The sequence below is a fragment of the Blastomonas sp. AAP53 genome (assembly GCF_000331245.1).
GTDB lineage: Bacteria > Pseudomonadota > Alphaproteobacteria > Sphingomonadales > Sphingomonadaceae > Blastomonas.
Map to the genome: position 1 here is coordinate 1 of NZ_ANFZ01000005.1, position 85,986 is coordinate 85,986.

An 85,986-nucleotide genomic window follows, 5' to 3' on the forward strand; every position below is an offset into this window, starting at 1 on the left:
CGGCGGGCGGCATATCCCCCGCCGTTACGCTATTTCCCTGTGGCAGCCCGTTCCCCATCTCTGCCCCATACCCCTTTTTGCCACTTTTCGACAAATATTCGTGCGTTTGTAAAGCTGTAACTGGCGACATGCGGGGTAACTTCACACTGCCGCAATTTATCGCTACGCTGCTTCATCATGCGAAAGGCAGAAGACATGCAGTGGTCCAGCACCCAGCAACAAGGTTGTGTTGTTGCGAGCCCGGATGGCCGCGTCGATGAAGCGACCGCCGAAGCGTTTACCGAACATCTCACCGCCAGCGTGGCGCTCGCCGCCGAGTCGGCGGGACGCAAGCTGATCGTCGACTTTGCGGGGCTGGATTACATGTCCTCGCGCGGCCTGCGCGCATTGACGCTCGCCAAGCGTCAGGCCGATGCGGCGGGCGTCGCAATGGCGCTTGCGCGACCCAATGACGTGATGAAGGAAATTCTGGCGATCAGCCGCTACGACAAGCTGTTCGCCGTCACAGATAGCATAGAGGCCGCCATCTAGAACGCCGTCTTGGGGGGCGGCACGGCACAGTCTTGGGGGGAAAGCATGCTGGTCCGGTTCTGGGGAACGCGCGGATCGCTGCCGGTGGCAGCAACCGCGTCCATTGTGCAGGAAAAGGTGGCGCAGGCCCTGCTGGCGGCATCCGGCCGCAGCTTCGCCGACATCGACGAGGCCCGCAGCTTTGCCCGCAGCGATCTGGACTTCGCCACCAGCGGCACCTTTGGCGGTGCCACCACCTGCGTCGAGATCGAAGCAGGCGACCCGGACACAGGCGACGCCTATATCATCTGCGACATGGGCAGCGGGCTGCGCGGGTTCGGGCTCGATGCGATGCGCCGCTGCGCTGGCGGCCATGCCCGGGTCTATCACTTCTTCATGTCGCACCTGCACTGGGACCATATCATGGGCTTCCCGTTCTTCGTGCCCGCGTTCGACCCCAATGCGCATATCATCATCCATTCCGGCCATGACGATGCCGAAACCGCGCTGCGCCGCCAGCAGGAGGAAATCTCGTTCCCGGTCGCGTTCGACTGGCTGCGCGCGAAAATCGAATTCCGGACGCTCCGGCCCGGCGAGGTCTATCAGATCGGCGCGGTGCTGGTGGAGGTGATGGAACAGCACCATTCGCACAGCAGCTTCGGCTACCGGTTCACCGATGCGGCCGGCAAGGTCGCGGTGTTCAGCACCGACAGCGAGCACAAGCTGGAGAAGATGGACGGCGAGGCCGATGTCGAGCATTTCTTCCGCGAAGCCGATCTGGTCATCTGCGACACGATGTATTCGCTGGCAGACAGCGTCTCGATGAAGGAAGACTGGGGCCATTCGAGCAACATCGTCGCCATCGACCTGTGTCATGGTGGGCGCGCGAAGCGGCTGGCGCTGTTTCACCATGAACCGGTCTATTCCGACGCCGATATCGCGCGGATGCACGCCGAGAGCATCCGCTACGAGGAACTGACCCGCGAGCATGCTCCACTGGAGGTGCTGTGCGCCTATGACGGCCTTGAAGTCGCGCTCTAGCGCCTTTGCCATCGCGCGACCTTCGCGGAGCCTTTGGCTGGCCGCGCTGGCTGGCTTGGCGCTGGCCGCGCTTTTGAGCGTAGTGCTTGAAACCCGCGCGCAAAATGCGGTGTTCGATGGCTGGCAGCGGCTGGCCCCGCGCGATCTGGCAGCCAGCAACGTGCGCGTCGTCGCGATCGGCCAAGAAAGCCTCGACGTGATCGGCAGCTGGCCCTGGCCACGCAGCGTGCTTGCGACGATGACCCGCAGGCTGGCACAGGGCGGCGTCGCGGCGATCGGGTTCGATATCCTGTTCGTCGAGCCGGACGCCGTGAGCCCGTCGCGTTTTTCACGCCTGTACGCGCCCGACGATCCGGCGATCCAGGCGTGGATCGAGGGGCTCGAAAGCCAGGACGGCGATTTTGCCGATGCCATCAGCACTGCGCCCGTCGTGCTGGGCCGCGCAGGCGTGACGCTGGGCGGCCACGATCCGGCAGACCTTACCCAATGGGCAACGATCACCGGAACACCGCCGCCTGCCCTGCCCCGCTATCCGGTTGTGCAGAGCAATCTGGACGCGCTGGAAGCACGCGCACCCGGCTTTGGCCTGCTCAACGGTGCGCCCGATGGCGATGGCGTGGTGCGCGGCATTCCGCTGGTGCTGAAGACCGGCGAGGCCGTCGTGCCAGGCCTGGCGCTCGAACTGGTCCGCGTCGCGCTGGAACACCGCACCGGGACCGCGCCGGACATCACGATTGCGCCGGACACTGTCACCATCGGCGCGCAAGCGATACCGGTCGATCATAACGGCAGGATGCGGCTGCACTTCGGCGAGGTGCCCGATGCGCATGTCTATTCCGCGATCGAGATCATGTCGGAAGAGTTCGACCTTGCCCAGCTCAAGGATACAACCATCGTCATTTCGCTGACCGCCGAAGGCTCGCCCGATATCGTCGCAACGCCGCTCGGCGCGGAGATGTTCGGCGTGCTGGTACAGGCCCAGGCCGCCGATGCGATCAGCCGGGGCGGCTGGCTGGTGCGTCCTGCATGGAGCCAGGCAGCCGAATGGATCACAGGCGGCATGCTGGCGATCGTGCTGCTGCTCCTGTCCGCCGGCCAGTCGCGCGGCCGCACCAGCTGGATGGTGCTGACCGGCGCCGCAATCGTGCTGCCGCTGGCAAGCTGGCTGATGTTTCGCTTCAGCGACGTGCTGTTCGATCCCGTCCGCCCGCTGCTGCTCGGCACCGGCAGCGCGCTTGCCGTGTTCGCAGCGCTGTTCAGCGAGGCGCGGCGCGAGCGCGCAGCCCTGCGCGATGCGCAGAACCGCAGCGAGGGCGAATTGGGCGCGGCACGTGCGATCCAGCTGGGCATGCTGCCCGACCGGACCGCGCTGGCGACACTGGACCCGCGCATCGACATCGCCGCGCAGCTCGAGGCTGCCAAATCGGTGGGCGGCGATTTCTACGACATCATCCGGCTGGATGCCGACCGCATCGTCATCTTGATCGCCGATGTCACCGGCAAGGGCGTGCCTGCCGCGCTGTTCATGGCGTTGTCCAAGGCCCTGTCGCGCAGCGTGATGCTGCGCAGCCCCGGCGGCCTTGCCGACACAGCCGCGCAGCTCAACGAAGAGCTGATGCGCGACAGCGGCGATGCCTTGGGGCTCACCATGCTGCTGTGCATCATCGATCTGGCCACCGGGCGGGTGGAGATGGTCAACGCCGGGCACGACAACCCCTTGCGCATCACCACCGACGGCGCGATCATCGAGGAACCGCTTGAGGGTGGTCCGCCGTTCTGCATCATGGACTATCCCTGGCCCGCCGAGGAACTGGTCCTGCAGCCGGGCGAGGCTCTGGTGCTGATCACCGATGGCGTGACCGAGGCGCAGAACCGCGCAGAGCAGCTGTTCGGTAACCCGGGCACCCGCGATGCGCTGACCGGTGACCAATCGAGCGCAGCGGCGATGGTCGCCGGTCTGCGCGATGCGGTGCGCGTGTTCGAGGACGGTGCCGATGCGAGCGACGACCTCACCGTGGTTGCCTTCCGCTATCTGGGTGCTAATCCGGCGGCTTAACCTGCAGGAGGCCCCATGTCCGACAGTGCACGACCCCGGCGCAGCGCGCTCTACATGCCCGCCTCCAACCCGCGCGCGCTGGCGAAGGCGCGCAGCCTGCCCGCCGATGTCATCATCCTCGATCTGGAAGATGCGGTCGCGCCCGAGGCCAAGGAGGACGCGCGCAACGCCGCGATCGCGGCAGTCGCCGAGGGTGGCTTTGGCAACCGCGAGCTGGCGATCCGCATCAACGCGCTCGACACGCCCTGGGGCAGGGATGACCTCGCCGCCGTCGTTCATGCCAATATCGACGCGGTGCTGGTGCCCAAGGTCTATCGACCCAGCGACATCACCGCCTGCAACGCGGCGCTCGCCGATGCCCCTTCGCGGCTGCAGTTGTGGGCGATGATCGAGACCTGCGCGGTGGTGCCGCACCTCGATGCGCTGGCGGCGCTCGCAGCGGGGACGCGGCTGTCGCTGTTCGTGATGGGGGTCAACGATCTCGCCAAGGAAATGCGCGCGAAGCTGACGCCCGAGCGCACGCCGTTCCTGCCGATTCTGACGCTGGCGGTGGCAGCAGCGCGCGCGCATGGTGTCGCGGTGCTCGACGGCGTGTGCAACGAGTTCCGCGATCTGGATGTTTTCGAGGCCGAAGCGCGGCAAGGGCTGATGTTCGGCTTTGATGGTAAGACGCTGATCCACCCCGATCAGATCGCCCCATGCAACACGATGTTTTCGCCGAGCGAAGAAGACCTCGCCTGGGCGCATGCGGTGATCGCCGCTTTCGCGCTGCCGGAGAATGCAGGCAAGGGCGCGATCCGGGTCGATGGCAAGATGGCCGAACTGCTGCATCTCGAGCAGGCACGGCAGATGGTCGCTATCGCGGACTCAATCGCCGCGCAGGAATAGGCGCTCAGCCCGCCCGGTTCTTGCGCCTGAGGTCACCCTTGCAGCGTTCCGAGCAGGTCTTCACATTGTCCCAGTCGCGCTCCCATTTCTTGCGCCACGCAAAGGGCCGCCCGCACGCCTCGCAGGTCTTTTCGGGCAGATTCGACTTGGTGTAGCGTTTCTCGGGCATGGCGGCGATATGGGCGCGGCAGCACGCCTTGCCCAGAGGCGCAGACACAATTCGCGCGCGGTATCTTGCCGGACAGGAACAGCACGCTATCGTGCCTGTCATGCGTATGCTTGCCCTGGCGCTTGCCGCCCTCACCCCGATTGCCGCTCATGCCGAAACACCCACGCCCCGGATGGCGCGGATGGTTTTCGAGATCGAGGAAAAATCGATCCCCGACTTGGCCGCCATGCTGGCGTCGGGCGAGGTCACCAGCGAAGAGCTGGTGCAGGCCTATATGGGCCGGATTGACCTAATCGATGACGAATCGTCGCACAGGCTCAACAGCGTCATCGCGGTGATGCCCGGCGCGATCGAGGAAGCCCGCATGCTCGATGCCGAGCGCAAGGCTGGAAAGCTGCGTGGGCCGCTGCATGGCATCCCGATCCTGATCAAGGACAATATCGAGGCGAAGGGCCCCATTCCGACTACCGCCGGATCGACCGCGCTGCTCGCCAATGTCACTGACCGCGATGCGCCTTTGGTGGCGCGTTTGCGCGCGGCGGGCGCGATCATCCTGGGCAAGACCAACCTGTCGCAATGGGCCAATATCCGCTCGAACGATTCGGTCAGCGGCTGGTCAAGCGTCGGCGGGCTGGTGAAGAATCCGTACGCGCTTGACCGCAATTCCTGCGGTTCGTCCTCGGGCAGCGGCGCGGCTGGCGCTGCGAGCCTCGCGGCAGCGACCGTCGGCACCGAGACCGACGGCTCGATCATCTGCCCCTCGTCGATCAACGGGCTGGTCGGCTTCAAGCCCACGCTCGGCCTTGTCTCGCGCACCCACGTGATCCCGATCAGCCATAGCCAGGATACCGCAGGCCCGATGGCCCGCTCGGTCACCGATGCCGCTCTGGTGCTGACCGCGCTCGCCGGGACCGACCCCGCCGACCCCGCCACCGCAGAGGCCGACGCGCGCAAGACCGATTATGCCGCAAACCTCTCGCCCGATTATCTGAAAGGCGTGCGCATCGGCGTGCTGACCGACCGCAAGGGCGGCAATGCCCGCGTCCATGCCGCGTTCGACGCCGCGCTGGAGAAGCTGAAAGCCGCAGGCGCGGTGCTGGTCGAGATCAAGGACAGCCGCACCGGACTCGAAGGCCTGGGCGAGGCCGAGTTCAAGGTGCTGATGGTCGAGCTCAAGGCCGATCTCAATGCGTATCTCGCCACCACGCCCCCGCAGGTCACGGCGCGCACGCTCAAGGACGTGATCGCGTTCAACACCGCCAATGCCGCGACCGAACTCGCCTGGTTCGACCAGTCGCTGTTCGATCTGGCCGAAAGCCAGAAGGGGCTGGATGACCCCGAATACAAGGAAGCGCTGGCCAAATCCAAGCGGCTCGCCGGAGCCGAGGGCATCGACAAGCTGCTCAAGACGCACGACGTCCGCTTCCTCGTCGGACCCAGCAACGCACCCGCCTGGGTCAGCGATCTGGTCAATGGCGATCACAGCATCGGCCCCAGCCAGAGCCAGATGCCCGCCGTCGCCGGCTATCCGCACATCACCGTACCGATGGGATATGTCGCGGGCCTGCCCGTCGGCCTGTCGATCATCGGCGGCCAGTGGCAGGACCATGCGGTGATCAAGGCCGGGTACGCCTTCGAGCAGGCAAGCAAGGCCCGCGTCGCGCCGGGCTATGCGCCGCGCGCGGATGCGGTGGCGGACCCGATCGGGCGCTGACCGCCGACCCTGGCGGGGGGCAAGCACCGGGAGTAACCAAAAATCCTCCCCCAGCTTGCTCGGGGAGGATTTCGGGAAGTTACATCCCCAGGATATGCTTTGCGATGTGATAGATGCTGTGCTGCTCCAGCGTGCCGTGGAACAGGTGCGCCTGGGGGCCCGCCGCCTTCAGCACCACATCCTCGCCGCCATGCGTTTCGCCCGAGGTCGGGACGGTCGCCTGCTGCTGATAGTTCAGCGCTTCGGTGTCTTCCTTTGAAGGGTCGTTGCGCGGCTCGTTGACCTTCGCGCCGGGGCCGTTGGCATAGCCCAATGTCGTATAGGGCTTGCCATCCTTGGCGTTCAGCGGCTCGCCGTCCTCGGTCACGCTGGCGAGACCGAAGATCGATGTGCCGCGCGGCGGATAGCCAGCGATGGTGAAGACATGGCTGTGATCGGCGGTGACCAATACCAGCGTCTCGTCGAGGTTGACCTTCTCCAGTGCCTTGGCGATCGCCGCGTCGAATGCGACGGTGTCATCGAGCGCGCGGTGCGCGTTGCCGCCGTGATGGGCATGGTCGATGCGACCACCTTCGACCATCAGCACATAGCCCTTTTCCGACTTGCCCAATTTGTCGATCGCCAGCGCGGTCATCTCGGCGAGCGAAGGCTCGCCCGCCTTGTCGCCCGCACGGTCCGCCTCGAACTGCATGTGGCTGGGTTCGAACAGGCCGAGCACCGGCGCATCGCTGGCGGCATCGATCGCACCGAACTGCGCAGCGTTCCAGATATACTGGCCCTTGGGGTTGCGCTTCTTCCACTCCGCGATCAGATCACGGCCGTCGGTGCGGTTGCCCTTCTTGTCGGCATATTCGGGATCGCTCTGGTCCTTGGGGGTGAACGCGGTGCGTCCGCCACCCAGAACCAGCTTGAGCTGGCCCGCCTGCGGCCATTCGACGAGTTGGCGCGCGATATCGCGGCAATTGGCGCCTTCAGGCAGCTCGCTGTTGCTTTCCCAGTTGCGATCGACGCTGTGCGCATAGGCCGATGCCGGGGTTGCGTGGGTGATCCGTGCGGTCGAGATCAGACCCAGTGCCTTGCCCGCGCTGCCCGCCTGTTCGAAGATCGTCGGCACATCCTTGCCAGTTGCGGTCTCGCACTTGCCGCGCAAGGCAGCAGGTGTGACCGACAGCATGCCCGAGCGGGTCTTGGTACCGGTCACCAGCGCGGTTGCCGTAGCCGCAGAGTCGGCGACCTGGAAGTCATGGCTGTATGTCTTGACGAGCGCCGAGAAGGGCAGCGCATCAATCGCGGTTTCTGTCGATTCGCCGTCGCGTCCAGTTTTCTGTCCCTGCCAGATCCGCGCGGCGGTCAGCGTGCTGACGCCCATGCCATCACCGATGAAGATGATGAGGTTCTTCGCCTTGCCGGTGCGCGCCTGCATCGCCAGCCGCGCCTGCAGCTGCGCCTGGCCCTGCGCGGTGTAGTCGGCAACAGTCTGTTCGCCGCGCTCCTTGTCGGGTGCGGCGTCCTTTGGTGCATTATGCTGGGCAGCACCCGGCACCGCCCACAGAGCGGACAGGCACAACAAAGCGGCAAGCGGGCGGTTCATCTGGGCACTCCTTCAACTGCGCCGCAGCTCTGTCACGAACCCATGACAAATTCGAGACTTTTCAAGCAGAGAATTCTGCAATCGTTTGCGCGCAATCGAAGCACACCCTTGACCCCAGAGTTTTTGCAGCGCAGCATATAGGCCTATGCCTGAAACCGACACCAGTCCGCCCACCCCCATCAGCCAGAACCCCGACATCCGCTATCTGGGCCGGATCCTGGGCGACGTCATCCGCGCCTATGGCGGCGAAAAGCTGTTCCGCCAGACCGAGTATATCCGTTCGGCCAGTGTCGACCGGCATCGCGGAATTACCGGGGCCGACGATATCGATTCCGGGTTGGAGGCGTTGAACCTCGATGACACACTCGCGTTTGTGCGCGGATTCATGCTGTTTTCGATGCTCGCCAACCTTGCTGAAGATCGCCAGGGCGTGGAACACGATACCGGCGCGACCGTGGCCGAGGCCGTCGCGCGGCTGCGCGAACATGGCGTGACGGATTCGGCAATCTCCGATCTGCTGGGCCACAGCCTGATCGTTCCGGTGCTGACCGCGCACCCCACCGAAGTGCGTCGCAAGTCGATGATCGATCACAAGAACCGCGTCGCCGACCTGATGAAGATGCGCGACGCGGGAATGAGCGAAACCCCCAGCGGCGACCGCATCGACGAGGCGCTGCACCGCCAGATCGCCTTGCTGTGGCAGACCCGGCCGCTCCGCCGCGAACGGCTGTTTGTCGCCGACGAAGTCGAGAACGCACGCGCCTACATGCAGGACGTGTTCCTGCCGGTGCTGCCGATGCTATATGCCCGGTGGGAGCGCGTGCTGGGCCATCGGCCACCTGCATTCCTGCGGCTGGGAAGCTGGATCGGCGGCGACCGCGATGGCAACCCCTTCGTCACCGCCGATGCGCTGCGCCATGCGCTGGGGCGTCAGGCAGAAACCGTGCTGGTCCACTATCTGGATTGCGTCCACGCACTGGGGCAGGATCTATCCATCGCCACCGGCCTGTCGGACACACCGCAGGCGGTGCTCGACCTTGCTGAAAAGAGCGGCGACAACGCCCCAAGCCGCGCCGACGAGCCTTATCGCCGCGCGCTCGCCGGCATCTATTCCAGGCTGGTCGCAACCCATGTCGCGCTGACGGGCAAGCAGCCGCCGCGTCCGTCCGCGCTGTCCGGAGAAGCGTATTCCAGTCCCGGCGATCTGCGCCGCGACCTGACCGTGCTGGCCAATGGCCTGGCCGACAATGGCGCAGGCATCCTGGCCAGCGGCGGTGCGCTGGGACGGCTGATCCGCGCCGTCGAAGTCTTCGGTTTTCATCTCGCCACGCTCGATCTTCGCCAGAACAGCGATGTGCACGAGCGCGTGGTCGCCGAGTTGTTGAATGTCGCGGGCGTCAGCGCCGAGTATTCCACGCTCGACGAGGCGGCGCGGATCGCACTGCTGCGTGCCGAGCTGGCGCATGGCCGCCTGCTGGTGAACCGCTGGCACGAGTATAGCGAGGAAACCGCCAAGGAACTCGCGATCATCGAGGCCGCCGCCCGCGCGCACGCGATGTACGGCCCGCAGTCGATCACCGCCTACAACATCAGCAAGGCCGAGAGCGTCTCGGACATGCTCGAGGTCAATCTGCTGCTCAAGGAAGCGGGCCTGTACCGCCCTGGCGAGACTGCAGGCGCGGTGGCTCAGGCGGCGATCATGGCGGTGCCGCTGTTCGAGACGATCGGCGATCTGGAGAACGCGCCGCAGATCATGCGCGCCTATTTTGCGCTGCCCGAAATCGCAGGCCTGGTGAAGGCACGCGGCTATCAGGAGGTGATGGTCGGCTATTCGGACAGCAACAAGGATGGCGGCTATCTGACCTCCACCTGGAGCCTGAACCATGCCAGCCGCGCGCTGGCCAAGGTGTTCGCCGATGCCGGCATTGCGATGCAATTGTTCCACGGACGCGGCGGCGCAGTGGGGCGCGGCGGCGGATCGAGCTTTGCCGCGATCCGCGCACAGCCCAAGGGCACGGTGCAGGGCCGCATCCGCATCACCGAACAGGGCGAGGTCATCGCCGCCAAATACGGCACGGTCGAAAGTGCCGAGCTGAACCTGGAGGCGATCACCTCTGCCGCGCTGATCGCGACGCTCGACCATGACGGCGTCAGCCAAGCCGACGAAGCGCGCTTCGCTGCCGCGATGGACATGATCTCGCGCGATGCCTTCCGCGCCTATCGCGACCTGGTCTACGGCACCGAGGGCTTCAACCAGTTCTTCCGCGCCGCCACCCCGATCAGCGAGATCGCCGACCTCAAGATCGGATCACGCCCCGCCAGCCGCTCCAAGAGCCAGCGGATCGAGGACCTGCGCGCGATTCCGTGGGTGTTCAGCTGGGCACAGGCGCGCATCATGCTGCCGGGCTGGTACGGTGTCGGCCAGGCTCTGGGCGGCTTTGCCGACAAGGGGTTGCTCAACAGCATGGCGCAGGGCTGGCCGTTCTTCCAGGCGCTGCTCGGCAATATGGAGATGGTGCTCGCCAAGTCCGACATGGATATCGCACGCCATTATGCAGGCCTGGTCCCCGACGACGCCTTGCGTGAAAAGGTGTTCGGCCAGATCACATCGGGCTGGAACGCCGCGCATGACAATCTGCTGAGCATCACCGGCCAATCGCGGTTGCTGGCAGACAACCCCGCGCTCGATACCTCGATCCGCCTGCGCCTGCCCTATATCGAGCCGCTCAACCTGCTGCAGATCGAACTGATCAAACGCCACCGCGCAGGCGAGACCGACGAGCGTATCCCGGAGGGCATCCAGCTGTCGATCAACGCGATTGCGACCGCACTGAGGAACAGCGGGTGATGTTTGCTGAAAGCACTACCTGATCTGAGCACTGCCACGACCGTGCGGGTAGACAATCCTCTTCGCGCCATAAATCGTCTGCGCCGCGTCGCCCCAGCGATCGAGCTCGGAAATGTCGAAATCAACATCTTCGGGATAGAGATAGGTGACGCGCACCTCCTTACCCCGGATGAGATAATGGATTTCGTGCCACCGGCAGCTTAGTGGCTCCATAGCCCAGAGCTCGGTAAGCGTATCGCGATATTTGTCATAGTCCGGCTGGGCGAACGCAATATAGCTGCCCCGATCCAGAAAGCGCGCAACGCTGATGTATCGGCTTTCCACCGCTGCAACCATCAGCGTGCCTAGGGGGCTGAAACTCGTCTCCGAGCGCAGGGTCGAGGCGAGATCGGCGAAGAGGTCGGCTTTCCATCGCCTTGTGCCCATATTCCCCATTACCACCCCCTATCGTGTAGCAAGCACGGCTCTGCGCGTCGCTCAGCGCATCTTTGTGCGCCACCCGGACCGGGGCAGTGTCTGCGCATCGCTGGGCATCGGCGGATATTTGATCGGATAATCCCCAAAATAGTAAATGACAAAGGACTCTCGGTCATCATACGGTAGATGATCTTCGGGCACATCCTGAAGATACACTAATTTTGATGACGCCCCTTCATTTTTGATGAATATTTCTATTCCTAGCGGCACCTTGTCAGCAGGTGGAACAAACCGGAGATCATCGAGAAGATCGACGTTTTTGAAATCGTCTTCTGTAACGAAGATGTACTCCACAAATCGCTGCCTGCCGACGTAAACCGAATAACGGACACCTCCGTCAAGGTCAGCCAAAACGAGAATTCCTCGATTGTTGTCCCCATGTTTGCGGACAAGGTTGCAGGCGACGTCATGAATGATATCAGCCATTTCGGTCTTCCAGTCCTTCATTTTTTCCTCCGCACTTTGGGCTTCATTGGAGAATGACCGGAACGATTGTCTATCTTTTCATAGATGGGCGGCCCTCCAGTGCCATACCAGATATGGACGAAGTCAGGCCGTCTTGATCCTTTCGGATAGTCGATCTTCATCTTAAACGACACATGCTTGCCTGCGGCTTGCGCGTCGGCCCATTTCTGTTCGACCACACGGTAACGGCCTCGGTTCGAGGACCTGTCCTGGGCAAAATGATTGAATGCGTCATTTGGGCCATTGAACCGGTGTGCAATGAAGTGGCCGCCATCATCGTTCGGAAGCCGGTCAGGCTTGCCCGCATTGCGCTGGGTTGACCTTGAGCGCGGCGTCTGCGCTTCAGTAGCCAGCTTCGGAACATCAACTTCGTGCAGATCGCCGTTATCGTCCAGGTGATAGGTGTACCCGTTACGCTCAACGGGCCGCCATGACGGGGGTTCGGCAGGCCGAACGAGTGCCGGTCTGACCCGAGGCTTTGACCAAGGGGCGGGTTGAGCAGGCGACCAGCCAGGAAGTTTCCTGGCTTAACGCGATACTGGCCGCGGCTTGGGCTTAGGCCTGGGCGGTGATGGCTTGCCAAACGATCCACTGGCGCCCGCACCGCCGAACGATCCACCGCCCGGTTGGACCTTACCGCGCTTTTGCGGCTTGGCGCTGCTGGGAGAACCTGAGCGACCTTGGCCATAACGTCGCCCCTGGCCCGCAAAGGTGAAGCGCCCGTCATCGGGATCATGCCAGAGACTGAACTTGCGTTCGATCGCCGTTCCTGGATCTCGATCCGGCAAGCGTCCCGTTCGTAGCCAACATGCAAAACCGCATTGCTGCCCATGCGCCGAATCCCGCATCTTGCCGCTCCTGTGAGGAAAAACGGCAAGAACATATCAGCAACATTTCCCTGCAAGTCAATCATGTTGCTTGAAGGCGGAGCCAAATCGCGCGCAGTTATTGATCGGTTTCAGAGCAAATTGATGCCGAGTCCACCTATGCACCGCGCATACTAAAACGGCGGCGGATCTTTCGATCCGCCGCCGCCTTTCGACCTTCGAAGGGGAAGGTTTACTGGTTCGGAGTCGTGGCCGGGGCCATTCCGTCGTTTGCGTCGATCTGGTCAGCCCTTGCTTCGCCCGCGTCTTCGACAGCTTCAGCCTGCGCGTCGAGCGCATCTTCCTGCGCTTCGGTCGGGGCTTCGTCAGCCATGTTTTCCAGCGCTTCAGCTTCGGCTTCAGCCTGGTCTTCGACCTGGTCGGCCTGTTCGCTCTGGCAAGCGCCGAGGCTGATCAGTCCAACGCTGGCGATGCTGGTAAGAATGAGTTTACGCATATTTGGCTCCACTACCCTGTTGATGCATAATGCATGACGGGGTTTACGGCCCGCGCATCAAAGGGTTGCGGCAGCGATCAGATTTTTTTGCCCCAGACTGGGGGCTGTTGGGCGCGCCGGTCTGACGCGCTGCCTAGCCAAAGCGTGCCAAAGCTGCTTAAGAGCAGCAGGATTTGGGTTGGGTAGACCGTTTTGACATCATTGCCGCCGCGTCAGGAGCAAACGCCCCCGCAAGGCCCATCCGGGTCTGATGGCGCCACGCAAGGCGAGGCTGCCACCCCCAAGGATGCAGCCCCCGGCGGTGACATCCAGGCGCTGGCCAAGGGCGGGCGCACCAACTTCTTCGGCTTTCTTCTCCGGCTGGCGGCGCGGCTGCCGTTCCTGTTCATCGCCGGGCGGCTGTATGGCGCAGAAGCACTGGGCCGCTTTGCCTATGCGATCCTGGTGGTGGAGTTTGCTGCGCAGATTGCCACCCTGGGGCTGAAACGCGGGTTGGCCGCGCAGTTGGCGCACACCTCTCGCCCGCATGCGCAGGTCGTCGCCGATGGCATGCTGGTCAGCTTCATCGCCTCGGCCATCGCAGCCACAGGGCTGATGCTATTGCCCGAGATCATGTTTCCCAACAGCCAGGCCGGCGATATCGACCGGCTGCTGCCGCTGGTCATCTTTGCAGTGGCAGGATCGGATATCGCGCTGGCCGCGCTGGCCTATCGCTTCGACATTGCCGCAACAGTGCGCGCGCGATCGGTGATCGAGCCCTGGACGATCAGCATCACCGCGTGGATATTCTTCTACCTCACCCCGACCGACGGGCTGATCCTGTCGTATATCGCATCGATGGCGGCGGCCTTCATCGCCTCCATCTGGCCGATGATGCGCAATTACGGTTGGCCAGCCGGGTGGAAACCCCGCCCGCTCAAGCTGCTGCGCATGGCACGGCGCAACGCGCCGCTGGCGGCAGCCGACGCGATCGAATGGGGAAGCCGGCGGCTCGACCTGGCAGTGCTGGGGCTGTTCGCAGCGCCTGCCGTGGTCGGCATCTATTATATCGCGCAGCAGGTCGCCAGCCTGCCGCAGAAGCTCAAGACCAGCTTCGATCCCATTCTGGGCCCGGTGATCGCGCGCAACCTGCAGAGCGGCAAGATGACCGAAATCGCCCGGCAGGTGAGCCAGGTCGGCTTCTGGATCATCGCCGCGCAGATGGGCGTCGCGCTGGCTTTGGGCATCCCCGGCGAAGGCGTGATGGGGCTGGTCGGGCCGAATTTCGTCGGCGGAACTGGCGCGCTCGCATTCCTGCTGGCAGCAGAAGTGGTTGCGGCAACCGCAGCCGTCAGCGAATCCGCGCTCGTCTACATTGCGCGCCACCGCAACCTGATGATCTCGCTCGCCATGTTGGCGCTGCAGGCTGGCCTGAGCGTCGCCTTGATCCTCACCGCGCAGGCGATGGGTCTGCCGCCGCTGTTCCAGGCCGCCAGCGTGGCCCTGGCCCTTGCGCTGGCTTTGGGCTTTGCCTCGATCGTCAAGGCGCGGCTGCTCTCGAAACTGCTGGGTGCGCCAGTCAATGGCTGGCGCTGGGCCCTAGTGTGGGCGGCGGCGGCCTCGAGCGTCGTCGGCTATGGCTTTACCAGGCTGCCCGAATGGGTTGAGCTGGCGTTCGGCATTCCTGCGATCCTGGGGGTCTACGGCTGGGTAATCTGGCGGCGCGGCTTCGGCCCCGAGGATCGCGAACTGTTCCGCATGCGCAAGGGCAGTGCGGAATAACGATCAATGCTCGGCCAACAGACGGCCCAGCCCCGCGATCCGATCATCGATGCCGCAGGCGCGCAAGGCGTGCCAATAGGTCGCGGTGTTGATCGCGATCACCGGCTTGCCGCGCATCGCCTCTTCCTCGGCGGCCAGATCGACCATCGACAGGTTGGTGCCGACCTGAACGATGGCATCGACATCCGGCCCGTCGAGATGGTCGATCACTTCGCGCAAGCGCTCGGGCGTCACCTTGGCGATATCGGTCCAGCAGCGGCATTGCAGCGGCACGTCGCGCGCGACGGCAAAGCCTGACTCTTCAAGAAACCGCCGGACCTCGGCATTGGCGACCGGATAATAAGGCGAGACGAAGCTCACCGTCCTGACCCCGCCATAGACCTTCAGCGCCGCCGCAATCGATTCCGCACCGGTACTCGCTCCGACGCCTGCGACCGCCTCGACCTTGCGCTTGAAATCGACCGATCCCTGAACGCCGCCGTAAAAGGTGATCGCCGACATGCCCAGCACCAGATAATCGGGGCGGCAGGTCATCACCGATCGCACCGCATCCATCGTGTTTTCGGCAATGGCGGTGGTCCCGGCGATGAAATCCTCGTTCGACAGCGCCACCGGGTCTTCGACGTAAATGCGCGAGAAATGGTTGGTCACGCCGTGCGGACGCATCCGCTCCATATCGGGCTGCACCACGGTGTTGGTGGACGGCGCGACCACCCCCAGCATGCTGCGCCAACCCAGAACGTCGCCCATGGCTCCACCTTTCCAGCAAGACCGGCCGTGCGGCGCGGTCAGTTGATTGCGCGCGCCTTGTCGAGGCTGTCGAACATCGCCTGCTTCAGCAGATAGGCGCGGCGGTTTTCATCATTCTGCTGGATGGCCAGCATCTTCTGGCGGCGCAGTTCATGCCCCTCGCCCGCGCCGCCCCGGATAAACGCCATGTTCTCGATCGTCTGCGCCTGGGTGAAGTCGTGCGTCACCTTGCGCCGCTGGCGATCGAACAGCGCCAGCGGCGCATCGGGTGAACCGCCCTTGAGAACGGGTGCCAGCTTTTCGAACAGGTTGAACGCATCGTGCAGGCCCGAATTCATGCCAAAGCCGCCCAGCGGATTGTTGAGGTGCGCCGCGTCACCAATCAGCATCACCCGGCCTTCGCGGAACGATTGGGCGACACGCTGGTGCACCCGGTACAAGGTGCGGTGGAAGGTCTTAACGCTGGCGCCATCGCCCATCAGCCGGTCGAAGATCGCGTCCTTGCGCGCATCGGATCGCAGGTCGTCGTCGGTCGCACTGCCATCGGTGGGCAGCAGCACCCGCCACAGGGATGGCACCTTGAGCAGCACCAGCCACTCCTCCGGATCGGAGACGTAGTTCACATACGCCAGGTTCTGAAGGTACGCGGTCAGGTCCTCATCGGTCGACAGGCACAGGAACCGCTCGGGATAGGTGAACCCGTCGAACTCGATGCCCAGCCATTTGCGCACCACGCTGTTCGCGCCATCGGCGGCGATCAGGAAATCGCAGCGGATCTGCTGGACCGCCGTCGGACTTTCGACAAACACGTCGATGCCGGTCGCGTCCTGATCGAACGACAGCAGCCGATGGCTGAAGCGGACCTGCGCATTGGAATAGCGGGCCAACCCTTCGGCCAGCGCGCGCGACAAATGATATTGCTCGCACTGGATGCGGAAGGGATAGCGCGTGACGTCGGCGATCTCGCCGAGATCGAAATCGATCACCTCGCCCGATTGCCGGTCGCGCCAGTGATAGACCGGTGCCTTGAGCCCGCGTGCCAGCAGCATCGGCGTCACGTCGACCTCGTCGAGCATTTCCAGCGTCGGCGGGTGGAAGGTCGAGGCGCGCAGGTCCTGGGCACAATCCTCATTGGCTTCCAGCACAATGACGTCCACGCCCTGCTTGGCCAGCAAGGTCGCCATCGTCGTGCCCACCGGCCCGGCCCCCACAATTACAACCTGGCAACGTTCTGTTGCGGACATACGTCCCTGCCCCTCGTCTTATCTGCATTCTGGCTAGAAAACCGGCACGCCCGCCGATGCTGGCTTGGCGCGAACTATCCGCCGTGCGACCAACACGCCGGGTCGCACGGCGGAAGCGGACGGAGCCCGGATCAATCGTCCATCGGGCCGAAGCCCCTTTTCCAGATCAGCATCACCCGAGTGAATTCGCACACCACATCGCCGGTCTGGTTCTTGCCGATGGTCTTGATGGTGACGATGCCCTGGGTCGGGCGCTTCTCGCTCTCGCGCTTTTCCAGCACTTCGGATTCCGAATAGAGCGTATCGCCAGCAAACACCGGCTTGAGCAGCTTGATCTCTTTCCAGCCCAGATTGGCCACCGCCTTCTGGCTGACGTCCGACACGCTCTGCCCGGTCATGATCGCGACCGTCAGTGGCGATGCAACCAGGGGCTTGCCGAACTCTGTCTTGGCGGCGAAATGGGCATCGCAATGCGCCGGATGCTGGTTCATCGTCAGCAGCGAGAACCAGATATTGTCGTTCTCGGTGATCGTCCGGCCGGGACGATGTTCATAGACATCGCCCACCGCGAACTCTTCGAAAAAGCGGCCATAGGTTTCGCGGTAACGCTGCGGCCCTACCTCGGTGACACCATCACGCATCGATCATTCCCCTTGAATTGCACTGCAATTGAACTGCGCCGACTTGAACGGCCCTGCTCCCCTTGGTGGCAGCGCGGCGGCCAGATCATCGGGCGAGCGGGCGGTTATCCACCATGCGGCCAGTTGCTGGCGGCGGCGGCTTTGCGGTGCAAAGGATTGGGGTAATCATCAGGCCATGCGCATCACCCGACATTATCTCACCCTCGCCGGACGGCGCGTTCATTACCGGATGTGCGGCGAGGGCCCGCCGGTGCTGCTGATCCACCAGAGCCCGCGATCGTCCGACGAATACCGCCAGGTGATGACGCAATGGGGCGAACGCTTCACCTGCATCGCGCCCGACTCGCCCGGCTTTGGCCAGTCCGATCCGCTGCCAATCGACCGCCCGACCACCGAAGACTTTGCCGACGCGATCCTTGCGTTCGCGCAAGCGGTGGGCTTCCATGGCATCGCGGCTTACGGCTTCCATTCGGGCGGCATCTTCCTGATGAATGCGCTCAAGCGGCACCCGGAGCGGTTCGTCGCGCTCGCGGTCGGCGGCTATCCGTGCTTCCACCCGCACGAGCTCGACGATGTCGGCGAGGCCTATCTGCGCCCCTTCCATCCCCAGCCTTATGGCGAGCATCTGTTGTGGGCGTGGAACAGGATGCTGGAGCAGAGCTGGTATTTCCCGTGGTACAAGCCCGAACAGGCGCGGCGCATGTCGGCCCCGCATGCCGACCCCATGGTGCTGCACCCGCAGGTGATGGACCTGCTCGCCTCGGGCGATGCCTATCGCCACGGCTATCGCGCCGCGCTCAGTGCGGGATATGACGTCCCGCCTGCGGACGCAGATGTCCCGCCCGCGCTGCTCTCCAGCTATTCCAGCGACCCGATGACGGCCCATATGGCGCGCTTCCCTGCATTGCCCACCGGGTGGAGCACTGCCGAACAGCCCGATCCGGCGGCGCATTACAGCGCCAACGCCGACTGGCTGGCACAATATCCCGCGCCCGGCTTTGCGCCGGTGCAGGACAATGACCGGGGCTTTCTCTCGGTCCGGACCAATGCCTTCGACGGGCTGATCCACTGGCGCGGCCAGGGCGACGTGCTGCACCTGCCCGGACCAGGCCGTTCGCTCGACCTGCTGCCCGAAGGCGTGCTGGCGATCGATCTGCCGGGCCACGGCCTGTCCGACCCCTGGCCAGGCGACCCGCCGCTCGACTGGGCAGACTGGCAGGCGGTCATCGATGCGGCCACCAGGGCGCTGGGCGCGCGCGAGGTCACCAGCGAGCCGCTGCTTCCCGGTGAACCAGAGCTGCTTTTCCCCGATCTGTCGCCCGATCGCTATGGCAACCATCTGGTCAACGGCTGGGCGCTCTTGCGCGCCGGCCATGCATTTGCACCACGTTATGCCATCACGCGCGACACGATGACGCCGATGGCGGAGGGGGCCATGGACGTCGATTGCCTGGCACGCGAGCATCTGGCGCTGATGCGGTCGAGCGCGGCCAGAGCGCTGCATCAGGCACGACTATCCACCAGGTGAACACTGCTTGCGGTTTGCGCTGGTGCGCGGCCACGCACCCGGCATAGTGTCGCCTTCATTCAGCAGGAGGTCTGCCTTATGTCGCGCCCGATCCTCACCGGCACCCGTCGTACGTTTCTTTCTGGGGCGGGCGCACTGTTTGCCACCTCTGCCGTTGCCAAGCCGGCCAAGGGCGCTGGCCAGCCCGAAAAGCTCGATGTCATCGTGGTGGGCACAGGCCTTGCCGGACTGAACGCGGCGCATGTCCTCGAAAGCCAGGGACTGAACGTCGCGGTGGTCGAGGCGAACGACCGCGTCGGCGGACGGCTGCGCACCGGCCATGCCGAAGGCTATACCGCCGAGCTGGGCGGCAGCGAGGTCGGCCCGCTCTATGGGCGGGTGCGCAACGCCTGCGCGCAGTTCAATGTCGGCCTGACCGAAGATGGCGGCAAGTCGACACCGTTCGTTCTGAACGTCGAGGGGCAGATGGTGCTGCCCAAGGATTGGGCGTCGTCGAACGTCAACCACACCATCGGTGCCGAGCGAGAAATCCTGCCCTTTCTCATCCAGAACCGGCTGTTCTTCGACTGGGTACCCTTCGAGGACCCGGCAGACTGGCTGGAGACGAAATACCACGAACATGACATGTCGGCCGCTGCCTATATGCGCGCCAGGGGCGTGTCGGAAGCGGCGATCCGGCTGGCCGATATCGATCTGAATGGCCCAAGCGTGCATTCGGTCTCTGCGATGAGCATTTTCCGCGATCTGGCGCGGCTGAAGGTGGAAGGTTTCAACGACCCCACCAAGCCGCAATATGGCGCCGGCAACAACAGCAAGCGGCACTATATCGTCGGCGGATCGGACATGCTGCCCAAGGCGATGGCCGCTGCGCTCAAGGGCCGGGTGATGCTGAATTCGCCGGTGTCGGCGATCGACCAGACGGAAGACGAGGTCGAGGTGCGACTGATGGGCGGCGAGCGGATGCGCGCGCGCTTTGTCGTGATGGCCGCTCCGTTCTCGGCGGTGCGCTATATCAACTTCACGCCTGGCCTGCCGACGGCGCAGGCCAACGCGGTACAGGGCGCGATCTATTCGGCCACCACGCAGTTCCACTTCCGCGTGCTGAAACCCTTCTGGGAAGCAGACGGCCTGCCCCCATCGATCTGGTCGGATCGCTTCTTCGAGCGCGCCTTCGTGATGGACAAGGGCGGCGCGCACGGGTCGCTGATCGTCTGGATGAACGGCGATGGTGCAACCCGGCTCGATGCGATGGACCTGCCGACGCAGCGCGCCTTCATCATGGCGGAGCTCGCCGCCGCGCGGCCCTCGACCGCAGGCGCGCTGGAGCCGCTGTTCGAATACAGCTGGGAGCGCAACCCGTTCGTCGGCGGTAACAAGCATTGCTTTGCTGCAGGCCAGGTCAAGATGTTCGCCAGGGAAATGGCGCTGCCGCATGGCCGCGTGCATTTTGCCGGAGAGCATCTGCGGCGGATGGAGCCGGGCATGGAATCGGCAATGGAAACAGCGGAGATTGCGGCGCTTGAAATCCTTGAACGCGCATAAGGCCTTCGCGGCGCTGGCCCTGCTGGCCATTGCGACAGCGGCGACGCCGGAGAACGATGCGACCTATCGCGCGCGCTTTGCCGCGTTCATGGCGAACCCTGCGCAGTTCGATTACAGCCCGATGGAAGCGGTGCCCGGCGCCCCGCGTCTGCGCCCCCTGGTCGCGGCGCGGACCTCCGGCATCACCGCTGCCGCGCTGGACGAGGCGGCACGCTATGCCGAGGCCAACCGGTCGAGCGCGTTGCTCGTCTGGCGCGATGGCAGGCTGGAGGCCGCGCGCTATTTCGGCAGCACCACGCGCGATACGCCGCTGGTGGCCAAGTCGCTCGCCAAGCCGCTGACCGCGATCGCGATCGGCCGCGCGATCATGCTGGGCAGGATCAAGGGGCTCGATCAGCCGATCGCCGATTTCATTCCCGAACTGGCGGGCACGCCCAAGGCGGCTATCCGGGTGCGGCATCTGCTCGACATGCGCTCTGGCCTGCTTGACCAGGGCTATTCGCCCGACCCCGACCACCCCTGGAACCGCGCGTATCTGGACCCGGATCACGGCAATTACATCGTCAGCAGCTATCCGCTGACCGATCCACCGGGCACGCGCTATGCCTATGCCAATGCGCCGAGCGAGCTGGTCGCGCTGGTCATCGAGCGCGCGACCGGACGGCGCTATTCGGAGTTCATCAGCACCGAAGTGCTCGCGCCTCTGGGCGCTGCGGGCGGAGAGGTGTGGATCAACCGGCCGCAGGGCCTCGCGCATTCGGGCTGCTGCATCACGCTGCCCGCCGAGACCTGGATGAAGCTCGCGATCCTGCTGCTCGATGACGGCAAGGCCGACGGCACGCGCCTGCTGCCCAAGGGCTATGTCCGCGCGATGCGCACCGGCACGCCGCAGAACCCCAATTTCGGCCTCGGTATCTGGCTGGGCGAGCCCTATCGCGAGCGGCGCGGCTTCGGCGCACCGCGCACGTTGGGACCACAGGTGCTGCATTCGGAACCCTATCTCGACCCCGAGACGTTCCTGTTCGACGGCAACAGCAATCAGACGGTGCATATCAGCCCGCGCCACCGGCTGATCGTGCTGCGCATGGGCGAAACCCCGCCCAAGACCCCGGAATGGGACAACGCGAAGCTGCCCAACCTGCTGATCCGGGGTCTCAAGGCGCGCTGACCTGAGCGCCTATTTCTTGTGGATATACCCTGCGGTTTCGGGCGGAACCTGCTCGGCATAATGTTCAAGCGTACCGATGACGCCAAGGTCCGGGCCGTCCTGCGGCTCTTCGAACAGATCGGGCCGATCGCGTTCGACGCGCTTGCGCACTGCGACGGGTACATCGTCCATGCCGCCGGTGATCTTGTAGGTATGCATCCGCCCCATCAGCACGCCATCGACCCCGCTCTGCCCCATCTTCATCCACGGCCACCACGGTGCCTGGCGCATGAAGCCGCCGGTATAAGGGGCAGACGCCACGTCGCGGTCGTCGATCGCCGCGCGCGGCGTGAACAGCGTGAAATGCTCGGACGGGTTGACGCGGGCACCGGTCGAAGCCTTGGGCCAGCCTGCGGGCGTCACCGGATTGGTGTATTCGTGCGCATAATCCCAGCCCAGCAGATACTGGTCGCCGATCGCCTGCCAGGGCAAGCGATAGGGCTCGCCTGCGCCGCCCCCCTTCTTCTCCCCGGCGCCGATGTCGTTGTTGACCGTCTCACCATCGCCGACCTTGAACACCTTGCGGGTGAGGCCCAGCGTGCCGCGAAACTTGTCGTTGAGGAAGTTGAACACCTCCACCCGCTCACCGGTCCACGGATTGTCCCAGTGATCGAGGATCTCGCCGGTCGCAAGGTCGGTGAAATAGCCGCATTCCTTGCCGATCACGCGCACGCTGCCGTCGGGCTGGATGGCGTTGCGGATGTTGCCGAAGCCGCAATAGCCGAACACAGGCTTGGCGCGGTTGGCGCCGACGATGGCATATTGCACGCCCTGATAACCCGAGAGCACTGCCTTGTCGCCGATCGTGCCCCACATCTTGGCGAAGCCGTAAAGGTTTTCGCGCGGGTCCATGATGTCGAGCGGGCGGATATTGCCGCCCTTGGCCAAGGCCACGCCGGGCAACGCCGCTGCGCTCGCCAGCCCCGCCATTCCGCCAAACAGCGTCCGGCGCGAAATGCTCGCGCACACCGATTCATAGATCATCGCATTGTCCTTTGGTGGGCGGCGGTCAGATGACCGCGCAGACGGTTTTCCATTCGAGATAGCTGTCGAGCGCGGCGCGGCCGCTGTCGCGGCCATGGCCCGATTGCTTGATGCCGCCGATCGGCAGCGCCGCGTCGTACATCAGGTGGCAGTTGATCCAGACCGTGCCCGCCTCGATTGCATCGGCCATGCGGTGCGCGTGGCTGAGCGATTGCGTCCAGACGCTGGCGGCAAGCCCGTAATCGCTGTCGTTGGCTGCCGCGATCACCGCATCGGCGTCGTCGAATTCCTGCGCGACCAGCACCGGCCCGAACACCTCTTCGCGCACGATCGGCATGTCGGGGGTGACATCGGTGATCACCGTGGGCTGCATGAACGTGCCCGCATCGCCAAAGCGTTCGCCGCCAGTGAGCACCGTTGCCCCGCCATCGCGCGCGGCCTGGACGAAGCCCTCGACCCGCTCGGCTTGCAGCCGCGACACCAGCGGCCCCATCTGCGTTGCGGGATCAAGCCCGTGCCCGGCCACCAGCCCCTGCGCATAGGCAGCGACGCCCTTGAGCAGCGCATCCCGAATCGCGCTGTGCACATACAACCGCGATCCCGCGACGCACACCTGGCCGCCGTTGAAGAAGATCGCGTTGGCAACGCCGGGGATGGCAAGGTCGAGATCGGCATCGGGCATCACGATCATCGGCGACTTGCCGCCGAGCTCGAGGCTGACCCGCTTCAAATTGCCCTTCGCGGCATCGATGATCGCACGACCCGTCTGGGTAGAACCGGTGAACGCGATCTTGTCGACCTTGGGGTGCGCCGCGAGCGCCGCCCCCGCCTCTCCGCCCAGCCCGGTGACGATGTTGAGCACGCCAGCGGGAACGCCCGCCTCCATCAGCAGTTCGCCCAGCCGCAGCGCCGAGAGCGAGGTGTTCTCCGCCGGCTTGAGCACGATGGTGCAGCCCGCCGCCAATGCAGGCGCGAGCTTCATCGCGGTCAGCACAAGCGGCGAGTTCCAAGGCACGATCGCGCCGACCACGCCCACGGGCTCGCGCTTTGTCCAGGTCGCCATCTTCTTGCCCGCAGGCTGGTAATCGATCGACGATTCGATCGTCTGGCCCTCGATCGCCATCGCCTGGCCTGCGAAAAAGCGGAACTGGTTGACCGCGCCAGGGATCTCCGCCCAGCGCCCAACGAACAGCGGCTTGCCCTGATCGAGCGTCTCGATCTCGGCGAGCTCGTCAATATGCGCCTCGATCAGGTCGGCAGCCGCCCACAGAATCTTCGCGCGACCCAGCGGCGTCGTCGCCTTCCACCCGGCCAGCGCCGCGCGCGCCGCTGCGACCGCCGCATTGATCTCGGCTACCCCGCCGCGCGGCAGCACGCCGATCTGTTCGCCCAAAGCCGGGTCGAGCGTCGCGAAAGTCTCGCCCCCCTCGCCCGACCATTCACCATCGATCAGCAACCCCTGCCCTTGGCCTCTGCGGGCGAGAAAGGCGGTGACGCTGGGGGAAAGCGGGGGTCGGGCAAAGGCCATGCGGATGAAACTCCATCTATCTGTGTAGGACGCTAGAAAATCGCGCTCGCCATGTCATCATTTCGAGGCCATCAACCGCAAGGCGGATAGATCGGCAATGGCCCGTGTCGGCCAGACCATCAACATGGTCGAACGACAGCGGACCAGCCAGGGAGCCACGGACTGTTTATGGGGGATGAAATCACCGGTTTGCCGCAGGCACTGGCGCGTGCGCTTGGGGCGGCCCAGGTGCTGACCGGGCCGGACCAGCTGGCCTTCTATTCGCACGACGTCTTTACCCAGGGCGCAGAGGCTCTGTGCATCGTACGGCCTGTCGATATCGCAGGCGTACAGGCGGCAGCGCGGCTGTGCGCCGAGGCGAGGGTCGCGATGGTCCCGCGCGGCGGCGGCGCCTCCTATTCGGATGGCTATCTGACCGATCGCCCGCATGTGCTGTTCGATCTCTCCGCGCTGCAGACCATCGACATCGATACCGCCAACGCCTGCGTCCGCGTTGGTGCAGGCGTAATCTGGGCGGCGCTCAAGGCCGCGCTCGATCCGCTTGGTTTGCGCACGCCCTTCTGGGGCCCGTTCTCGGGGATTGCCGCGACCGTCGGCGGCAGCATGAGCCAGAACACGATCAGCCATGGCAGCGGCGCGCACGGCATCTCCGCGCAATCTTTGATCGGGATGGAAGTCGTCCTCGCCGATGGCAGCGTGATGAACACCGGCGTCAGCAACGCCACCCGCCACTATGGCCCTGACATGACCGGGCTGTTCACTGGCGATTGCGGGGCGCTGGGCCTCAAGGTCGCGATCACGCTGCCGTTGATCGCCACGCGCCCCGCGCACGACACCGCCAGCTTCGCCTTTGCCGATTTCGCCAGCTATCACCGTTCGGTGAGCGCCATCGCGCGTGAGGGACTGGACGAGAACCATTTCAGCATCGATCAGGCTCTGTCGCAGGGCCAGATCGCGCGATCCGAAGGGACGGCTGCGCGGCTGAACATTGCGCGCAACGTGATGCGCGCTGCACCCAACCCTGTCTCGGGCCTGCTCCAGCTGGGCAAGATGGCGCTGGCAGGCGAAGCCGAAATGCGCGAGGCCCAGTACAGCTGCCATGTCATCGTCGAGGGCGTCGACAAGGCCGATGTCGCGTCGCGCCTGAGCCGCATCCGCACGCTGATGACCGCCGAGGGGCAGGAAATCGCCGACACCGCCGCCGCGTTCGTGCGCTCGATGCCGTTTGCGCCGCTGTTCAACGTGCTGGGGCCGAAGGGCGAACGCTGGGTGCCGCTGCACGGCATCTTTTCGCACACCGCTGCCGACACCTTTCACGATGCCTTCACGAAGTTCCTCGACCAGCAAAAGGCCGAGATGGACCGCCATGGCCTGTGGACCGGCACGATGTTCAGCTCCATCGGCGGGCATGGCTTGCTCTACGAGATCGCGATCTACTGGCCCGATGCGGTGACGCCGTATCACCGCGAAGTGCTGGGCGCAGACTATCTGGCGACGATCCCGTCCTATCCCGACAATCCGCAAGCGCGCGCCTATGCGCACAGGTTCAAGGCGGATCTGGTTGACCTGATGCAGGCGCATGGCGCTGCCCACTTCCAGATCGGGCGGGCCTATCCGTATCTCGAGCGGCTGGACCCTTCGGCGCGCGCGCTGATACAGGCGACCAAGGCCGCGCTCGACCCGCACAACCTGATGAACCCCGGCGTGCTGGGGCTCTGATCCTCCCTCAAGCCATTCGCAAAGGCAGACGATGGACTACGACTATATCCCGCTCCCCCAGCGCCAGCCGCTGAAATGGCCTAATGGTGCGCGGGTCGCGCTGATCCTGACCTTCAACCTAGAAACCTGGGACCTCACCAAGGATACCGACAAGCCCTATTATGCCGGCGGGCCTGCGATCCTGCCCGATGTGCTGCCCGGCAACACGCCCGATTTCCCCAATTTCACCTGGCGCGAATATGGCCAGCGCGTCGGCATCTGGCGCCTGTTCGAGCTGTTCGACCAGCTGGGCGCCAAGGCGAGCTGCACCACCAACGCGGTGACCTTCCAGCGGCGCAAGGCAATGACCGATGCGGTGCTGGAGCGCGGCTGGGAGCTGCTGACGCACAACTGGGAACAGGGCGAATTGCTCACCAACTTCGCGCACCAGCCCGAAAAGGAGCGCGACATCATCCTGCGCTCGCTTGCCGAGTTCGAGAAGCACACCGGGCGCAAGTCCAAGGGCTGGCTGTCGAGCTCGCTGCGCGGGACGATGCAGACGGCGGACATCCTCGCCGAGCAGGGCTGCACCTTCTACTGCGACATCATGAACGACGATCAACCGTACCTGCTGCGCACGCCCAACGGGCCGATCGTGTCGGTCCCCTATTCCAACGAGATCAACGACTTCACCTTCATCACCCGCAAGAACTTCACCACCGATCAGTTCGCGCAGGCGCTGATCGAGGAGCTCGACGTGCTGCATGAGGAAGGCGCGACGACGGGCCGGATCATGAATGTCGGGCTGCACCCGCATGTCTCGGGCCGGGCGCACCGCATCCGCGCGATCCGCGAGTTCATCCAGCATGCGCAATCACTCCCCGGCGTGTGGTGGGCGACGCGCGAGGAAATCGCCGCCTGGTATCTGGAAAACCACGAAAGCCACATTCCGGGGCAGCTGGGATGAGCAAGCCTGCGATCCTGATTGTCGGCGGCGGTATCGGCGGGCTGACGGCAGCCGCCGGGCTCGCACAGGCGAGCTTCCCCGTCACGGTGCTCGAAGCCGCCCCCGAATTCGGCGAGATCGGCGCGGGCGTGACATTGTCGCCCAACGCCATGCGCGGGTTCGATTTCACCGGCTGCATGGAGCAAGTCGCCGCCGCCGGCGTCGAGCCCAAGCGCCAGCGCATCCAGCACTGGCAGGATGGCCGCGCGCTGCTGACGCTCGAACGCGCCGATGCCCGCGAGAAGTACGGCGCGCCCTATGTCTATATCCACCGCGCCGATCTGCACGCGATCCTGGTCGAGACCGCGCGCAAGGCGGGTGTAAAGTTGCGCTCGGGCGCGGCTGTCGTTTCCAGCGAGGGCACAAGCGTGACGCTCGCCAATGGCGACACGGTGTACGGCGATGTGCTGATCGGCGCCGATGGCCTCAAGTCCGCGATCCGCGACCGGTTCGAGCCGGTGAAGGCGCACTTCACCGGCCATGTCGCCTGGCGCGCCGTCGTTCCGGTGACAGAGGCGCTGCGCCCGCTGGTTGACTGGCCCGGCATCCATATCGGACCCGGCAAGATGATCACGCGTTACCCGGTGCGCGGATCGACCTTGCTCAACATGGTGTTCTTCGCGCGGCAGGGCGGCTGGCAGGACGAAGGCTGGACCATTCCTGCAAGGCCGGGCGAACTGCGCGCGCTTTATGCCGACTGGGAACCCGCCGTTCAGGCGATGATCGCAGCGGCCGAAGCGGTGCCGCACTTCCGCTGGGCCCTGAACGCGCGCCAGCCGCTGAGCAGCTGGATCGTTGATGAGCGCGTCACCCTGCTGGGCGATGCGGCGCATGCGATGACGCCCTTCCTGGGGCACGGTGCGGCGTGCGCGATCGAGGACGCGGTGGTACTGGCGCGTGCGATGACGGCCAGCGCAACACCCGAGGAGGGCCTGCAGCGCTATCAGGCGGCGCGGATCGAACGCACCACCTTCATCCAAGCCGAATCCAACGCCAATGCCGACCGGATGCAAGGGCAGGACACCGACCTGTTCGGCCTTGGCGAGCTGCGCAATGAAGAGAGCCTGGGCCTGTTCGATTATGACTGCCGCACGGTTGCGGTTTGAGGATATTGATTGATGACCACCGCTCCCCAGCCCTTTGACGGCCACCCGGTCTGTGACGCCACCCGCGCCTTTCTGACGCGCGACCACCTGTTGTTCATCGACGGCGCGTGGCGTAATGCCAGCAGCGAGGGCCGGATGGAAACGCGTGACCCTGCAACCGGTCTGGTGGCGGCGCGATTTGCGGTTGGCGCGGCGGCCGACGTCAACGCCGCCGTGGCCGCTGCGCGCAACGCCTTTGATGGCGGCTGGGTGCGCTCGCAGCCAACCACGCGGGCAGCCCTGCTGCGCAAGCTGGCCGACCTGATGCAGCGCGATGCGCAGATGCTGGCAGAGCTGGAGGTCATCGATAGCGGCATGCCGCTGTTCATCGCCAGCCTGACGGTGAGCAACTGCGTCGAGATGCTGCAATATTATGCCGGGCTCGCCGGCACGATCGAGGGTACCACCACCACGCCGCCAGCGCATGTCACGATGGACGCCGAGGCGATCACCTACACACTGCGCGAACCGGTCGGCGTGGCTGCACACATCATCCCCTGGAACGTGCCGCTGTCGATGGCAGTGCTCAAGCTTGCGCCTGCGCTGGCGGCGGGGTGCACCAATATCGTCAAGCCCAGCGAGGAAACGCCGCTCACCGCGCTCGCGCTCGCCGATCTCATCGCCGAGGCGGGCTTTCCGGCCGGCGTGGTCAACATCGTCAACGGCACCGGCGCCAGTGTCGGCGCGGCGCTGGCCGGGCATCCGGGCATCGACAAGGTGGCGTTTACCGGATCGACCGCGACCGGACGGCGGATCGTCGAGGCGGCCTTGGGCAACCTCAAGAAGGTCACGCTGGAGCTGGGCGGCAAATCCCCTGTCGTGGTGATGCCCGATGCGGACCTTGCGATCACCATCCCGGGCGTTGCCATGGCGACCTATTTCCTGGCCGGGCAGAACTGCATGGCAGGCACGCGCATCTTCGCGCACGCCGACATCTACGACGCGCTGATCGAGGGACTGGTGGCGTTCTCGCAAAATATGGTCGTCGATCATGGCCTCGCCCCCGGCTGCCAGATCGGCCCGATGGTGTCGCCGGCGCATGGTGCCAAGGTAATGGGCTACATCGCGCGCGGGCTCAGCGAGGGCGCTACACTGCGCACAGGCGGGCAGCGCCTGGATCGCCCCGGCACCTTCATCGCGCCCACCATCTTCACCGCCACCACCCCGGACATGGGGATTGTGCGCGACGAGATCTTCGGCCCCGTCATGGCCGTGCAGCGCTTCGAAACGCTGGATGTCGACGAGATCGCGGCGATGGCCAACAACTCGCCTTACGGCCTGTCGGGCAGCGTGTGGACGACATCGCTGTCCGCCGCGCACAAGATCGCCGCGCGCATCCGGTCAGGCCATGTCTCGATCAACTGCCATGGCGCGGTCGCGCACAACATTCCGTTCGGCGGCTATGGCCAGTCGGGCTGGGGTCGCGAGTTCGGGCGCGAAAGCCTGGACAATTACCTGGAGACCAAGGCCGTTACCGCCAGACTGTGACAGGAACCGCCTTTAGGCGGCGACTGGCTCCGCCATCGCCTTGTCGAGCGCATCGCCGATGGCGCGGGCGGTGGCCAGCATCTCGGGCAGATAGCTTTCCAGCGCGCTCTCCAGCTTGAGCGCCGAGGCGAAGAACACCAGGGTCATCGCCGCCTCGAACCGGCCCTGCTTGAAGATGGGCACGGCGATCGACGAGGTCTTGCCCGGCGTGTGGTTGAAATAGTTGCGCCCCTGCACCGCATAGCCACGCGCGCGGATGCCCTCCGCATTCAGGGCCAGCTCAGCGGCGGCGAGATAGTTCGAATCGATATCCTGGTCGGCGCGCATCCATTTGAGGATCTGCAGACGCTCGTCATCATCGGCATAGGCCATCGACAGCTTGCCCGATGCACTGTCGAGCAGCGGCAGCGTGAAGCCGGGGTAATATTGCGCGAAGGTGAGCGAGGTGTTGGCGTGCGTCGAATCGCACAGCATCATGTTTTTGCCGACGCGGATGGCGATCGAGACCGGCCAGCCGACCTTGCGGGTCAGCTCGACAATCGGCGCGCGTGCCGCTTCCACCAATATCCCGTCCTGCTGGTATCCGCTCGACAGGCTCTGCACCAGCAAAGTGGGGCGATAGCGTTTGCGCGCAGGCTCCTGCTCGATCAGGCCTTCGTACAGCAAGGTCTGCACGATCCGGTGCGCGGTAGGATACGGCACGTTGGCGGCGCGCGAGATTTCCATCATCGTCATCGACCGGTTGCGGTTGATCGCCTTGAGCGCGGCAATGGCCCGGCTGAACGACTGGATCGGAACACCCTTCATCTGACAGCTCCCTTTTGCTGCGGGCCGCCCTGATCGGGCGTGCCCTCAGCCGAATGCTGCGTCAAACTATCCGGATGGTGGCTGTTGATCCAGATTTATCCGACTGTCGGATATTTCCGCCCCCAGATGCCGATGATCGCGGCCCCGGTCAGCGTCAGCAGCGGCGGGATCAGCCCGAAGGCCAGGCCGACGCCCAGCACCGCACTCTCGCTCTGCGGCAGGCCCGCCACCGCGCGCGCGGCATCGAAGCCGAAGGCGGAGAGCACGAGGCCCGTGAGCAATGTGCCGCCCAGCGCGAACGCGATCTTGTCCGCCGCGATCCAGGCGGCGGAATACAGGCCGGAATGCTCGGCATCGTCAGCGGCGATGTCAGCCAGCATCGAAAAGCCGATAACGGTCCATCCCGAATTGCCGATGGCGGCGGTAAAGGCGAGCAGATAGGCGACCTCGATCGGCTGGTCGGCCAGCACCAGCCAGACCATGTAGCTCAGCGAATAGATCACGGAGCCTGCGATGAACGCAGCAGGCTTGCCGAAGCGGCCTGCGACCCAGACCCACATCGGTTGCGCGGCGATGATGCCAACACAGGCGCACAGGATGATCACGCCGATCACCTGCAGCGCATCGGTGCGTCCCGACTGATAAGTGAGGAAATAGAGCATGGTCGCATAGCCCATGCCGCTTCCCGTCAGCTGGAGGAAGTTGGCGGCAAACAGGCTGGCGAAGCGGCGTTTGGTGAACAGCCCGCCGATCGCGCCGATCCGCAGCGGCGGCAGCGCAGGACCGCCCTGTGCGCCGTCAGCCTTGCGCCCGATGCCGAAGAACGCCAGCAGCAGCGAAGCCGAGGCGATGACCGACAGCACCATCGCCATCTGCCTGTATCCGCCCGCGCCGCCGCCGAAATGTTCGACCAGCGCCGGGGCGACCGCGCCTGCGGTCAATACGCCCACGGCCGTGAACACCAGTCGCCACGCCATCAGCACGGTACGCTGGCGCTCGTTCGAGGCGAGTTCGCCCGCGATCGCCAGATAGGGAACCGAGAAGGTCGCGAACACCATCATGTAGAGGCTGAAGGTCATCACCACCCAGGCGACGCGCAGCGCGTTACCGTCCTCTGGCACGCGAAACAGCAGGTTGAGCGCGACGGGTGCCAGCACCGCGCCGATCAGCAGCCAGTAGCGGCGCGGCATCCGTGCCTTGAATCGGTCGGACAGCATGCCGGCGGCAAAGTCGCTGCCCACGCCGAACACCAGCTTGGGCAGGAAGATCGCAGCGCCTGCCAGCGCCACATCCATGCCCACGACATTGGTGAGGAAGAACAGCAGCAGCAGCGAGGGGATGTCGCGAAAGATCTGCCCCGCGATCTGCCCGACGCCATAGCCCATCTGCCCACCGAGCGAGAGCCGCCCCTCGGCGGTGGGCGGAGCGGCTACCGCCAGGGCTTCCACCGGTGCTGTCACGGACGCGGCGGCGCAGGCGGAAAGCTGGGCGCTGCGGGCGGCTGCGGCGGGGTCCAGCCCTGCGGTACCGGTGCAGGTTTCTGGGTCGACTTGTAGTTTTCAAGGCTGGACAGCGACGGACCATAATCCTCGGTCGGGGCCGTCAGATAGCCCGGATCAATCTTGCGCGCGGCCTCCACCAGATCGGCAGGCAGATCGGCGATCCCATTGGTCATCGTGCCGAAGGAGGCGAAATAGTTGATGAATCCGGGCGCCTGCCCCATCAGCATCCACGGCAGCCACGGCGTGATCCGCGACCAGGTGCCGGTGACCGGGATCGCGGTCAGCTTGCGGTTCTCGATATCCGCCTGCTTCACGAAGAACAGGAAGTGCTCGGACACGCGGTTGAAGGTGCCTGCCGATTCGCGCGGCCAGTCCTTGGGCTGCAGCGAAGCGGGGTAGAACAGGTCGATACCGGTCTCGAGGATCAGCGTGCCATTGGGGCCTTGGCTCCAGTCGAGCAGGAAGGGCTCTGCCGCGCGCTTGTCGGTGTTCAGCCCGCCATAGCTGGGCGGCTGGGGCTTGGTATCGCGGATATCGTAGTTGAACGGATCGTTGGCGATCGGCACCACCTTGACCGTCTCGCCGGTATAGGGGTTCTTCCAGCTGTCCATGATCTTGCCGGTTTCGAGGTCACGGTAGAACACGACCTCCTTCAGCACCCGCCGCCAGTTTCCATCGGGCAGGCGCAGCGTGCGGACGACCGAAAAACCGTCGATCTTGAACAGCGGGCGCACCTTTTCATTGTCGCGCACGCCATAGACGGTGCCGGTGATGCGGCTGACCTTCTGCTTGGTGGTATCGATTTCGCCGTCGATCCGCGCATAGGTATCGCGGTTCCAGACGGGATCCTTGAAATCGACCTTGGAAACAAACTCCGGAGCCTTGGCAGCGAACGCTGGCGCCGCGGTGGCCGAGAGCCCCGCCAGCATCAGCCCACCCGCGACCAGGCCAAGCGACAGCCGTCCGATAAATCCTGAAGCCTTGCGTGCCATCACGTCCTCCTGTTGGCGCTGCGTTATTGCTACAGATTGATGGCAACTGGCCAGCCCCATCGGAACTTGTGCACAACTATCCACGCACCGGATATACCCGGCCAGCCAAGCTTGCCTAAGGACGCCACAATCGGCGACACTGGCGCTGGCCGATCGACCCACCAGGCCGCGAAATGGAGACATGCCTTATGCTCAACTGCTTCCAACAGGCGCACCACGCGATGCTGCCCGTGCCGACGCATGACGAGGCATCGCGCCAGGAATTTGCCAAGAGCCTCAAGGGCTTCATCCAGTCCGGGCTGCTGCCGGGCCTTGCCCCCGTTTATCAGACACGCGCCGCCAAGGCATTCGAGCGCGAGCACGGCCGCAAGCCCGAAGACCGCCGCGATATCCGCACCGCGATGGTGCCCGACCCGTATTTCCAGCTCTATGCCTCGATCAACCGCATCGCGCAGGAGCTGCTGTGGGAAGCGACCAACCTGTCGGTCGAGCGCGAACTGCCCGAACTGATCGCCAAGGCCAAGGAACTGAGCGCCTCGACCAACGCGCAGCTGGTGATGCCCGAGGGCTTCGTAGCCCCGCGCTATGTCACCGCGCTCGACATCCACTGCATGCCGGGCGGCTATGCCAGCGAGGTGTGCGAGGACGACGTCTCGGTCGGCGTGCTCTACGATCGCGGCGTGTTTCTGTATTCGATGGGCTATGGCGGGCCGCACAACGACGACATGGGCCGGTCGGTGTGCAACTATATCAAGCGCAACCGCCCCGATTTCGCGCCGCGCCGTATCCTCGACATGGGCTGCACGGTTGGCCACTCGACCCTGCCGTACAAGGAATATTTCCCTGACGCCGAAGTCTGGGGGATCGACGTCGGCGGCCCGTGCATCCGCTATGCCCATGCCCGCGCGGCAGCTCTGGGGCACGAGGTCAATTTCGCGCAGATGAACGCGGAGGAGACGAGCTTCCCCGACGGCCATTTCGACCTCGTCGTCAGCCATATCCTGCTGCACGAAACCAGCGGCAAGGCGATGCCGCGCATCTTCAAGGAAGCCTATCGCCTGCTCGCTCCGGGCGGGCTGGTGATCCACGCCGATCTGCCGCCGTTCGATCTGATGGACCCGTTCACCCAGTTCATCCTCGACAACGAGACCTGGTACAACAACGAGCCGTTCTGGGGCGCGATGCGCGACATGGACCAGATTGCCTTGTCCGAGGCGGCAGGCTTCCCCAAGGGCGAGACGCGCTTCACCACCGCGCCGATGGCGATCATGGAGTTCATGGGCGATGGCTATGCGGCAGAAGCCACGGAGAGCGTGGCAGATCGCGAATTCACTGCAGGTGAATTTGCCCCCGGCGGCGGTTGGGAAGTGCTGATTGCGCAGAAGCCCGTCGATTTTGCCGCAGCTGCTTGACACCAAGGATTACCGTTTCATGACCGAAGCCACCGACCGCCCACACGTCATCAAGGACGCGAAGGGCAAGCGCCCGCAATTCTACAGCCAGCCGGGAATCGATCAGCTGATGTCGATGGTGATGGTGCTGGCCGGTGAAGTCTGCATGCTTCGCGACCGGATGGACGCGCAGGAGCGGGTCGCCAGGATGCACGGCATCAACCTGGCCGAGGGCATCGACGCGCTGAAGCTCGACGACGACGCGCTGCAGGCGCGCGAGGCCTATCGGCAGGATTTCCTCGACCGGCTGTTCTATCTTGCGCGCAAGGAAGCGAGCGAAGCGGCAGCGCAGGAAAGCGACGAGGCCTATCGCGCGACGATCGCCGATATCGCGGTCAACTAACGCCGCGTCAGCCGTTCTCCGGGCAGCGGTTCGCTGACCAGCCCTTCCAGATAGCTGTGCGCGCCGGGCTCATTGCGCAGCCATGCGCTGATCATCACCCGGCCAAGCTGTGCTGCCGAGCTGAGCTGTGCGGTCTGTTTCGGCCCGGGCAGCTCGGGACGGCAGATCGCTCCGCCGAAATAGTGATCGACGCCATCGAGCACCAGCGCATAGCGGTTACCGCCCGCTGGCGCGGATTCATAGGCCAGCAGGTGGTTTTCCCAGGCGCCGCCGGGCGGAATGTCCGCCGTGCCTGTCTGGATAAGCGCAGGAACCGCCAGCGTCGCATATCCCTTGGCATCGATCAGCGGCGCCATGGCGCCCGGCGGAGAATAAGCGAGCACCAGGGCGGCGCGCGGATCGGCGAGCGGCCCGGCAACGCCCTCGGGCAGCATCGGGGTTGCTCCGCCCAGCGCGAGCGCTGCCAGCGCGCCATAGCTATGCCCGGCAGCGACATAACGCTCTTCGCCCAGCATGGTGGAAAGCGCGCGCAGGTCCTCGATCCGCGCGGCCCAGCTGGCCATTCCGGCAAAGCGGTCATGGTCGGGGTGGTCGGTCGAATCGACATGCAGCGGTGCGATGACGCGAAAGCCTGCGCGCGTCCAATGCGCGAACAACTCGACATATTTCCACGGCGCAGACGCTGCGCCATGGCCGAAGATGATGGTGCCCTTCAAACGATCGGTCGGGTCATAGCGCCACGCGCGGCAGATCCTGCCCGAAGGGAGCGAGACGTCGATGACGGGCGTGCCGCGCAGGGCTGCATGCGCAGGCGCACAGGCCGCAGCCCCTAGCGCGAGGGCAGAGCCGACGAACATCCGGCGGGAAAGAGCATCGGTCATATCGATATCCAATCAGTCGTCATGAAACGCGACCATTGTGCTTGGCGTTTCGTCCACCGTGCGGATAGTCTGCGCGCCGCTTCGCCCCGAAGCGCGTTTTGGCGGGACGATCATGGCTTACAGGCAGCATCAGGAACAGTCATGATGAAGAACCGCATCGCCCTTTGCGCGCTGGCGCTGATGTCCGGCACGATCGCGCTCGCGCAGGCACCACAGCCGTCGCCTCCGCCGCCCCCCGCGTTCGCCAGCCAGACCCCTGCCCCCGCGCCCGATTACGCGCAAGACAGCGCCTGGGCCGCGCTGCCCGGCATCGCAGGCCCGGCGCAGACCGTGCCGCAGGGTCACAAGGCGGTCACCGGCATGCAGGGTGTCGATGTGTTCTACGTCCACCCCACCACCTACCGAACCCCCGATCGCTGGAACGCCGACCCCGCCGATGCGACGGTCAACGCCTGGACCGATGCCAGCGTGATCGCGCGGCAGGCGGCGGTTTTCAACGCCTGCTGCAACATCTTTGCCCCGCGCTATCGCCAGGCCTCGTTCCTCGCGACGCGCGACCGCTTCATGGAGGGCGATGGCGGAAAGGCCTATGCGCTGGCGTACTCCGATGTGCTCGCCGCGTTCGACCAGTGGCAGGCCACACGCAACGCTGGCCGCCCGTTCATCCTTGCAGGCCACAGCCAAGGCGGCGAAATGCTGATGCGGCTGCTCGCGGACCGGATCGACGACACGCCGCTGCAGAAACGGATGGTCGCGGCCTATGCGATCGGCATCGATTTTTCGGTTGGCTCTTTCGGTACCCGCTATCGGACGCTCAAGCCCTGCGACACCCCGGTGCGCACCGGCTGCGTGCTCGCCTGGAACGCGGTGACGCCTGAGGCCGATCTCAAGATGCTGGGCGGGTTTGCCGGAGCGCGTTTCGTGCATATCCAGGGGCGCGAGGAAGGCAGAGAGCCGCTCTGCATCAACCCGCTGACCTTCGACATGGCCAGGCCCGCCGCGAGACGCTCGGCTTCGAAGGGTGCGGTTCCGGGTGAGCCCGGCGAAGGCCCGGTACGTGCGCCCGTCGCGGGGAAGGTATCCGCACGCTGCGACAGCGGCTTTCTGGTGGTCGATGCCGACCCCGCGCTGGAGCTCAAGGCGTTGCCCGGCGGTAGCCTGCATTACCACGAATACGGGCTGTTCTACGCCAACATCCAGGCCAATGTCGCCCGGCGGATCAAGGCCATGCGGCGCTGATCAGGCCTTGGCATCCCAGAGCGGCGCGAGCAGCGACGCCGGGTCCTTGAACACCTCGGGCCGCCGTGCCTCAGTCGCTTCGAGCCAGGCAGGCGGCATCGAATCGCGGGTGGCATTCTGGCGACCCACGCCACTGGCGGTCAGATGGCCGGGATGGTCGCCCATTTCCAGCCACGGCCGCCAAGAGACGACATTGGTATAGCTGACGTTCGAGGTCACGCGCGTGGCCCCGGGCCGTTGCAGATCGCTCGCCTGCGCATGCATCACGGTGCTGTCGGAATAGCGGAACGGCCTGGCCGCACCGGGAAAGCTCGCGGCGGACCGGATGCGCTCGGTCACCCAGACGTCGTTGCCGCGCGTCACGATGGGGAGCACCTCGTGCTCCAGCTGCAGCCCCGGCATTTCCTTGGGCAGATGAAACGACAGGTCCTTGCCGAACCGCGTCGAGGAGGGCGCAAAGCCGCCGCTGGGGATCTTGCAATCCTTGTTGGTATAGGGATTGCGGAAGGTATCGAGCGCCTTGCCGGTCGCAATGTCGGTGAACCAGGCGAGTTCGAACGTCACCTGCTGGTACGAGCCGTCGGCCAGCGCGCGGGTGCGCGAGAACACCGCAGAAACCACGTTGAACAGCGGGTCCATCCGGTCTTCGACCACGCCATAATAGTTGGCCTGCACCCAGTTGGTGACAAGGTCCTCGTCAAGCGCGCCGCGCATCATCAGGAAGGTGCGCTGGCGTCCCTCCAGGCTGGTCACATCGAGCGAGGAAGCGGTTGCAGCCGAGGCTGCGCGCAGCGAGCCCGGCACCCCCAGCGCAGCTCCGGTGGCCATCATTCCGGCAAGGGCTTCACGGCGTCGGATCATGGCTGGCGGTCCTTGTACTGCAACGGCAGGGATGGAGAAAGACGGTGAGGGCGCGATCCGGTGCGGACCGCGCCCCTGCCTATCAGAACTTCACGCCGGCGGTGATCCCGATACGGCGCCCTTCACCCAGATAGATTTCCGGGATCGAAAAGGCCGAGGGGAAACCGGCGCGCGGCTGGCTGATCGAGTTCTGCACATAGGCCTTGTCGAACAGGTTATTGCCCCACAACGCAATGCTGTACCGGTCGCTTTCCACCGCCAGGCGCGCGTTGACCAAAGTGCGTTCGCCAAAGCTGACCGTGTTGATCTGGTTGTTGAACACCGGGCCGGTGTAGTTGACATCGACGCGAGCGCGCACTGCCCATTCGTCAGACACCGGCACGTTGGCCGTGGCATGGACATTCCACTGGGTCTTGACCGATCGCTGCGGGCGCAGGCCCTCAAGCGACGGCACGAACTGCGTGCCGCCATTGGCCGTCGGTACGGCGATGATCGCGGGGCAGCCTGTCGCGCTGCCGAAGTTGGCAGCCGTGGTACCGGTGCGGCACTGCGCGATCTGCGAGCCGTCATAGGCACCGGGCCGGAACTTGGGGTCCGAGTAGATGAAGCTGCCACCGATGGCGAACATGTCGGTCACGTCGAATTCGGTCTGCAGTTCAACGCCCTTGGCGCGGATGGCACCGGCGTTCTGCACGATGCGCACCGGGTTCGCCGCAGTCGGGTTCTGGGTGAATGCGGAGATCTGCGCGTCCTTCCAGTCGACGTAGAAGAACGAGGCGTTGAGGACGAGACGCCGGTCGAACAGCCGGCTCTTGAACCCTGCTTCATAGGTCCAGTTGGTTTCTTCCTCATACGGAACTTCGCTGGCCAGGATGCCGGTTGCGCTGACCGGGTTGGCGGTGTTGAAGCCACCCGAACGCACGCCCTTGGCAGCCGAGGCATAGAGCAGGACATTTTCAACCGGGCGATAATCCACCGTGAATCGCGGAGTAAAGCTGTTGAAGGTGCGCCGGAACTTGGTACCCGCCACCGGGAAAGTACCCGCAGCCGGGATCGTCGTGCCGTCAATCGGCTGGTTCACACGAGGCGCCAAGGTCGGGTTGAGAATCGAGAAGACCTGAGCCTGCTTCACATCCGAATTGTACCGGCCTTCAGCATTGAAGCGGAAATCGCCCAGCTCATAGCCAACCGCGCCGAAGATCGAGAACGTCTTGGTGAAGGCAGACGAATAGTTGCCGAAGACCTGGCTGGTATTGCTGTCGGGAACCAGGAACAGGTTGCCGGTAAAGTCATAGGGGCCCACCCCGGTCGCTGCCGGCGTGGTGAGCTGCGAGACCTGGACCAACCGTTCATTGGCGGCCAGGCCGCCGCCATCCGCGCCCAGCCCGCCAGCGGCCAGGGGAATGCGCGAATTGAAGTAGAAGCCGCCGAAAATCCACTGGAACGGCGAATCATTGTCTGACTGCAGCCGGATTTCCTGGCTGAAGGTGCGCACGCGCTCAACCGTGCCGATCGAGAAGTTGGCCCTGGTCAGCCGCGTATACGGCGCAGCGGCAAAATTGGTGCCACAGCTGGGGTTGGTGGCATTGCCCAGGGTGCAGACGCCAAACAAGGTGCCGCCAGAGGTCAGATCGTAATCGCTCGTCCCGCGATTGTCCGCCCAGGTGAAGCCGGTGATGCTCGTCGCCTTCACACCCTTGATCCGGGCTTCGAGCGTCAGCGAGACCTGCGTGTTCTTGGCTACGGTGTCAGCAAGGCCCGGCGACACATCGCTGACCTCGAGCGCGGTGAGCTCGCCGCAATAGAGCACCCGCAGGCCGGTCTGCGCATTGACGTTGCCGCAGTTGAGGTCGCGGATCGGAAGCCCGGATACGGGCGAAACCTCGGCCTCCGAATGCGTGTAGAAGCCCGATAGCAGCGCGCGGAAATTGTCGCTCGGCTTGAATTCGAGCGACCCGCTTACGGCGTATTTCTCGAACCCGCCCAGATTGTCGTCCCGATCGGCTGCGTTGGTGCCATAGCCGTCATAGGTGACATAGCCGCCTGCAACGCGAGCCTTGAGGGATTCCGAGATCGGCACCGAAAGCGCGCCACGGATTCGGTAATCCTCATCGACACCGACGGTCGCCTGCATGCTTCCCGACAGGTCTTCGGTGGGCTTGCCGGTGCTGATCGCCATCGCGCCGGCAAAGGTCGAACGGCCGAACAGCGCGCTCTGCGGACCCTTGGCGATTTCGATCTGGCCGACATCGAGCACCGAGATGATATCGAGCGTGTTGCGGCTGGTCTGGTAGATGCCGTCGATGAACACGCCGACATTTGCCTCGACGTTGAGGTCGTTGGCGGTGTTGCCGGGGGCCAGGCCGCGAATGTAGATCGTCTGGGTGTTGCCGCCTGCGATGTTGTTCATCACAATGCCTGGCGTCGAATTGCCCAGATCCGCCAGCGACTGGATGTTGCGTTCGGCCAGATCCTCTGCCGAATAGGCATTGATCACGATCGGCACCGACTGGACGTCTTCGTCGCGCTTGCGCGCGGTCACGACAATCTCGGAACGGCCACTGTCGTCCTCGGCCACCGCTTCCTGCGCGGCAAGCGGTGCGGCGGCGGTGATGCTGCCCAAGGCAACGCTGGTCAACAGAGCTGAACGGACGAGGCCCGAAGCGCGAAATACTTTCATGATTTTACAATCCCCCAATCTTGACACCTGGCCCGGTGACTTTCCTTTTGTTCCGTCATGCACCGCGCCACGGCGCCCGGATCGAAATATCTGTGCCTGTCTCTTGGTTCGGACAGACTTGCTCCTGACAGGGCAATGAGCGCATGAACCCTAGCGTCCATGCAAATCCACCTGGATTAACTATCCGCCTGGCGGTCACTAGCCCGCACCTTCTGAGGTGGTAAGACCGCATGGCGGATATTCCGGTGCCTCGCCACGGTTGCCCGAACATCTCCATTGCATCGCGCCCACCACCGCCGATTCCACGAAAGGAAAGCCCTGATGGCCAATCCCATATTGCGCACCAAGCTCGACTCCGGGCAGTTCTTTGTCGTTCCGGGCATTCAGGACATGATTGCCGCGGTCGTCGCCAACAAGGTCGGGTTCGATCTGGTCTATGGCACCGGCTATTGGCTCACCGCTTCGGCGCATGGCCTGCCCGATGCAGGGATCGTGACCTATACCGAAATGCGCGACCGAATGGCCACCCTGGTGCAAACCAGCAACGCCGCCGTGATCGCCGATGGCGACACCGGCTATGGCGGGCTGCTCAACGTGCACCACACCGTGCGCGGCTATGAGGCAGCCGGCGTCACCGCGATCCAGATCGAGGATCAGGAATTCCCCAAGAAATGCGGCCACACGCCTAACCGCCGGATCATCCCCGTCGAGGACATGGTCGAGAAGATCAAGGTCGCCAGCGACGCGCGCGAGGACAAGCAGAATTTCCTGATCATCGCGCGCACCGACGCCCGGCAGAGCGAAGGCTTTGACGGCGCGATGCGGCGGATCGAGGCCTATGCCAAAGCGGGCGCAGACGTGCTGTTCCCCGAAGCGCTGGAGAGCGAGGAAGAGATGGCGCGCGCCTGCGCGGCATTCGAGACGCCGCTGATGGCGAACATGTCGAACGGCGGGTCGAGCCCGGTACCGGTCGCCGATGTGCTGGCCCAGATCGGCTATGCCTATGCGATCTATCCCTCGCTGACCTCGCTCGCGGCTGCCACCGCGATGGAAAAGGCGCTGCGCGACCTCAAGACGCAGGGCATCGGCCAGCCCGACGGATTGTTCAGCTTCAGCGAATTCTGCTCGCTGATCGGCTTCGAGGATGTCTGGGCGTTCGAACGAAAATGGGGCAAGGCCGACGGCTGACGCGCAGGTTCAGCTGTACAGCCAGGGTTGCTCCGAACGCTGGCGCTGTTCGAAGGCGGCGATCGCGTCGCCATCGCGCGCCAGGATCGCGGCTGTCTCGTCCCAGCCGTTGAGCAATGCCTGGCGCTGGGGTTCGGGAATGGCAAAAGGCACGGGCTGCCAGGCGCCCACCTGCACGGTGCACGCCGGCAGATCGACCGTGAACGCCTCTCCCTTGCTCGCGGCGCGGTGCATGCGCGCGACATCGGCAGCATCCAGCGTCACCGGCAGCACGCCGTTGCGGATGCAGTTGCCCGCAAAGATTTCGCCAAAGCCCGGCGCAATGATGCAGCGCACGCCGCAGCCCAGCAGCGCCCAGACCGCCTGCTCGCGGCTCGACCCGCAGCCGAAATTCGCCCCCGCCACCAGCACCGGCACATCCTTGATCCGGAAGGCGCGGTCGGCAAAGGCATAGGCTCCCAGCCCGTCGCGCGCGGTGATGGTCAGGAACCGCGCCGGATAGATGACATCGGTGTCGATATTGTCTTCATCGAGGCTCGCGGCGCGGCCGGTCAGGCGGGTGAAGGCTTCCATAAGGCTCAGTCCGTTCCCGCCATCACGTCGCGGACATCTGCGATGCACCCGGTGATGGCAGCAGCAGCGGCGCTCGCCGGGCTCATCAGATGCGTGCGTCCACCCTGCCCCTGGCGTCCTTCGAAATTGCGGTTGCTGGTCGAGGCGCAGCGCTCGCCCGGAGCCAGCCGATCTTCGTTCATCGCCACGCACATCGAGCAGCCCGCATCGCGCCATTCGAACCCGGCAGCGCGGAAGATGTCGGCCAGCCCCTCGGCCTCGGCCTGCTGCTTGGTCGCCGCCGATCCCGGCACCACCATGGCGCGGACCCCGCTGGCGACCTTGCGGCCCTGCGCCACTTGGGCGGCGATGCGCAGATCCTCGATCCGCGAGTTGGTGCACGATCCGATGAACACCCGGTCGATGGCGATATCGGCCAGCGCCATGCCCGGCTCCAGCCCCATGTAATCGAGAGCGCGGGCGATCCGGGCCTGATCTTCGGGCGCAGCGGAGCCAGGTTCGGGAACGGCGCCATTGACCGGTGCGCCCTGGTCGGGGCTGGTGCCCCAGGTGACATGAGGCTCAAGCGCGGACAAATCCATCGCCAATTCACGGTCGTATTGCGCATCGGCATCGCTGGCCAGGCTCTGCCAATAGGTGACCGCCCGGTCCCAGTCTGCCCCCGCAGGCGCGCCTGCCCTGCCCTTGAGCCAGGCAAAGGTGGTCTCATCCGGCGCGACCAGCCCGATGCGGCTGCCTGCCTCGATCGTCATGTTGCACAAGGTCATCCGCCCCGCCATGTCGAGCGCGGCGATGGCAGGCCCTGCATATTCCACCGCATAGCCGCGCGCGCCCTGCGCGCCGATGCGGGCGATCAGCGCCAGCGCGATATCCTTCGCGCACGCCCAGCGCGGCAATCTGCCGTGCAGGTTCACCCGCATTGTCGCGGCGCGCTTCTGCACCAGGCACTGCGTTGCCATCACCGTGCCGCACTCGCTCGCGCCGATGCCGAACGCCAGCGCACCGAACGCGCCGTGCGTCGTGGTGTGGCTGTCGCCGCAGACCAGGGTGATGCCGGGCAGCGTGAAACCCTGCTCCGGTCCGATGACATGGACGATGCCATGGCCGGCACCGTTCAATGGATGATAGCGGACGCCGAAATCGCGGGCGTTGCCTTCCAGCTCGGCAACCTGCGCGGCAGCGACCGGATCGGTTGCGGGGAGATCGCGACTCTGGGTGGGAACGGCGTGGTCGGCGACGGCCAGGTGCGTTTCTGTCCGTCGCAGCGCCCGTCCTGCGTCGGTCAATGCGCGAAATGCCTGCGGGCTGCTGACCTCGTGAACCAGTTGCCGGTCGATATAGAGCAGGTCTTCACCTGCATCGCCGGGACGAACGACGTGGCTGTCCCATAATTTGGCGTAGAGCGTGCGCCCCATCACGCGCTCAGGGCGCGGGCTTTTTGAGATAGGCTATCAGCGCTTTGCGATCCGCCTCTTTGGGCAGGCCTGCAAAGGCCATGGTCGTGCCGGGAACCACCGCCTGCGGGCGCTGCAACCACTTGTCGAGCGTCGCCTCGTTCCAGACGACAGCAGAACCCTTCATGGCAGGCGAATAGCCAAAGCCTGCGACAGCTCCCGCCTTGCGCCCAACCACGCCCTGCAAGTGCGGCCCGACCTTGGCCGGAGCCTTGGACGACACCGTGTGACAGGCCGAACAGCGCAGGAAGAGCCGCTTGCCCAACGCCGCATCACCCTTGGCAGGTGCAGCAAAGGCAGCAGTTCCGGCGGCAACCAGCGCCAGGGCAAAGGCAGAGCGGAGCATGGCTTTCATTGAACATCTCGCAAGGTATCAGCAGTTGGCCCATGCTTGACGCGTCGGGCCGGGGACGACAGCCTGCCGGTGGCGTTCTGGTCGCCTGTCGGACAGTCCGCCGCCCCCATCACCTGTACAGCGTCGGTTATTGGCCAACGCCCATTTCGGTCAGCAGACGCTGCGCGCCATCGACCTTGTCCATCGTCCACAGCATGAAGCGGCTGTCGACATGGATGGTGCGGTTGATGGTCGCATCGTACGACCAGTCCGACACCACGCCGTCGAGCGTGCCATCGAACGCCAGGCCGACGAACTCGCCGCGCGCATTCAGCGTTGCCGATCCCGAATTGCCGTTGGTGATGTCGACGGTCGACAGATAGTTGACCGGAAGTGTTCCCAGCTTGGCATCGGCATAGGTGCCAAAATCGCGCGCCTTCAGCGTACCGATCGCCGCCTTGGGCGCATCAAACTCGCCGCGTCCGGTCTGCTTGGCCACCAGCCCCTCGGCAGTGGTGAACGGCGTCCAGATCAGACCATCGCGCTGCTTGCCGGTGACCTTGCCATAGGTGAACCGCAGCGAGCCATTGGCATCGGGATACAGCGTGCGACCCTGCGACTTGGCGAACGCGAGTTGCCCTGCCATCACCTGCGAGCGCGCCGCCTGCACGCGGCCTGCCCGTTCCTTCGCCTTGGCCTCGTCGGCCTTGGCGCCCGGATACGCGGCAACGGCAAGCTGGATGAACGGGTCAGTGGATGCTTCGAACTCGGCAGCGGGCTTGTCCATCCAGCCGATGCGCGTGGCGGTGACGCCCAGCTGCGTGTCGGCATAGAGCCGGTCCATGCCGATCGCTGCAATCCTGGTTTCCAGCGGTGCGTTGCGCTTGTCGGCGGCGACCTTGGCATATTCGCCCAGAGCCTGTTCGAACAGCACGCGGTCGACGCCGGCATCAAAGCGGCGCTCGGTCTGGGTCAGGCGTTCGCGGATGCCCAGGCGGTCACGATCCTGGAAACCGGGCTCGCGCTGCGCGTCGGGCTTCTCGCGCTCCTTGGCCCAGCGATAGAGCAGCTGCGCCGCCGTCAGCAACTGCGCGCGGTTGACCGTACCCAGCCGCATGTTGTCCACCCGCGCCTGGTTCGATTCCGCCACCAGAGCATCCAGATCGGCCAGCGCCTTGCCGTACTGCTTTTCGCGCGCTGCGTCCGCCGCCACCCAGGCGCGGAACTCTGCATCGGCCTTGTCCTTGCGGCCCAGCAGGTCGATGGCATCGGCCCCGGCGATCTCGCCCAGCAGCTTCTTCTTGTAGTTGTCCGATCCCTTGAGGATCGAGGCGTACTTGATTTCCGCGTCCTTGTTGCCCTTCACCGCCTTTTCGATCGCGGCGGAATAATCGGCGCGCAGCTGCTGGTCGATGGCATAGACCTGCTCGAAATTGTGACGGACTTCAGCGGCGGTCCAGTGGCGCTGGGTGACGCCGGGGAAGCCCGCGACCATCACGAAATCGCCCTCTGCCAGCGGCTTGTCGGCAATCTTCAGCCACGACTTGGGCTTGTAAGGCACATTGTCCGCCGAATAGGGCGCAGACGCACCGTCGGGCGCAACATAGGCGCGGTAAAAGCCGAAGTCGCCGGTGTGGCGCGGCCACTGCCAGTTGTCGGTCTCTCCGCCGAAATTGCCGATCCCGCCAGCCGGCGCATAGACCAGCCGCACATCCTTGATCTCGAGCTGCTGCTGCAGGAAATACGTCTGACCGCCGAAATAGGGGCGCACGTCGCAGCGCCGGTTGGCCTGCTTTTCGCACTCGGAAATCAGCCCCTTGCGGTTGGCTTCCAGCCGGTTGTAGCGATCGAGGCCCGAGAGCTTCGTGGTAATGCCCTTGTTCATCGCCGCGGTGACATCGCGCAGATCCTCGATCACGAAGATGCGCGATCCGGGCGCGGCCTGCAGTTCATCGCCATAGGTCTTCGCAAGAAAACCATCGGTCAGATAATCCTGGCCGGGCTTGGAGTTGTACTGGATCGAACCATACACGCAGTGATGGTTGGTCGCGACCAGGCCTTCGGGGCTGACGAACGAGGCCGAGCAGCCGCCCAGCGAGACGATGGCGTTGAGCGGCGCGACACTGAGGTTGCCAAGGTCCGCAGGCGACAGTTCAAGCCCTGCCTCTTTCAGCTTTTCGCCCAGTGCGGGGGTCTGCCCCGGCAGCCACATGCCCTCTTCGGCAAGGACCGGTGCCGACATCAGCAGGGCAGTGGAAGCAAGCAACAGGGGAAAACGCATCGGGGAAACTCCGCAACAAACGCAAGGGGATAGGATAGCGGTTCAGATAGACCGCAGCCCCTGGCGGAGCAAGCGCGCTCGTGACCGCCGGAAACCCCGGTGACAAGCACCAGGCTGCTGGCGCTGCCCGAGTCGGGTTACTCGCATCTGGCACTCCGGAACAGCCACCGAGTTTTGTTTACCATAACTGCAAACGAAGTGTGCACCAGTATTCGCGCAATCATGCATAATCAAAATGCTTACTGGTTCAGTAGGGATCCATTCACTCCCCGCCAAACATCTATCACTTCAAGGGCCGGCAAGCCTTCAAACTGGTGATTTATTGGAAATATCTTCCAGTTTTTGAAGATAGAAACGGCAAGCACCGAACAGACCCCGATTAATTTTCACATGCTGTGTCAGGATTGGCGTTAACTGAACCTCGAATTTAACCTTTGATTGAGAAATTGGGCGTCCAATCGCGACAGGTTCTAGGGGGGACCGAACGGATGGACACGACCTTAAAAGTGGGCCCGAGCGGCAATATCCAGAATTGCAATACTCTGCGCGATGAGATCGTAACGCAACTGGATCAAGACATATCGATCACGATTGATGTCTCAGAATTGTGCGATGCCGACTTGTGCTTTGCGCAGCTCGCTTATGCGACTGTAAATTACGTCTCGGCATCCGGAAAGTCTGCAGTCTTTCACCCCGCCTCCAATGAATACCTGTCGTCTGTGCTCGTCCGAGCCGGGCTTTCGCCATCGCTCCTCGCGGACGCTCGCGAGCTGCGGCCTGAAGAAGGACATCTCCTGTGACTGCCTCGATCCTGACCGTCGACGATTCCTCCAGTCTGCGCATCGCGATCCGCATCGCGCTCAGCGGCGCGGGCTATGCCGTGACCGAGGCGGCAGACGGCATGGAAGGGCTTGAGAAGGCCCGCTCCGCCAAGTTCGACATGATCATCGCCGATCTCAACATGCCCCGGATGAACGGGCTGGAGATGATCCGCGAAATCCGCAAGCTGCCGATCCAGCTCGGCACGCCGATCATCTTCCTCACCACCGAGTCCGACGAGGGCATGAAGCAGGACGCGCGCCAGTCCGGTGCGACAGGATGGCTGGTCAAACCGTTCGTGCCCGAACAACTGCTGCGCGTTGCCGCCAAGGTGCTCAGCCGATGAACGGCCAGGACCCTATTGCTGCCTTTCGGGTGGAGGCAGGCGAGCTGCTGGTCGGCATCGAGCAGGCTCTGCTCGACCTCACGCACGATCTGGAAAGCCGCGACCTGGTCGATACCGTTTTCCGGGGGCTGCACACGCTCAAGGGATCGGGGGCGATGTTCGGCTTCGATGCACTGGCCAACTTCACCCATCATTGCGAAACCGCCTTCGACCGGGTGCGCAAGGGCAAGGTGCCGGCGACCCAGGAACTGGTGGCCGTCATCTTGTCGGCAATGGACCACATGCAGGCACTTGTCGATGGCGACGGATCGGGACTGGCTGCGGCTGGCGACGACATCCTTGCCCGTCTGCACAATGCCATTGGTGATGACAATGAGGCCATGGTGGCAGCTGCCCCTGGCGATGGCGATGGCAATGGCGCAGTACCGGCAACCCATGGCGCTTCGGGCTGGCGGGTCACCTTCTACCTGCCGCCCGATGCGATGGCCAACGGCACCAATCCGCTGGCATTGCTCGACGAGATGCGCGGCCTGGGCGATGCCAAGGTGACTGCGCTCACCGACCGCATCCCGCCTCTGGCAGAGCTGGATGCCAGCCAGTGCCATATCGGCTGGCAGGTGGAACTGCGCGGCGATGTGACGCGCGAAGACATCGAGGACGTCTTCATCTTCGTGATGGACGACATGGAACTGGACATCGTGCCGCTGGCATGCGGCGAAGAAGACCCCGCCATATCCGCAACAGAGATCGCGGCCCAGCCGGTACAGGCCGAAGCGGCTGCGGTCGGTGAGGCCCGGGAGACCTCTCCGGTCGAGACCGGTGCAGCCTCCACGGCCGATACCGCGCGCGGCCGCCCCGTCGGCACGCCGACCGAAAGCGTACGCGTTCCTGCCGAGCGGCTGGATGTGCTGATGGACCGGGTCGGCGAACTCGTCATCGTCCAGAGCCGCCTTGCGCAGCTTGCCCATGGCGGCGTGCGCGGACCTGCCGGTGAACTGGCGCTGCGATCGGTTGCCGAAGACATCGAACGCCTGGCGAGCGAACTGCGCGACACCATGATGGTGCTGCGCATGGTGCCGGTGGCCAGCCTGTTCGGACGGTTTCGCCGCCTGGTGCACGATCTGGCGCGCGAGACCGGCAAGACGATCGAGCTTTCGACCCATGGCGAGACGACCGAGGTCGACAAGACTGTGATCGAGCGGTTGGCCGATCCGATGGTCCACCTGATCCGCAATGCCTGCGACCATGGGCTCGAAACCGCCGAGGACCGGATTGCCGCTGGCAAGCCTGCCGCCGGCCAGGTCAGGCTATCGGCGCAGCAGGCCGCAGGCGAGGTGCTGATCACCATCCGCGACGACGGCCGCGGCATCGATCGCGAGCGCGTGCGCGCCAAGGCCGAAGCGCAGGGGCTGATCGAACCGGGCCAGCAGATGAGCGACAGCGAACTGATGCAGATGATCTTCCACCCCGGATTTTCCACCGCAGCGCAGGTCACCAACCTGTCCGGGCGCGGCGTCGGCATGGATGTGGTCAAGCGGACGATCGAAAGCCTGCGCGGCACCATCGACATTGCATCGAACCCGGGCGAGGGATCGACGGTCACGCTGCGCATCCCGCTGACGCTGGCCATCATCGATGGGCTGCTCGTGCGCGTGGGGGAAGGCCGCTATGTCATTCCGCTGGGGGCTGTCGAGGAATGCATCGAGCTCAGCCTGGAAGACGATCTTCGTTCGCGCGGGCGCAGCTTCGTCACGCTGCGCGACCGGCTGGTCCCGTTCATCCGCATGCGCGACATGTTCGAAACCGGCACCCGGCCCGATCCGCACCAGAAGATCGTGGTGATCACGACGGGCGGTGAGCGCGTCGGACTGGTCGTCGATCAGATCATCGGCAGCCACCAGACGGTAATCAAGGCCATGTCGGCGCTGCATCGTGATGTCCCCGCCTTTGCCGGGGCGACGATCCTGGGAGACGGCAGCGTCGCCCTGATCCTCGACACTCTGCAACTCGTCAGCGTTGGCCAGGCCCAGGAGGAGCGGCTGCTTGCAGCCGGTTGAGCTTATGCAGGATATTCTCACCAAACCCGCCTCGGCAAACTGGGATGATCAGGGCCAGCTGGAAGTTCTGACCTTCGATCTGGGCGAAGAAACGCTGGCGATCGAAGCGATCCAGGTTCGCGAAATCCTGGACCTGCTGCCCGAGACGAAGGTGCCGGGCGCGCCCATGCTGGTCAGCAGCGTCGTCAACTTTCGCGGCAAGATCATCCCCATCGCCGATCTGCGGCTGGCGTTCGACATGCCGCCCGCGCAGGTCAGTGTCGACAGCCGGATCATTGTCATCGAGATCGAGGTCGATGGCGAGCCGACGCAGATCGGCATGCGCACCGACAAGGTGCACGAGGTGACCACTCTGAATCGCAACGATGCCGAAACACCGCCGGCCGTCGGCATGCGCTGGCGCCGCGATTTCATCCACGACCTCGTCCGGCAATCGGGCGGCATCATCGTCCTGCCCAACCTGGGCGCGATTTTCAGCACCGATCCAAGCGACGCCTCTTCGTAGCCAAAGCCGATACCCAGACAAGACCGATTCAATCAGGAGACACGTTTCATGTTGCGCCCGTCCTTTTCCCTGACCCAGACTTCTCATGCAGATACTGCCATCGAGGAAGTGCGTCGGCTGACGCAGGCGGTCAGGAACGGCGATACCGGTATCCGCGCAGACCTGTCGGGATCGACGGGCGCTGCGCGCGACATCCTTGTTGCCGTCAGCGATCTGATCGACAGCCTGACCGCACCGGTCCGGGCCTTGAAGAGCGGGATCGACCATGTCGTGGCCGAGCATGCGCGCGGCGACATCGACGTCAGCCTGCGGCCATCGGAATACACCGGCGACTATGCGCTCATCGCCGAGGCGATCAACGGCCTGGTCGACAGCCATATCAGCGTCAAGAAGCTGGCGATGACCTGCGTCAAGGGCATTGCCGAGGGCAACTTCAAGGCACCGCTGGAACAGCTCCCCGGCAAGAAGGCCTTCATCAACGACACCATCGAACTGCTGCGCAGCAACCTCAGTGGCCTGATCGCGGAAATGAACCTGATGTCGGCCGAGCACGACAAGGGCGATATCGACGTGTTTGTCCCTGCCGAAAAATTCCAGGGCGATTTCGGCGTGATGGCCGGTGCGGTCAACACCATGGTGATCAACCACATCGCCGCCAAGAAGAAGGCACTGGCCTGCGTCCACCAGTTCGGCGAAGGCAATCTCGACGCGCCCATGGAGCAGTTGCCAGGCAAGAAGGCCTTCATCAACGACACCATCGAACTGCTGCGCAGCAACCTGCGCCAGACGGCAAATCTGGCGGAATCGATCGCCAGCGGCGACCTGACCATCGAGTACACGGCGCTGTCGGACAAGGACAAGCTTGGCCAGGCGCTGATCGCGATGATCGAACGGCTGCGGTCGGTGGTCGGTGACACCGTTGCTGCGGTCGGCAATGTCGCTGCAGGCAGCCAGGAGCTCTCGTCGAGTTCGGAACAGGTCTCACAAGGCGCCACCGAACAGGCTGCTGCTGCCGAAGAGGCGTCTGCATCGATGGAAGAGATGGCCGCCAACGTCAAACAGACCGCCGACAACGCAGCGCAGACCGAAAAGATTGCACGCCAGTCCGCCAAGGACGCCGAAAACAGTGGCGTTGCCGTCAGCAAGGCTGTCGGCGCCATGCAGACCATCGTTGAAAAGATCAGCATCGTGCAGGAAATCGCGCGGCAGACCGACCTGCTGGCGCTCAACGCAGCGGTCGAGGCGGCCCGCGCCGGCGAACATGGTCGCGGCTTTGCGGTGGTGGCATCCGAGGTGCGCAAGCTCGCCGAACGCAGCCAGGGTGCAGCCGCCGAGATCAGCACGATGTCGTCGGAGACGGTGAAGGCCGCTGCCGAAGCTGGCGAGATGCTGAGCCGACTGGTGCCCGATATCCGCCGCACCGCCGAGCTGGTCTCGGAGATCAGCGCCGCCTGCCGCGAGCAGGACATTGGCACCGCGCAGATCAACGAGGCCATCCAGCAGCTTGACCAGGTGACCCAGCAGAACGCTGCCGCGTCCGAGCAGATCAGCGCAACATCCGAAGAGCTGGCCGCACAGGCCGAGGAACTTCAGCACAGCATCGCCTATTTCCGCGTGGACACCCATGCATCCAGCCCCGGCGCGGGCCATGTACGCCCGGCTGCCAAGGCCGTGCGACGCCCCATGCAAAAGGCGAGGGTGGCAAAACCGGCTGCACCAAAGGCAAAGCCTAACTCGGTCGCCCACCAGCAGGAACGCATCACCGGCTTCGCGCTCGACCTCGATCGTGGCGGGGCGGATCACGATGACGCTGACTTTGGCCAGGCAGCCTGATCAGGATCGTTCGCGGCAGGGTCAGACCCGCTGCCGACAGCCCGATCATCGTGTTGCCCAGGGTCAGCGCGCTGTTCAGAACCGATCGAAGCTGCGCTGGTTCATTTGATTAAACACTGAATTTCAACACGATAATCTGTTTAGGAGACATGTCTCATGTTGCGCCCGTCCATTTCCTTGAAGCCCAGCTCGCACGCTGATGTTGCGATTGAAGAGGTTCGTCGCCTGACGCAGGCCATCGGTGCTGGCGATGCCAGGGCGCGCCTCGATCTGTCTGCATCGACCGGGCCGGCGCGGGACATGCTCGCTGCTGTCACCGATCTGCTCGATACGGTGAATGCGCCGGTCCTGGCGCTGAAACGCGGGATCGAGCACGTCTCGGCGGAACATGTGCGCGGTGACATTGATGTCTGCCTGAGCCCGGCCGATTTCAGCGGAGATTTCAGCGAAGTTGCGCATCTGATCAACGAGCTGGTGCTCAGCCACATCAACGTCAAGAAACAGGCGATGACCTGCGTGCAGGGCATTGCCGAGGGCGATTTCCAATCGCCGATGGCTCAGCTCCCCGGCAAGAAGGCCTTCATCAACGACACGATCGAACTGTTGCGCGGCAACCTGCGCGGGTTGATCACCGAGATGAACCATATGTCCGCCGAGCACGACAAGGGCGATATCGACGTCTTTGTGCCGGCTGAAAAGTTCCATGGCGATTTCGCGACCATGGCCCATGCCGTCAACACGATGGTCGTCAACCACATTGCCGCCAAGAAGAAGGCGATGGCTTGCGTCCAACAATTCGGCGAAGGCAATTTTGACGCACCGATGGAGCAGCTGCCCGGCAAGAAGGCGTTCATCAACGACACGATCGAACTGCTGCGCGCCAACCTGAAGGCAATCATGGGCGAAATCCGCCGCCTGATCGATGCATCGTCTGCCGGTCAGTTGCAGGAGCGCAGCAATGCCAACGACTTCCCCGGCGATTTCGGGCAGGTCGTGCATGGCATCAACGGGATGCTCGATGCCATCCTTCTGCCCATCGAGGAAGGCAACCGGGTTCTCGACCAGGTGAGCACCGGCTCGCTGATCGAGCGGGTGGAGATCGAATGCGAAGGCGACCACCGCCGCATGAAGGATTCGATCAACAATCTCGTCGACAGCCTGACGCGCTTTGCGGTCAACATTGGCGGTGCTGCCGACCAGGTGGGTGCAGGAAGCCAGGAGCTGGCCGCCAGCTCCGAGCAGGTGTCGCAAGGCGCGACCGAGCAGGCTGCGGCTGCCGAACAGGCGTCTGCATCGATGGAAGAGATGGCCGCCAACGTCAAACAGACCGCCGACAATGCGGCCCAGACCGAAAAGATTGCCCGCCAGTCCGCCAAGGACGCCGAAAACAGCGGCAATGCGGTGAACAAGGCGGTGAGCGCGATGCAGACGATCGCCGAGAAGATCGGCATCGTGCAGGAAATTGCCCGCCAGACCGATCTGCTGGCCCTCAATGCTGCGGTCGAGGCGGCGCGTGCCGGCGAACATGGCCGCGGCTTTGCGGTGGTGGCATCCGAGGTGCGCAAGCTCGCCGAACGCAGCCAGGGCGCTGCGGCCGAAATCAGCACGATGTCGTCCGAAACGGTCAGGGCTGCCACCGAGGCCGGCGAGATGCTCGGCCGGCTGGTGCCGGATATCCGCCGTACCGCCGAACTTGTCTCCGAGATCAGCGCCGCCTGCCGCGAACAGGACATCGGCACCGCACAGATCAACGAGGCGATCCAGCAGCTGGACCAGGTGACCCAGCAGAACGCCGCAGCTTCCGAACAGATCAACTCGACATCGGAAGAGCTGGCAAGCCAGGCAGAGGAACTGCAACAGAGCATCGCCTTCTTCCAGATCGGCGACAACACGGCCAGGCTCTCGGCCGAAAGGGTTGCGCGCCCGGCCATGAAGACCGCGCCCAAGCGCCCGGTCAGCAGGGGCAAGACGCCGTCATCTGCAGCCGCACCTCGGGCAAAGCCCAATTCGGTTGCCCATCAGCAGGAGCGGGCCAAGGGTTTCGCGCTGGATCTCGACCGCGGCGGCGTGGATCAGGACGACGCCGATTTCGGACAGGCAGCATGAGCGCGCCGTCTGAAATCCAGGTGGTCGAGTTTGGCCTGGGGGACGAGGTGTTCGCTGTCCCGGTCACGCTGGTCCGCGAGATCCTGGATTACAGCCAGCCGTTCCATGTTCCCAACGGCCCGGCCTATTTCGTGGGCCTGACCGATGTGCGCGGCGAAGGCGTGCCGACGGTGGACCTTCGCATCCGGCTGGGTCTCGCCCCGGCACAACCGACGCTGGCGACCCGCATCCTGATTCTGGACATGGCACTGCCCGACCGCACCTTGTCGCTGGGCGTGGTCATCGACCGGGTCCTGGGAGTCACCACCATGCAGACCGCGCAGATCGAGAAAGCGCCCGATATCGGAGTTCGCTGGAAGTCGGACTATATCACCGGTGTTGTTCGCCGCGAATATGGCTTTGTCGTCATCGTCGATGTGGCCAGCATATTCTCGACCGACGAATCGCAGATGATCTCGTCCGCTGCCAGGGCTGCATGACGATGTCTGCCATGCCCCTGCGCAACACCCTTGTCGCCTCCGATGTGATCAGCCCGCAGCATTTCCGCGCGCTGGCATCGCTGATCTACGACGAGTGCGGCATCCGGCTGCCTCCGTCGAAGATCACCATGCTGGAAGGCCGGCTGCGACGCCGGGTGCGTGCGACCGGGCATGCCGATCTCAACGACTATTGCGCACATATCCTAAGCGAGGACGTCTCTCGCGAGGAGATCGACGCGCTGCTCAACGCGGTGACCACGAACAAGACCGACTTCTTCCGCGAACGCAACCATTTCGACTATCTCGTCTCGACCATCCTGCCAGCCTATACCAGCCAGCGACGGCGGACGATCCGATGCTGGAGCGCGGCCTGCTCCAACGGTGCCGAACCCTATACGCTGGCCATGGTGCTGGATGACTATGCACGGTCCCACGGCGGGCCGGATTACGAGATCCTTGCGACCGATCTGGACAGCAACATGCTGCAGGCCGGGATCAAGGGCATCTATCCGACCGAGATGCTGGAACCGGTGCCCCAGGCCCTGCGCCACCGCTATGTCATGGAACCCAAGGATCCCTCGCGCCCCGAAGTGCGGATCGCACCTGCGCTGCGCAAGAAGGTCAGCTTCGGTCGTCTGAACCTGATGAACGACAGCTACCCGATCGGTGATCCTGTCGACCTCATCTTCTGCCGCAATGTCCTGATTTATTTCGACAAGCCCACCCAGACTGCAGTGGTGGAACGATTGTGCGAGCAGCTGGCACCCGGCGGTTACCTGATGCTGGGCCATTCGGAATCGAATGTCGGCCAGGATCGCAGGCTCAAGAGTGTCAGCAACACGATTTTCCAGAGGATATGACAGCACATGGCCATTCCCAAGATTCGTGTGCTCATCGTCGATGATAGTGCCAGCGTGCGCCAGGCGTTGACCGCGGTGCTGCAGGAAGATCCGGAAATCGAGGTCATCGGTGCTGCATCGGACCCGTTTGCTGCAGCACGTTACATCAAGGACGAGTTGCCCGACGTCATCACGCTCGATGTCGAGATGCCGCGCATGGATGGCATCACCTTCCTGCGCAAGATCATGGAACAATGCCCCGTGCCGGTGGTGATGTGCTCGTCGTTGACCGAGGAAGGCTCCGAGACGCTGATGCACGCGCTGGAGGCTGGCGCGGTGGACGTGATCCTGAAGCCGCGCATGGGCGTTGCCGACCATCTGACGGAATCGCGCATGATGATCCGTGAAACGGTCAAGGGCGCGGCGCGGGCACGGGTACGGGGCCGCAAGGCTGCGGCGCGGCCCGTGCGGGTCGAGGCAAAGCTGACCGCCGATGCCATGCTGATGCCGCCGCCATCGGGACGGGCGATGAGCCGGACCACCGAGATGGTCGTGTGCATCGGCGCGTCCACCGGTGGTACCGAAGCCTTGCGCGAGGTGCTGATGGCGCTGCCCGCCAATTCTCCCGGCATCGTCGTGGTGCAGCATATGCCCGAACAGTTCACCCGCGCCTTTGCCAAGCGGCTGGATGGCCTGTGCGAGGTCAGCGTCAAGGAGGCGCAGGACGGTGACACGGTGATGCGCGGGCATGTCCTGATCGCTCCGGGCGGGCGGCACACGTTGCTGCAGCGCCAGGGCGCGCGGTATCTGGTTTCGGTGCGCGAGGGGCCATTGGTCTCGCGCCACCGCCCCTCGGTCGACGTGCTGTTCCGCTCTGCCGCTTCCAGCGCCGGGTCGAACGCGGTGGGCATCATCATGACCGGCATGGGCGATGATGGCGCGCGCGGCCTGCTGGAAATGAAACAGGCCGGTGCGCGCACCTTTGCCCAGGACGAGGCGACCTGTGTCGTCTTTGGCATGCCCAAGGAAGCCATCACCCGCGATGCGGCCGACAAGGTGGTCCCGCTGGGCGCGATCGCGCGCGAACTGCTCCATGCGACCGCTCGCTAACGAACCGTCCGAACAGGCATTGCCGGGTGACGATTGGCCCGGCGAAGAAAGGCCACATTGACATGCGCCCTGCCCTCAAGTCCGTTCCTCCGGCAGACCATGCGCACAGCACGATCCGGGATCTGCTCACCGATATCACGCAAGGCATCGACGCGCGCTTTGTGCAGGTCGGCAATACCCTGGCGCAGGCGGTGGACTCGATCGACGGCATTGTCGCCGCGCTCCACAAGGCGACATCGAGCTTCCAGTCGGGCAACGGCGCAGCAGCGGTGGGCAATCTCACCCTGGCGGCACGGCGCTTGTCGGCGGTCGGCCCCCAGACCCGGCATCGCGCAGGCGAGGTCGGGGCCATCCACGCTGCGTCGCGACGGCTGTCCTCGCATGTCGACGAGGTCTACAGGTCACTGCGAATGCTCGATATCTACGGCCTCAATGTCAAGATCGCAGCATCGGGGGCGGATACGTTCGTTGATTTTGCCAACACCATGTCGGCGCAGATCAAGGCCGGCCAGGGCGAGGTGCTGGGCTTGAAAACCAAGCTGGATGAACTGGCCACCAGCCTGCACAGCATGGAGTATCACGACCGTCTGCTGGTCAGCGAGTGCGACAAGGTGGTGCCGCATGTGCCCGATCGACTGGAAGCCGATGCCGCCGCCCTGCGCGCGCATCAGGCGACGCTGGCCGAGCTTGCCGACAAGACCTCGGCGCTGGCCCGGTCCATCCAGGCCAATGTTGCAGGCGTGCTGGCGGCGATCCAGGTGGGCGACATCGCCCGGCAATGGCTGGAGCATGTTCTGGCAGGCTATGAACACCTGCAGGCGATGCTGAGCGAGAACGATCTTGGCGAGGAAGACCGCCATGCCGCCACCAATCACATCCTGCTGCTGCTGCTGGCGCATGTCGCTGCCGCAGGCGACCAGTTTCGCAAGGAAACCCGGCTGCTGGTCGCGTCGCTGCGCGGCATGGTGCCCGAGGCGGATCGCCTGATCGCGCTCAGCAAGGGCAGCAGCGACGGCGACGGCGATGTGTTCCTGCGCAACCTTGAAGCGGGGATCGCCGAAGCGGATTCGATGATCACCCAGCTCAGCAAGACCGACGACCAGGCGGCCGAGACGCTGGGCATGATCGTCAACACGGTGGACGATCTGGCCGGCCGTGCTGCAGCGATGCGCATCCTGCGGATCGAGGTGCAGCAGATGGCGATCAACATCGGCCTCAGGTGCAGACGGGTGGAAAGCATCAGCCGACCGGTTGCAGTGATCGCCGAGGAAATTCGCGCGCATTCCGACGCGCTCCACGAAACGATTGCCGCGATCACGGTGGAGGCGGAAGACCTGAACGCCATCTCGCTGCGGATGCGCGAACAGGCGCACGCGCATGATGCCCATGGTGGCGGGCTGAACCAGTGCCTGATCGCCATTGCCGATGGCGCGCAGCTCACCGAAAATGCCATGGCGGTCTCTCAGAGCAAGGCCAGCGGGCTACTCGGCGCGCTTCGGTCGACCACCGACGAACTGGAGGAAAGCCTCGACCTTGGCGAGGCGCTTGAACAGATCGAGGCGCTGCTGAAGGCTGAACTCGGGCCCACGGGAGCCCTTGTCGACCGGCCCGACCACCCTGTCAGGGCCATCATGGACGGCATGGCGCGCAGCTACACCATGGCAAGCGAGCGCGTCGTCCATGACCAGTTCCTGCTGCCAGGCATGATGCCGCTGATGGTCGCCAGCCCCGCTGCCATGCCCGCAAGCCAAAGCGTCATCGACGACGATGACGGGCTGTTCGACGACGGGCTGTTCTGACCGGGGCGTGATCCGCTCGTGACATGCCGCAAAAGCGTGCGATCACCAGCTCCTGCCGCCGGGCGCCCCAGACCACATCCCAGTCCGGGCGCGTCGCCAGCCAGAAGACATCCTTGGCCCGCACCGCGCATTCCGGGCCATTACCGGTCAGGACGCCGTGACAGGGTCACACCGCAGGGTTTCGGACCGCCGGTGCGACCGCCACCGGGGTCTGGAAGATGCGCTCAGGCAGCAGGATCGCCAGCACGACACAAATGGCAAGCAGCGTGGCGATGACGCCGATCGCAGCCAGCGATGGCGGGAAGTCGGCATTGCCGCGCCACGCGAAATAGACGCTGCCCGCCAGCGCGATCCCCAGCGCGCCGCCGATCTGCTGCGCGGTCTTGAGCATGCCGCTGGCCGCGCCCGCATGGTCACGATCGACCTGCGCCACCGCCACCGGCGCGATGGAGCCCGAGAGCGATCCCATCCCCAGACCCGCGACGACCAGACCGGGGGCGAGCATCGGCCAGGAGAGGTTGAGCACGCCGATGCCAGCGAGCACCAAAGCGCTCGACAGCATCATCGTCAGCCCGCCCAGCACCATCACCCATTTGCCGAAGCGCGGCAGGAAATTGCGCCCCAGCACGGCAATGCCGATCATCGCGCCCAGCCCGAACGGCATGTGCAGCAGTCCGGTGGTCAGCGGGCTTTCGCCGCGTTCGGTCTGCAGCGCGAAGGCGAAGATCAAGAGGAAGCCCGCGTTGGCTGCAGCAAAGCCGATCGAGATTGCAAGACCCAGCCGATAGGGCAGGATTGCCAGCAGCGACGGATCGAACAGCGCCGCCCTCCCCGCACCCACCCGCGCGCCCACATGCCGCCACGCCAGAAAGAACAGCGGCGCGACCAGCATCAGGCTGGCCATCTCGATCCATCTCCAGCCTGCTTCGGCGCGGGTCAGCGGCCATAACAGCGCCAGCACGGCCAGCCCGAAGAGCATCATGCCTCCACCATCAAAGCCCGCAGGCCGTGACGACTTGCGATCGGGCAGGAAAAACCAGCCGCTTGCGAGCGCGAACAGGCCCACCGGCAGATTGATCAGGAAGATCAGCCGCCAGCCCAGATCGAACAGGTCCAGTTCGATCAGCAATCCGCCCAGCACCGGCCCTGCAATCGCCGCCAAGCCGCCGACCAGCCCGAACATCGCCATCTTCGATACGCGCTCCAGCGGGGTGAACAGCACCTGCATCAGCGCCAGCGCCTGGGGCGACATGATCGCGGCGGACGCGCCCTGCGCCAGCCGCGCCAGCACCAGTTGCTCGGGCGTCTGGGCAAGACCGCATGCGACCGAGGCAATCGTGAAACCGGTTACGCCCCACAGGAACACGCGGCGGTATCCCAGCATGTCGCCCAGCCGGCCACCCGCCATCAGCAGCAGCGCAAAACTCAGCGCATAGCCCGCGATCGTCCACTGTACCGCTTCGGGCGACGCAGACAGCCCCGATGTGATCGCAGGCAATGCGGTGTTGATGATCGTCAGATCGACGATCTCGAGCACCATCGCGACGATGAGCGTCATCAGCGCCAGGTTCTGCTGGCGACGGGTCAGTGCCGCAGGTTCACTCACGGATCAGATCTTGCCTTCGCGCAGCATCGATACCGCCGTGTCGCAGGCACGCGCGGTCAGCGCCATATAGGTCAGCGACGGGTTCTGACAGGCAGACGAGCTCATCTGCGCGCCATCGGTGACGAACAGGTTGGCGACATCATGCGCCTGGCTCCATTTGTTCAGCACCGATGTGGCGGGGTCATGGCCCATGCGCGCGCCGCCCATTTCGTGGATCGCGCTGCCCCCCGGGCCGGGTTGGTCAAAGCCCATGATCACGTTGCCGCCGGCCTTGGTCAGCATTTCGGCGGCGTCGGCCTTGGCCTGCGCCAACGCAGCGCGCTCTTCCTTGCCAAAGGCGAAGGCGATCTTGAGCTGGGGAATGCCATCTGCGTCGGTCTGGTTGGAATCGAGCGTCAGTCGGTTGCTGGCACGCGGGATGCAATCGGCAAAGGCGACCAGCACCATCCGCCACATGCCGGGCTTCTGCAGCTTTTCCTTCAGCCCGGTACCGATCCCCGGGTCACGCTTGGCCGCGGTCCATGTGCTTTGCAGCGCCCCGCCCTGATAGGAATAGCCGCGCATATGCCCCTCACCATCGATCGCATCCATGTTGCGATAGCGGGCGACAACGACTCCGGTGGGACGGTTGCCGGTGGTGGTGTGCGCTTCGAAGCCCGGCATCAGCGCGATCGCCGACAGCGTGCTGGCATGGTCCATGATGTGGGTGCCCAGCACGCCGCTCGAATTGGCCAGGCCTGACGGCATGGATTCATTGGCCGAATTGAGCAGCAGGTGCACCGAGTTGAACGCACCGGCGTTGACAAAAACGATGCGCGCGATCGCTGTCTTGCGGGTCCTGGTTGTCCGATCGAGATAGCGCACGCCCGTCACCCGGCCGGTTGCTGCATCGTATTCCAGCTTCTCCACCACGGCATCGGTCAAGACGGTCAGCCTTCCGGTCGCCATCGCCGCAGGCAAGGTGCTCGACTGGGTGGAGAAATACGCGCCGTACGAACAGCCCCGCGCGCAGATCGAGCGGTTCTGGCACACGCCGCGCTCGCCCTTGGCCTCGGTCAGGTTGGCGGTGCGGCCGATGGTCAGGCAGCGTTCGGGCCAGTTGGCCTTCATCACCTCGCGCACATGCTGTTCGACGGGGTTGAGCGCCATCGGCGGCTGAAACTGGCCATCGGGCAGCTGCTTCAGCCCTTCCCTCGCCCCTGAAACGCCGATGAACTGCTCGACCTTGTCGTACCACGGCGCCAGATCGGCATAGCGGATCGGCCAGTCGGTGCCATGGCCATCGCGCTTGTTCGCCTCGAAATCATAATCCGACCAGCGGTAGGATTGCCGTCCCCAGGTCAGCGACCGCCCCCCCAATTGATACGAGCGGAACCAGTTGAAATCGGTGCCGTCCGCCTTGGCATAGGGGTTTTCGGCATCGTTGACGAAATGGCCCTGCGTATATTCGGTGAAATGCCGATTGAGCATCTGCACCGGAAACTCGCGCGCATACCGCTCCTGGTCGCCCGCACCGCGAAACGGCATCTCCCAGGGGGTCTTCATCTCGGTGGCATAATCGCGCTGGTGCCGGATCTCGCGCCCGCGCTCGATCATCAGCACCTTCAGACCCGCCTCGGTCAGTTCCTTGGCGGCATAGCCCCCGGTAATCCCCGAACCCACGACGATTGCATCAAATTCCATAACCAAAAGCCCTTGCTCAGCCAAAGTCCACGGCGGTCCAGTCGCTTGAAAAAGCGCGGGTTGCAGGCGTGACGGGGACCTTGGGTGCGTACGTGCCAGGCACCAGTTCGAACTGCAGCTCGCGCGCGCCGCCCGGTTCGCTGGTGTAATATCCGGTGAGAATCAGCGCCTTCACCGTTCGCCAGGGATGGTCGCGGACCCCTTCGGCATAGGCGTCAGCATCCAGTGCAGCGACCAGCGCGGCCTGCCTGTCGGCCGTGACTTTCAGAAAATCGCTCTGGGCGCGGGCGTCCAGTTCAGCCTCAAGCCAGCGGGCCTGATCGAGCGAGCCATCCTTGCGGGCAAAACTGGCGAGGCTCTGGGGTGCGTCTGCAGACAGCGGCCTGCGCGATTTCTCAAGACCATGCGCCAGCCCCAAAAGCACGAAATCACCCGCACCGACATCGCCCGCCCCCGGAGTGTCGGTCGCAGGGATGACGATCTGGCTGACCGTGCGCATCAGGCTGCGCTGGCGTTCACTGGGCGCCTCGTCAGCGTCGAAAAGCTTGAATTTGATCGCGGCAAGTGGCAATCCGATCGCCGCCGCCAACAGGCCCGCACCACCCAGAAAGGTTCGGCGGCTCCATCCTTTTGCTTGCGCTCCATCCATCGTTCCCGGCCTCTCCGCATGTCAGTGGCTAGTGTTACCAATTGCCTGACGATAATATCGGAATATGTATTCTATTTCTAGAGCCATATGCCCGAATGGCCAAGGCTTTTGCCAAAGACCGCAACGCACCGCAGCGGGTGAGCGACAAAAAAGGGCGATTCCCGTCGATGACCGGAACCACCCTTTTTGCAGCCTGCGCCCCTCAGGGATGGCAGCCGCCATCCCCTTTCCAGGCAGATCAGAAATCAAGCAACATGCGCACGCCATAGGTCCGCGGCGCAGCAAACTGCCAGTTGTAGATGTCGTCATTGCCTGCCGCGGTGAACCCGGCGAAGGTCAGCGGCTGATTGTCTTCGAGGTTGCGCGCAAACAGCTGCAGGCCGAACCTGCCCGATTCATCCCGCCATTCCAGCGTGGCGTCGGTCTGCGAGAAGCTGCCCTGGCGCGAGTCCGCGAAGTTGAACACGTCGAGGAAGTAGCTGCTCTTGAAGCGGGTGAACACGCTGGGCGTCAGTGTCCCCGCGCTGCCCAGGTCGAACGTGTGCTCATAGCCTGCAGCGATGATCCAGCTTGGAGCCTGCGGCGTCCGGTTGCCCGCCAGGCTGGGCTGCGTGATCGGGCCAGCGGTAATGTCGCTGTCCAGATCGCCCAGGCCGGTCAGGCAGCCCAGCGTGGGGTGCGTTTCGGATGCGCAGAACACCGCATAAGACGCCAGGAAGTTGTCATACTGCGAGTCGAGATAGTTCAGGCTGAGCGTGAACCGTCCGGCATCGAACACCTTGATCGACGCGTCGAGTTCCAGACCCCAGATGGTTGCGCCACCGGCGTTGAACACCTGGCCACCGAGCGTCGAGTCCAGCAGAACGGCAGCCTGCAGATCCTTGTAGTCGTAATAGAAGCCGGAGAAGTTGATCGTGGTGGAGCCGAAGCTCTTCTTCACGCCCGCTTCGTATGAGGTGTTGGTTTCCGGCGCATAATCGCCGATCGAGTCGAAGCCGCCAGCCTTGAAGCCGGTCGCAACCTTGGCATAGATCAGCGTGTCTGAATCCGGCTTGTAGTTCAGCCCGGCCAGCCAGGTGATCTTGTCGGCCTTGGCGCTGGGAGTCTGCACGGCAATCGGTGGAGCCGTGATCTGGCGGGGGCCGGTGTTGAACAGCGGCGATGCAGGCTGGCCGATGGCACCGCCGTACACGTCGAAGACGCCGCGGCGCCTGTCATCAGTGTAACGCGCGCCGACCACCAAAGTCAGCTCATCGGTGATCGGCACGTCGGCCTGGCCGAACACTGACCAGCTCTTGGTGAACACGTCCCGCTTGAAATAGTTCACATAGCCGCCATTGGCGCCCAGCAGGAACGGGGGGAAGAACGGGGGGCCGTTGAACAGGCCGCGTTCGATGCCGAGCTCTTCCTTGAAGTGGAACGCGCCCACCTGCCACTGGAAGCCGCCCTGATCGCCGCCGTTGAGGCGAAGTTCGTGGCTCTGCGTTTCCACGTCATTGGCAAAGTTCTTGAACAGGAAGCCGGGGTTCAGCGCGGCATCGAACGATTCATCGGTGCGGCGATAGCCACCGGCGTAGGTCAGCGTTGCAGAGCCGAAATCATAGGCAATGCGACCGCGCACAACCTTCGAATCCTGCTCGTTGCCGCCGGGGCCACGACCGGACGTCACGTAGTTCTTGCGATCGATGGTGCGTAGCGCGTTGGTGTTCTGCGGAATACAGACCACGAACCGGGGATCGGCCCCCACCCTGGACCAGCCGTTCTGGTTGCAGCCGGGTCCCGGCACGAATGCTGCATTGAAAGCCAGGCCGTTGTTGAAGTTGACGAACGCCTGGTTGGCGATGATGTTGTCGACCGCGCTCATTTCAAACGCCAGGTCGATGCTCAGCGCATCGATAGGCTTCAGGCTGATGCTGACACGACCTGCGCGCGTGTAGTCATCGCCGGTGTCGACGGGCTGGTTGGGGTGGCTGAAATAGCCGTCGCGCTTGGAATAAGACCCCGAGAAACGAATGCCGCCGATGTCGCCGATGGGCAGATCGACCCCGCCCTGAACCAGCACGTGATCATAGTTGCCATAAGACGCGGTCATGTTGAAGCCGAGCTCGTTGCCCGGCTTGCGCGTGATGAAGTTCACCGCGCCGCCGGTCGCGTTGCGTCCTGACAGCGTGCCCTGCGGACCGCGCAGAACCTCGACGCGCTCCAGATCGAACAACGATGCATTGAGCACCGTAGGCCGATTGATATATTCGCCGTCGATATTGACGACGACCGACGTATCCTGCGTTTCGGCATTGTCGTTGGTGCCGACACCACGCAGCGTCACGCGCGTCAGGTTGGTATCGTTGGTGATCTGGATCGCAGGCGCAAGGCGCTGGATACCGGTGAGATCGCTGATCCCGGCCTTGGAGACATCTTCACCGCTCACCACCTGAATGGCGATGGGAACGTCCTGGACGTTCTGCACCCGGTTCTGGGCGGTAACGACGATTTCCTTGTTTGCAATGCTATCGGCGCTGTCTTGCGCGAACGCCGGTGTTGCTAGCGCAATGGTACCAGCCCCGGCCAGCAGCGCAGCACGAAGTGCGTGTGAATGCATATCAGCAATCCTCCCCATGTATGCCGCCTGCGGGTCTTCCGCTTATGACGGGCCAATTAGAACTATAAGAACTAGAATGCTGATTTTATATATCGCTGGTGAGGTGTCAAGATTTAGCGCAATCAATTGTACCGATCCAAATTCATCGATTCTGTGGATGGATCAGGCCCAGAATCCTGGCTTTTGCGTCGTCTTGCCGGTCTCAAAGGTGCAGGCGATAGCTGGATCATAGGCCGGATGTACCTAGCGCGCTTGTGCAAAATTCCGTTGCCAAGCGCCACGCATGCCCATTATACGAATCATCATTCTAATAAATAGCGGTTGCTTTGACCGCCAGGCGATCCAGGCCAACCAAGGTCGATCGGTGCCGATTCCATGGGAGAGCGTGACCATGTCCGGTAATCGACTGCGGCTGACCGAAAAGCTGAGCTACGGCTTTGGTGATATGGGCTTCAGCCTGCCCTACAACATGGCCAGTGGCTTCCTGCTGCTTTACTATATCAACGTCGTCGGGCTGCCGGCCGCGGTCGTCGGAACGATATTCCTGGTGGCGCGGCTGATGGACGCGGTGATCGACATGGCTGTCGGCATCGCCATCGACCGCACCCGGTCGCGATGGGGCCGCACCCGCCCCTATTTCCTGTTCACCGCCGTGCCCTATGCGCTGGTCTCGGTCGCGATCTTCGCCGTGCCGGGCGACTGGAGCCAGAACGCGCAGATCGCTTATGCGTTCGTGACCTTCAAGCTGCTCGGCATCCTGATGAGCATCGGCTCGATCCCCTACACCGCGCTGATGCCGATGATGACCGACCAGCGCGACGAGCGGCTGAAACTCGGGGGCATGCGGTCGATCGGCACATCGGTTGGTGTGGTATTGGGTACCGCCGCAGTGCAGCCGATCCTGGCGGCTTATGGCGGGGAGAAGGAGCCGGGCGGTTATCTGGCCGCAGCCGCCATGTTCGGCGCGCTGTCGCTGATCTGCATCCTTTCGCTGTTCCGCAACTGCAAGGAGCGCGTCGTCGACGATGCGCCGCAGCGCTTCGCGATCCTGCCCGAGATCGGCAAGATGCTGCGCAATCGCGCCTGGCTGGTCTCGTTCCTGTTCTGCCTCGTCTATTTCGTCCGCTTCGGCGGGATGATGGGCATCACCGCCTATTTCGCGATCGAGGTGCTGCGCGCCCCCTGGATGATCGGGGTCATGCTCCCGGCCGTGGCAGGGATGCTGCTGCTCTCCGCGTTCTTCGCCCCGCCGATCCTGGCGCGCACCGGCATCCGCAAGGGCTGCGTGATTGTGCTGGCCATCGCCGCCGCGCTGTTTGCACTGCTGCCGATGGTCGAAAACCAGCCGACGGTGTTCCTGGCGATCTACATCGCCGCCTGCCTTGCCAACTCGATCACGATCACCGCCGCCTTCACGATGATCGCCGAGACGGTGGACTATCACGAATGGCTGTACGCCAGCCGCAAGGAAGGCCTGTTGTCTGCCGGGGTGAGCCTGGCCACCAAGGTCGGCATGGCGCTGGGCACGGCGGGCATCGCTTTCGTGCTTGCGGCTGCGGGCTATGACCCAGAAGCCGTCACCGATGCCGCGCGCGAGGCGATCCGCTGGACCTATTATGGCGGGGTCATCGCGTTGCTGCTGGCGCAGATTGGCATCGTTCTGGCCTGGCCGATGGACGGCGAGCACACGCGCATCCGCGCCGACATCGTACAACGGAGACTTGCGACATGAGTATCAACCGACGCCTGTTGATGACGAATATGGCCTGGCTTGCTCTGGCGCAGGCCGCACCGCTGCGGGCAGGCTCGTTCCGGCAGATTCCCCAACGTCCATCGGCCAGGGTGATTGTCGACAACGACTTTGCGGGCGACCCTGATGGGGTGCTGGCGCTTGCGCACCATTTGCTGTCGCCTACGACGCAGACGGTCCTGATAACCTCGTCATTCCTCGCCGAAAAGATGACGCCCGAAGACGTCGCTCCCGGAAGGACGGCGCAGATGGGAGCCGACAGCGCGATGGAGACGATGCGGCGGCTGGACATCGCTGGGCCGCCGCCGGTCGCAGCCGGGCACGAACACCCTATGACAGACACAAAAAGCCCCTCGGCCGCCGCAGTGGCGATCGTTGCCGAGGCTCGGCGCAGCGATCGGCTGCCGCTGTTCCTGTGCTGCGGCGGGCCGTTGACCAATGTGGCAGAGGCGTTACGCCTTGCCCCGGACATCGCGGCCAGAATGACGCTGATCTGGATCGGCGGCGGCGGTTATCCCAGCGGCGGTTGGGAGTATAATCTCGCGACCGATGCTGCAGCGGCCCGTTTGGTCATCGAAGACAGTGCCTTGCCCTTGTGGCAGGTGCCTCAGCCCGCCTATCGCCAAATGCAGCTTTCGATCGCGGAAATGACCGCCGATGTGCGCCCCATATCGACGTTTACACAATGGCTGTATGACCAGTTCACGCGGCCGCCCTCGTTCGTCACATTGGGGGGTGCCTGGCCGATGGGCGACAGCCCTCCGGTGCTGCTGACCGCGATTACGACCGAGAGCAGTGAGCATCTCGACCAGCCGGCGCGTCGCATCCTGGACGACATGCACTATGGCGATGTCGTGCCGGGCCGACAGATCCGCGTCTATCAGCGGATCGACGTGCGGACGACCCATGCCGACCTGATTGCCAAGCTGCGGCTGCACGCCGCCCAAGCCCCTGCCCAGGCACCCGGCGTTCGCTGAACAAAAAAGGGGGGTGCCCGTTGCGGGGCACCCCGAGTGGGAAGCTCTTGTGCGTTGAGCAGTTCGACCTGTCAGGCCGTCAGAGCCCGGAAATGCGCTAGCGCCTGCACGGTGTCGGTTCCGGTGGGGCTGCATTCGAGGCCGAGCACGCCATCGTAGCCTGTGCTCTCGATCAGCTTGAGCATCGCCGGCCAGTCGATCTGGCCTGATCCCGGCTCGCCGCGCCCCGGTGCGTCTGCGATCTGGATGTGCTCGACCAGATGCGCGACGCTGGGCAGAACGACATGGGGATCCTCGTTCTCGGTGATCGAGTGGTAAAGGTCATACAGAAGGCGCACGCGCGCGCTGCCGATCAGGTTGATCACGTTCACCGCATCCTCGGTCATGCCGAACAGCACGCCGGGGTGGTCGACGCGGGTGTTTACCGGTTCGAGCATGATAGTCAGGCCATGTTCCTCGGCCATGGGCACGATGCTCTCGATCGCCTTGGCGACAATACCCAGCTGAACCGGCCGCTTCATGTAAGGAACGGCCGAGCCGGAGGGCACGACGATGCGGCATGCGCCCAGCTCGGCGGCTTCGGCGGCAGCCTGCGCGAACATCTCGCGGAAACGGTCGTGCTGGTCGGCCATGACCAGCTGGATGCGCGGATCGGTGACGGTGGCGAACAGCTCGCAGCCGGTTTGCGCCAGTGCAGCCTTGAGGCTGGGCACATCGCGGTTGGCGGTGGTGAAGATTTCCACCTTCTGGAAGCCCGCAGCAGCGGCCGCCGCCATCCGGTCTTCCAGCCGATCACCGGCCTCGTGGAACATATATTCCAGGTTTACGCTCAGTTCGAAGGACATCAAAAAACTCTCCGTGGTTGAAAGGGGGCGGCAAAAGAAGGGGCGCGCTGATCAGCTGCAGGTCGCTCAAGCCCACCGTGCGCCCTGCCAAAACCGGCAGCGTCAGCGCGGACCCGATGCTGTGTCAGCTCGGCTAGCGATGCCAAAGTCTTGTAATAACCGACAAAAGCGAAAAACGGCGCGAACAGCGTTGCAATCGGAATCGCAGCGAAAGTCGGCATTTTCGGCGCAGGCACCACACTCTCCCGATTGTGCTCTTGCCTCAGATAAATATCATAATTCTAATTCTGTCAATCCGTCGCATTGCCGAAATCGGGGAGAAAGGGGGCTTGACCTGAACTTTATAATATACGAATATATGTTCTAATTAGAGCATTATCCGGCGGGAAATGGCTCGGATCGCATGCAGTGCGGGCCGGCTCTCCTCCCGTTTCAACCCGTGCAATCCCTATGTGGAGAGGACCATCGTGAGCCACCAGATCAAGCGGGGCGTCAGCCTCTATTCCTTCCAGAACGAGACATTCCAGGGCAAGATGAACCTGGAAGACTGCATCCGCACCTGTGCACAGTTCGGTGCGCGCGGCATCGAGGTCATCGGCGAACAAAGCTTCTGGGGCTGGCCCGAAGTCGGAGCCAACCAGGCCGACATCGACCACTGGCACGCGCTGATCAAGAAGTACGACTGCACGCCCGTCAGCCACGATTACATGCTGGATTACAAGCGCTACAAGGGACGGCCGATGCCGTTCGAGGAGCAGGTTGCCAGCGTCCGGCGCGACATCGATTTCGGTGCGGCGCTGGGCGTGCCCTTCCTCCGCTCGCTGGTGTCGATTGCGCCTGAAGTGCTGGTCGCAGCGGCCCCCTATGCCGAAGAAAAGGGCATCAAGCTGCTGACCGAAGTGCACGCACCGCTGCACTTCGACCATCCCTGGATCATCCGCATGGCCGAGATGTTCCAGAAGTCCGGCTCGCCCGCCCTTGGCTTCCTGCCCGACATGGGCATGTTCCTGAAACACTATCCGCGCGTGTGGTCGGCCAAGTTCCGCCGCATGGGCGTGCCCGACCGGATCGCCGACTATATCGAAAAGGCTTACGAAGACCGCGTATTGTCCGAATATGTGATCCTGGAGGTGCAGCAGATGGGCGGCACCGGCCCCGCCATCGGCATGGCCGAGGTCATCCGTCACAACTCGGCGTTCGAGCCCAAGCGGATGCTCGATTACATGGGCATGATCCACAACATCCACGGCAAGTTCTACGAGATGACCGAGGATTATGTCGAACCCTCGATCCCCTATGACGAGATCATCGCGGTGCTGCAGAAGGGTGGCTATAACGGCCATATCTGCTCGGAATACGAGGGCAACCGCTGGATCGAGGACGCCGAGGAACCCGATTCGGTCGAGCAGGTCCGCCGCCAGCAGGTGATGCTCGCACGCCTGCTCGGCGAACCCGAAGCCCCTGCCCTCAAGGTCGCAGCATAAGGAGACCCCTGTCATGATGGACAACAAGATGATCATCGAGGGCAGCCTCGAAAATGTCGACGGCGGCTTCGCCTTCCAGGGACGCTTGCCGTATTATCGCGGCCTTGGCCTCTCGATGGTCGAGGATATCGAAGTCTCGGTCGATGGCGAGCCGGTGGCGCGCGAGGCCATCCGATTTTCGGTGCGCGGCAAGACCTACACGCTCGACGAGATGGAAACCGTGTATGACGACCGCTGGAACTTCGGCGAGAAGGCCACGATCATCGTGCTCAAGGACGGTGGCCTCAAGCCGGGCAGCTATCGGATCGGCTTCGGCACGCGCCTGCGCATCTCGTATTTGCCGATGGTCCCAACGACCCGCGATACCAAGGAACTGGCGCTCGCAGCCTGACCGGATCGCGGCTTCACGACGACTATAAACCCCCGGGATCGCGCGATCCCGGGGGTTTTTGTTGCGCGTGCGCCGATCAGGTCAATCGATACCCATCAGCCTCTTGTTGAGTTCGCGGTCGGCGCCTCCAGCGGCGAAATCGTCAAAGGCATGCTCGGTCACGTGGATGATGTGCTGCGCGATGAACGGCGCGCCTTCGGCTGCGCCCTGTTCGGGATGCTTGAGCGCGCATTCCCATTCGAGCACCGCCCAGCCGGGGAAGTCGTTCGCCGCCATCTTGGAAAAGATCGCGGGGAAATCGACCTGGCCATCGCCCAGGCTGCGGAAGCGGCCCGGCCTGTCGACCCATGACTGATAGCCGCCATACACCCCGCTGCGGCCATTGGGGCGGAACTCTGCGTCCTTGACGTGGAAGCATTTGATCCGCTCGTGATAGATGTCGATATACGCCAGATAATCGAGCTGCTGCAGCACGAAGTGACTGGGATCGTACAGGATATTGGCGCGCGGATGGTTGCCGACGCGCTCGAGGAACATCTCGAACGTCACGCCGTCGTGCAGATCCTCGCCGGGATGGATTTCATACGCCGCATCGACTCCGTTCTCGTCGAACACATCGAGGATCGGCTTCCAGCGGCGGGCCAGTTCATCGAACGCATCCTCGACCAGCCCGGCAGGCCGCGCGGGCCAGGGGTAGAAATACGGCCAGGCCAGCGCGCCCGAGAAGGTCGCGTGTGCATCGAGCCCCAGCTTGCGGCTGGCGATCGCGGCGTTCTTCACCTGTTGCACCGCCCATTCCTGCCGCGCCTTGGGGTTGCCGTGCACCTCGGCCGGCGCAAAGCCATCGAACTGCGCATCGAAGGCGGGATGCACCGCAACCAGCTGGCCTTGCAGGTGCGTCGAAAGCTCGGTGATCGCCAGCCCCTTGTCGGCCAGCATGCCCTTGACCTCATCGCAATAGGTCTGGCTTTCCGCCGCGAGCGTAAGGTTGAACAGGCGCTCGTCCCAGCTGGGGATCTGGATGCCCTTGTAGCCCAGGCCTGCGACCCAATCGGCAATCGATTCGAGGCTGTTGTACGGGGCCTCGTCGCCTGCAAACTGGGCGAGGAAAATAGCCGGTCCCTTGATGGTCTTCATGTGGTGTGGTCCTTTCAAACGGTGAGCCGCACCCAGCCGGAGCGTTCCTGGCTGGCGCGCACGGCGGTGTCGATAAAGGTCATGCCGCGCAGGGCATCGTCGATGCCGGGCAAAAGTGGCGCAGGTTCGCCGCGCAAAACGGCTGCGAAATCACGGTAGATGTTGGCAAAAGCCTCCAGATAGCCCTCAGGGTGGCCAGTGGGGGTGCGGGTGCGGCTGGCAGCATCGGGGCCGAGCTGCGATCCGCCCGCGTGGACGATCTCCGTCCGCCCATCGAGGCTGTGGATGGTCAGCGTGTTGGGCGCCTCCTGCCGCCAGAGCAGCCCGCCCTTGTCGCCATAGACGCGGATGCGCAGCCCGTTCATCTCACCCACCTCGATCTGGCTGGCGAGCAGCACGCCGCGCGCGCCGTTGTCATAGCGCAGCAGCACCGTGCAATCGTCGTCGACCTGGCGACCGGGAACCACCGCCGCCAGATCGGCGAACAGCTCGACGACCTTAAGCCCGGTGACGAACTCGGCGAGCTGGAAGGCATGCGTGCCGATATCGCCGATGCAGCCGCCGGGGCCCGAGCGCGCCGGATCGGTGCGCCATTCGGCCTGCTTGCCGATAGCCTCGCCTGCCAGCCACCCTTGCGGATATTCGACCACCAGCTTGCGGATGGTGCCGAGCGCGCCTGCTGCAATCCGCGCCCGCGCCTCCCGCACCAGCGGATAGCCACTATAGGTATGGGTGAGCGCATAGGGCAGTCCGGCGGCCCTCACGCAGGCCGAAAGCTCGTGCGCCTGCGCCAGCGTCGCAGTGGCAGGCTTGTCGCTGATCACGGGAAAGCCTGCCGCCAGCGCGGCTTTGGCCGCGGGCAGATGATGGTGATTCGGGCTGACGATGGCGACGAAATCGATCCCGTCATCGCGCGCCTTTTCGGCTGCGAACATCGCATCGAGCGTCGGGTAGGCGCGGGTCCCATCGATGCGATAGCTGGTCCCGGCTTCGCTGCTGCGTGCCGCATCGCTGGAAAAGCAGCCCGCGACCAGCTCGATTTCGCGGTCGAGTTCCGCCGCGATTCTGTGGATCGGGCCGATGAACGACCCCGGCCCGCCGCCAATCATACCCATTCGCAAACGCCGCATCGTCGATCCGCTCCTGTGATCTGTATTTTGAAATAACAATTCTAGTTTGCACGAGCGCGGATCGTCAAGTCCGGTTGCAACACGCTTCGGCTTGTGACCTCATCCACCAGGCTTGACCGGAACCACATCCCGCCATAAAATCGAATACACATTCTAATAAAGACTGCTCAGGCAGCGGGAGAGATGAGCGTGAAGGCATTGGCCAATTTCTATTCTGAGCTGACGCTCAAGCCGCAGGGCGTGATCGTGGTGCTCGCAGCATTCCTGCCGATCATCGCCATCGTGGCGATGGGACCTGCTGTGCCGTCGATGATCCAGCATTTCGCCAACGATCCCGACGCCAGGGCCAAGGTGCCCGCAATGATCGGCGCGCCGGGCCTGGCGATGGCGCTGCTCGCCCCCTTTGCCGGTCTGCTGGTGGATCGCTATGGCAGGCGGCCGCTGCTGCTGCTCTGCACGGCATTGTACGGCGTGTTCGGCTCCGCGCCGCTGTTCCTGACCGATCTGGACAGCATCTATTATTCGCGCCTGCTGCTGGGCGTGTCGGAAGCTGGCATCCTCACCGTCGTCAACACGCTGATCGGCGATTACTGGGATGACAAGGGCCGCAAGAACTGGCTGTTCCTGCAAGGGCTGCTCGGCCCCTTCCTCGCCGGATTTGTCGCGCTGATCGTGGGCTATGCCACCGTGGTTCAATGGAACGGTGTGTTCTTTGTCTACCTTGTTGCCTTCCCGATCTGGGCGGCGATGTTCATCTGGCTGTTCGAGCCGAAAAAGGCGGCGGCCAAGGGGCTGACCATCGCCGCAGAACCGCTGACCGTCAAACCCCCCTTCCCCTGGGTCAGCGTGGTGCAGGTCGCATCGGTGACGTTGTTCAGCTCGATGCTGTATTATGTCTTCATCATCAACGGCGCCTTGGTGTTCCGCGAGGTGGGGGTTACCGAGCCGCAGAACTACGCCGCGATCATCTTCATCCCGCAGTTTTTCATTCTGGCAGGCGCAGCCATGTTCAAGCTGCTCTCCAATCACAGCCACAGGCTGCAACTGGGCGCGTTCCTGCTCATGATGGGTCTAGGGCTCGCAGGCATAGGACTTGCCACCACACCCACGTGGATGGCAGTTGCACTGATCGTGCAGCAGACCGCCGCCGGGATGACCGTGCCGGCGCTGATCAACTGGACGCAGTCCAAGTTCGATTATCACCATCGCGGCACCGGCATGGGCATGTGGACCGCCGCCTTCTTTCTGGGCCAGTCGCAATCACCCCGCCTCGTCCATCTGATCGATGCCAGCGTCGGATCGATGCAGGGCGCGTTCCTGATCGCGGGCTCCGTCGCGCTGGGCGGCGCCGTCTTGACGCTGCTGATCGGCATGGTCACCCGTCCGCAGGCGGTGCATGCATGATCCGAGCAGCGCTGCTCCCTATCGCGATGGCCGTGGCTGCGCCAACAGCTGTTCTGGCCCAGGAACCACCGGGATTCCGCTTCAGCGACGCCGCCAGGGCCGACTATCCCGATGAAGTCCGTCTGGGCACCGGCCCCGGCCAGCCAACCGAGGAATGGTTCCGCCAGGATGGGTCGCTGCAGGTCCGCAATGTCACCGAAGCCACGCTCACGCCGTTCCTGCCGAATCCCCAGTCCGCAACCGGCGCGGCGGTCGTTGTGGCACCCGGCGGAGGGTTCCTGGGGCTGGCGATCGAGGAAGAGGGATTTCGCGTCGCCCGTTGGCTGGCAGACCATGGGATTGCAGCATTTGTGCTGAAGTACCGCGTGCTGCCCACCCCCGCTGATCCCAGAACATTCCGCAGCGAACTGGTTGCCGTTCGTACCGGCAAGGGCCAGGCCAGCTTTCGGCCGCCTGCGGATACTCCTGCTGATTCGCTGGCCGATGGCCAAGCGGCGCTGCGACATGTGATGGCTAACGCCAAGACCTATGGCATCGATCCTGCGCGCACCGGGATGATGGGCTTTTCCGCTGGAGCGATGCTGACGCTGTCCGTGACGCGAGCCGATGACCCTCGGGCGCGCCCGGCGTTCGTTGCTCTGATCTACGGTCGGGCCAATGGCGACCCTCCCCCGGCCAAGGCGCCGCCGATGTTCGCGCTGGTCGCTGCAGACGACCCGTTGTTCGGGCGCGAAGGCTTTGGTCTGATCGAAAGCTGGCGCAAGGCAGGCGCGCCGGTCGAATTCCATCTCTTGCAGACCGGCGGCCATGGTTTCGGCCTGGGTCGTACGGGAACCAGCAGCAGCGAATGGATTTACGGTTTCCACCGCTGGCTTGACGTCAACGGAATGTTGACCGGTCATCCATGATACATTTTTCGCAGTTGCACAAAGCTTGCCCGCGTCGCATGGTGTAGTTGATCGTGAGAACTAATAGCGGATGGTTAGATGCCTGTAAGACAACAAGCTGCTGATCCTGCCGTAAAGGGAGCCCCCTTGTGCCCGGCAGCGTGAAGAAAAAGAAAGCCGAGCCCAAGCCGTTCGCGGTGGCCGATGTCAGCCGGAAGCCGCAACAGGGACGCTCGCTCGCTTCGCTCAAGCGCATGCTGGAAGCCGCCCGCGACCTGATGCTCGAACGCGGCAACGAGGAATTCACACTGCAGGAAGTCAGCGAGCGTGGGCAGGTGTCGATCGGATCGATCTATCTGCGCTTCGAGAGCAAGGACAATCTGGTGCGCGGCGTGATCGCCGAGTCACTGGAGGCGCTGGCGGAAGAGGAATCGGCGCTGGTCCAGCGGCTCAACGAGGGCTGTTCGGACCTGACGAGTTTCATGTTCGAATATGTCGAAGGCTATGCCGAGGTGCTGCGAAAGCACGCCCCGTTGCTGCGCCTGACGATGGAACGCGCCGAGTACGACCCCCAGGTGGCGATGCCCGGCAAGCAGCACGCGCTGCGCGCCGAGACCGAGGCGACCCAGGCGATGCTCGCGCATACCGATGAGTTTGGCGGCGACGGGCCTGACGACCACAAGGTCAAGGCGCAGTCGGGCTATCACGTGATTTTCGCGACGCTGGCCCGCCAGCTGAGCCTGGGCTCGAGCGGCGAGGCGGTCCACGCCTATGACTGGAACCAGATGAAGCGCGAGCTCGCCCGCATGTGCGTGGCCTATCTGCGCGCGGATTGAACGGGTCCGCAGCCCCAGGATTGCGATAACCGCGATACCCTGTCCATACCCCCAGTTGCCGGGCGGGACAGGGTATCGATTGGGCTGGCATCAACCGCCAGCAAAGATGCGGCGGCACATCGCCTGATGGGCCTCGACCTGCTCGAAGCCGTCGTCGGGCATATAGGCATGGCCTTCCCACTCGCTGACAAGCGTGCCGGTGAACCCGCCGTCGCGGAACAGCGGCAGGATGGTCTCGTAATCGATCGCTTCCTCGCGACCGTCCGCGTCCATGCCATAGAACTTGCCGTGGATGTGGATCGTGCGATCGACCAGCGCCGCCCAGCTCTTGGGGTCGTTGTGCGAGAGGATGAAGAAGGCCAGGCTTGCCGCCTGAATGTGCACCGGGGCGTGGCCGTCCGCCAGCGCCCATTCGCGCAGGCGCCCTGCCTTCTCGTGGCTCATGCCGGGCTCCAGCCAGACTTCCTTGAGCTTGTCGATCAGGCTTTCGCGCGCGCCGGCTGCCCGCGCGGCATTGAGCATCGATTCAGGAATGCGGCTGGCGGTGCCACCGAAATCGGGAATCCAGCCCAGATACGGGGTGTTCAACTTATCGTACATCTCGCCATAGGCCTGGACCGCGGGGTGGCCCGCCCACATCGGCGCGTGCACTTCCACACCCATGCGGATGTCGAGTTCCTCGGCATAAGGTGCGATCTGCGGAAGCAATTCGACCGGCAGCGCGAACTGATAGCGCACCAAACCAAAGCCCATCTTCTTGGCCGAGCGCAGCTGGCGCTTGTGATATTCGACCAGGGTCGCGTCGTCGATCGGCTGCTGACCGGGCTTGAGAAAGCGGTCGGAGTTGATTGCGCAGGACGTGGCATTGAGCCCCGCCTCTGCCATCATCACCTTGAACTCTTCGGCGAACTTGTCCGACACGTCGGGAAATTCACGGAAGTTCTGGAAGCCGATGATCTCGATGTTCGGGCCCATGCCGCGCCGGGCGACCTCCTTGAGCAGGCCGTCGAGCTCGAACTTGCGGTTCAGCCAGGCGTTGGTGAACGAATACAGGGTGACGCCCGTCTGCGGGCCGGTGCTGGTGCTGGTCATGTCAAAAAGTCCTTCAGGCGACGCGCAGCGTTTCGGTCTGCGCATTGGCGCGCTTCATTCCGGGGATGTAGGGCGGGCTGATGAACATGCTCAGCGACACCTCATGCGCGCTTCCGGGCGTCGCCGTCTGACCGGGAATATGGAGAAAGGCGCTGTCGCGCACGAACCAGAACGCGTTGGTCTGCTCGCCCAGTTCTGCCAGCGGCCAGACCGCACCATCGAATTCAACCCTGGCATTGGACAGATCGACCGATTGCCCGTCGATGCAGACCTTTTCGATCTCGACGATGGAAAACGGCAACGACCGGTACCACGGCAGGCGCATCGCCAGGCGCAGGCCATCGCCACTGGCGCTCAGGCCTTCCTCCCCGATTATACGTTCCACCGGCAGCATCGCTCTCTCCCTCGTTAATTAGAATGTTGTTTCTAATTGCTGCTTGACAGGCGGTCAAGCGTGGTGTTGAAAAAATAGGAACTACCGTTCTAGATTTGACGCTCGCGTCGGGGAGAGGGGCTTGGCCCAGTTTGACTATATCATCGTGGGCGCGGGCTCATCGGGATGCGTTCTTGCCAATCGCCTGAGCGCAGATCCGCGCCATCAGGTGCTGCTGATCGAAGACGGCGGGCGCAACGACCATCCGTTCATCCTGATGGCCGGTGGCTTCGTGAAGATCATGGGAAACCCTGCCTATTTCCGCGCCTTTCCGGTCGCGCAACAGCCCGGCCGCCGCAAGGAAATGCACGCCTATGGCCGCGGACTCGGTGGATCGTCAGCCATCAACGGAACCTGGTACCTGCCAGGCATGCCTGCCGATTTCGATGGCTGGGCCGCCAACGGCCTGACCGGATGGGGCTGGGAGGAAATGTCCCGGTGCATCACGCGGTTCGAGAACTACCGGGCCCCCGGCGCGCACCCGGGCCGTGGCCGGAACGGCGAGCAGCAGATCACGCCTTCCGATTACAAGGGCCCGGTGTTCGATGCGCTGGTCGGCGCGTTCGAGCAGGGCGGCATGCCCTGGGTCTCGGACATTACCGCGCCTGGAATCACTGGCGCTGGCCGCTCCCAATATACGGTCGACCGCGCCGGGCAGCGCCAGTCGACCTTTGAGGCGTTCGTCGAGCCGATCCGGCATCGCGGCAATCTGACGGTCATTCATCCGGTCGCAGTCTCGCGGCTGATCCTGGACGGCGCGCGCGTCACCGGCGTGATGTGTGAACGCGATGGCGTGGAGGAAACGCATCATGCAGGCGAGGTCATCGTCAGCGCGGGCGTCTATGGATCGCCGCAATTGCTCCAGCTGTCGGGAATCGGGCCCGGCGCAGAGCTTCAGCGGCTCGGCATCCCGGTGGCGCACGAACTCGCGGCGGTGGGCCAGAACTTCGCCGACCACCAGAAGATGGGCGTGTCGTTCGATCTGCACAACAATCCGGGCAACAACCGCGAGTTTCTGGGCTGGCGGCTGTATCGCAATGCGATCCGCTATTTCCTCACCCGCACCGGCCCGCTCGCGCGCGTCGGCATGCCTGTTACCGGCCTGATCTCGACCGAGGGCCACGATCACTGGCCTGAGTTCCAGGTTGCAGCAGCCCCCTTTGCGATGCGAACCATCAACGAGATGGCCGAACGCCCCGGCAGCCCGCTGACCGACCGTCCGGGCCTGACCTTCTCAGGCTATCACCTGCGCCCCAGAAGCCGCGGCACCGTCACCCTCACCTCGCCCAACCATCGCGATGCGCCCGAGGTCGACCCCAGGATGTGGAGCGACCCCTATGATCAGCACAAGGCGATGGAGCTGTTCCACCTGTTCCGCAAACTGGCCGCGATGCCCGCGCTGGCGCCCTATATTGGCGCCGAGCGCATGCCGGGCGCCAACGTGCAGGACGAAGGGGCTTTGGTCGCTGAAGTGCGCAAGATGACCGAATGCGGGCTGCACGGCACCGGCACCTGCACGATGGGGACGGACGCCGCCGTGTCGGTGGTCGATGCGCGTTGCCGCGTCCATGGCCTCGCCGGCCTGCGCGTGGTCGACTGCTCGATCATGCCGACGCCGGTATCGGGCAACACCAATGGCCCGGCCATCGCGGTGGCGGAGCGTGCTGCCGAGCTGATCCTGGAAGACGCGCGCAGATAGCTGGCCCTTTCGCGCCGCAGGTCGAGAGCCTCTCGGCGATCGGCACAAAGGCTGGGACACCGACCTGGTCCCGAGTTCGGTGGAAGGCCTCACGCTGGCGATGCTCTAGGTGCTGCGCGCCGCTGCGATCATCAAGGATGGCACGCAGGAGAGCCTGTGCGCCGAACGCTAGGCCGGGTGGCAGGGTGAACTGGGACCGATGATCCATGCCCCCGCCACCACGCTTGCGCAGATCGCCGACCGCGCCGTCTCCGCCAACAGTGCCCCTGCCCTTGGCTCGGGCCGTCAGGAATATCGCGAAAACCTGGTCAACCGCATCATCGATCAATGATAGTGCGGTCCGCTGCCGACACGATATTGCCCCCCCTGTCAAATCCGCAGGCGCAGGCGGTTTGGCAAACTGACCTCGACAGCGATCATTGCATTGAGCGCCCGATGTCGCGGGCCAGATCGACAAAGGCCTTGAACGCGGCAGGCGGATTGCGGCGGCTGGGGTAATAGAGGCACAACGGCGCAAGCGGCGGCGTCCATTCGGGAAGCAGGCGCACCAGCCGCCCTGCGGTGATATCCTCGCCCACATCCGATTCCATGAAGAAGCCGATCCCCACCGACGCGAGCACCGCCAGGCGGGCAAGGCTGGCCTCATCAAGCGTGATCGGGCCATCGACATCGACCTGCACAGGCTGCCCCTCATCCTGGAAATGCCAGCGGAACAAGGCCCCGTTGGGCAACCGCGTGCGGATGCAGGGATGAGCGCGCAGATCCGCCGGAACACGCGGCAGATCATGATATTCCAGATAGGCCGGCGTGGCGACGACGGCATATTGACGCGGTGGACCCAACGCGATCGCGATCATGTCCGTGGGCACGAGATGGACGCTTCGCACCCCGAAGTCGAACCCCTCCGCCACGATATCGACCAGCGCGCCCTCGGTGACCAGATCGATGCGGACGTCAGGGTAGCGCCGCAGGTATTCGAGCACCAAAGGCGCCAGGATCTCGCGGCCTGCCGTGGCGAAGGTGTTGATGCGCAAGGTGCCCGATGGCGTTTCCTGCTGCGACCGCACGGTATCGAGCGCCCGGTGGATATCCCGCAAGGCCGGTGCAATCTGCTCGATGAACCGGCGCCCCGCCTCGGTCAGCGCCACGCTGCGCGTGGTCCGGTTGAACAGGCGCACACCCAACCGGCTTTCAAGTCTGGCGATCGTGTTGCTCAGAGCACTCGTCGACACCCCCAGATCGATCGCCGCCGCCCGGAACGTGCCCCGGCGACCGATGGTCAGCACCGCATCGAAGTCTGCCAGACTGTAATCACCCATTGTCCTGATTTCCGAAACGCGATGTCCTGATTTATCCTGATTATCAGGACAGCGTCAAAGGCTTATATCGGCTAGGAACGATGCAAGCCCCCAAGTGGAGACAGACATGGCCATCAAGCTACCCACCGTGATCGCGGACTATTTCGCAGCAGACAGACATGCAGACGCAGAGGCGATATCACGATGCTTCGCGCCTGCCGCCGTCGTCATCGATGAAGGCAAAAGCCATACCGGGCGCGCGGCTATCGCACAGTGGATGGCCAACGCATCCACCCAGTACAGCTATACCGTCGAGCCGTTCGCCCTGGCGCACGAGGGCGAGCACACGGTGGTCACCAGCCATTTGACCGGCAACTTTCCCGGCAGCCCGGTCGATCTGCGCTATCGCTTCATGATCGACGGCAACCAGATCACCAGGCTGGAGATCGCGCCTTGACGCTCAATCGTAGATCGGGCGCAGCTCGTTATCGAGATAATAGCGTGTCATCGCCATCGAGGCGAGCATGTCGGGCGAGCCATCATATTCGATCGACATCCAGCCCTTGAATTCATGCTGCTTGAGCAGGCGATACAGGCCCTTGAAGTCCAGCTCGCCCTTCCCCGGCTCCCAGAACCAGCGTGTGCCATCATCAGTGATTTCGGGATCCTGCGAATAGCGGACACTGTCAGGCTGGTTGGCAGACGCAGTGTCCTTCAGGTGGAAGGTGCTGATCCGGTCGTGATAGTCGTTGTAGAAGGTCAGCAGGTCTTCGCCCAGAATCGAGATTTGCGCGGTGTCGATGCAGTAATGCACCAGCTTGGGATCGGTGGATTCGATCAGCTCGCGGTGGTTGGGCAGATTGATCGCGCAGAAAAATTCGTTGTGCAGGCCAATCTTGACGCCGCGATCGGTCGCATAACGGCCGATCTCGTTCATCACCTTGGCGCATTGCTGCACCTGGTCGCGGCTGAGCGGCCCGGTGCCGAAATAGTTCTGCGTCGGGCAGGTGTTCATATAGGTGCCGCCGAACCGGACGATCGTATCGACCGCCTCGCGGCCCGAACGCACCGCCTCGTCGAAATGATCCGCTGCGTGCGACGCATGCGCGCCGTGGAACATGCCGATCACCTCAACGCCGCGCTCCCTGGCGAACTCGGTAAAGGCCTCGGGCGATCCGAACAGCGGCAGGATGTCAGCCAGATCCCAGGGCGCGATCTCGATCCCGTCAAAACCCAGCGCAGACTGGTATTTCAGGATGTTGTCCCAATCGGAATAATAGGCGCTGTTGGTGTTGTCTTCATAATAGAACTGGCGGAAATTGTCGATCTTCCGGTAGGGAATCGACTTCCAGTGGCACATGTTGGCATAGCGAATATTCGGCATTGCGGAGACTCCGTCCGTCTTAATTCTGGAGATTGTTGAGCATCACGCGCGTTCTGAGCAGCGCGCGGAAGGGATCGCGCGTCTGGCGGGCGCTGCAGACCAACGGCCCTGAATAGTCCAGCCTCTCCAGCAGGGCCGCGATCTCGGCCAGATCGACCGATCCGGTGCCCGGATCGCGGAACACCTGCGTCGCCTGGACGTGCGGAAACTCGGGGTTCGGGCTTTTCCAGACCTCCTGCGTATCGACGAAATCGGTATCGGTGAGATGCACGCAGCCGATCTGGTCGATATGCGCTGCGATAAAGTCGGTCGCCGAAATACCCGCGACGAACAGGCTGGCGGTGTCGACGTCCAGCTTGACGGTGGCGGGCAGCGCATCGAGCAGCGGCAGGATGCGCGGGCCCCCGAACAGGCTCCAGTATTCGTTGCGCAGCACCAATGTGACGCCCAGCTCTTGCGCCTTTTCCGCCAGCCCGGTCAGCAGCTGCACTGTGCGCTCGGTAAAGGCCGCCTGCTTGCTTTCCAGATCGGGGTGATATTGCGCGATGCGCCCGTAATAAGGCGACGGGCTGATGGCGAAATACGCCGCGCCCATGTCTGCTGCGTGCCCCAGCGCCTCATTGGCGAAATGGCCCGATGCGCCGAAATAGAAATCCAGGTTGTCGTTGCGCATGAACAGGTTGGGATCGAAAGTGACCCCGCTGACCTGGTGGATACCACCGGCGCTCAGCGCTGCGCGATATTCGGTCGCGGTACCGTATTTGGTGTTCACGCAATAGCGGTTGAGCGGAACCCCGCTGCGGCCGCCGAACTGCCAGACAGGCTCATATGGCATCTCGACCGCCGAAAAGCCCGAGGCAGCAATCAGCGTGTAAAGCTCTTCCCAGAAATAGCGGCTTTCATACCGGTTCCGGTTAGGCTCCTGATAATGGCGATTGATGAGATCGAGACTGATCGCAAGCGCTTGGGAATTCATGTCTGAAAAAGGCTCCTCGGGCGGCCGCGGTCATAGGCATGCGACCTCGGCTTGCGCTTCACGCTGCCGAATTTTCGAATAAGAACCTTCATACTAATATGCGATCGTGTCCGTCAAGCATCCAGATGGAGGACATCGCCGATTGCGCCTTTGGGTCGACCAGACCGATTGCAGCGCGCGGCGCATGACGACGGAATGAAGCACTGACTTTTCGCCGCACACCCTCAAGACCAATCAGGCGATGCGGTGGGCCTGGAAAAACGCGAACATGGCGCGCGATGCATCGGGGCCGCTGGCATCGGTATAGGTGCCATCGGCGCTGCCGCCCGACCATGCATGGCCCGCGCCATGGATGGTCCATTGTTCGATCTGGACCGCGCCATCCGCGCTGCTGTTGAGCTCGCGGGTATAGGCCCGTCCTGCAGCCGTTTCGCCGCGCTGGTGCGTGATCGCCAATGGCGTCTCGATCTGTTCTGCCGCGTTTGCAACGATCTGTGCACTGTTGATCGCGTGCACCTTGCTATCCTGATCGCCATGGAAGGTGATGACCGGCACGAACCTGCCTTCACGCCTGCGCCCATGCGTCTGCAACGAGCCATTGCGCATGGCTGAGAAGGCCGACATCATGTCTGTCGCAGCACCGCACGCGAGACCCGAGTGGACACCGATGGCGGCATAGATATCGGGATAGGCCGCACCCAGAATGGCTGCCGCAGCGCCACCGGCAGAGAGGCCTGCGACATAGACACGGCTAGCGTCCGTCTCGTGCTCCGCAATGATGGCGCGGGTGAGCGCTGCGATGGCGGCGGGCTCGCCGCTGCCGCGGCGCTGGTCGCCCGGCTTGAACCAGTTCCAGCACCGCGCGATGTTCGCGGACGCAGGCTGGCTGGGATAGGCCACGACAAACCCGATCTCCTCGGCCAGCAGGTTCATGCCGGTTCCGCGGGCAAAGTCACATGGCGTTTGCGTGCAACCGTGCATCATCACCACAAGAGGCAAACCGCGTGCCGGTCTTGCAGGCAGGTACAGCCAATAGTCGAGCGTTCCTTCGCTGCCGCGAAAATGGCGCTCGGTGAAGCTGCCCGCCGCCGATGGGCGCGTTTCGCTGGCTCGCACCGTCTTCGGCTTGACCGCCGGCCTGGATTTCCCTGCGATCTTGGGTTTGCGCCCGGTCTTGGGTTTGGGTTTTGTCTTCGGCTCTGGCGCAGCCAAGGCGAAAGGGTTCATGGGCAGAAAGCGGCTCAAGGCATCGACCATCGCGAAGCTGTCCGTGACATGCGTCATTCCACGCCTTGCCGAACGGGCACTGGTCGCCTGCATCAGCGTGGACTGGATGAGCCGCGTCGCCGCGCCCAGATGGCCCGCGCGGGTCAGCCGCAGCGCTTTGGCCATGGCAGGCCTCCTCTTCGTCATAACGTTCGCACTCATCAATGGGGGAAAGCCATGCCCTGTCTTGTCGTCGATCGGGTCGGCCAATGAGATGACGATCCATCGGCAAGAAGGTTGCCGCCAGGTTCCGCATTGCCTCCGCGCAGGCCGTGCGAAACCTGGGCCGTCAGAGCGGTTGGCGTAGCGGCTGGCGGGCGCAGACGGTTGCGCCGACACGATAACCGTGCCCCTGGCTGCCGCTGCCGCGTTGCATCGATGCTCCCAGGACAGCGCCCAGTCGCTCAAGCAGCGCGCTGCCTTCGTGAACGGCGCAGTCGGTTGCAAAATCGATGCCGTCGTTTTCCACCACCAGCGACAACCCGGCTGCCGTGTTCTTGAGCGCCACGCGAATGGTGCCGCTCGTTCCAGGGGGATAGCCGTATTTCAGCGCATTAATGATGAGTTCGCTGCACATCAGGATCAGGGCACGACGCATGTCGGGCATCATCCGCACTGTGTCTGCATCGACGGAAACCGCGATGTCGCGCGCCGAACCGAAAATCTCAGTGAGCCCGATGGCGATCGTGCCCAGCAGCGGGACGCACGGCACCATGTCGGCCGTGCCGCAATCGGTCCCCAACTCCTCGTACGCACGCGCCAGGCTGCGCATCTTGATAACCAGCTCTTCAGGAAACCAGCGCCGCGTGGGATGTTCGGCAATATTGGCGAGCGATGCGACCAGTTGCGCCAAGTTCCTGGCACGATGGATGGCATCGGCGCGCCACAGCGAGGCATGATCGACTTGCGCGGAGAAAGCCTTTCGGGGCGAAGAGGTGTCTGGAGAAAACAATCGCAGGATCATCTCTTCCGTTGCGATCCTGCTCGTCCGTTCGCTGGCGGTTGCTGCCGAATGTGTGTTGTTTGCCGTCATCAGATTTCTCCGGACTGGAATGCATGCCGTGTTGGCCAATGTCTCATCGGGAAAGGTGATCTCGCTCAGCCCGGCGGGGTCAGGGGTCGAAATTCCGCATCGACGGCAAAGCTGGCCGCAATGGCCTGCAGCAGCGCCAGGGATTCTTCCATCCGACCATTCGATTCGCCGGCGAGGTGCGCGACCTCGACCTTCACCTCACAGGTCGTCTCGATCACCGACAGCGCGCCTTGGGCTGTCAGCGTTTCGGTCTCGACCAGGGCATGAAGAATGCTCTCCGCCAGCAACAAGGCAGCCTGGCCGTGTGCGTCCGGTTCGGTGCGGGCTTCATGCAGAGCAGGAGGCACGGCGTCTTTTGGGTCTTTGGTCATGATGGGGCCGATATAAAGCCAGGCGGGAGCAATCCTTGATGCTCTCTGCTATCGGTGCCTGGGATAGCGTACCGACAGTAAGCCGCGTATACACCCCCCGGACGATGGCAAACACAATCGAGGTTAAGGCCGCCAAAGATCAGGTCTGCTATATCATGGGCGGGAGCACAAAATGGCCAATGCCTTTACCAAACGCCTCAGTGGTTACGCTCCGTTGAATGACGTGGATGTCGGTCTGCTGGCCGATGCATGCCGCAATGTTCGCAACGTGCCTGCCGGCCATCATCTGATCATGGAGGGTGACAATCCCGATCCCGTATTCGTGATACTGGAAGGCTGGGCGTGCGGGTACAAGATCCTGCCCGATGGCGGCAGGCAGATACTGGCGTTCATGCTGCCTGGCGATTTTTGCGACATTCATATCGCGGTCCTGAGGGCGATCGACCACAATATCGTCACGATCACGCCGGCCAGGGTGGCGACACTTCCGCGCGCCCAGATGGAGGCGCTTGTCGAGGCGGGCCCTGAAATCACGCGCGCGTTCTGGTGGTCGCAACTGGTCGATCAAAGCGTGCTTCGCGCCTGGATCGTCAGCATGGGGCGGCGCACAGCCCAGGAGCGGATCGCCCATCTGATGTGCGAACTCTACATCCGGATGCGCAACATCGGCCTGGCAACCGATGCCCAGTGCAAGATGCCGCTCACCCAGCTCGTCATCGCCGATGCGGTCGGCCTGACCCCCGTACATGTCAACCGCGTGCTGAAATCACTGCGGCTGAGCAAGGTGATGGATCTGAGCTTCGGCGCGCTGACCATCATCGATCCGGTCCGGCTCGCCGAAATCGCGGGCTTTGATGGCAACTATCTGCACGGACGGCTCGAGCAAGCCGGCTGAACGGCCAATCTCTGCAACTGGTATCCACGCCCTCAGCCGAACGCCGGAAGCCCCCGGAGGCGGTGCCTTGGGGGGGGG

The 85,986-nt window shown here is 63.9% G+C and carries 74 protein-coding genes and 1 pseudogene; 39 read left to right on the plus strand and 36 right to left on the minus strand.

Features of this window, described 5'->3' with window-relative positions; all coding sequences use genetic code 11:
• Nucleotides 1-195: 195 nt before the first annotated feature.
• Genes D618_RS0102575 through D618_RS0102590 form a run of 4 tightly spaced genes read left to right on the plus strand, consistent with a single transcriptional unit; the run spans nt 196 to nt 4,495 of the window.
• The gene (locus tag D618_RS0102575; protein WP_026091210.1) at nt 196-531 is read left to right on the plus strand and encodes an STAS domain-containing protein; all 336 of its coding nucleotides are present in this window, start codon (nt 196-198) and stop codon (nt 529-531) included.
• Between the two features lie 45 nt (nt 532-576).
• Nucleotides 577-1,551: an MBL fold metallo-hydrolase gene (locus tag D618_RS0102580; RefSeq protein WP_017669921.1), complete on the plus strand. Its 975-nt coding sequence runs from the start codon at nt 577-579 to the stop codon at nt 1,549-1,551.
• Nucleotides 1,526-3,607, plus strand: coding sequence for a CHASE2 domain-containing protein (locus D618_RS0102585; RefSeq protein ID WP_017669922.1), 2,082 nt, complete (start codon nt 1,526-1,528; stop codon nt 3,605-3,607). The genes D618_RS0102580 and D618_RS0102585 overlap by 26 nt, the downstream gene beginning before the upstream one ends.
• 15 nt (nt 3,608-3,622) lie before the next feature.
• Nucleotides 3,623-4,495: a CoA ester lyase gene (locus D618_RS0102590; protein WP_026091211.1), complete on the plus strand. Its 873-nt coding sequence runs from the start codon at nt 3,623-3,625 to the stop codon at nt 4,493-4,495.
• Between the two features lie 4 nt (nt 4,496-4,499).
• On the opposite strand, the gene D618_RS17480 is transcribed toward D618_RS0102590, so the two are convergent.
• A complete protein-coding gene (locus D618_RS17480; RefSeq protein WP_017669924.1) occupies nt 4,500-4,664 on the minus strand; it encodes a DUF2256 domain-containing protein in 165 nt (54 codons plus the stop codon).
• Between the two features lie 100 nt (nt 4,665-4,764).
• On the opposite strand from D618_RS17480, the gene D618_RS0102600 reads away from it, so the two are divergent.
• On the plus strand, nt 4,765-6,378 hold the full coding sequence (locus tag D618_RS0102600; protein WP_017669925.1) for an amidase: 1,614 nt from the start codon (nt 4,765-4,767) through the stop codon (nt 6,376-6,378).
• A gap of 79 nt (nt 6,379-6,457) precedes the next feature.
• On the opposite strand, the gene D618_RS0102605 is transcribed toward D618_RS0102600, so the two are convergent.
• Nucleotides 6,458-7,969, minus strand: coding sequence for an alkaline phosphatase (locus tag D618_RS0102605; RefSeq protein ID WP_017669926.1), 1,512 nt, complete (start codon nt 7,967-7,969; stop codon nt 6,458-6,460).
• A 145-nt stretch (nt 7,970-8,114) separates the two neighbouring features.
• Here D618_RS0102605 and ppc point away from each other — a divergent pair, with 145 nt between their 5' ends.
• Nucleotides 8,115-10,817, plus strand: coding sequence for a phosphoenolpyruvate carboxylase (ppc, locus tag D618_RS0102610; RefSeq protein ID WP_017669927.1), 2,703 nt, complete (start codon nt 8,115-8,117; stop codon nt 10,815-10,817).
• Nucleotides 10,818-10,832: 15 nt separating this feature from the next.
• Here the strand turns inward: ppc and D618_RS0102615 are convergent, their stop codons facing one another.
• From D618_RS0102615 to D618_RS0102630, 4 genes and pseudogenes are all read right to left on the minus strand, one after another.
• The gene (locus D618_RS0102615; protein WP_017669928.1) at nt 10,833-11,252 is read right to left on the minus strand and encodes a hypothetical protein; all 420 of its coding nucleotides are present in this window, start codon (nt 11,250-11,252) and stop codon (nt 10,833-10,835) included.
• A 42-nt stretch (nt 11,253-11,294) separates the two neighbouring features.
• The gene (locus D618_RS0102620) at nt 11,295-11,741 is read right to left on the minus strand and encodes a hypothetical protein (protein WP_017669929.1); all 447 of its coding nucleotides are present in this window, start codon (nt 11,739-11,741) and stop codon (nt 11,295-11,297) included.
• Nucleotides 11,738-12,163: pseudogene (locus tag D618_RS19240) on the minus strand (DNA/RNA non-specific endonuclease); the annotation flags it as partial. The pseudogene D618_RS19240 and the gene D618_RS0102620, both read right to left, overlap by 4 nt.
• A 655-nt stretch (nt 12,164-12,818) precedes the next feature.
• On the minus strand, nt 12,819-13,082 hold the full coding sequence (locus D618_RS0102630; protein ID WP_017669931.1) for a hypothetical protein: 264 nt from the start codon (nt 13,080-13,082) through the stop codon (nt 12,819-12,821).
• Between the two features lie 306 nt (nt 13,083-13,388).
• Here D618_RS0102630 and D618_RS0102635 point away from each other — a divergent pair, with 306 nt between their 5' ends.
• Entirely contained in the window at nt 13,389-14,843 is a 1,455-nt protein-coding gene (locus tag D618_RS0102635) for a polysaccharide biosynthesis protein (RefSeq protein WP_051041221.1), read from the plus strand.
• Nucleotides 14,844-14,846: 3 nt separating this feature from the next.
• On the opposite strand, the gene D618_RS0102640 is transcribed toward D618_RS0102635, so the two are convergent.
• The 3 genes from D618_RS0102640 to D618_RS0102650 form a co-directional block, all read right to left on the minus strand.
• Nucleotides 14,847-15,593 carry an arylmalonate decarboxylase gene (locus tag D618_RS0102640; RefSeq protein WP_017669933.1) on the minus strand — a complete coding sequence of 249 codons (747 nt, stop codon included), beginning with the start codon at nt 15,591-15,593 and terminating at the stop codon, nt 14,847-14,849.
• A gap of 38 nt (nt 15,594-15,631) precedes the next feature.
• Nucleotides 15,632-16,837, minus strand: coding sequence for an FAD-dependent monooxygenase (locus D618_RS0102645; protein WP_040370164.1), 1,206 nt, complete (start codon nt 16,835-16,837; stop codon nt 15,632-15,634).
• A gap of 131 nt (nt 16,838-16,968) precedes the next feature.
• Complete coding sequence (locus D618_RS0102650; RefSeq protein ID WP_017669935.1) at nt 16,969-17,478, minus strand: MaoC family dehydratase; 510 nt, start codon at nt 17,476-17,478, stop codon at nt 16,969-16,971.
• A 175-nt stretch (nt 17,479-17,653) separates the two neighbouring features.
• On the opposite strand from D618_RS0102650, the gene D618_RS0102655 reads away from it, so the two are divergent.
• The 3 genes from D618_RS0102655 to D618_RS0102665 all read left to right on the plus strand — a co-directional run bounded on the left by D618_RS0102655 (nt 17,654) and on the right by D618_RS0102665 (nt 21,716).
• Nucleotides 17,654-19,006, plus strand: a complete 1,353-nt coding sequence (locus tag D618_RS0102655; RefSeq protein ID WP_017669936.1) for an alpha/beta fold hydrolase — start codon at nt 17,654-17,656, stop codon at nt 19,004-19,006.
• Between the two features lie 78 nt (nt 19,007-19,084).
• A complete protein-coding gene (locus D618_RS0102660) occupies nt 19,085-20,548 on the plus strand; it encodes an NAD(P)/FAD-dependent oxidoreductase (RefSeq protein ID WP_017669937.1) in 1,464 nt (487 codons plus the stop codon).
• Nucleotides 20,535-21,716, plus strand: a complete 1,182-nt coding sequence (locus tag D618_RS0102665) for a serine hydrolase (RefSeq protein ID WP_017669938.1) — start codon at nt 20,535-20,537, stop codon at nt 21,714-21,716. The genes D618_RS0102660 and D618_RS0102665 overlap by 14 nt, the downstream gene beginning before the upstream one ends.
• A gap of 9 nt (nt 21,717-21,725) precedes the next feature.
• Here the strand turns inward: D618_RS0102665 and D618_RS0102670 are convergent, their stop codons facing one another.
• Entirely contained in the window at nt 21,726-22,739 is a 1,014-nt protein-coding gene (locus tag D618_RS0102670; protein ID WP_017669939.1) for a DUF1838 family protein, read from the minus strand.
• Between the two features lie 25 nt (nt 22,740-22,764).
• A complete protein-coding gene (locus D618_RS0102675) occupies nt 22,765-24,267 on the minus strand; it encodes an aldehyde dehydrogenase family protein (protein ID WP_026091213.1) in 1,503 nt (500 codons plus the stop codon).
• Between the two features lie 168 nt (nt 24,268-24,435).
• Here D618_RS0102675 and D618_RS0102680 point away from each other — a divergent pair, with 168 nt between their 5' ends.
• From D618_RS0102680 to D618_RS0102695, 4 genes are read left to right on the plus strand one after another with little or no spacing between them, the layout of a single operon-like run.
• Nucleotides 24,436-25,986, plus strand: a complete 1,551-nt coding sequence (locus tag D618_RS0102680) for an FAD-binding oxidoreductase (protein ID WP_017669941.1) — start codon at nt 24,436-24,438, stop codon at nt 25,984-25,986.
• A gap of 31 nt (nt 25,987-26,017) precedes the next feature.
• Nucleotides 26,018-26,932, plus strand: a complete 915-nt coding sequence (locus D618_RS0102685; protein WP_017669942.1) for a polysaccharide deacetylase — start codon at nt 26,018-26,020, stop codon at nt 26,930-26,932.
• Nucleotides 26,929-28,077 (plus strand): FAD-dependent monooxygenase, encoded by a 1,149-nt coding sequence (locus D618_RS0102690; protein WP_017669943.1) that lies wholly within the window; start codon nt 26,929-26,931, stop codon nt 28,075-28,077. Before D618_RS0102685 ends, D618_RS0102690 begins: the two co-directional genes overlap by 4 nt.
• Nucleotides 28,078-28,089: 12 nt before the next feature.
• Nucleotides 28,090-29,604 (plus strand): aldehyde dehydrogenase family protein, encoded by a 1,515-nt coding sequence (locus D618_RS0102695; protein ID WP_017669944.1) that lies wholly within the window; start codon nt 28,090-28,092, stop codon nt 29,602-29,604.
• Between the two features lie 12 nt (nt 29,605-29,616).
• Here the strand turns inward: D618_RS0102695 and D618_RS0102700 are convergent, their stop codons facing one another.
• From D618_RS0102700 to D618_RS0102710, 3 genes are all read right to left on the minus strand, one after another.
• Nucleotides 29,617-30,411: a helix-turn-helix domain-containing protein gene (locus tag D618_RS0102700; RefSeq protein WP_017669945.1), complete on the minus strand. Its 795-nt coding sequence runs from the start codon at nt 30,409-30,411 to the stop codon at nt 29,617-29,619.
• Nucleotides 30,412-30,506: 95 nt separating this feature from the next.
• The gene (locus D618_RS0102705; protein ID WP_152414505.1) at nt 30,507-31,871 is read right to left on the minus strand and encodes an MFS transporter; all 1,365 of its coding nucleotides are present in this window, start codon (nt 31,869-31,871) and stop codon (nt 30,507-30,509) included.
• Nucleotides 31,868-32,905: a DUF1838 family protein gene (locus tag D618_RS0102710; RefSeq protein WP_017669947.1), complete on the minus strand. Its 1,038-nt coding sequence runs from the start codon at nt 32,903-32,905 to the stop codon at nt 31,868-31,870. The genes D618_RS0102705 and D618_RS0102710 overlap by 4 nt, the downstream gene beginning before the upstream one ends.
• A 188-nt stretch (nt 32,906-33,093) precedes the next feature.
• Between D618_RS0102710 and D618_RS0102715 the strand changes: the two genes are divergently transcribed.
• Both D618_RS0102715 and D618_RS0102720 read left to right on the plus strand, forming a co-directional pair.
• Nucleotides 33,094-34,317 (plus strand): class I SAM-dependent methyltransferase, encoded by a 1,224-nt coding sequence (locus D618_RS0102715; protein WP_017669948.1) that lies wholly within the window; start codon nt 33,094-33,096, stop codon nt 34,315-34,317.
• A 19-nt stretch (nt 34,318-34,336) separates the two neighbouring features.
• Nucleotides 34,337-34,699, plus strand: coding sequence for a hypothetical protein (locus D618_RS0102720; protein WP_040370172.1), 363 nt, complete (start codon nt 34,337-34,339; stop codon nt 34,697-34,699).
• Here the strand turns inward: D618_RS0102720 and D618_RS0102725 are convergent.
• A complete protein-coding gene (locus D618_RS0102725; RefSeq protein ID WP_026091215.1) occupies nt 34,696-35,580 on the minus strand; it encodes an alpha/beta fold hydrolase in 885 nt (294 codons plus the stop codon). The two genes, D618_RS0102720 and D618_RS0102725, sit on opposite strands and share 4 nt — an antisense overlap.
• A gap of 141 nt (nt 35,581-35,721) precedes the next feature.
• Between D618_RS0102725 and D618_RS17485 the strand changes: the two genes are divergently transcribed.
• Nucleotides 35,722-36,819 carry a DUF3089 domain-containing protein gene (locus tag D618_RS17485; protein WP_017669951.1) on the plus strand — a complete coding sequence of 366 codons (1,098 nt, stop codon included), beginning with the start codon at nt 35,722-35,724 and terminating at the stop codon, nt 36,817-36,819.
• On the opposite strand, the gene D618_RS0102735 is transcribed toward D618_RS17485, so the two are convergent.
• Both D618_RS0102735 and D618_RS0102740 read right to left on the minus strand, forming a co-directional pair.
• Nucleotides 36,820-37,680, minus strand: a complete 861-nt coding sequence (locus D618_RS0102735; RefSeq protein ID WP_081590396.1) for a DUF1838 family protein — start codon at nt 37,678-37,680, stop codon at nt 36,820-36,822.
• Nucleotides 37,681-37,762: 82 nt separating this feature from the next.
• On the minus strand, nt 37,763-40,360 hold the full coding sequence (locus D618_RS0102740) for a TonB-dependent receptor (RefSeq protein WP_081590397.1): 2,598 nt from the start codon (nt 40,358-40,360) through the stop codon (nt 37,763-37,765).
• Between the two features lie 321 nt (nt 40,361-40,681).
• Here D618_RS0102740 and D618_RS0102745 point away from each other — a divergent pair, with 321 nt between their 5' ends.
• Nucleotides 40,682-41,548: an isocitrate lyase/PEP mutase family protein gene (locus D618_RS0102745; RefSeq protein WP_017669954.1), complete on the plus strand. Its 867-nt coding sequence runs from the start codon at nt 40,682-40,684 to the stop codon at nt 41,546-41,548.
• Nucleotides 41,549-41,557: 9 nt separating this feature from the next.
• Here D618_RS0102745 and D618_RS0102750 read toward each other — a convergent pair whose 3' ends face one another.
• From D618_RS0102750 to D618_RS0102765, 4 genes are all read right to left on the minus strand, one after another.
• Nucleotides 41,558-42,121 carry a 3-isopropylmalate dehydratase small subunit gene (locus D618_RS0102750; protein ID WP_017669955.1) on the minus strand — a complete coding sequence of 188 codons (564 nt, stop codon included), beginning with the start codon at nt 42,119-42,121 and terminating at the stop codon, nt 41,558-41,560.
• 5 nt (nt 42,122-42,126) lie between these two features.
• Nucleotides 42,127-43,536 carry a 3-isopropylmalate dehydratase large subunit gene (gene leuC / locus D618_RS0102755; RefSeq protein ID WP_017669956.1) on the minus strand — a complete coding sequence of 470 codons (1,410 nt, stop codon included), beginning with the start codon at nt 43,534-43,536 and terminating at the stop codon, nt 42,127-42,129.
• Nucleotides 43,537-43,543: 7 nt separating this feature from the next.
• Nucleotides 43,544-43,930, minus strand: coding sequence for a cytochrome c family protein (locus D618_RS0102760; RefSeq protein ID WP_017669957.1), 387 nt, complete (start codon nt 43,928-43,930; stop codon nt 43,544-43,546).
• A 127-nt stretch (nt 43,931-44,057) separates the two neighbouring features.
• Nucleotides 44,058-46,151, minus strand: a complete 2,094-nt coding sequence (locus D618_RS0102765; RefSeq protein WP_238550572.1) for a S46 family peptidase — start codon at nt 46,149-46,151, stop codon at nt 44,058-44,060.
• Between the two features lie 527 nt (nt 46,152-46,678).
• Between D618_RS0102765 and D618_RS0102770 the strand changes: the two genes are divergently transcribed.
• The 10 genes from D618_RS0102770 (at nt 46,679) to D618_RS0102815 (ending at nt 58,083) form a co-directional block, all read left to right on the plus strand.
• The gene (locus tag D618_RS0102770) at nt 46,679-46,990 is read left to right on the plus strand and encodes a hypothetical protein (protein WP_152414507.1); all 312 of its coding nucleotides are present in this window, start codon (nt 46,679-46,681) and stop codon (nt 46,988-46,990) included.
• The gene (locus D618_RS0102775) at nt 46,987-47,355 is read left to right on the plus strand and encodes a response regulator (RefSeq protein WP_017669960.1); all 369 of its coding nucleotides are present in this window, start codon (nt 46,987-46,989) and stop codon (nt 47,353-47,355) included. Before D618_RS0102770 ends, D618_RS0102775 begins: the two co-directional genes overlap by 4 nt.
• Entirely contained in the window at nt 47,352-49,412 is a 2,061-nt protein-coding gene (locus D618_RS0102780; RefSeq protein WP_017669961.1) for a chemotaxis protein CheA, read from the plus strand. Before D618_RS0102775 ends, D618_RS0102780 begins: the two co-directional genes overlap by 4 nt.
• Nucleotides 49,413-49,416: 4 nt before the next feature.
• Nucleotides 49,417-49,917 carry a chemotaxis protein CheW gene (locus tag D618_RS0102785; protein ID WP_017669962.1) on the plus strand — a complete coding sequence of 167 codons (501 nt, stop codon included), beginning with the start codon at nt 49,417-49,419 and terminating at the stop codon, nt 49,915-49,917.
• Between the two features lie 48 nt (nt 49,918-49,965).
• Nucleotides 49,966-51,750 carry a methyl-accepting chemotaxis protein gene (locus D618_RS0102790; protein WP_017669963.1) on the plus strand — a complete coding sequence of 595 codons (1,785 nt, stop codon included), beginning with the start codon at nt 49,966-49,968 and terminating at the stop codon, nt 51,748-51,750.
• Nucleotides 51,751-51,906: 156 nt separating this feature from the next.
• A complete protein-coding gene (locus D618_RS0102795) occupies nt 51,907-53,856 on the plus strand; it encodes a methyl-accepting chemotaxis protein (protein WP_017669964.1) in 1,950 nt (649 codons plus the stop codon).
• Nucleotides 53,853-54,335 carry a chemotaxis protein CheW gene (locus tag D618_RS0102800; RefSeq protein WP_017669965.1) on the plus strand — a complete coding sequence of 161 codons (483 nt, stop codon included), beginning with the start codon at nt 53,853-53,855 and terminating at the stop codon, nt 54,333-54,335. The genes D618_RS0102795 and D618_RS0102800 overlap by 4 nt, the downstream gene beginning before the upstream one ends.
• 2 nt (nt 54,336-54,337) lie before the next feature.
• Complete coding sequence (locus D618_RS0102805) at nt 54,338-55,195, plus strand: CheR family methyltransferase (RefSeq protein WP_051041219.1); 858 nt, start codon at nt 54,338-54,340, stop codon at nt 55,193-55,195.
• 6 nt (nt 55,196-55,201) lie between these two features.
• A complete protein-coding gene (locus D618_RS0102810) occupies nt 55,202-56,284 on the plus strand; it encodes a chemotaxis response regulator protein-glutamate methylesterase (RefSeq protein WP_017669967.1) in 1,083 nt (360 codons plus the stop codon).
• A 62-nt stretch (nt 56,285-56,346) separates the two neighbouring features.
• Complete coding sequence (locus D618_RS0102815) at nt 56,347-58,083, plus strand: hypothetical protein (protein ID WP_017669968.1); 1,737 nt, start codon at nt 56,347-56,349, stop codon at nt 58,081-58,083.
• Nucleotides 58,084-58,249: 166 nt separating this feature from the next.
• Here D618_RS0102815 and D618_RS0102820 read toward each other — a convergent pair whose 3' ends face one another.
• From D618_RS0102820 to D618_RS0102835, 4 genes are all read right to left on the minus strand, one after another.
• Nucleotides 58,250-59,689 (minus strand): MFS transporter, encoded by a 1,440-nt coding sequence (locus tag D618_RS0102820; protein WP_017669969.1) that lies wholly within the window; start codon nt 59,687-59,689, stop codon nt 58,250-58,252.
• A 3-nt stretch (nt 59,690-59,692) separates the two neighbouring features.
• Complete coding sequence (locus tag D618_RS0102825; protein WP_017669970.1) at nt 59,693-61,372, minus strand: GMC family oxidoreductase; 1,680 nt, start codon at nt 61,370-61,372, stop codon at nt 59,693-59,695.
• A gap of 16 nt (nt 61,373-61,388) precedes the next feature.
• Entirely contained in the window at nt 61,389-62,021 is a 633-nt protein-coding gene (locus D618_RS0102830) for a gluconate 2-dehydrogenase subunit 3 family protein (RefSeq protein WP_026091218.1), read from the minus strand.
• Between the two features lie 238 nt (nt 62,022-62,259).
• A complete protein-coding gene (locus D618_RS0102835; RefSeq protein WP_017669972.1) occupies nt 62,260-64,620 on the minus strand; it encodes a TonB-dependent receptor in 2,361 nt (786 codons plus the stop codon).
• Between the two features lie 391 nt (nt 64,621-65,011).
• Between D618_RS0102835 and D618_RS0102840 the strand changes: the two genes are divergently transcribed.
• Both D618_RS0102840 and D618_RS17490 read left to right on the plus strand, forming a co-directional pair.
• Nucleotides 65,012-66,352, plus strand: coding sequence for a glycoside-pentoside-hexuronide (GPH):cation symporter (locus D618_RS0102840; protein WP_017669973.1), 1,341 nt, complete (start codon nt 65,012-65,014; stop codon nt 66,350-66,352).
• Nucleotides 66,349-67,347 (plus strand): nucleoside hydrolase, encoded by a 999-nt coding sequence (locus D618_RS17490; protein ID WP_017669974.1) that lies wholly within the window; start codon nt 66,349-66,351, stop codon nt 67,345-67,347. The genes D618_RS0102840 and D618_RS17490 overlap by 4 nt, the downstream gene beginning before the upstream one ends.
• Nucleotides 67,348-67,418: 71 nt before the next feature.
• On the opposite strand, the gene D618_RS0102850 is transcribed toward D618_RS17490, so the two are convergent.
• Nucleotides 67,419-68,192 carry a TIM barrel protein gene (locus tag D618_RS0102850; protein ID WP_017669975.1) on the minus strand — a complete coding sequence of 258 codons (774 nt, stop codon included), beginning with the start codon at nt 68,190-68,192 and terminating at the stop codon, nt 67,419-67,421.
• Nucleotides 68,193-68,659: 467 nt separating this feature from the next.
• On the opposite strand from D618_RS0102850, the gene D618_RS0102855 reads away from it, so the two are divergent.
• Both D618_RS0102855 and D618_RS0102860 read left to right on the plus strand, forming a co-directional pair.
• The gene (locus D618_RS0102855) at nt 68,660-69,676 is read left to right on the plus strand and encodes a TIM barrel protein (protein ID WP_017669976.1); all 1,017 of its coding nucleotides are present in this window, start codon (nt 68,660-68,662) and stop codon (nt 69,674-69,676) included.
• A 13-nt stretch (nt 69,677-69,689) separates the two neighbouring features.
• The gene (locus tag D618_RS0102860; protein WP_017669977.1) at nt 69,690-70,067 is read left to right on the plus strand and encodes a DUF6379 domain-containing protein; all 378 of its coding nucleotides are present in this window, start codon (nt 69,690-69,692) and stop codon (nt 70,065-70,067) included.
• 81 nt (nt 70,068-70,148) lie between these two features.
• Here the strand turns inward: D618_RS0102860 and D618_RS0102865 are convergent, their stop codons facing one another.
• Both D618_RS0102865 and D618_RS0102870 read right to left on the minus strand, forming a co-directional pair.
• Nucleotides 70,149-71,204 (minus strand): sugar phosphate isomerase/epimerase, encoded by a 1,056-nt coding sequence (locus D618_RS0102865; protein WP_017669978.1) that lies wholly within the window; start codon nt 71,202-71,204, stop codon nt 70,149-70,151.
• A gap of 14 nt (nt 71,205-71,218) precedes the next feature.
• Nucleotides 71,219-72,319 (minus strand): Gfo/Idh/MocA family oxidoreductase, encoded by a 1,101-nt coding sequence (locus D618_RS0102870; RefSeq protein WP_017669979.1) that lies wholly within the window; start codon nt 72,317-72,319, stop codon nt 71,219-71,221.
• A 204-nt stretch (nt 72,320-72,523) separates the two neighbouring features.
• Here D618_RS0102870 and D618_RS0102875 point away from each other — a divergent pair, with 204 nt between their 5' ends.
• From D618_RS0102875 to D618_RS0102885, 3 genes are all read left to right on the plus strand, one after another.
• Nucleotides 72,524-73,738: an MFS transporter gene (locus tag D618_RS0102875; protein ID WP_026091219.1), complete on the plus strand. Its 1,215-nt coding sequence runs from the start codon at nt 72,524-72,526 to the stop codon at nt 73,736-73,738.
• Complete coding sequence (locus tag D618_RS17495; RefSeq protein ID WP_017669981.1) at nt 73,735-74,646, plus strand: alpha/beta hydrolase; 912 nt, start codon at nt 73,735-73,737, stop codon at nt 74,644-74,646. Before D618_RS0102875 ends, D618_RS17495 begins: the two co-directional genes overlap by 4 nt.
• A 140-nt stretch (nt 74,647-74,786) precedes the next feature.
• Entirely contained in the window at nt 74,787-75,461 is a 675-nt protein-coding gene (locus tag D618_RS0102885) for a TetR/AcrR family transcriptional regulator (RefSeq protein WP_238550573.1), read from the plus strand.
• A gap of 90 nt (nt 75,462-75,551) precedes the next feature.
• On the opposite strand, the gene D618_RS0102890 is transcribed toward D618_RS0102885, so the two are convergent.
• On the minus strand, nt 75,552-76,553 hold the full coding sequence (locus D618_RS0102890; protein ID WP_017669983.1) for a sugar phosphate isomerase/epimerase: 1,002 nt from the start codon (nt 76,551-76,553) through the stop codon (nt 75,552-75,554).
• A 13-nt stretch (nt 76,554-76,566) separates the two neighbouring features.
• On the minus strand, nt 76,567-76,947 hold the full coding sequence (locus D618_RS0102895) for a DUF6379 domain-containing protein (RefSeq protein ID WP_017669984.1): 381 nt from the start codon (nt 76,945-76,947) through the stop codon (nt 76,567-76,569).
• A 121-nt stretch (nt 76,948-77,068) separates the two neighbouring features.
• Between D618_RS0102895 and D618_RS0102900 the strand changes: the two genes are divergently transcribed.
• Nucleotides 77,069-78,685 carry a GMC oxidoreductase gene (locus D618_RS0102900; RefSeq protein ID WP_017669985.1) on the plus strand — a complete coding sequence of 539 codons (1,617 nt, stop codon included), beginning with the start codon at nt 77,069-77,071 and terminating at the stop codon, nt 78,683-78,685.
• Nucleotides 78,686-78,884: 199 nt separating this feature from the next.
• Complete coding sequence (locus tag D618_RS20120; RefSeq protein WP_017669986.1) at nt 78,885-79,016, plus strand: hypothetical protein; 132 nt, start codon at nt 78,885-78,887, stop codon at nt 79,014-79,016.
• A gap of 85 nt (nt 79,017-79,101) precedes the next feature.
• On the opposite strand, the gene D618_RS0102910 is transcribed toward D618_RS20120, so the two are convergent.
• Nucleotides 79,102-80,004 carry a LysR family transcriptional regulator gene (locus D618_RS0102910; RefSeq protein WP_017669987.1) on the minus strand — a complete coding sequence of 301 codons (903 nt, stop codon included), beginning with the start codon at nt 80,002-80,004 and terminating at the stop codon, nt 79,102-79,104.
• A 106-nt stretch (nt 80,005-80,110) separates the two neighbouring features.
• Here D618_RS0102910 and D618_RS0102915 point away from each other — a divergent pair, with 106 nt between their 5' ends.
• Complete coding sequence (locus tag D618_RS0102915; RefSeq protein WP_017669988.1) at nt 80,111-80,440, plus strand: nuclear transport factor 2 family protein; 330 nt, start codon at nt 80,111-80,113, stop codon at nt 80,438-80,440.
• A 3-nt stretch (nt 80,441-80,443) separates the two neighbouring features.
• Here D618_RS0102915 and D618_RS0102920 read toward each other — a convergent pair whose 3' ends face one another.
• The 5 genes from D618_RS0102920 to D618_RS0102940 form a co-directional block, all read right to left on the minus strand.
• Nucleotides 80,444-81,367: a sugar phosphate isomerase/epimerase gene (locus tag D618_RS0102920; protein WP_017669989.1), complete on the minus strand. Its 924-nt coding sequence runs from the start codon at nt 81,365-81,367 to the stop codon at nt 80,444-80,446.
• 19 nt (nt 81,368-81,386) lie between these two features.
• A complete protein-coding gene (locus D618_RS0102925) occupies nt 81,387-82,343 on the minus strand; it encodes a sugar phosphate isomerase/epimerase (RefSeq protein WP_017669990.1) in 957 nt (318 codons plus the stop codon).
• 234 nt (nt 82,344-82,577) lie between these two features.
• On the minus strand, nt 82,578-83,735 hold the full coding sequence (locus D618_RS0102930) for a PHB depolymerase family esterase (RefSeq protein ID WP_017669991.1): 1,158 nt from the start codon (nt 83,733-83,735) through the stop codon (nt 82,578-82,580).
• A 163-nt stretch (nt 83,736-83,898) separates the two neighbouring features.
• Complete coding sequence (locus D618_RS0102935; protein WP_152414508.1) at nt 83,899-84,681, minus strand: sensor histidine kinase; 783 nt, start codon at nt 84,679-84,681, stop codon at nt 83,899-83,901.
• Between the two features lie 26 nt (nt 84,682-84,707).
• Nucleotides 84,708-85,013 carry a hypothetical protein gene (locus tag D618_RS0102940; RefSeq protein WP_017669993.1) on the minus strand — a complete coding sequence of 102 codons (306 nt, stop codon included), beginning with the start codon at nt 85,011-85,013 and terminating at the stop codon, nt 84,708-84,710.
• 172 nt (nt 85,014-85,185) lie between these two features.
• On the opposite strand from D618_RS0102940, the gene D618_RS0102945 reads away from it, so the two are divergent.
• Nucleotides 85,186-85,908, plus strand: a complete 723-nt coding sequence (locus D618_RS0102945) for a Crp/Fnr family transcriptional regulator (RefSeq protein ID WP_026091221.1) — start codon at nt 85,186-85,188, stop codon at nt 85,906-85,908.
• The last annotated feature ends 78 nt before the right edge of the window (nt 85,909-85,986 follow it).

What these genes read in the sequence shown, in the direction of transcription:
- D618_RS0102575 (WP_026091210.1), top strand. Translation starts at nt 196, where the DNA reads ATGCAGTGGTCCAGCACCCAGCAACAAGGTTGTGTTGTTGCGAGCCCG.
- D618_RS0102580 (WP_017669921.1), top strand. Translation starts at nt 577, where the DNA reads ATGCTGGTCCGGTTCTGGGGAACGCGCGGATCGCTGCCGGTGGCAGCA.
- D618_RS0102585 (WP_017669922.1), top strand. Translation starts at nt 1,526, where the DNA reads ATGACGGCCTTGAAGTCGCGCTCTAGCGCCTTTGCCATCGCGCGACCT.
- D618_RS0102590 (WP_026091211.1), top strand. Translation starts at nt 3,623, where the DNA reads ATGTCCGACAGTGCACGACCCCGGCGCAGCGCGCTCTACATGCCCGCC.
- D618_RS17480 (WP_017669924.1), bottom strand. Translation starts at nt 4,664, where the DNA reads ATGCCCGAGAAACGCTACACCAAGTCGAATCTGCCCGAAAAGACCTGC.
- D618_RS0102600 (WP_017669925.1), top strand. Translation starts at nt 4,765, where the DNA reads ATGCGTATGCTTGCCCTGGCGCTTGCCGCCCTCACCCCGATTGCCGCT.
- D618_RS0102605 (WP_017669926.1), bottom strand. Translation starts at nt 7,969, where the DNA reads ATGAACCGCCCGCTTGCCGCTTTGTTGTGCCTGTCCGCTCTGTGGGCG.
- ppc (WP_017669927.1), top strand. Translation starts at nt 8,115, where the DNA reads ATGCCTGAAACCGACACCAGTCCGCCCACCCCCATCAGCCAGAACCCC.
- D618_RS0102615 (WP_017669928.1), bottom strand. Translation starts at nt 11,252, where the DNA reads ATGGGGAATATGGGCACAAGGCGATGGAAAGCCGACCTCTTCGCCGAT.
- D618_RS0102620 (WP_017669929.1), bottom strand. Translation starts at nt 11,741, where the DNA reads ATGAAGGACTGGAAGACCGAAATGGCTGATATCATTCATGACGTCGCC.
- D618_RS0102630 (WP_017669931.1), bottom strand. Translation starts at nt 13,082, where the DNA reads ATGCGTAAACTCATTCTTACCAGCATCGCCAGCGTTGGACTGATCAGC.
- D618_RS0102640 (WP_017669933.1), bottom strand. Translation starts at nt 15,593, where the DNA reads ATGGGCGACGTTCTGGGTTGGCGCAGCATGCTGGGGGTGGTCGCGCCG.
- D618_RS0102645 (WP_040370164.1), bottom strand. Translation starts at nt 16,837, where the DNA reads ATGTCCGCAACAGAACGTTGCCAGGTTGTAATTGTGGGGGCCGGGCCG.
- D618_RS0102650 (WP_017669935.1), bottom strand. Translation starts at nt 17,478, where the DNA reads ATGCGTGATGGTGTCACCGAGGTAGGGCCGCAGCGTTACCGCGAAACC.
- D618_RS0102655 (WP_017669936.1), top strand. Translation starts at nt 17,654, where the DNA reads ATGCGCATCACCCGACATTATCTCACCCTCGCCGGACGGCGCGTTCAT.
- D618_RS0102660 (WP_017669937.1), top strand. Translation starts at nt 19,085, where the DNA reads ATGTCGCGCCCGATCCTCACCGGCACCCGTCGTACGTTTCTTTCTGGG.
- D618_RS0102670 (WP_017669939.1), bottom strand. Translation starts at nt 22,739, where the DNA reads ATGATCTATGAATCGGTGTGCGCGAGCATTTCGCGCCGGACGCTGTTT.
- D618_RS0102675 (WP_026091213.1), bottom strand. Translation starts at nt 24,267, where the DNA reads ATGGCCTTTGCCCGACCCCCGCTTTCCCCCAGCGTCACCGCCTTTCTC.
- D618_RS0102680 (WP_017669941.1), top strand. Translation starts at nt 24,436, where the DNA reads ATGGGGGATGAAATCACCGGTTTGCCGCAGGCACTGGCGCGTGCGCTT.
- D618_RS0102685 (WP_017669942.1), top strand. Translation starts at nt 26,018, where the DNA reads ATGGACTACGACTATATCCCGCTCCCCCAGCGCCAGCCGCTGAAATGG.
- D618_RS0102690 (WP_017669943.1), top strand. Translation starts at nt 26,929, where the DNA reads ATGAGCAAGCCTGCGATCCTGATTGTCGGCGGCGGTATCGGCGGGCTG.
- D618_RS0102695 (WP_017669944.1), top strand. Translation starts at nt 28,090, where the DNA reads ATGACCACCGCTCCCCAGCCCTTTGACGGCCACCCGGTCTGTGACGCC.
- D618_RS0102700 (WP_017669945.1), bottom strand. Translation starts at nt 30,411, where the DNA reads ATGAAGGGTGTTCCGATCCAGTCGTTCAGCCGGGCCATTGCCGCGCTC.
- D618_RS0102710 (WP_017669947.1), bottom strand. Translation starts at nt 32,905, where the DNA reads ATGGCACGCAAGGCTTCAGGATTTATCGGACGGCTGTCGCTTGGCCTG.
- D618_RS0102715 (WP_017669948.1), top strand. Translation starts at nt 33,094, where the DNA reads ATGCTCAACTGCTTCCAACAGGCGCACCACGCGATGCTGCCCGTGCCG.
- D618_RS0102720 (WP_040370172.1), top strand. Translation starts at nt 34,337, where the DNA reads ATGACCGAAGCCACCGACCGCCCACACGTCATCAAGGACGCGAAGGGC.
- D618_RS0102725 (WP_026091215.1), bottom strand. Translation starts at nt 35,580, where the DNA reads ATGACCGATGCTCTTTCCCGCCGGATGTTCGTCGGCTCTGCCCTCGCG.
- D618_RS17485 (WP_017669951.1), top strand. Translation starts at nt 35,722, where the DNA reads ATGATGAAGAACCGCATCGCCCTTTGCGCGCTGGCGCTGATGTCCGGC.
- D618_RS0102735 (WP_081590396.1), bottom strand. Translation starts at nt 37,680, where the DNA reads ATGATCCGACGCCGTGAAGCCCTTGCCGGAATGATGGCCACCGGAGCT.
- D618_RS0102740 (WP_081590397.1), bottom strand. Translation starts at nt 40,360, where the DNA reads ATGAAAGTATTTCGCGCTTCGGGCCTCGTCCGTTCAGCTCTGTTGACC.
- D618_RS0102745 (WP_017669954.1), top strand. Translation starts at nt 40,682, where the DNA reads ATGGCCAATCCCATATTGCGCACCAAGCTCGACTCCGGGCAGTTCTTT.
- D618_RS0102750 (WP_017669955.1), bottom strand. Translation starts at nt 42,121, where the DNA reads ATGGAAGCCTTCACCCGCCTGACCGGCCGCGCCGCGAGCCTCGATGAA.
- leuC (WP_017669956.1), bottom strand. Translation starts at nt 43,536, where the DNA reads ATGGGGCGCACGCTCTACGCCAAATTATGGGACAGCCACGTCGTTCGT.
- D618_RS0102760 (WP_017669957.1), bottom strand. Translation starts at nt 43,930, where the DNA reads ATGAAAGCCATGCTCCGCTCTGCCTTTGCCCTGGCGCTGGTTGCCGCC.
- D618_RS0102765 (WP_238550572.1), bottom strand. Translation starts at nt 46,151, where the DNA reads ATGTCGGCACCGGTCCTTGCCGAAGAGGGCATGTGGCTGCCGGGGCAG.
- D618_RS0102770 (WP_152414507.1), top strand. Translation starts at nt 46,679, where the DNA reads ATGGACACGACCTTAAAAGTGGGCCCGAGCGGCAATATCCAGAATTGC.
- D618_RS0102780 (WP_017669961.1), top strand. Translation starts at nt 47,352, where the DNA reads ATGAACGGCCAGGACCCTATTGCTGCCTTTCGGGTGGAGGCAGGCGAG.
- D618_RS0102785 (WP_017669962.1), top strand. Translation starts at nt 49,417, where the DNA reads ATGCAGGATATTCTCACCAAACCCGCCTCGGCAAACTGGGATGATCAG.
- D618_RS0102790 (WP_017669963.1), top strand. Translation starts at nt 49,966, where the DNA reads ATGTTGCGCCCGTCCTTTTCCCTGACCCAGACTTCTCATGCAGATACT.
- D618_RS0102795 (WP_017669964.1), top strand. Translation starts at nt 51,907, where the DNA reads ATGTTGCGCCCGTCCATTTCCTTGAAGCCCAGCTCGCACGCTGATGTT.
- D618_RS0102800 (WP_017669965.1), top strand. Translation starts at nt 53,853, where the DNA reads ATGAGCGCGCCGTCTGAAATCCAGGTGGTCGAGTTTGGCCTGGGGGAC.
- D618_RS0102805 (WP_051041219.1), top strand. Translation starts at nt 54,338, where the DNA reads ATGTCTGCCATGCCCCTGCGCAACACCCTTGTCGCCTCCGATGTGATC.
- D618_RS0102810 (WP_017669967.1), top strand. Translation starts at nt 55,202, where the DNA reads ATGGCCATTCCCAAGATTCGTGTGCTCATCGTCGATGATAGTGCCAGC.
- D618_RS0102815 (WP_017669968.1), top strand. Translation starts at nt 56,347, where the DNA reads ATGCGCCCTGCCCTCAAGTCCGTTCCTCCGGCAGACCATGCGCACAGC.
- D618_RS0102825 (WP_017669970.1), bottom strand. Translation starts at nt 61,372, where the DNA reads ATGGAATTTGATGCAATCGTCGTGGGTTCGGGGATTACCGGGGGCTAT.
- D618_RS0102830 (WP_026091218.1), bottom strand. Translation starts at nt 62,021, where the DNA reads ATGGATGGAGCGCAAGCAAAAGGATGGAGCCGCCGAACCTTTCTGGGT.
- D618_RS0102835 (WP_017669972.1), bottom strand. Translation starts at nt 64,620, where the DNA reads ATGCATTCACACGCACTTCGTGCTGCGCTGCTGGCCGGGGCTGGTACC.
- D618_RS0102840 (WP_017669973.1), top strand. Translation starts at nt 65,012, where the DNA reads ATGTCCGGTAATCGACTGCGGCTGACCGAAAAGCTGAGCTACGGCTTT.
- D618_RS17490 (WP_017669974.1), top strand. Translation starts at nt 66,349, where the DNA reads ATGAGTATCAACCGACGCCTGTTGATGACGAATATGGCCTGGCTTGCT.
- D618_RS0102850 (WP_017669975.1), bottom strand. Translation starts at nt 68,192, where the DNA reads ATGTCCTTCGAACTGAGCGTAAACCTGGAATATATGTTCCACGAGGCC.
- D618_RS0102860 (WP_017669977.1), top strand. Translation starts at nt 69,690, where the DNA reads ATGATGGACAACAAGATGATCATCGAGGGCAGCCTCGAAAATGTCGAC.
- D618_RS0102865 (WP_017669978.1), bottom strand. Translation starts at nt 71,204, where the DNA reads ATGAAGACCATCAAGGGACCGGCTATTTTCCTCGCCCAGTTTGCAGGC.
- D618_RS0102870 (WP_017669979.1), bottom strand. Translation starts at nt 72,319, where the DNA reads ATGGGTATGATTGGCGGCGGGCCGGGGTCGTTCATCGGCCCGATCCAC.
- D618_RS17495 (WP_017669981.1), top strand. Translation starts at nt 73,735, where the DNA reads ATGATCCGAGCAGCGCTGCTCCCTATCGCGATGGCCGTGGCTGCGCCA.
- D618_RS0102890 (WP_017669983.1), bottom strand. Translation starts at nt 76,553, where the DNA reads ATGACCAGCACCAGCACCGGCCCGCAGACGGGCGTCACCCTGTATTCG.
- D618_RS0102895 (WP_017669984.1), bottom strand. Translation starts at nt 76,947, where the DNA reads ATGCTGCCGGTGGAACGTATAATCGGGGAGGAAGGCCTGAGCGCCAGT.
- D618_RS20120 (WP_017669986.1), top strand. Translation starts at nt 78,885, where the DNA reads ATGATCCATGCCCCCGCCACCACGCTTGCGCAGATCGCCGACCGCGCC.
- D618_RS0102910 (WP_017669987.1), bottom strand. Translation starts at nt 80,004, where the DNA reads ATGGGTGATTACAGTCTGGCAGACTTCGATGCGGTGCTGACCATCGGT.
- D618_RS0102915 (WP_017669988.1), top strand. Translation starts at nt 80,111, where the DNA reads ATGGCCATCAAGCTACCCACCGTGATCGCGGACTATTTCGCAGCAGAC.
- D618_RS0102920 (WP_017669989.1), bottom strand. Translation starts at nt 81,367, where the DNA reads ATGCCGAATATTCGCTATGCCAACATGTGCCACTGGAAGTCGATTCCC.
- D618_RS0102925 (WP_017669990.1), bottom strand. Translation starts at nt 82,343, where the DNA reads ATGAATTCCCAAGCGCTTGCGATCAGTCTCGATCTCATCAATCGCCAT.
- D618_RS0102930 (WP_017669991.1), bottom strand. Translation starts at nt 83,735, where the DNA reads ATGGCCAAAGCGCTGCGGCTGACCCGCGCGGGCCATCTGGGCGCGGCG.
- D618_RS0102940 (WP_017669993.1), bottom strand. Translation starts at nt 85,013, where the DNA reads ATGACCAAAGACCCAAAAGACGCCGTGCCTCCTGCTCTGCATGAAGCC.
- D618_RS0102945 (WP_026091221.1), top strand. Translation starts at nt 85,186, where the DNA reads ATGGCCAATGCCTTTACCAAACGCCTCAGTGGTTACGCTCCGTTGAAT.